The sequence below is a fragment of the Halobacteriovorax sp. DA5 genome, from assembly GCF_002903145.1.
GTDB lineage: Bacteria > Bdellovibrionota > Bacteriovoracia > Bacteriovoracales > Bacteriovoracaceae > Halobacteriovorax_A.
Genome location: NZ_PPDJ01000011.1, coordinates 1 through 88655 on the forward strand (window position 1 = coordinate 1; position 88655 = coordinate 88655).

At 36.8% G+C, this 88655-nt stretch carries 86 protein-coding genes; 47 read left to right on the forward strand and 39 right to left on the reverse strand.

Annotated features, from left to right (window positions below):
- Nucleotides 1–387: 387 nt before the first annotated feature.
- The 7 genes from pheT to C0Z22_RS14120 form a co-directional block, all read right to left on the reverse strand.
- Entirely contained in the window at nucleotides 388–2814 is a 2427-nt protein-coding gene (gene pheT / locus C0Z22_RS14090; protein WP_103219011.1) for a phenylalanine--tRNA ligase subunit beta, read from the reverse strand.
- Nucleotides 2815–2834: 20 nt separating this feature from the next.
- Nucleotides 2835–3896, reverse strand: a complete 1062-nt coding sequence (pheS, locus tag C0Z22_RS14095; RefSeq protein WP_103219012.1) for a phenylalanine--tRNA ligase subunit alpha — start codon at nucleotides 3894–3896, stop codon at nucleotides 2835–2837.
- A gap of 90 nt (nucleotides 3897–3986) precedes the next feature.
- A complete protein-coding gene (locus C0Z22_RS14100; RefSeq protein ID WP_103219013.1) occupies nucleotides 3987–4502 on the reverse strand; it encodes a DUF4416 family protein in 516 nt (171 codons plus the stop codon).
- Between the two features lies 1 nt (nucleotide 4503).
- Nucleotides 4504–5526 (reverse strand): bifunctional heptose 7-phosphate kinase/heptose 1-phosphate adenyltransferase, encoded by a 1023-nt coding sequence (locus C0Z22_RS14105; RefSeq protein ID WP_103219014.1) that lies wholly within the window; start codon nucleotides 5524–5526, stop codon nucleotides 4504–4506.
- Between the two features lie 10 nt (nucleotides 5527–5536).
- On the reverse strand, nucleotides 5537–6604 hold the full coding sequence (locus C0Z22_RS14110) for a glycosyltransferase family 9 protein (RefSeq protein ID WP_103219015.1): 1068 nt from the start codon (nucleotides 6602–6604) through the stop codon (nucleotides 5537–5539).
- Nucleotides 6601–7290 (reverse strand): (d)CMP kinase, encoded by a 690-nt coding sequence (cmk, locus tag C0Z22_RS14115; protein WP_103219016.1) that lies wholly within the window; start codon nucleotides 7288–7290, stop codon nucleotides 6601–6603. The genes C0Z22_RS14110 and cmk overlap by 4 nt, the downstream gene beginning before the upstream one ends.
- A gap of 85 nt (nucleotides 7291–7375) precedes the next feature.
- Nucleotides 7376–8305, reverse strand: coding sequence for a lytic transglycosylase domain-containing protein (locus C0Z22_RS14120; RefSeq protein ID WP_158246939.1), 930 nt, complete (start codon nucleotides 8303–8305; stop codon nucleotides 7376–7378).
- Between the two features lie 171 nt (nucleotides 8306–8476).
- On the opposite strand from C0Z22_RS14120, the gene C0Z22_RS14125 reads away from it, so the two are divergent.
- Nucleotides 8477–10543: a thioredoxin domain-containing protein gene (locus C0Z22_RS14125; RefSeq protein WP_103219018.1), complete on the forward strand. Its 2067-nt coding sequence runs from the start codon at nucleotides 8477–8479 to the stop codon at nucleotides 10541–10543.
- Entirely contained in the window at nucleotides 10536–11474 is a 939-nt protein-coding gene (locus C0Z22_RS14130) for a CoA transferase (RefSeq protein WP_103219019.1), read from the forward strand. Before C0Z22_RS14125 ends, C0Z22_RS14130 begins: the two co-directional genes overlap by 8 nt.
- On the opposite strand, the gene C0Z22_RS14135 is transcribed toward C0Z22_RS14130, so the two are convergent.
- The 3 genes from C0Z22_RS14135 to C0Z22_RS14145 are packed head-to-tail and all read right to left on the reverse strand — an operon-like array spanning nucleotide 11458 to nucleotide 14561.
- A complete protein-coding gene (locus tag C0Z22_RS14135) occupies nucleotides 11458–11838 on the reverse strand; it encodes an MAPEG family protein (RefSeq protein ID WP_103219020.1) in 381 nt (126 codons plus the stop codon). The two genes, C0Z22_RS14130 and C0Z22_RS14135, sit on opposite strands and share 17 nt — an antisense overlap.
- Before the next feature lie 34 nt (nucleotides 11839–11872).
- The gene (locus C0Z22_RS14140) at nucleotides 11873–12703 is read right to left on the reverse strand and encodes a mechanosensitive ion channel family protein (protein ID WP_103219021.1); all 831 of its coding nucleotides are present in this window, start codon (nucleotides 12701–12703) and stop codon (nucleotides 11873–11875) included.
- Nucleotides 12696–14561, reverse strand: a complete 1866-nt coding sequence (locus C0Z22_RS14145) for a hypothetical protein (RefSeq protein ID WP_103219022.1) — start codon at nucleotides 14559–14561, stop codon at nucleotides 12696–12698. Before C0Z22_RS14145 ends, C0Z22_RS14140 begins: the two co-directional genes overlap by 8 nt.
- A 150-nt stretch (nucleotides 14562–14711) precedes the next feature.
- Here C0Z22_RS14145 and C0Z22_RS14150 point away from each other — a divergent pair, with 150 nt between their 5' ends.
- On the forward strand, nucleotides 14712–15149 hold the full coding sequence (locus C0Z22_RS14150; RefSeq protein WP_103219023.1) for a GNAT family N-acetyltransferase: 438 nt from the start codon (nucleotides 14712–14714) through the stop codon (nucleotides 15147–15149).
- Here C0Z22_RS14150 and C0Z22_RS14155 read toward each other — a convergent pair.
- Nucleotides 15146–15541 carry a hypothetical protein gene (locus C0Z22_RS14155; protein WP_103219024.1) on the reverse strand — a complete coding sequence of 132 codons (396 nt, stop codon included), beginning with the start codon at nucleotides 15539–15541 and terminating at the stop codon, nucleotides 15146–15148. The two genes, C0Z22_RS14150 and C0Z22_RS14155, sit on opposite strands and share 4 nt — an antisense overlap.
- Nucleotides 15542–15642: 101 nt before the next feature.
- Here C0Z22_RS14155 and argS point away from each other — a divergent pair, with 101 nt between their 5' ends.
- A complete protein-coding gene (gene argS, locus C0Z22_RS14160) occupies nucleotides 15643–17409 on the forward strand; it encodes an arginine--tRNA ligase (RefSeq protein ID WP_103219025.1) in 1767 nt (588 codons plus the stop codon).
- Between the two features lie 5 nt (nucleotides 17410–17414).
- Here the strand turns inward: argS and C0Z22_RS14165 are convergent, their stop codons facing one another.
- A complete protein-coding gene (locus C0Z22_RS14165) occupies nucleotides 17415–18017 on the reverse strand; it encodes a DUF938 domain-containing protein (RefSeq protein ID WP_158246940.1) in 603 nt (200 codons plus the stop codon).
- Between the two features lie 24 nt (nucleotides 18018–18041).
- Between C0Z22_RS14165 and C0Z22_RS14170 the strand changes: the two genes are divergently transcribed.
- On the forward strand, nucleotides 18042–19307 hold the full coding sequence (locus C0Z22_RS14170; protein ID WP_103219027.1) for a pseudouridine synthase: 1266 nt from the start codon (nucleotides 18042–18044) through the stop codon (nucleotides 19305–19307).
- On the opposite strand, the gene C0Z22_RS14175 is transcribed toward C0Z22_RS14170, so the two are convergent.
- Nucleotides 19261–20109, reverse strand: coding sequence for a rhomboid family intramembrane serine protease (locus C0Z22_RS14175; protein ID WP_103219028.1), 849 nt, complete (start codon nucleotides 20107–20109; stop codon nucleotides 19261–19263). The genes C0Z22_RS14170 and C0Z22_RS14175 overlap by 47 nt on opposite strands.
- 208 nt (nucleotides 20110–20317) lie before the next feature.
- Between C0Z22_RS14175 and C0Z22_RS14180 the strand changes: the two genes are divergently transcribed.
- The 6 genes from C0Z22_RS14180 to C0Z22_RS14205 are packed head-to-tail and all read left to right on the forward strand — an operon-like array spanning nucleotide 20318 to nucleotide 26032.
- The gene (locus tag C0Z22_RS14180; protein WP_103219029.1) at nucleotides 20318–20752 is read left to right on the forward strand and encodes an Rrf2 family transcriptional regulator; all 435 of its coding nucleotides are present in this window, start codon (nucleotides 20318–20320) and stop codon (nucleotides 20750–20752) included.
- A complete protein-coding gene (gene sufB / locus C0Z22_RS14185) occupies nucleotides 20745–22178 on the forward strand; it encodes a Fe-S cluster assembly protein SufB (protein WP_103219030.1) in 1434 nt (477 codons plus the stop codon). The genes C0Z22_RS14180 and sufB overlap by 8 nt, the downstream gene beginning before the upstream one ends.
- Before the next feature lie 27 nt (nucleotides 22179–22205).
- A complete protein-coding gene (gene sufC, locus C0Z22_RS14190; protein WP_103219031.1) occupies nucleotides 22206–22964 on the forward strand; it encodes a Fe-S cluster assembly ATPase SufC in 759 nt (252 codons plus the stop codon).
- A 15-nt stretch (nucleotides 22965–22979) separates the two neighbouring features.
- On the forward strand, nucleotides 22980–24221 hold the full coding sequence (sufD, locus tag C0Z22_RS14195) for a Fe-S cluster assembly protein SufD (RefSeq protein WP_103219032.1): 1242 nt from the start codon (nucleotides 22980–22982) through the stop codon (nucleotides 24219–24221).
- Nucleotides 24221–25441: an aminotransferase class V-fold PLP-dependent enzyme gene (locus C0Z22_RS14200; RefSeq protein ID WP_103219033.1), complete on the forward strand. Its 1221-nt coding sequence runs from the start codon at nucleotides 24221–24223 to the stop codon at nucleotides 25439–25441. Before sufD ends, C0Z22_RS14200 begins: the two co-directional genes overlap by 1 nt.
- Nucleotides 25442–25468: 27 nt before the next feature.
- Nucleotides 25469–26032: a NifU family protein gene (locus C0Z22_RS14205; RefSeq protein ID WP_103219034.1), complete on the forward strand. Its 564-nt coding sequence runs from the start codon at nucleotides 25469–25471 to the stop codon at nucleotides 26030–26032.
- A 199-nt stretch (nucleotides 26033–26231) separates the two neighbouring features.
- Here C0Z22_RS14205 and C0Z22_RS14210 read toward each other — a convergent pair whose 3' ends face one another.
- Together C0Z22_RS14210 and C0Z22_RS14215 are read right to left on the reverse strand one after the other, a co-directional pair.
- Nucleotides 26232–26870: a hemolysin III family protein gene (locus C0Z22_RS14210; RefSeq protein ID WP_103219035.1), complete on the reverse strand. Its 639-nt coding sequence runs from the start codon at nucleotides 26868–26870 to the stop codon at nucleotides 26232–26234.
- Between the two features lie 96 nt (nucleotides 26871–26966).
- Nucleotides 26967–27200, reverse strand: a complete 234-nt coding sequence (locus C0Z22_RS14215) for a hypothetical protein (RefSeq protein ID WP_103219036.1) — start codon at nucleotides 27198–27200, stop codon at nucleotides 26967–26969.
- A 197-nt stretch (nucleotides 27201–27397) separates the two neighbouring features.
- On the opposite strand from C0Z22_RS14215, the gene C0Z22_RS16065 reads away from it, so the two are divergent.
- Nucleotides 27398–27547 (forward strand): hypothetical protein, encoded by a 150-nt coding sequence (locus C0Z22_RS16065; RefSeq protein ID WP_158246941.1) that lies wholly within the window; start codon nucleotides 27398–27400, stop codon nucleotides 27545–27547.
- 3 nt (nucleotides 27548–27550) lie between these two features.
- On the opposite strand, the gene hemF is transcribed toward C0Z22_RS16065, so the two are convergent.
- On the reverse strand, nucleotides 27551–28450 hold the full coding sequence (gene hemF, locus C0Z22_RS14220; RefSeq protein ID WP_103219037.1) for an oxygen-dependent coproporphyrinogen oxidase: 900 nt from the start codon (nucleotides 28448–28450) through the stop codon (nucleotides 27551–27553).
- Nucleotides 28451–28532: 82 nt separating this feature from the next.
- Here hemF and C0Z22_RS14225 point away from each other — a divergent pair, with 82 nt between their 5' ends.
- The 5 genes from C0Z22_RS14225 to C0Z22_RS14245 all read left to right on the forward strand — a co-directional run bounded on the left by C0Z22_RS14225 (nucleotide 28533) and on the right by C0Z22_RS14245 (nucleotide 35214).
- On the forward strand, nucleotides 28533–28892 hold the full coding sequence (locus C0Z22_RS14225; RefSeq protein ID WP_103219038.1) for an ArsC/Spx/MgsR family protein: 360 nt from the start codon (nucleotides 28533–28535) through the stop codon (nucleotides 28890–28892).
- A gap of 172 nt (nucleotides 28893–29064) precedes the next feature.
- The gene (locus C0Z22_RS14230; protein WP_158246942.1) at nucleotides 29065–30408 is read left to right on the forward strand and encodes a FecR domain-containing protein; all 1344 of its coding nucleotides are present in this window, start codon (nucleotides 29065–29067) and stop codon (nucleotides 30406–30408) included.
- Between the two features lie 135 nt (nucleotides 30409–30543).
- The gene (locus C0Z22_RS14235) at nucleotides 30544–32124 is read left to right on the forward strand and encodes a hypothetical protein (RefSeq protein WP_103219040.1); all 1581 of its coding nucleotides are present in this window, start codon (nucleotides 30544–30546) and stop codon (nucleotides 32122–32124) included.
- A gap of 22 nt (nucleotides 32125–32146) precedes the next feature.
- Nucleotides 32147–34420 (forward strand): adenylate/guanylate cyclase domain-containing protein, encoded by a 2274-nt coding sequence (locus C0Z22_RS14240; RefSeq protein WP_103219041.1) that lies wholly within the window; start codon nucleotides 32147–32149, stop codon nucleotides 34418–34420.
- A gap of 110 nt (nucleotides 34421–34530) precedes the next feature.
- Nucleotides 34531–35214: a transposase gene (locus C0Z22_RS14245; RefSeq protein WP_103219042.1), complete on the forward strand. Its 684-nt coding sequence runs from the start codon at nucleotides 34531–34533 to the stop codon at nucleotides 35212–35214.
- Here the strand turns inward: C0Z22_RS14245 and C0Z22_RS14250 are convergent.
- The 3 genes from C0Z22_RS14250 to adeD all read right to left on the reverse strand — a co-directional run bounded on the left by C0Z22_RS14250 (nucleotide 35211) and on the right by adeD (nucleotide 39616).
- Nucleotides 35211–37262, reverse strand: coding sequence for a thiamine pyrophosphate-dependent enzyme (locus C0Z22_RS14250; RefSeq protein ID WP_103219043.1), 2052 nt, complete (start codon nucleotides 37260–37262; stop codon nucleotides 35211–35213). The genes C0Z22_RS14245 and C0Z22_RS14250 overlap by 4 nt on opposite strands.
- Nucleotides 37263–37359: 97 nt before the next feature.
- Nucleotides 37360–37866, reverse strand: coding sequence for a hypothetical protein (locus C0Z22_RS14255; RefSeq protein WP_103219044.1), 507 nt, complete (start codon nucleotides 37864–37866; stop codon nucleotides 37360–37362).
- A complete protein-coding gene (gene adeD / locus C0Z22_RS14260; protein ID WP_103219045.1) occupies nucleotides 37853–39616 on the reverse strand; it encodes an adenine deaminase in 1764 nt (587 codons plus the stop codon). Before adeD ends, C0Z22_RS14255 begins: the two co-directional genes overlap by 14 nt.
- A 58-nt stretch (nucleotides 39617–39674) precedes the next feature.
- On the opposite strand from adeD, the gene fbaA reads away from it, so the two are divergent.
- The 3 genes from fbaA to C0Z22_RS14275 all read left to right on the forward strand — a co-directional run bounded on the left by fbaA (nucleotide 39675) and on the right by C0Z22_RS14275 (nucleotide 42547).
- Complete coding sequence (gene fbaA / locus C0Z22_RS14265) at nucleotides 39675–40700, forward strand: class II fructose-bisphosphate aldolase (RefSeq protein WP_103219046.1); 1026 nt, start codon at nucleotides 39675–39677, stop codon at nucleotides 40698–40700.
- A 94-nt stretch (nucleotides 40701–40794) separates the two neighbouring features.
- Nucleotides 40795–41727, forward strand: coding sequence for a TIGR01777 family oxidoreductase (locus C0Z22_RS14270; RefSeq protein ID WP_103219047.1), 933 nt, complete (start codon nucleotides 40795–40797; stop codon nucleotides 41725–41727).
- Nucleotides 41728–41776: 49 nt separating this feature from the next.
- Nucleotides 41777–42547, forward strand: a complete 771-nt coding sequence (locus C0Z22_RS14275; RefSeq protein ID WP_103219048.1) for a TSUP family transporter — start codon at nucleotides 41777–41779, stop codon at nucleotides 42545–42547.
- Here C0Z22_RS14275 and C0Z22_RS14280 read toward each other — a convergent pair.
- Complete coding sequence (locus C0Z22_RS14280) at nucleotides 42534–43046, reverse strand: hypothetical protein (RefSeq protein ID WP_103219049.1); 513 nt, start codon at nucleotides 43044–43046, stop codon at nucleotides 42534–42536. The genes C0Z22_RS14275 and C0Z22_RS14280 overlap by 14 nt on opposite strands.
- Nucleotides 43047–43231: 185 nt before the next feature.
- Between C0Z22_RS14280 and C0Z22_RS14285 the strand changes: the two genes are divergently transcribed.
- The gene (locus C0Z22_RS14285) at nucleotides 43232–43417 is read left to right on the forward strand and encodes a hypothetical protein (RefSeq protein WP_103219050.1); all 186 of its coding nucleotides are present in this window, start codon (nucleotides 43232–43234) and stop codon (nucleotides 43415–43417) included.
- 3 nt (nucleotides 43418–43420) lie between these two features.
- On the opposite strand, the gene C0Z22_RS14290 is transcribed toward C0Z22_RS14285, so the two are convergent.
- Together C0Z22_RS14290 and pepN are read right to left on the reverse strand one after the other, a co-directional pair.
- Nucleotides 43421–44206 (reverse strand): nitroreductase family protein, encoded by a 786-nt coding sequence (locus tag C0Z22_RS14290; RefSeq protein ID WP_103219051.1) that lies wholly within the window; start codon nucleotides 44204–44206, stop codon nucleotides 43421–43423.
- Between the two features lie 19 nt (nucleotides 44207–44225).
- Nucleotides 44226–46841, reverse strand: a complete 2616-nt coding sequence (gene pepN / locus C0Z22_RS14295; RefSeq protein ID WP_103219052.1) for an aminopeptidase N — start codon at nucleotides 46839–46841, stop codon at nucleotides 44226–44228.
- 139 nt (nucleotides 46842–46980) lie between these two features.
- Here pepN and C0Z22_RS14300 point away from each other — a divergent pair, with 139 nt between their 5' ends.
- Complete coding sequence (locus tag C0Z22_RS14300) at nucleotides 46981–47712, forward strand: PilZ domain-containing protein (protein WP_103219053.1); 732 nt, start codon at nucleotides 46981–46983, stop codon at nucleotides 47710–47712.
- On the opposite strand, the gene C0Z22_RS14305 is transcribed toward C0Z22_RS14300, so the two are convergent.
- Nucleotides 47678–48616 (reverse strand): hypothetical protein, encoded by a 939-nt coding sequence (locus C0Z22_RS14305; RefSeq protein ID WP_103219054.1) that lies wholly within the window; start codon nucleotides 48614–48616, stop codon nucleotides 47678–47680. The genes C0Z22_RS14300 and C0Z22_RS14305 overlap by 35 nt on opposite strands.
- A 137-nt stretch (nucleotides 48617–48753) precedes the next feature.
- Here C0Z22_RS14305 and C0Z22_RS14310 point away from each other — a divergent pair, with 137 nt between their 5' ends.
- From C0Z22_RS14310 to C0Z22_RS14320, 3 genes are read left to right on the forward strand one after another with little or no spacing between them, the layout of a single operon-like run.
- Nucleotides 48754–49962 (forward strand): pyridoxal phosphate-dependent aminotransferase family protein, encoded by a 1209-nt coding sequence (locus C0Z22_RS14310; RefSeq protein ID WP_103219055.1) that lies wholly within the window; start codon nucleotides 48754–48756, stop codon nucleotides 49960–49962.
- 24 nt (nucleotides 49963–49986) lie between these two features.
- On the forward strand, nucleotides 49987–51114 hold the full coding sequence (locus C0Z22_RS14315) for an N-acetyltransferase (protein WP_103219056.1): 1128 nt from the start codon (nucleotides 49987–49989) through the stop codon (nucleotides 51112–51114).
- Nucleotides 51114–52088 (forward strand): NAD(P)-dependent oxidoreductase, encoded by a 975-nt coding sequence (locus C0Z22_RS14320; RefSeq protein ID WP_103219057.1) that lies wholly within the window; start codon nucleotides 51114–51116, stop codon nucleotides 52086–52088. Before C0Z22_RS14315 ends, C0Z22_RS14320 begins: the two co-directional genes overlap by 1 nt.
- Nucleotide 52089: 1 nt before the next feature.
- Here C0Z22_RS14320 and C0Z22_RS14325 read toward each other — a convergent pair whose 3' ends face one another.
- From C0Z22_RS14325 to C0Z22_RS14340, 4 genes are all read right to left on the reverse strand, one after another.
- Nucleotides 52090–52698 (reverse strand): sterol desaturase family protein, encoded by a 609-nt coding sequence (locus tag C0Z22_RS14325; protein ID WP_103219058.1) that lies wholly within the window; start codon nucleotides 52696–52698, stop codon nucleotides 52090–52092.
- 375 nt (nucleotides 52699–53073) lie between these two features.
- Nucleotides 53074–54153 carry a metallophosphoesterase gene (locus tag C0Z22_RS14330; protein ID WP_103219059.1) on the reverse strand — a complete coding sequence of 360 codons (1080 nt, stop codon included), beginning with the start codon at nucleotides 54151–54153 and terminating at the stop codon, nucleotides 53074–53076.
- A gap of 2 nt (nucleotides 54154–54155) precedes the next feature.
- The gene (locus tag C0Z22_RS14335) at nucleotides 54156–55118 is read right to left on the reverse strand and encodes a GGDEF domain-containing protein (RefSeq protein WP_103219060.1); all 963 of its coding nucleotides are present in this window, start codon (nucleotides 55116–55118) and stop codon (nucleotides 54156–54158) included.
- Nucleotides 55119–55126: 8 nt separating this feature from the next.
- The gene (locus tag C0Z22_RS14340) at nucleotides 55127–56785 is read right to left on the reverse strand and encodes a hypothetical protein (RefSeq protein ID WP_103219061.1); all 1659 of its coding nucleotides are present in this window, start codon (nucleotides 56783–56785) and stop codon (nucleotides 55127–55129) included.
- A 226-nt stretch (nucleotides 56786–57011) separates the two neighbouring features.
- Here C0Z22_RS14340 and C0Z22_RS14345 point away from each other — a divergent pair, with 226 nt between their 5' ends.
- From C0Z22_RS14345 to C0Z22_RS14355, 3 genes are read left to right on the forward strand one after another with little or no spacing between them, the layout of a single operon-like run.
- Nucleotides 57012–58073 carry a L,D-transpeptidase family protein gene (locus C0Z22_RS14345; protein ID WP_103219062.1) on the forward strand — a complete coding sequence of 354 codons (1062 nt, stop codon included), beginning with the start codon at nucleotides 57012–57014 and terminating at the stop codon, nucleotides 58071–58073.
- Nucleotides 58074–58084: 11 nt separating this feature from the next.
- Nucleotides 58085–58822 carry a hypothetical protein gene (locus C0Z22_RS14350; protein ID WP_103219063.1) on the forward strand — a complete coding sequence of 246 codons (738 nt, stop codon included), beginning with the start codon at nucleotides 58085–58087 and terminating at the stop codon, nucleotides 58820–58822.
- 9 nt (nucleotides 58823–58831) lie between these two features.
- Nucleotides 58832–59170: a polymer-forming cytoskeletal protein gene (locus C0Z22_RS14355; RefSeq protein ID WP_103219064.1), complete on the forward strand. Its 339-nt coding sequence runs from the start codon at nucleotides 58832–58834 to the stop codon at nucleotides 59168–59170.
- 15 nt (nucleotides 59171–59185) lie between these two features.
- Here C0Z22_RS14355 and C0Z22_RS14360 read toward each other — a convergent pair whose 3' ends face one another.
- Complete coding sequence (locus tag C0Z22_RS14360; protein WP_103219065.1) at nucleotides 59186–59788, reverse strand: hypothetical protein; 603 nt, start codon at nucleotides 59786–59788, stop codon at nucleotides 59186–59188.
- A gap of 134 nt (nucleotides 59789–59922) precedes the next feature.
- Here C0Z22_RS14360 and C0Z22_RS14365 point away from each other — a divergent pair, with 134 nt between their 5' ends.
- On the forward strand, nucleotides 59923–60864 hold the full coding sequence (locus C0Z22_RS14365) for a hypothetical protein (RefSeq protein WP_103219066.1): 942 nt from the start codon (nucleotides 59923–59925) through the stop codon (nucleotides 60862–60864).
- On the opposite strand, the gene C0Z22_RS14370 is transcribed toward C0Z22_RS14365, so the two are convergent.
- Complete coding sequence (locus C0Z22_RS14370) at nucleotides 60865–62244, reverse strand: pitrilysin family protein (RefSeq protein WP_158246943.1); 1380 nt, start codon at nucleotides 62242–62244, stop codon at nucleotides 60865–60867.
- A gap of 19 nt (nucleotides 62245–62263) precedes the next feature.
- Nucleotides 62264–63655: a pitrilysin family protein gene (locus C0Z22_RS14375; protein WP_103219068.1), complete on the reverse strand. Its 1392-nt coding sequence runs from the start codon at nucleotides 63653–63655 to the stop codon at nucleotides 62264–62266.
- A 66-nt stretch (nucleotides 63656–63721) separates the two neighbouring features.
- Here C0Z22_RS14375 and C0Z22_RS14380 point away from each other — a divergent pair, with 66 nt between their 5' ends.
- The 9 genes from C0Z22_RS14380 to C0Z22_RS14420 all read left to right on the forward strand — a co-directional run bounded on the left by C0Z22_RS14380 (nucleotide 63722) and on the right by C0Z22_RS14420 (nucleotide 73454).
- Nucleotides 63722–64510 (forward strand): MBL fold metallo-hydrolase, encoded by a 789-nt coding sequence (locus C0Z22_RS14380; protein WP_103219069.1) that lies wholly within the window; start codon nucleotides 63722–63724, stop codon nucleotides 64508–64510.
- Between the two features lie 85 nt (nucleotides 64511–64595).
- The gene (gene ald / locus C0Z22_RS14385) at nucleotides 64596–65705 is read left to right on the forward strand and encodes an alanine dehydrogenase (RefSeq protein ID WP_103219070.1); all 1110 of its coding nucleotides are present in this window, start codon (nucleotides 64596–64598) and stop codon (nucleotides 65703–65705) included.
- Between the two features lie 199 nt (nucleotides 65706–65904).
- Nucleotides 65905–67146: a hypothetical protein gene (locus C0Z22_RS14390; protein ID WP_103219071.1), complete on the forward strand. Its 1242-nt coding sequence runs from the start codon at nucleotides 65905–65907 to the stop codon at nucleotides 67144–67146.
- A 245-nt stretch (nucleotides 67147–67391) separates the two neighbouring features.
- The gene (locus C0Z22_RS14395) at nucleotides 67392–68993 is read left to right on the forward strand and encodes an ABC transporter substrate-binding protein (RefSeq protein WP_103219072.1); all 1602 of its coding nucleotides are present in this window, start codon (nucleotides 67392–67394) and stop codon (nucleotides 68991–68993) included.
- A 3-nt stretch (nucleotides 68994–68996) separates the two neighbouring features.
- Nucleotides 68997–70022 (forward strand): ABC transporter permease, encoded by a 1026-nt coding sequence (locus C0Z22_RS14400; protein ID WP_103219073.1) that lies wholly within the window; start codon nucleotides 68997–68999, stop codon nucleotides 70020–70022.
- Nucleotides 70022–70909: an ABC transporter permease gene (locus tag C0Z22_RS14405; RefSeq protein WP_103219074.1), complete on the forward strand. Its 888-nt coding sequence runs from the start codon at nucleotides 70022–70024 to the stop codon at nucleotides 70907–70909. Before C0Z22_RS14400 ends, C0Z22_RS14405 begins: the two co-directional genes overlap by 1 nt.
- Nucleotides 70910–70920: 11 nt before the next feature.
- Nucleotides 70921–71883 (forward strand): ABC transporter ATP-binding protein, encoded by a 963-nt coding sequence (locus C0Z22_RS14410; RefSeq protein ID WP_103219075.1) that lies wholly within the window; start codon nucleotides 70921–70923, stop codon nucleotides 71881–71883.
- Between the two features lie 15 nt (nucleotides 71884–71898).
- On the forward strand, nucleotides 71899–72840 hold the full coding sequence (locus tag C0Z22_RS14415; protein ID WP_103219076.1) for an ABC transporter ATP-binding protein: 942 nt from the start codon (nucleotides 71899–71901) through the stop codon (nucleotides 72838–72840).
- Between the two features lie 110 nt (nucleotides 72841–72950).
- On the forward strand, nucleotides 72951–73454 hold the full coding sequence (locus C0Z22_RS14420) for a hypothetical protein (RefSeq protein ID WP_103219077.1): 504 nt from the start codon (nucleotides 72951–72953) through the stop codon (nucleotides 73452–73454).
- A gap of 59 nt (nucleotides 73455–73513) precedes the next feature.
- On the opposite strand, the gene rpmG is transcribed toward C0Z22_RS14420, so the two are convergent.
- Nucleotides 73514–73690, reverse strand: a complete 177-nt coding sequence (rpmG, locus tag C0Z22_RS14425; protein ID WP_021268365.1) for a 50S ribosomal protein L33 — start codon at nucleotides 73688–73690, stop codon at nucleotides 73514–73516.
- A 126-nt stretch (nucleotides 73691–73816) separates the two neighbouring features.
- Here rpmG and C0Z22_RS14430 point away from each other — a divergent pair, with 126 nt between their 5' ends.
- The 4 genes from C0Z22_RS14430 (at nucleotide 73817) to C0Z22_RS14445 (ending at nucleotide 75701) form a co-directional block, all read left to right on the forward strand.
- Nucleotides 73817–74113, forward strand: a complete 297-nt coding sequence (locus tag C0Z22_RS14430) for a hypothetical protein (RefSeq protein ID WP_103219078.1) — start codon at nucleotides 73817–73819, stop codon at nucleotides 74111–74113.
- A gap of 134 nt (nucleotides 74114–74247) precedes the next feature.
- Nucleotides 74248–74514: a type B 50S ribosomal protein L31 gene (locus C0Z22_RS14435; RefSeq protein WP_021268340.1), complete on the forward strand. Its 267-nt coding sequence runs from the start codon at nucleotides 74248–74250 to the stop codon at nucleotides 74512–74514.
- A gap of 71 nt (nucleotides 74515–74585) precedes the next feature.
- Nucleotides 74586–75002, forward strand: coding sequence for a hypothetical protein (locus C0Z22_RS14440; protein ID WP_103219079.1), 417 nt, complete (start codon nucleotides 74586–74588; stop codon nucleotides 75000–75002).
- Nucleotides 75003–75191: 189 nt separating this feature from the next.
- A complete protein-coding gene (locus C0Z22_RS14445; RefSeq protein WP_103219080.1) occupies nucleotides 75192–75701 on the forward strand; it encodes a hypothetical protein in 510 nt (169 codons plus the stop codon).
- Between the two features lie 25 nt (nucleotides 75702–75726).
- On the opposite strand, the gene C0Z22_RS14450 is transcribed toward C0Z22_RS14445, so the two are convergent.
- The 3 genes from C0Z22_RS14450 to pyrE form a co-directional block, all read right to left on the reverse strand.
- Nucleotides 75727–76758: a small ribosomal subunit Rsm22 family protein gene (locus C0Z22_RS14450; protein ID WP_103219081.1), complete on the reverse strand. Its 1032-nt coding sequence runs from the start codon at nucleotides 76756–76758 to the stop codon at nucleotides 75727–75729.
- A 70-nt stretch (nucleotides 76759–76828) separates the two neighbouring features.
- Nucleotides 76829–78100 (reverse strand): citrate synthase, encoded by a 1272-nt coding sequence (locus C0Z22_RS14455; protein WP_103219082.1) that lies wholly within the window; start codon nucleotides 78098–78100, stop codon nucleotides 76829–76831.
- A gap of 130 nt (nucleotides 78101–78230) precedes the next feature.
- On the reverse strand, nucleotides 78231–78863 hold the full coding sequence (pyrE, locus tag C0Z22_RS14460; RefSeq protein ID WP_103219083.1) for an orotate phosphoribosyltransferase: 633 nt from the start codon (nucleotides 78861–78863) through the stop codon (nucleotides 78231–78233).
- 178 nt (nucleotides 78864–79041) lie between these two features.
- On the opposite strand from pyrE, the gene C0Z22_RS14465 reads away from it, so the two are divergent.
- The 4 genes from C0Z22_RS14465 (at nucleotide 79042) to C0Z22_RS14480 (ending at nucleotide 83234) form a co-directional block, all read left to right on the forward strand.
- Nucleotides 79042–80406, forward strand: coding sequence for a hypothetical protein (locus tag C0Z22_RS14465; RefSeq protein ID WP_103219084.1), 1365 nt, complete (start codon nucleotides 79042–79044; stop codon nucleotides 80404–80406).
- 130 nt (nucleotides 80407–80536) lie between these two features.
- Nucleotides 80537–80968 carry a DUF3015 family protein gene (locus C0Z22_RS14470; protein ID WP_103219085.1) on the forward strand — a complete coding sequence of 144 codons (432 nt, stop codon included), beginning with the start codon at nucleotides 80537–80539 and terminating at the stop codon, nucleotides 80966–80968.
- 62 nt (nucleotides 80969–81030) lie between these two features.
- Nucleotides 81031–82893, forward strand: a complete 1863-nt coding sequence (locus C0Z22_RS14475) for a DUF4105 domain-containing protein (protein WP_103219086.1) — start codon at nucleotides 81031–81033, stop codon at nucleotides 82891–82893.
- A 62-nt stretch (nucleotides 82894–82955) separates the two neighbouring features.
- Nucleotides 82956–83234 carry a hypothetical protein gene (locus C0Z22_RS14480; protein ID WP_103219087.1) on the forward strand — a complete coding sequence of 93 codons (279 nt, stop codon included), beginning with the start codon at nucleotides 82956–82958 and terminating at the stop codon, nucleotides 83232–83234.
- Here the strand turns inward: C0Z22_RS14480 and C0Z22_RS14485 are convergent.
- Nucleotides 83231–84583 (reverse strand): hypothetical protein, encoded by a 1353-nt coding sequence (locus C0Z22_RS14485; RefSeq protein WP_103219088.1) that lies wholly within the window; start codon nucleotides 84581–84583, stop codon nucleotides 83231–83233. The two genes, C0Z22_RS14480 and C0Z22_RS14485, sit on opposite strands and share 4 nt — an antisense overlap.
- 81 nt (nucleotides 84584–84664) lie before the next feature.
- Here C0Z22_RS14485 and sfsA point away from each other — a divergent pair, with 81 nt between their 5' ends.
- Entirely contained in the window at nucleotides 84665–85417 is a 753-nt protein-coding gene (gene sfsA, locus C0Z22_RS14490) for a DNA/RNA nuclease SfsA (protein WP_158246944.1), read from the forward strand.
- Here sfsA and C0Z22_RS14495 read toward each other — a convergent pair.
- The 4 genes from C0Z22_RS14495 to C0Z22_RS16070 all read right to left on the reverse strand — a co-directional run.
- The gene (locus C0Z22_RS14495) at nucleotides 85412–86233 is read right to left on the reverse strand and encodes a hypothetical protein (protein ID WP_103219090.1); all 822 of its coding nucleotides are present in this window, start codon (nucleotides 86231–86233) and stop codon (nucleotides 85412–85414) included. The genes sfsA and C0Z22_RS14495 overlap by 6 nt on opposite strands.
- Nucleotides 86234–86330: 97 nt before the next feature.
- Entirely contained in the window at nucleotides 86331–87371 is a 1041-nt protein-coding gene (locus C0Z22_RS14500) for a quinone-dependent dihydroorotate dehydrogenase (RefSeq protein WP_233189737.1), read from the reverse strand.
- Entirely contained in the window at nucleotides 87371–88294 is a 924-nt protein-coding gene (locus C0Z22_RS14505) for a hypothetical protein (protein ID WP_103219091.1), read from the reverse strand. Before C0Z22_RS14505 ends, C0Z22_RS14500 begins: the two co-directional genes overlap by 1 nt.
- On the reverse strand, nucleotides 88291–88655 hold a 365-nt coding region (locus tag C0Z22_RS16070), incomplete at its 5' end, for a hypothetical protein (protein ID WP_158246945.1). The genes C0Z22_RS14505 and C0Z22_RS16070, both read right to left, overlap by 4 nt.

Below are 88655 nucleotides of genomic sequence, written 5' to 3' on the forward strand. Positions count from 1 at the left end.
CTTTATTACTTTATTTGAATGTTTAAAGAGCTGTCCGAGACTATATGTTCATGTTCAACATGTAAAGTCTTTTTTAACAATTAAAGAAAAAAATTCAATGTCGTTATTTGCAACGTTGTTTTTGTTTCGTTTGTTGTTTGGAACGAGGGGCATATTATGAAACCCGAATAACTTCGTCAATACTTTTTTTACTTTTTATTAACTTTTTTTTCATAAATTTTAATAACAATATTAAATACTTATAGATTATTAATCATACTTAATTTTAGCAGTAGGTTAAACTTCTACTAAAAACGTAACCCCTTGAAATCTCGAAAGTTAATGAAAATAAAAAAGGCCACTCTCTGAGTGGCCTTCTATCATCGGTTACTATGTAAAAAATTTAACCTATTTTTTTAGAGGAAATCCGTTTTTTTCTAACGTCTCTATTACTTTATTAGAAGCTTCAGTAATGAACTCTCCTGATAAAGTACTATTAGGATCTAAGAATTCACTTCTTACTGTTACAGACTTCTTATTATCTTGAACAAAGATATCTGCAATAGAAGTAGAAACAAGTTCTTTAATCTTAAGTTTTGAAAGACTATTTAAAATAGTACCTACTGCAACGCTAGTATCTACTTCTACAGTACAATCGAATGTTGAACCAGGAAACTTCGCTAATGGTTGATACTTAGTTTTGTCTTTCTGCTCACGTGATTCAAACGCGCTCATATTAATAAGTGCAATTGAAACATTGCCTTTAATCTTAAATTGCTTAAGTACTAGAGGATGAACAGAGAAGATTACACCATCCATCTTTCCTTGAATTCTAAAGTTATAAAATTCAAATGGATGAATACCTGCCCACTCTTCATCAATAGCATTACTCTTAAACTTAGGATTACGTTCATTTAACTGATAGTTAACATTACAACAATCAAGTAAGCGAGTTGTATCGTTTAAAAGATCCATGAATGGAGTTGCTTCTTTATCGAAGTAAAGCGCACCAAATACACTCTCCTCTTTTACAAAGTCTTTATCATTTGCGTGATATGTACGACCTAGTTCAAAGAATTTAAATGCAGATGAATTCTTTGCGTTTTGAGAAGCGGCCTCAAGAAAAGAAGGTGCTAATGATTCGCGCATAAGAGACGCATCTTTTGAAAGAGCGTTAATTAACTCTAATCCACCCTTGTGTTCATATAGAGACTTCTTAAGAAGAGATGGCCCAATCATAGGGTATGTCATTACTTCAAATGCATTAGCATGATTCACCATAAAGTTTTTCATACGGCGGTGTAGCTTCTGAGCAGGACTTAACTTAACTGGAGCAATATCAAGCTTTGGTGAAACAGGAGCAATATTATCGAAACCAATAACACGTCCAATTTCTTCAACAAGACAAGATCCTGTTTCAATATCTTTAGTTGCACGATAACTTGGAATATGAGCAACAAAACTTTCAGCTGTTCCCTCAATATTAAAATCAAGACTATTGAAGATTCTCTTCATTTCATCAAAAGAAACTTCTTTACCAAGGGCCTTATTAATTTTAGCAGCACTTGATGGAATCGAAACGGGCTTAATCTCTAAAAGATTTGGCCCATCGTATTGCATATCACCTACGACTTTAGCTTCAGGGTTTTCTTTTAATACATACTCAAGAGTTCTTAATAGAGTTCTCTCAAGCATTAGAGAATCAAGAGTTTTTTCATATCGAGAAGAAGAGTCAGTTCTTAAACCTAGGCGAGTTGAAGTTTTTCTAACTTCTGCGGCCTTCCAGTTTGCAACTTCAATGAAAATTTTCGTTGTGTTTTCATCAACACCACTATTTAAACCACCCATAATCCCCGCAAGAACAAGAGGCTTTTCAGAGTCACCAATTACAGTATCGCCTGCAACTAATTTTCTGTTTTCTTCATCAAGAGTTGTGAACTCTGAATCTGACTTAAGAGCACTAATCACAACAGTGTCACCTTTGATCTTTTCGCGATCAAAGATATGCAGAGGAATACCAAGTTCAAGCATTACGTAATTTGAAATATCAACGATATTATTAATTGGACGAAGACCTACTGCTTGCAGACGTCTTTTCATCCACGCAGGAGACTCTCCTACTTTAATATTGTCTACGCTAAGGCCAAAGTAACCAAGACAACTTGTGCCTTCTTCTACTTTAATTTTGATAGGGGCTGCATCAGTTGAAAACTTTGCTTTTAAATTAGCTGCCCAATCGACAGAGAATGGTTTTTGTAATTCATTATCAAAAATTGTCGCAAACTCGCGAGCAATTCCATAGTGACCCCAAAGATCTGGTCTATGAGTAAGAGACTTATTATCAACGTCTAATAAGATATCTTTTGTTTGATTGAAAAGAGTTAGCATATTTGTGCCAAGCTCTGGGTTATCAAACATTTTATCGAGCTCAATAATTCCGGCAGAATCTTCAGCGAAACCAAGCTCTTCTTCAGAACAAAGCATTCCTTCAGAGAGAACACCACGAATTTTTTTAGGCTCAAGAGTTAGGCCATTTGGTAGAGTGATTCCAAGTGGAGCATAAGCTGTGCGCATTCCAATTCTAACGTTTGCAGCACCACAAACAACTTGAAACTTATCCTTTCCGTTTGTGAAAGTAACAAGATTTAACTTATCAGCTTCAGGGTGCTTTTCTTTTTCTAGAACTTCAACAACAGTGATTGCTTCGAGGTGATCACCAACAGAAAGAACGTCTTCTACTTCAGCGGTTGCTAGAGTAAATTTTGATCCAATTTCATTTGCATCTAAGTCTGGAACTTTTACGAAGTCTTTAATCCAATCGATACTAATTAACATATATTATCCTTAAAACTTTTCTAATATTCTTTAAATTGTGAGTTAAAACGTAGATCACCTGACTGAAGGTGGCGGATATCATCGATTCCGTACTTCATCATAACAAGACGATCTAAACCAAGCCCAAATGCAAAACCATTATATTCTTCAGGATCAATTCCACCTGCTCTAAGAACATTTGGATGAACCATCCCACATGGAAGAAGCTCTACCCAACCAACTTGTTTACAAACAGAACACCCTTTTCCGCTACAAACTTGGCATTTGATATCTAGTTCAAAACCTGGCTCAACGAATGGGAAGTAACCAGGACGAAGCCTTACTTCGACATCTTTCTTAAAGATCTCAGTTAGAATTTCTTTCATGAAGTAAATTAGGTTTGATACAGAAATATCTTTTCCTACCATCATCCCTTCTAATTGTTGAAATACCATCTCGTGAGAAGCATCAGTTCTTTCACAACGAAATACTGTTCCAGGAGCAATGAAGCGGAATGGTGGCTTACGAGACATCATACCTCGTACTTGAATAGTTGAAGTGTGTGTACGTAAAAGATGTTTATTGCCTTCCGGAGATTTCTCATCTCTAAACCAGAAAGTATCTTGCATATCACGAGCTGGGTGATCACCAGGAATATTTAGGGCCTCAAAGTTATAAAACTCTGTTTCAACATGTGGGCCATCTAAAACCTCAAACCCCATTGATAAGAAAATATCTTCAACTTCTTGTTGCACAAGAGTTCTTGGGTGAAGTCCGCCGTGATTATTATTCTTAGACTTAACTGCATCAGTAAAAGTAATATCGATTTTATTCTTACTTAGCTTTTCATTAATTTCAGCAAGCTCAATCTCAGATAGCTTCTTTGCAACAAGCCCTTCAATATTTTGCTTAATCTCATTGGCAACTGGCCCAATTTCTTTTCTCTGCTCAGGAGTAGCATCCTTAAGCGACTTTAAAATTTCAGATACAGCGCCCTTCTTCCCTAAGTAACTAGACTTAAGTGAAAGTACATCTGGCTGTGCACTTAGTGTTTCAAGTTCTGTTTGAAACTTCCCATAAGCTTCATTTAGCTTATCAATCATAATCCCACCTATTTTCGACGATTTGTATACGTTCAATAATAACCTTGGGAGTTTTTCATGCGGTGTGCGAAAAAGCAAGACGTGGGGTGTTTAAAGTACCAATAAAAATGAGCGAAACCAATTGAACTTTGAAATGATCTCTTGGTGCTGATAGTCGGGGTATGTCCAAGAAAGACTTTGGTAAGTTTTACCTTGAAATTGATAGGTCAATTCAGCAAAAACTCCTTCTCCTAAATAGATACGATGAGAGTAAGGCTTGCCACTCGAAAGTAGGACCTGATCCAAGCAGATGAGCCCTGGATCAATATTAAAAGTCCTAGCGCTATCCAAGAGATATTGCTTTTCAAGTGCATCACAATATTTTTTGAGTTCAACTAATTTAGTTCTCTCAATAAGCTCAGGATAGAAGAAAAAGCATCTTTTGAGATTCTGCCCCATTTCTTTGCTGTAATAGTCTTTCATTGGAAAAAAATCGTGTGTGAATAGTATTGGATCAGAGTACTGTGGCCCAAGTAAATTAATGATTTCACTTGGACCAATCTTGTCTTCTTGATAAAGAACACTGAAGAAAGCGAGGGCACGAGTGGCCGGTTTTAAATCGCTCACTCTACTTCATTTTCTCTTTTAAAACATTGTAGTAATTGCTTAACTCTTCAAGATTAACTGTAGCTGTACCAACTTTTCCGACAACCACACCCGCTCCACAGTTAGCAATCCAAGCGGCTTCCTCAAGACTTGCTCCTGCTTCAAGACAGGCAACAAGAAGAGAAATTGTTGTATCCCCTGCTCCAGAAACATCATAGACTTCGTTGGCAACAGTTGGGATCATGTGCAATTTACCATCACCAAGAGTGTCCAGCATGGCCATTCCACGAGCACCAAGAGTAATAATAATTTTTTCTAACTCCAGTTTATCAACTAGAATTTCAGCAATATCTTCAACCTGAAGCTCCCCTGCATATCCTAGAAGATTGGCCATAAGCTTTGCTTCAAGATGGTTTGGTTTAAGAAGTGAGACACCCTTATAATATAGCGGCGGAGTTGTGCGACTAGGGTCAACAGCAATTAAGCTCTTTGACTCTTTAAACTCACTAACTAAACGTGAAATTAAAGATTCAGTAAGCACTCCTTTAGAATAATCTTCAAGTATTAAAGCACCATGATTTTCTTTGAGTTCGTTAATACGACTTACTAACCTTTTTTCAACATCAGCATTAATAGGCTTCTTTGACTCATAATCAATACGACAAATTTGTTGATGATCTGTTACAATTCTTTCCTTGAAAACAGTTGGTCTTTCATCACAACGAACAACTCCCCAAGTTGAAAGCCCCGCTTCTTCAAGAAGATCTTCTAAAACATTTGCATTAGCATCATCACCCATAACCCCACATAAAGTTGAGTTAACACCAAGAGTTTTTAAATTCTCCGAAACGTTTGCTGAAAGCCCTAGTTTTTGCCATTCTTTTTGAACTTCAAGAAGTGGAACAGGTGCTTCAGGTGAGATACGATTGACGACACCAGATGTGTATTTATCGATTCCCACGTCTCCCACAACGAGAATTGGTTTAATCGTGTTAAGATTTGTAATGATTGCATTAAAGCGTTCAGGTGAAATTAATTTTGTCATAATATTTCCGTTATTTATTTAAAATTGATTTTGCAATTTCAATTACTCTGTCTTCTTCGATCTTTGCCATACAGTCATAGTATGGACAATCCATTCCGGCACACTTGTCAGACTCCCCACAAACTACGTTTGGAGTGACCGTCTTGATCTGCGCATCCCCTTTAGGTTTCCACCTAAGTGACGATTGGCTTTTAATAGGTGAAAAAATTCCAACTAAATCAACACCAAGAACAGCGGCCATATGTGTGGCCCCAGAGTTAGGTCCTATAAAAAGTGTAGCGTGTTTTAGAATATTTAGAAAGTTAACAATGCCACGTCTTTTGCCATTAAAGTAATAGATATTCTGATCATCATAATCTCTAAGCTCTTCCCTAACAGGATTTACGTAGCGTAGATCTGAAGGAATATGAGAAATGATAAAATTAAAACGATTAGGATAAATACCATTTATACGCTTTATGAAAGTAGCAATATTCTTGGCCGGCCATGACAAATTATCATTAGAAACTCCAGGATGAACAAAGACCATTTCTTTTTCTGGATCAAGACCTTCTCCCTTAATTAACTCTTTAAATGAATTAAAATCATTCTCATTAACAGTAAAGTTGAACTCAGGGATGAATTCTCGATGTTCTATATTAGTAAAATTATCAAGATCACGAAGTAGCTCTATATTATAGAAAGTTTCATGCCCTTCCACTTCAGAGCGAATTTGTCGAACTCCACGATTTAAAGTGAAATTGGCCTGCCACTTGGCAAGGTGTCCGCCACGGAAAGGAACTTTCTTTAGCCAGGCCACAAAGTTTGGTGTTTGTGATCCACCTGCATAGAGATAGACATCTGGCTTAAACTCATTAAAAACCTGAAGTGCTTTTTTTACTTTAAATGGGTATGACCTCTTCTTATCAAGAACGTAAACTTTGTCGATATAAGGGTGGTCTTTATAGAGAATGACAGAAGTTGGAGATGTGATTATAGCAACAGTCGCATTCGGATCCATTTCTTTTATGGCCTGGGCCATTGGCATCGTTAAGATATTTTGACCAATGGCATCTGTGCGACTGATTAAATATTTCACAACGCTATACCAACCTCTTTAGCGCGAATTTGTACGTTTTCTTTTAGAGTCGAAATAACCTTATCAATGGCCATCTCACTAGTATCAACAAGAGTAGCATCATCCGCTTTTACAAGTGGAGCAACTTCTCTACCCATGTCTTTATCATCACGCTTTTTCACATCACGCTTTAGTTGTTCAAGATCAATATCGTGCTGACCTTTCTCAATTAATTGGTCAAATCTTCTTTGAGCACGAATATCGATTGAAGCAGTAACAAAGAACTTAATGAATGCATTTGGAAAAACAACTGATCCAATATCACGCCCTTCCATAACACATACTTTTTCATCTGCAATATAGCGTTGAAAATCTAAAAGCATTGTCCTTACAACAGGAATTTGAGAAATGATTGAAGCAAGTTTTGAAACATGGTGCTCTCTAATTTTTTGAGATAAATCAACACCATCCACTTTTACAAGTGCATCAGCTTGTCCGTATTCAAGTTTAATATCTTTTAAGAATGATTCTACCGCACCATGATTATGAAGATCGACTCCCTTCTCATTTGCAGCAAAGGCTAAAGCGCGAAACATAGCTCCAGTGTCGATATATAGAATACCTAACTCCTTGGCCAACAACTTAGCTACTGTTGATTTTCCGCTCCCACTTGGGCCATCAATTGCAATAACTGATGAATATGTCATACAACTTCCTTATTCATGTAATTTATAAGGAACGAATATAGCAATTTTTAATAGCTATTTGAAGTTGAAAAGATGACTCAATGAATTACGAGTTTTTCGCTAAGCGTGATTTAGAAATTTCTTTCTTAGCAATTTTTTCATCAGAACTAGGAACAAGATCCATCCCTAGGTAGTAATCAAGATCGAATTGGTGGTTATTCTTATGAAGAATTGACTCAACGCCAAGTGAACGTGAACGTTTATTTAAAGTCTCAACAGCGGCCAGAAGTTTTTTATAATTCTTCTTCACCTTGTCATAATAAACATTCTTTGTTCCAACTGGACGATTAAAACGCAGACGCTGCCTCACAAAGCCTGGCCCCATATTATAGGCAACCGTCGCATAGCGATAAAGACCAAATCTCTTATAAAGACGACTAAGATAATAGACACCTAATTCCATATTTACGTGAGGAACACGAAGAATCTCAATAATATCTTCTTGATTGAGGGATCTCTTTAAAAGCTTATGCAGAAAAACCCCTGTTTTAGGCATGATCTGCATTAGGCCTTGGGCCTTCACATAACTTTGTGCAGTTGGATTGAAATGACTTTCAGTCCAAGCAATAGAGATAACCCATAATGGATCAAGTTGTCTTTGTTCAGCAAAATGTAGAAGTGAAGAAATATACTTCTCTGCTCTTACGTTTATTGGATGCTCCATATGAGCAATCAAAGTATCCTCAAGCGTCTTTTTATCAATTGATGAAAGAAAGCCTAGATGCAAGCTTTTAAAGAATGGATTCGTTTCTTTAAAGTTATAACTATTATAAGGAGTGAAATTTTGATTTTTTGAATTAATTGATGAAAGGATACCAAGATCGCGGAAGTTTGTGCTTGTCGGTGTCCATAAAAAGTCGAAAGAAAGCACGACTGCAAAGGCACAAAGTCCTAGCGTGAACCATGATTTTGTATTCGTACAAAAAGTACTAAAATGTTCAAGATGCGAGCTATATCGCTCACTCGGTGCTTTCATATGAAGGTCTTTTACCGCTATTGAACCTACTCGTCTAGTTAAAATAAAATTATAATGCGAAGCGCAAGAAATAATTTCAAAAACATTCATTTAATTACAGGATTTTGGGAGGTTATCCTTTAATTTTTAAATATTTCACGCATAATAGATATATAAATTTGAGGAGTAAGAATGACAGATATTGGATTTAACCGATTAAAAGATGAATCATCAACATACCTAAAACAACACAAAGACAATCCAGTTCACTGGTTCCCATGGGGTCCGGAGGCTCTTGCACGTGCAACTGAAGAAAATAAACCGATCTTTCTATCAATTGGATACAGCTCTTGTCACTGGTGTCACGTAATGGCCGAAGAATCATTTTGTGATGAAGAAACAGCAAAGTATCTAAATGAAAACTTTATCAATATCAAAGTTGATAGAGAGGAGCACCCAGATATTGATAATTACTATCAGCAAGCCTGCCAATTATTCACTAATGGTGGTGGCTGGCCTCTTAGTGCCTTCCTACTTCCAAACCTAAGGCCATTTTTTGTTGGAACGTATTTTCCAAAAGAGGCCAAAGCTAAAGCAACTCCATTTATGGAAGTTTTAACTGAACTAGTGAGAGCATATAAAGAAGATAATGCTACCGTTACTGAAAATGCGAACAAAGCATTTGATGCAATTGAGAAAGGCTTTATCTCACCAGAAAATGTTGACTTCCAGGGACACTTTCCACATCCAAACTCAGTTCTTGATGTTCTAGACAAATTCAAAGATCAGGAAAACGGTGGCTTTGGTGAAGCACCTAAGTTTCCACAATTAGCTTTCTATGAGTGGGCCATCGAACAAATGCTTGAAGGTGTTGTAAAAAAAGAACATGGTGAACACATTATTAAGTCAATTGAAAGAATGTTAATGGGTGGTGTTTACGATCAAGTACGTGGTGGACTACACCGTTACAGTACAGATAATAAGTGGACTGTGCCACACTTTGAGAAAATGCTTTATGATCAAGCTGGTCTCCTAAAGCTTCTTGCAAAGACAAGTATGCTCTACCCATCACCTTTAGTATTTGATGGAATTTTTAATACACTTGAATACCTAAAAACAGAAATGCTTAATGAAGAAGAAAACTTTTTCTTCTCTGCTCAAGATGCAGATAGTGAAGGTGTTGAAGGTCTATACTTCACATATACTGAGCAAGAGTTTGAAGATGCTCTAGGGCGCTTTGATACTGAAGATGAGTCATTAACAAAGAATCTAGACAAGCTAAAAGAATGGTTTGGAGTTACACAAAAAGGTAATTTTGATTCTGGGCTTAATGTTCTTACGATTAATCATGATAAGGCGAAAGATATTTTCACAACTGAGTCTTGGGAGCTCATTAGAAATGCTAAAAAAGCACTTCTTAATGAAAGAAAGCTTCGTATTCCACCAATGACTGATAATAAAGGGATAGCAAGTTGGAATTTCCACATGATCACTGCCCTATCAGATGTTATGCAATACACTCAGGTTCCAGCAATTAGAAATGCAGCTAGTATGTTATTTAACCGTGTTGTCGAAGGAACATATAAGAAGTTTCTAGAGACGACTCCAAATGGAATGCGTCTTCGTCACACAACAACTCGTCCAGTTGGTGCATCTCTTCTTGAAGACTATGTTCTTTTTGCAGAAGCACAACTTAGAATATACGAGCTAAGTGGAAACCCTGTCTTTAAAGCAAACCTAAAAGACACGTTAGGCTTTATCTTAAAAGAATTCTTAGTAGACGGCCGTCTTAAAACACGTGCTCTAAGAGATAACGATGCGGAACTTTATCCAAATCAAAACTACACAAGCTTTGACCAGTCATTCAAGTCACCTGTTTCAACTCTTATTAAATTAGTAAGACGTGCAAGTGTTTTATTTGGTGACATTGATATGCTTGAAGAAATCAAGCCTCTAATGGAAAACACGACTCAAGATGTTCTAAAAAATCCTGCGGGATCTGGTGAAGGTCTAAGAGCACTCAGCTATCCAGCAAATGCTTACAAAGTGATCAAGTGCCCAAAAGAATGGCTTCAAAACCAAGAGTTCGCTGGCTTTATTTGCTACTTCCTTCCAAGGTTTGTTTTTGACTTCCAAGAAGACAAGGGACAAAGATGGGAAATCTGTGGTGCAAACGAATGCGAAATGACTGGAGAAGGTTTAGATAATTTCATTGAGACTTTAAAACCAAATCACGTACAAGGCGAAGTTAATGAGTAACACTCAAGGAAAGCCACTTGCCGGAAAAACAATTATAGATTTTTCACATCGACTACCAGGGCCTTTAGCAGGAAAACTTCTTGCGGGCCTTGGTGCAAATGTCATTAAAATTGAAGATTCAAAGTTCAAAGACCCATTCATATATGGACTATTCGCTGAAATGGATAACTCATTTCCAAAATGGTACGAAGAATTAAATGAGTGTAAAACAGTTAAACGCTTCGATTTTAAAAGTGAAGAAGATATTAAAGAGATTCAAAAGTTAGTATTTGAAGCAGATGGAATTATTATGGGAATTCCTGGCAAGATTCAAGATAAGCTTGGAATTTCGATTAAAACAATCGAAAATACTGTTAAGAACTCTTATGGAATTGTTATCCCAAAGGCATCAAAAGAGCATATGAATCATATGCACGATTTAAATGCTCTAGCAATGACGGGACTTCTAAGTCTCCACCTAAGAAATATCAATTCAATTGAAGATGTGGCCCCTCCATTCTTGCCACTAGCAGGTATTAACTTTGGCCAGAAAATGGCCTTTGATCTACTTGGAGCAATGTTTAAGGCACAAGAGACTAAAGATGTTCAAATCATTGAGTCTTATCTATATGAATCAACTCAAGAAGTTTTTGATGCTTTCTGGCCAAAATCAATTCGAGAAACTGATCATAAGTTCTTACACAACGGACTTTACCCTTGTTACAATATCTATCAAACAAGTGACCGTGAATTTGTCGTCATTGCATGTGTTGAAGAAAAATTTTGGCAATCTTTTAAAGAAGCATTTAAGTTTGATTCAACAGATGATGAAAGATTTGAAACAAGTGGAGAAATCCATAAGAGACTAAAAGATCTCTTCTATTCAATGACTGCCCAGGATGTTCGCAACACCCTAGGCGATCTTGATATTTGTATTAACGTAATAAAATAATACTGATACCGATTAAAGCAATAAGAATAACGCTGGTACCGAAAAAACGATAAAATGAAGTACCAGCACTTTTTGTAAGTCCAATAAAGTGAGATACTCTTGAGATAATAAGTGCTGAAAGAAGTACATGAATTCCTGTCATAGAGATCATCTGTTTTTCGATAGCAAAATAAGTTAATAAAAGAATAAAAGGAATATACTCCGAGAAGTTTCCATGAATTCTGATGGCCTTGTTCATATCAGACACCTTTCCATGTCCTAGACCTACACGATGTTTCCAGCGATTACGTATTACATTTAGTGTAACACCGACATAAAGCAATCCTAGAACACCACAATAGCGAAAAAAGATTTCCATTTCCATATCAACTCCTTATCTTTGGCAGAATTAGTCTAAATTATGACTCAGAAAGCAGTTGATCGGCAAGCTCCTCTTCTCTTAATGCCTCATAAAATCTCTTTGTAATATCTGTAACAAAAGCCTTCTCATAAACTGTTTCAAGCACATAGGCCTTAACCGTGGCCTTCACTCCAATACCGTGCTCAAATTTTTCCGTCGACACTATAACTTTTAAAGGCTTCTTTAAATAAGCGTAACGAGAAGTTGATGTAACTTCTTCCAGTAGTGATATCATACGTGAAATATCGCAATTATTTTTAAAATAAAAATAGCTACAAACCAGCATATCTCGTTGTCCCGAATTAGCTGAAGCGACATTTTCACTAAGAAATAAATTATTGGGAATTGTTACTGTCGAATCATCAAGAGTTTGAATACGTACAGAACGTAGTCCGATTTGGATGATATCACCATAGTTATCGCGAAATTGGATTCGATCCCCTACCTGAAATGGCTTATCAAAAATTAAAATAATACCGGCAATAATAGAAGAAATAAGGTCTTTGAGTGAAAAGCCAATAGCCACTGCACCTGACCCAATAAATGCATAAATCATTTCTTGGCTTGGGTTTAGGGTTACGTAAAGTAACCAAAAAGTACCAAAGATATAAATCATGTGAGTGATGATTGTATTTAATTGAAGTATTGATAAGCGATAAAACGGAATCTTAATTGCTAAATACTGTAGGGACCAAGAGACGATTCTTACAATAATGAAAAGAGTTAGAAAACCCATGACAAGACTTAGAATCATTTCAGGATTAACAGAATCAAAAATACTGGCCATTTTTTGCGTTTTAGCAATTGTATCAGTTACTGTTTCATTCATAGATAAAATTCCTCTTTCGTAAGATTGTTTTGATGTCCACTAACCAATCTTTTCTAATGTGAAAGTAATCCCCATCCTTACTTAGGATTCCCTTCCCAAAGCCTGTTTTGAGAGCATAGGTAACAACTTTTTCACTAAGGTCTGTTGTCGCCACAATCTCAGAAAAGCTAAGGTGCTCATGAGATAGGATGCTTGAAAAAACAAATAGTGATTCATCAGTCAAGATTTCAACTTCATGAATTGGACGACGTTGTGGGAGGTGCAGCTCAATTGTTTTGTCATTTACGTGAGAAATAGACTTAAGCCACGTGTTAACTGCTGCCTGAGGATTTCCACCAGTTTGTTTTGCTAAGATTCTAAAGTAAATATCCTGAGCATTTTCAATTGATCTTTCTGCTCCAAAGTGCGACATAATTTCAAAAAGCTCTTCGTTGAATCGGATCTCAAGACCTGTTGGTTCATGTCTTTTTAAAATCAATTGCATAAGCTCTTCTTTACTCCATGGCCTTATATGGATGGTATCTGAAGACAATTCATACTTATTATAAATATGCTTAATTAAATTTAGTGAATTACTATTCCACACAGTAAACCAAAAGACATTTTTAGAAGAACTATTAATGACTTTAAAAAAGGCGTCAAATGCCTTAAAACCATTAAATTTCGATAAAAAGAGATTATGTGCATTTTTAATGATAACGAACTTTTTTTCTTCTTCATCACCATTACCAACAAAGTTTTCAAGTCTTTTTAAAAGAACAGATTCTTCAACAATTTTTTCATTAATATCCAATTTGAAAGATGTTACTGAAGAATATCGTTTTAAGATTTTATCCAAGACATGATTCTTTCCACTTCCCGACTCTCCAGAAAATGCCAAATGATATGAACTACTTGTTCCATTAAGCCAACTATCAATACGCTCATAGGCTATCACAGCAGGATCTGGCTTTCTGACAATTTCAGTATCACTTTCTCTTTTAAATATATCAAGATAGGTGCTAGGTACTTCATACTCTGTGAAGACCTCATCTCTTAGACTTTCTAGATGCTGTTCTAAAATGCCTGAAAGTAAGTTCTTTGACCACTCCTTGTCGTTATTTGCCAAGAAGAACATTAAGTAAAATGAATATAGAAGTGTGTAGATGTATAAGAAAACTGGCAAGATATATCTAATGACAAGATTAGAAATATGCTTTTGAGTGAGTAACATTGAAGGCGGTACAATTTTAGGTAGAATCAATTGCGCATAGTTCTCATAGCGAAGTAGGATCGCTGTATAAATAACAAAGAATAGAATCGTGATAATATTGTGACCAAGAAAGCCGGAAAATAAATTATATAAGAGAATATAGAAGAAAGTTGTTATTGTAATAATATAGCGAAGTTTCTTGCTGTCCTTAACAAAATCCTTATTTACTCTCTTAAAATAAACTTGAAAATTAAAACGCAAGAAACTGTGAAAGTAACCGATATTAATATAGAGTACGTAGAGAACAAGTATATTTCTGAAGACGTGTAAAAAAAGTTGAAAGTCCTCTCGTTGAAACTTCAAAAGATAAAGATTAAAAACATCAAGAGCGCTAAAGGCGAATAGATAGTAAAGATTGAAGTCAAAGAAACGAAAGACAAACTTTCTGGCCTGTATCTGATTCTCACTTCTCTTTAACAGATATGTTCTTGCTAAAAAGAACATAACTCGAGCGATTATTATTATCGCTAGAAAGATAAAAAAAGAGCGCATTGGCCACGCTAATATGAACTCATCAATATGAGCAATAAGCTTAGAAAACTCTTGATTTAGAAAATGGAAGAAATCGGCCACGGCCTTTTGGATTTTTATTATACTAAACTTCATATATCTATTATAAAGATAACGTAACTATTTCCCATAATTATTGTTGTCACAATAGTAAAAAAAACTAAATTCTAAAGTTTAATACTCAATTAATAAGCTTATATTTCTTTATTGTGACAAAATTTCATTTATTTGGTATAAATTCCCTCTATGATTGTAAAAAGAATCCATTTGAAAGATACATATAAAATTCGACGCTCAGTTCTAGGTATAAATGGCAATGAATCTAGTTATAAATTTGTTGCTGATGACGAGTCCGATACTTTTCACTTAGGTGCTTTCGTCGAAAATAATCTCGTATCTGTGGCATCTTTTTATTTTAATCCAAACCCAAAGTTTAATATTGATAATCAATATCAATTACAAGGTATGGCAACACTTGAAAGTTATCGAAAACAAGGATTTTCAAGAGAGCTACTTAATGTCGCCTTCCCAATTATTAAGCAAAACTTTTGTAACCTTATTTGGTGCAATGCTCGTATCGAAGCAAGAGCTTTCTACGAAAAGCTAGGTTTTGAAAGCTTTGAAGACGAATTTGAAATTGAGGGAATCGGACGACATATCCTAATGTATCGTGAGATTAATTAATTTTTACAATAAGAATCAATACGCGACTTAAGCATAAGTTCAGACTGAATCTTGAAGCATTCCCTTTGGCCTTTAGTCTTTTGTATAAACATACATTTCATATCTTTACGACGCTCACAATTTTGCATGGAAAGATCATTCACACAGGCGTAGTGCCTACGATCCTTACCACAAAGATAGATAAGATTTGAACCTTTAAAAAGTCCATCACCAATACTGGACTCCGTATTGTATTTACGAAAGTCTTCTGCTTCTTTTCGCTCTTTTAGCTGCTTTTTTTGAAATTCTTCAATTGGAGTCATACCATCGTCGGCAATAGTGTCTCCAATTGGCGCTACTACGATTAACACTGAGCTAAATATAATCATTAGAAGTCTAGTAGAAATGAACATATGAAATTACTTTTCCTAAACAATTAGTAAATTATTTATTATAATATGATGATAACATACTTATACTAAACTGCAGCGCAGCAAATTACGGTGATTAATTAATGGAAACGAATACAATTTTAACAAAGCTTACTGATATCCTTGAAAATGCATTCTCGACTGCTTACCCAGATGCACAGTTTGAAAGAGCAGATATTTATGCCTCAATTGGACAGGCGCCAAATATTGAGATGGCCCACTACGCTTTTCCAGTATTTCGTTTCGCCAAAGCTCTTAAGCAAGGGCCACCACAAATCGCTGCTGCAATCTTAGAACAAATTGATCTTGAAGCAAACGCTTCGATTATAAAAGACCTTAAAGCACAAGGCCCATACCTAAACTTTACACTTACAGCTGATGCATACTTTGCAAATCTAGTCAGTGAAATTCGCTCAGGTGAGTTCTTCAAAAAAGAGCTAACTAAAGGCGAAGGTAAAACAATGATTGAGTACTCGCAGCCAAATACTCACAAAGAGCTTCACGTTGGTCATATGAGAAATCTATGTCTTGGAAATGCTCTTGTTAGAATTAAACAGTATTGTAGCGTTGATGTTCATCCAGTGACTTATCCTGGAGACTCTGGAACTCACGTTGCAAAATGTCTATGGTACTTAAAATATCATAATCAAGACACAATTCCTGAAACGAATAAGGGAGAATGGCTTGGCCGTATTTACACTCTAGCAAATACAAAGCTAGAAGACGAGCTTGGCTCAGATAAAGAAGACGATAACCGCGCAAAGCTTACAGAAATCCTAAAACAACTTCATGCTGAAGAAGGTGAATTCTTCGATCTTTGGAAAGAGACTCGTCAGTGGTCGATTGATCTAATGAAGAAGACATATGCTTGGGCAGATGTTGAGTTTGATCGCTGGTTCTTTGAATCTGAAATGGACGCTCCATCACTAAAGATCTGTAACGAATACTATGAGAAAGGTCTATTCGTAAAAGATGATGGTGCTATTGGAATGGATCTGAGTGAAGATAAGCTAGGTTTTTGTATTCTAATCAAGTCTGATGGAACAGGACTTTATTCAACAAAAGACGTGGCCCTTGCAATTAAGAAATTTGAAGAATACGGTGTAAAAAATAATATCTACATCGTTGACTCTCGCCAAGCCTTTCACTTCAAACAAGTATTTAAAGTTCTTGAGCATATAGGATTTGAACAGGCAAAAGACTGCTATCACCTTCCATATGAAATGGTGGAGCTAACAGATGGTGCCATGAGTTCTCGTAAAGGAAATATTGTTGCCCTTACTGATCTAATAAACAATATGGAAGCTAAGATCAAAGAAGATTACTTAAATAAGTATGCTGGAGAATGGAGCCAATCAGAGATTGATGAAACAGCGACTAAGATTGCAAACGGTGCGATCAAGTACGGAATGATCAAAATTGATAACAATCGTAAAATCGTTTTTGATATGAATGAGTGGTTAAAGCTTGATGGTGATACTGGCCCATATCTTCAATACGTTTATGCTCGAATTAACTCACTTCTATCAAAGCAAGGATTCGAAAAGGCACAAGCGCTTGAACTTTCAAATGCATCTTCAATTGTTGAAACGAAGGAATTTGAACTTTTACAAAAACTTTCACTATTTAATGATGTTGCTACAAAAGCACATGAGCAGAATAAGACAAGTTTACTTACGACTTACCTATTTGAGCTTGGAAAGTTATTTAATAGCTTCTACGCAGCTTGCCCAATTGCTTCGAGCGAAGAGTCTCTTAAAAAAGCAAGACTTGAGCTGGCGTATGCAACAAGTGAAATTATTAAAACGGGCCTTGGTATCCTAGGAATCCAAGTACCAGAGAGAATGTAATCTTATTACTTCGTAAAAACTAGTAACTGATTATTAGCTGGCATTGCAATATCTTCTTTTAGGAAGACACCTTTCTTTAAGAAGTTATTGCAAACATCTTCAAAATTTCTAATTCCACTCTGAGAATCTCTCTCTTTTAAGTAAGTATCAAATTGTTCATTTGAAGGACTAGTGAAATTTCCATGGTACTTAAATGGGCCGTAAATAAACAAAGTACTATTCTCATCCATTGCTTGGGCCAAATCCTTAATAAAGGTCTTTGCGGCCTTCCAAGGCATAATATGTAAAGTATTTGCTGTGTAATAGAATTTCTTACCTGCTTCAAGTTTATTAAAACCGGCTTCATAAGTCAGAGGACCTTTGAGATTCTTTAAGTTCTTACTGTAATGCTCTAGGCACTTTTTAAGGACATTCTGGTTTTCTCTAATTTCTGATGTAATAAAATCAATTTGAGAAAAGCTCTTTGCAAAGTGAGCGCTATGCTGACAAGTCAGAGAGCCAATTTCTAGGAATTCTCCACTTTCACAACTCTCTAGATAAGGTTTAATCACCTCTAGAATAGGGCCTTTATTTCTTTCACATGCTTCAGAATTTGGTAAATCGTTCATGTTAAACATGATACAATACTTTCAGTGAAAAAAAGAATTAAAATTCGTCTATCGGCCAATGATATCATCTTCGAGGATGGTAATTATATTGCCTTATTTAAAAAGGCCGGCTGGCCTGTGCATAAAACTCTCGATCGTTTTAGAGACAATTGTACAGATGCATTAGCAAGTTTTTTGAAGAATCGAGCAGATGGAAAAGACCAGTATCTCGTTTTGGCCCACAGACTTGATGTGGAAACGTCGGGAATTCTTTTATTTGCAAAGAATAAAGAAGCGAATAAGTATCTACAAGAACTCTTTAGTTCACACGATCCAAATAAGATAACGAAGAGCTACCTAGCAATATGTAGCGGAGAACTTTCTGAGCAAGAAGGAAGAATTGAGAACTTCTTAAAAGCTAATCGTGTCGGACATATTGAAAAGATGGCCGTGGTAAATTCAGGTGGAAAGAAGGCCATTACTGACTACAAGGTAATCGATACAAATAAGCAGTATTCACTTTTAGAATTTACTATTCTAACAGGTCGAAAGCACCAAATTCGCGCTCATGCAAAACATATGGGCCATCCGATTTATGGTGATCCAATTTATTCAAATTCAAAAGACCAAAGTGGACAAAGACTATGTGCCTATAAGCTTCGATTTTTTGATAAATTTTCAAATGAAGAAATTAACTTAAAAGTAGAAGCTCCATTTTCACTTGAGAATTTTAAAGAGCTTTCTAGTAATGGAGACAACCAGTATATCATCTTCAATAAGCCCTACGATGTTCTTTGCCAATTTGGAAAAGATCATCGAGATCAGTTAAGCCTTATCGATTATAAACTACCTAAGGAAGTCTATCCTATCGGACGACTTGATAAAGATAGTGAAGGTCTACTTATTCTAACAAATGATGGAAAGTATAAGAACCAAATGGCAAATGCTGATAGCAAGGTTGAAAAAACCTATATTGTTCAAGTCGATGGCGATATTACGACAGAGGCAATTGAAAAGCTTAAACGTGGTGTTGTTATTAAAGGAAATTACAAGACAAAGCCTGCCAAAGTAAAAAAACTTGCGGATTTTAAAATTGAAGAGCGAGTACCTCCAGTGCGAGTAAGAAAGTCGATTCCAACATCTTGGATTGAAGTACGCATCTCAGAGGGACGTAACCGACAAATTCGCAGAATGTGTGCGGCCGTAGACTTTCCTACGCTTAGACTTATTCGAGTTGCTATTGGTGACGTAAAGCTTGGAAAACTTAAGGTTGGGGAATTCTCTTATTTCGATCCATCAAAGCAAAAATAACACCTAAAATTGCACCACTTATCAGTCCACCACCATGGGCCCAGTTGGCCATCTTAAAATTAAAGACATCAAAGAAGCCTAAGAAAAGCCACCCTACCATAAGTACAATATCTGAAGTTGGAAGCTTAAACTTGAAATTTGGATTCAGTCTTGAGTAAGGCCATAAAAATCCCAATAGGCCGTAAACTACACCAGAGAGCCCGCCGAACATCCCCGGCGACATTATTGCTTGTAAAATATTTGAAGTAATTGCAGTAAATAGTAATAGTAAGACAAGAAAGACACTTCCCTTAGTTACTTCGATAAGCTTACCAAGCTCTTTCCACCAAAGCATATTAAAGAAGATGTGGATATAGCCAAAATGAATAAAGGCCGGAGAAAGTAGACGCCAATATTCTCCACGATTGATATCTGCAAAAGCATCAACCTTTGAAGTTGAAAAGAGAAAGAGATAGTAAAGGTTTTCATTTTTAAAGATCCAACCAAAAATAAAAACAATTACACATAAGGCCAATATAATAATTGTCGCAGGCCCCATACTTAAAGACTGAACGTACTGCCAATTCTCGTCGACTTTAGACGGCTTTGCCCCACCAATGTAGACACGATAAACGTCACGGGCCTGTTGCAATTGATTAATATCCACAACAAATAAGTGATAGAAATCGTTCTCGTATTCTTTTGTGATATGAATCCCCTCACGCAGAAGTTGTGCTTCAATCAGAGATGTGATCGACTCATCACGTAAAGAGCCAATATATTTAAGTCGTTTTAAGTTAATTTCAGTATCATGTTCACTCATGAAATCATTTTCCTACAAAGCTTGATAAAAGTCGATCTTACATAAATATTATGGATTAGAGGTGTGATTCCACCTATATATTTGATAAGATGGACTTAAATAAGTTGTTTTTTGACTTATTTTACGTTATTTAAATGGCATAACGTAAATTATTAATAAAAGGCGATACCTAAGGTATTTAACTCGTCACAATATAGGTGTGAAACGCATGTTTAAGGTTAGTAAAAAAACAGAATATGCCCTAAAAGCTCTAAAGCATATGCAAGAGCACGGACACACTTGTGCTGAAAACTTAACTTCGGCCAGAGAAATATGTGACATCTACAAAATGCCTTTTGACCCCGTATCAAAAGTTATGCAAAAGCTAAATGGATACGGCGTCCTCTCATCAATTAAGGGAATTAAAGGTGGCTACTTCCTAAGCCGTCCCCTGTCTGAAATTAATCTTTTTGAAGTCAGTAATTCAATCGAAGGAAAGATTTCAAATTCAGACTGTGATGCCCTTAAAGGTAAATGTACTAAATACTTAAATTGCGAATTAATTTCACCAATAGAAAAGCTTAACTCTCACGTTAATCACCAGCTGATTAACTTGTCGCTTGAAGAGTTATTAATGAATAAGGCAGGATTCACACATGAGTGATACACAATTAACAAAGTCAGAATATAAGTACGGCTTCTTTACAGACATTGAAACTCAAGAGTTTCCTAAAGGTTTAAATGAAGACATCGTAAGAATGATTTCAGCAAAAAAGAATGAGCCTGAATGGTTACTTGAATATCGTCTAAAGGCGTTCCGTCTTTGGAAGCAAATGCCAATGCCAAATTGGGCAAAACTTGAGATTCCAGAAATTGATTTTGAAGATCTGTATTACTATGCAGCACCAAAATCAACAGAAAGTGCGCCAAAGAGTCTTGATGATTTAGACCCAGAACTTTTAGCGACTTTTGAGAAGTTAGGAATTCCATTATCTGAACAGAAAAGAATTTCAGGTGTTGCAGTTGATGCAGTATTTGACTCAGTTTCAGTTGGGACAACATATAAAGAAGAGCTTGAAGCAGTTGGTGTTATTTTCTGCTCTATTTCGGAAGCAGTACAAGAGCATCCTGAGCTAGTAAAAAAATATCTTGGTACAGTTGTGCCACCAGCAGATAACTTCTATGCAGCACTAAACGCAGCAGTATTCTCGGATGGATCATTTGTTTACATCCCAGAGGGTGTAACTTGCCCGATGGATCTTTCAACTTACTTTAGAATCAATGCAAAAGAGACAGGACAGTTTGAGAGAACACTTGTTGTTGCAGATAAGGGAAGCTACGTAAATTACCTTGAAGGTTGTACAGCTCCACAAAGAGATGAAAACCAACTTCACGCGGCCATCGTTGAACTTATTGCTCTTGATGATGCAGAAATTAAGTACTCAACTGTTCAAAACTGGTATGCCGGTGATGAAAAAGGAAAAGGTGGTATTTATAACTTCGTAACAAAGCGTGGGAACTGCCTTGGAAAGAATTCAAAAATTTCTTGGACTCAAGTTGAAGCAGGTTCTGCAATCACTTGGAAGTACCCGTCATGTAACTTAATTGGTGAAAACTCTCAAGGAGCTTTCTACTCTGTTGCACTAACAAATAATAAAATGCAGGCCGATACTGGAACAAAAATGGTTCACATCGGTAAGAACACAAAGTCGACAATTATTTCAAAAGGTATCTCAGCAGAGGAATCTGAAAATAACTATCGAGGCCTTGTAAAAGTTATGCCTTCGGCAATTGGCGCAAAGAACTATTCTCAATGTGACTCAATGCTTGTTGGTTCAAAGTGTTCAGCAAACACATTCCCATATATTGACGTGAAAAATAATACGGCAACTGTAGAGCACGAGGCCTCAACTTCAAAGATTTCTGAAGATCAGCTTTTCTACCTACAGCAACGTGGGATGGATATGGAAAAATGTATCTCAATGATCGTAAATGGTTTCTGTAGTGAAGTATTTAAAGAACTTCCACTAGAGTTCTCTGTTGAAGCCGTTAAGTTAATTGAGATGAAATTAGAAAATTCAATTGGATAAAATTTAGATTTATATAAAGGGAAAAAAATGAGCTTACTTACAGTTAAAGATGTTCACGCAAGAGTAGAAGAAAAAGAAATTCTTAAAGGGATTTCTATTGAAGTTAAACCAGGTGAAGTTCACGCAATTATGGGACCAAACGGTTCAGGAAAGAGTACTCTTTCTAAAGTTATCGCTGGTCACCCTTCATTTGAAGTAACAAGTGGATCTATTGATTACAATATCAATGGAAAGCAAACAGACCTACTAGAACTTGAGCCAGATGAAAGAGCAAAGAATGGAATCTTTCTAGGCTTCCAATACCCTATTGAAGTTCCAGGTGTATCAAATATTGACTTCCTTCTTGAGTCATTTAATGAAGTATCTAAATCTCAAGGTGCTGCAGAAATGAAAAAAGAAGAATTCAGAGAATTCCTAAGACCAAAATTAGAACTACTAGAGATGAGAGAAGAATTCTTAGACCGTCCAGTTAACACAGGTTTTTCTGGTGGTGAAAAGAAGAAAAATGAAATCCTTCAAATGGCCGTTCTAAACCCAAAGATTGCACTACTTGATGAAACAGACTCAGGTCTTGATATCGACGCTCTTAAGATCGTTGCAAAAGGTGTTAATGCGATCAAGTCTAAGTACAATGGTATCGTTCTAGTAACACACTACCAAAGACTTCTAGACTATATCGTTCCTGATTATGTTCACGTACTAAGTGGCGGTAAAATTATTAAGTCAGGTGGAAAAGAGCTAGCTCTTGAGCTTGAAGAGAAAGGTTACGACTGGTTAACAAAATAAGGACTAGGATTAATAATGAATATCCAAGAATTAACAGACCAATACTTAAATGATCTAGCAACTTATGCTAAATCAGATTCAAATAAGGAAGCCTTGAATAATTTTAAGGCCCGTGGACTTCCACACACAAAGATGGAAGACTGGATTTATACGAAACTTACAGATGTATTACCTGAAAAGTTTACGGTTACAACTGAGAAAGCGATGCTTAAAAATGTTAAGGTTGCAGGAAAGTATCAAGTTGTTCTTTTAAATGGTCAGTACTCTAAAGCAGACTCATTCTTTCCAGAAGAAATCACCGTTGAGCACAAGGCACTCGTAGCAAATGAGGCCAATTGTGACCAAACAGATATCTTTGCCATGCTTAATGCTTCTGCTGTCGAAAATATTATTGAAATCAATGTACCAAAAAATGTAAGTGTTGATGATATTATCTCAATTGTTCATATTTCAGACTTTGATGGAGAATTTGCTCTTCCTCGTATTCACGTTAACGTTGAGCAATTTTCAAAGGTTAGTTTTGTAGAGATTTTCACGGGAAGTGACAAGGCATATAATATAAACGCTGTCTCAAATTTCAAAATTGCAGATGGAGCAAATGTAAGCCACGTAAAAGTACAAACAGATGGTGCAAATGCATTTCACGTAAGTAGTGTTAATGCTGACATTGCAAAAGATGCTCACTTCAAATCATTTACTTTTACAACTGGTGCAAAGAAATCACGTAACGAAATGAGAGTGCGTCTTAATGGGACAGGTGCAACTGCAAGTGTTGATGGACTATACGCTCTTAGAGGTGATCAACATACAGACAACTTCTCACTAATTTCGCATATCAAAGAAAGAACAGATAGTTCTCAGCTTTTCAAAGGAGTTCTTGATAACAAGGCCCGTGGAGTTTTCACTGGGAAAGTTCTTGTTTGTCGAGACGCTCAACTTGTAAATTCTGAGCAATTAAATAAGAACCTACTTTTATCTAAGGGTGCTCACGTTGATACTCGTCCACAACTAGAAGTTTATGCTGACGATGTTAAGTGTGCCCACGGTGCAACAGTAGGACAAATGAGTGATGAAGAAGCTTTCTATCTACAGTCTCGTGGTTTATCAAAAGAGCGCGTGCAAAAACTACTTATCCACGCATTCTGTTCAGATGCAATTACAAAAATTGAAGATGAGAAAATTGAAAACTTCTTAAGTGAAATTCTATTTGAATCATTTGAAAAAAACACATTTGATGAAATGGAAAAGGAATCTTAATGGCCTTCGAAATTAATGCTATTAGAGCACAATTTCCACAACTAGAAAGAAAAGTACATGATAAGCCACTTATCTACTTAGATAATGCTGCATCTACTCTTAAACATATTAATGTAATCAATACTGTTAATGAGCATTACTCACATAATGTTGCCAATATTCACAGAGGAGTTCACTACCTAAGTGAGTTTGGAACTATTAAGTATGAAGAAACACGTGATGCGATTCAATCACTGATCAATGCTAATTCAAGAGTTGAAATTATTTTTACTAAAGGAACAACTGATAGCTTAAACTTAGTTGCGAACTCTTTTATTCCTTACTACTTGAAAAAAGATGATGTCATTCTAATCTCAACTATGGAGCACCATTCAAATATTGTACCTTGGCAGATCCAAGCAGAAAAGATTGGGGCTAAAGTTAGAGAGATTCCAATTACTGATGAAGGAGACATCAACGAAGAAGCTTATGTGAAGCTTCTTTCTGAAGGTAATGTAAAACTAGTTTCAATGGCCCATATTTCAAATAGCCTTGGAACAGTTAACAATATCAAAAAATACATTAAGCTTGCACATGATAATGGTGCCTACTTTTGCGTTGATGCTGCACAGTCGATTGCGCATGAAAAGATTGACGTTCAAGACTTAAATTGCGACTTCCTCGCCTTCTCATCTCACAAGATGTTTGGACCAACTGGAATTGGCGCACTATATGGTAAAGAGAAACTTCTTGAATCTATGCCACCTTACCAAGGTGGTGGTGATATGATCGATGTTGTGACAATTGAGAAAACAACTTATAACGATCTTCCACATAAATTTGAAGCTGGTACACCTCATATTGCTGGTGGTATCGGGCTTAAACCAGCAGTTGATTTCATCGTTAATTGTGACCTCGATGTTATTAAGAGTTATGAAAAAGAGCTTCTTGATTATGCAACAAAACAAATTCTTGAGGTTGAAAAGGTTCGCTTAATTGGGACAGCAAAAGAGAAGGCCTCTGTTCTATCATTTGTCGTTGAAGGCGCTCACCCACACGATCTAGGAACACTTTTAGATCGCCAAGGTGTTGCAATTAGAACTGGTCACCACTGTACGCAACCATTAATGAAAAGGTTCGGAATCGGTGCTACTGCAAGGGCCTCGTTCTCGTTGTATAATACAAAAGAAGAAATTGATAATTTTATAAAAGCACTACATAAGGCCATCAACTTCCTATAAGAAGTTAAGGTAACAAAGGTAAAGTATATGAGTGAAGTAACAATCGACATTCAACCAACACCAAACCCAAATGCACTTAAGTTCATTTTAAATCAAAATGTAAAAGCATCTGGTTCTTCAACTTTTAGAACACCAATGGAGTGTGGAGAGGTTAACCTAGGAGTTAATCTTTTTACAATTCGTGGAATTGACCAATTACACTTTTTTGAAAATGTTATCACAGTGACAAAATTCAATTATGAAGATTGGGATGATATTGAGCCAAAGATCCTTGAAACAATCAAGCACGATCTACCAAATCACAATCCAGAATACGAAGAATTTGATCCAGAAAAAGAGCGTCGTGAAAACCTACCTCAAGAGCTAAAAGATATTGAGGCCGTACTTGATCGTACAGTTAGACAATACCTACAAGCTGACGGTGGAGATATTCAGACTGTTTCTTATGAAGACAATATTCTACTTGTTCGTTATCAAGGTGCATGTGGGACTTGCCCATCATCGACAACTGGAACTCTTGAGGCAATTAAGTCAACTCTAAGAGCAGAGTATAATCCAGCGATTGATGTTTACATTGCCCCTGATTGGTAACGCCCGCGTCATTGACTGGCATAGGCCAGTCAATGGGACGCTGCGCGCGCGCCCCTAATCTTTAGCTTGCCAATAAATACGAGAGCGAGGGTTCAGTCTGCTTCGGCTCCTGCCTCCCGCAGACATACAGGTCATCGTGACCATAACGCCCGAGCGGTTCGTCACAGGCGCCAATGGCACAAACTATTTCAAAAATCACCTACCCAACAATCGAATAGATAATCATAAAGTGCAACGTCGCGGCCACACAAACGAATAGATGAAATAATTCATGATAACCAAACCACTTGGCATACCTACCAGGCTTCTTTAATCCGTAAAAAATAGCACCTATTGTATAGAGAACTCCACCAGAAATTAAGAGCGAGATATTTGTCATCCCTAATTTTGGGATAAGCTCAGATAAATATGGAAGAACCATGTAGCCAGGTATCAGATAAATAATTGCACTTACCTTCTCAGGTAAATTTGGAAAGAAGATTGATTTTAAGATACCAATTGCAGCAACAGTCCAAATACTAATAAGCAAAGTCGAACCGGACTCTCCATTTAAAACAAGAAGAGTTATAGGCGTACAAGTTCCTGCAATCATCACGTAAATAGCACTATGATCTAGCCTGCCAAGAAGGTCTCGTGCTTTAGGCTCCCAATGAATTCGGTGATAGAAGGCACTCACTCCAAGCATCATTAGAAGGCCTAGAGAATAGATGATAGTCGAAATATACTGAGTGGTATTTACACTTTTAGCTATGAGAAGTGAACAGGCTCCAAGGGAGATAAAGAACATGGCCTGATGAGACCAACCTCTGAGAATGGGCTTTTGCTTGGCTTTTTGCATATAAGGAGCATACCCTCGATAAGCGTTCAACTAAAGCCAAGGCCCAAGATTTTACATTTATATTACATTGTTACAACAGCTGTTGTAGAGCATGTTCTATAAATCAGAAAATTTCATTTTGATTAATTCTTTTTTTACAACACCAAGAAGCTCGCGACACTCGCCTTCTTCAAGGCCATATAATTTATGAGAAGTTTGTAGCTCTTTTGGTTCTTTGAAATCATTTTTAAAACTTTGCAATCTGTTATTAAGATTATTTCTAAGCGTTCTCATTTGCTTTGGCGTGTATTCTTTAATTTCTTCTAATAATTCTTGTAGTCTTTTAGACATTTTCTACCTCTTACTAATCTTGCAATGCATCCGAATTAGGATTCAGGCACCTTACATAAATTCCTAAACTGTGTAAAATTAAAATAAATTGTATTGATCAAATCAATTAAAACTATGACCATTAAGTATTTTCTTATAGACACCAATAGTTTGATGTGCCAAACTTATATTTAACAACTCTAACAAAGGGGTAATTTATGATGATTAACAACTGCTACCGTCTACTTTGTGAAATCACGAAACTAGAGAAAAAACTTGAAGAGATTCAAGCTGTGGCCCAGTCCCATGGAGTTGAAATTGATGCCAATGAGATCTTAGAAGACCTCATTAAGGCACAGGCCAGCTAAAAGCTAGGCCCAGTCCTTTGGATAGTAATACTCCATCATCTTCTTATGCTCTGGCTTTGTTGGCTCGTAACGATAAGTAAACTTCACTCTCTTTGGTAGTGAAATTAAAATTGAATCTGTACGGCCATTAGATTTAAGACCAAAGTGAGTTCCTCTATCATGAAGAAGATTAAACTCAACGTAGCGGCCACGACGATGTAATTGGAAATCCACATCTTCATCATCGAAGGCTTCATTCATTCTCTTCTCAACAAGTGGGAAGTAAGACTTGATAAAGTTTGAAGAAATCTCTTTAAACATGGCCAGGTCTTTAACAGGGTCACCTGAAAAGAAATGGTCGTAGAAGAATCCACCGACTCCACGCATTTCGTCTTCTCTGTGCTTATTTACAAAATACTTATCACAACGATTCTTCCAATCATCCCAGTATCCATATGGTTCACAGGCGTCCTTCCAAACCTTGTGAAAGTACTCAAAGTCTTCTTCGTGTGGAAAGTAAGGAGTTAGGTCTGCTCCACCACCAAACCAAATTTTTGAACCGGCCTGAATCATACGAAAATTTGCATGAGTTGTTGGAACTTTTGGATTTGTCGGGTGAATGATGAGAGAAATTCCCGTTGCCCACATTTGATTATTATCACCACCAATATTAGCAGCAAATTTAGGATCAACTTCACCAGAAACAAGAGATGTATTTACACCAGCGTTCTCAAAGATCTCTCCTTCAAAAGCGCGAGTGATTCCACCACCGCCAGGATTTCCAGCGTAGTCTTTTCTCTCCCAAATATCTTCATTTAAGTTAATTTTTCTATCGATTCTCTTAAGTTCGTCACTAATCTGATTCTGTAAAGTTTTAACATGTTCGGCAAATTCTGATTTGATATTTTCAATATCGTAAGACATGGCTAAAATCCTAGTTAGTTATTTTTTAAAAACCCAATATATCAGAAAAGAACTGATATGATAATTATCAGGAGTAGAATTAATGCTTTATTATCACAATCCAAGATGCTCTAAGAGTCGCCAAGGTCTAGAATATTTAGAACATAAAGGCATCCAAGAAGGTGTTGGCTTTAGGGTTAAAGAATATCTGAAAGATGGGGTTGAGGAAAAAGAGTTTATCGACTTAGTGAAATACACAGGTCTAGCTCCACTAGAAGGTCTAATTCGTACAAAAGAAGCGCTATTTAAGGACCTAGGTCTTGCAGGTAAAGAGTTATCGAATATTGAATGGGCCAAAATCGTTCACGAAAACCCAAAGCTTCTTGAGCGTCCAATCCTTGTTAATGATAACAAGAAAGCGGTAATCGGTAGACCGACAGAGAATTTCGATACAATTATCTAAGTACTCTAAATTACGTATTGTGGCAGTTCACTCTGCCACAAGTTCTTGTCATATCAGAAAGTTAGCCCAATCCAAACTCCCTTTATTTTTAGCCATTTACACAAGTTTCAGCTTAAGAAATTAGTTTGATCTACGATAAGTATAAATGAGATTGATTTTGTGGGGACTCATTATGAAGGTACTAAGACTTGTAATTTTATCTGTAGCAATTTTAGCGAATATTTCTGTCTTGAATGCAAATTCGGAAAAGGGTGTCGCCAAAGTTATGAAAGTAAGAGGAAATGTCTTTTACTCCCAAACTAAAAAGCCACTAGCGAAGGGAGATTGGGTACCAGAGGGTGCTAAGATTACGACCAAGGCCCGAAGCTTTGTAAAGCTACTCTTTATCGACAAATCAAATCTTACTCTCGGTGCGAATTCAGAAGTTGAAGTGGAGCAATTCCCAAAAAAGAAAGCAGGAATTATCAATCTTATTAATGGTCAACTTCGTTCAAAAGTATCTAAGAATTACCTAGAGATCGACAAGAAGAAATCAAAGCTTTTCATTAAAACTAAAACTGCGGCCATGGGTGTACGTGGTACTGATTTCCAAGTTAACTTTAACCCTACCAATAATAATACGACACTTATTACATTTGAAGGTGCCGTTGCGATGGGTTCACTTACTAACTTTAAGAAGAGCCGCTTCCTACAAGACAGACTTGAGAAGGTTGTTTCATCACCTACTTCAGTTATGGTTCGCCAAGGACAGCTTTCGGGGGTTATGCCAAAGGTTGATTCAAAACCAATGGCACCGGTAAAAATTAATAAACAACAGCTAAAGGCCCTTGAGGCAAATGATGGATCTAAAACATCATCAAATGACGATCAAAAGAAATCAGAGAAAAAACAGATGAGTCGAAATATCATTCCTCCAGGAATGGATAGCTCAAAGTTTAGTGGAGCAGGTGGATCTGAGATCATGGGACAAATGGCCAAGGCCGACGCTAGTATCAAAATTCCTAGTGCACAAGCTGCTACAACGATAGCTTCATCAAGAGTGCAGACAAAAGGAACAATGACCGAAGGTGGTTATGTCGATACGAATAATGTTCTCTATATTCCACCACCAAAAAATGCTCCAGTAGACCCAATGACTAATGAAGTTATTGTTCCTATTCAGATGGGAAGCTTCGATAAGGACACTGGTGAGTATAAGAATGACTTCTATGTGGTAAATGAAAATGGAGATATGATTCCAAAAGACCCAGTAATCACTGTTAACCGCATACCTGCTTCTGATGGGACTGCGCCAGAGCTCGTACCGACTGGACCAATCAATATCTTCGATCAAGACGAAGTTGATGAATTTGACGATCCAATAGGCGCTCCTATTCCTTCAGACGATACAAAGCCACTTGATGGTGGCCCAGATATTATGGAAACGACAATGGATGATCGCGACCAAATGCTTGATCAAACAAATACGACTTCAACAAATCGAGCACGTGTTAAAGTCATCCTTGATCGCCAATAAATAACCGAGTTCTAAATTCAGATATGGCCACAGCTAATTAGCTCTGTGGCCAAATTCCCTCTATTCAATTGTCCTATTTATCAGTAAAATTATTTATAAATACCTAGATTTTAATAAAAAGTTAAAGGACTGACTTTGAAAAAAATTTTTATCGCACTGGCCTTAGCTAGTATCACATCAGTGGGACTTGCCCAGAGCATGACTCCTGTTTACCGTGCATTTGAAAACTCAGATTACGAGAAAGTTATCGAGTTACTTAACTCTCCAAATTATAAGAATTTTAAAAGTGCGAAGTCACCTGGTGTACGAGACTACCTGCTGGGGATTTCTTACTCTCGTATTCAAGAATATAACAAGGCGATTGAAGCATTTAATTCTGCGCTAAAAAAAGGAAACAAGGCCAGTGAGCTCTACTATGAATTAGGACAGGCCAACTTTGCGATTAACAATTTAGATAGTGCCATTGAAAACTTTAAAAAGTCAGAGAAGGCCAAGTATAAAGTCGAACAATCAAATTACTATATCGCCTATATCTATCAGCTTAAAGAAGAACCAAAGAATGCCAAAATCTACTTTAGACGACTTTTAAAAGACAAAAAAACTTCTAAAGAGATGAAGCAGATTTCATACTTTCAGATAGCAAATATGAATTTAGAAATCGCCAGAGAGACAAGTCGAACCAGAGAAATAGTCGAAAAGTATATCCTGCCAGATTATTACAAGGCCATCGATCTTGACCCAAATAGTTCCACTGCTGATGATATTGATAATCGTATAAAAGAAATAAAAAAAGAATTCTTCTTAGAAGAGGATAAGCTTGTAAACGGAGATCCTCTACCAAGTGAAAGACTAAGCCTAAGTGTAGAAGAGAAAATTACATATGATAATAATGTGACCCTATCAGATGACCTTCCAAGTTCAACAGGCACGAATAAAGACTCTTTCATTTCTCAAACTCGTTTTAATATTGATAAGGCTTTTAACTTTAAAAGAAGATATACAATTACACCTTCTTTAGAGATTAAGAATACAATCTATACAGATCGCGTTGATTCAGAAATTTATTCAAATGATAGTTATAATATCACTCCTGAAGTTGATATTGATTTCGCTTATCGCTACAATAAAAAGCCTGCTCGTTTTTTTACAAATCTCATTTATGACTATCAAGCGAAAGATATTAATGCTCAAAAAAGTAAAGAGTTCAACTATCGCTCTCAGCAAATAGAGCTTGGTAGTGAGATGCCTTTTTTCGAAACGGGTAATACAACTCTAACTTTTAAGTATCAAACATATTCATACTATGTAGATAGTCTAGAGCGTAGCTCAATGATTCTTTCCGCTGATCAAATTATCAAAAAGACCTACGGAATCTTTGTCTTATTATATCAATTTGATAGTAGTGATTACACAAACTCTCCAAACTTGAATACGACTTCTCACCTATTTCGTGTTGATTATATTGTGCCAGGCCTTTTTCCAAATACTAGTTTCAATGCCGGACTTTCGACAAACTTCATTAGTTATGAAGATGCTGCAACTGATGCAAGTCGAGGGCTTGAGATGACGACTTCATTAAATGCAAAACTTACACGTGTTATTAACAGAAATTTTGCATTTGGTTTCGAGTATATCTACACAAATAATAGCTCGGATGAAGACACAAGTAATTATACTGCCCATCAAACGGGTATTGACTTCTCTTATTATTACTAAGCATTAAGAAATACGGATTGCTATGAAAAATATAATTAAATACACGGGACTGTTTTTTATCATTTTATTTTCGTGCGTCAGTGTCTTCTTCTCTCTTTACTCTAGAACATATGATATAGGTTTTAGAAATCTCACTTCATATGCATCATTTTTTGAAAATCGATTCTACGATTTTAGAATGATGCAAACGATGGATCAGAATACACCAAATCCAAAACTAATTCTTGCCGATATTGATGATGATTCAATTAAAAGACTCGGTTCTTGGCCAATTACTCGCTCTCATTGGGGTACAATGGTAAGAAAACTACGCGGCTACGGGGCAAAAGTTATTGCCTTTGATGTCTTCTTTTCAGAAGCATCTCAAACATGCAACGATGTTAATCCAGATGATGAGTTAATTTCGGCCATTGAATACTTTCATGAAATTCCAAATAATCGAGTCATTATGCCTTATAACCTCGAAGTATATGGGACTGACCACTATCCTACTTTACCAGAAGACCTATATCTTTTTGCCCTAAACACAAAGGCCGGTGGAGTAAATTATGATATGGAGCCAACGATTATTTCAAACTCCGTATACCCTCTACAAGGAATCATCGATGCAGAAGCATCTCTAGGCTTCATTGAGGCCAGCGCAGATAATGATGGCGTTATCAGACACTATAAAGCACTTGCATTTCCTTACAGAGAAATTCATGTACCTTCATATGGGCTTTCATCATATATGCATTGGATTGGTGAATTTGATGAGAACGAAGAAGGTGAAAATAAGAATGTTTTTAAAACAGAACTTGATCTCAGTACTCAAGGTGGAGTGCCGATTCTAAAAACCAAAATGGGAGATGTAGAGCTAAACCTTAGAGGTGAAACTAAAGTACGCTGGATCGGAGGGGCCGATGCATATACTAGAATTCCAATTTATCAAATCATCGAAAAAGACCCTAATGATCCTGAACTAAAAAAATTATTTGAAGGCTCTCTTGTCTTTGTAGGTGCAACTGCATACGGTGCACACGACTTAAGAAATACGCCAATCGACTCAATGCTACCAGGAGTTCTGTTCCACATGAACTTCGTCCAGATGCTAATTGATGGCCACTTCTTTAAAAAATTTATCGACTCGGCCAAACTATCTTGGGCCCTACTTGTCATATCTGTACTAATACTCCTCCTAGTACAATTTAAAGAAAACCCTATCTTTGATCTATTTACACTCGTGGTCTTGATCTCAGGTCTTTACTACTCTGATACTTTCTACTTTATTCCACAAGGGTATGAAACAAAGCTATTTTGGTGCTTCTTTGCCCTAGTCTTATGCTATTCGTGGAATACAATTGTTAACTTCTATATGGCAAACCAAGACAAGGCGTTCTTAAAGAATGCTTTTGGAAGTTATATCTCTCCTGAACTTATTGATGAAATGTATGAAGCAGGCTCAGCGCCAACTCTTGGTGGTACATCAGGAATTCGTACGGCCTACTTCACTGATATTCAAGGCTTCTCAAGCTTCTCAGAAAAGCTATCGGCAACACAGCTTGTTGAGCTTTTAAACGAATACTTAACGGCCATGACCGATATACTTCTTGAAGAAAAAGGCACACTTGATAAGTATGAGGGAGATGCTATTATCGCTTTCTTCGGTGCACCAATGGAGCTTCCTGATCATGCTAAACGTGCCTGTATGGTTGCTCATCGTATGCAAGAAGCACTACTAAAGCTAAGAAAAAAATGGGTTTCAGAGGGAGACAAGTGGCCAAAGATTGTTCACGATATGAGAATGAGAATAGGAATTAACTCAGGGGATATCGTAACAGGAAATATGGGTTCTGCTTCTCGTATGAACTATACAATGATGGGCGATTCTGTAAACCTTGCTGCCCGTCTTGAAGAGTCAGCAAAGCAATATGGTATTTTCACACAAGTTGCAAAAGAGACGGTTGAGCTTGCAGGAGATGAATTTCTATGGCGAGAGCTTGATACGATTCGCGTTGTTGGTAAATCAATTCCGGTAACAAGTTATGACCTACTTGGACTTAAAGCAACTGCTCCAGACTATTTAAAAGAGCTTGCTGATAAATTTTCAAAAGCTATCTTACTTTATAAGGCGCAAAAATGGGATGAGGCCATTGATTTATTTAAACACACTCTAGAGCTAGAATATATGCGCTTTCCTGATCTGAAAGGTGTAAAAACAAATCCATCTGAGATTTATATTAAACGCTGTGAAGATTATAAGGTTATCCCACCTCCACCGGAATGGGATGGTGTTTTCACACTGACTAGCAAATAGGTTCCTGGATACTTTTCGGGATGCAACGTTTCATATTTCAATATTGAAAAAATAATAAGAAAGGAAGCTAGTATGCTTCCTTTTTTAATTATAGGTGCTAGATAACAAGCATGCCTAGAAAACCAACCATTCGTACAAAATTATATCCTTATCATGTCGTTGCTCGCTCACATAATAAGAAGTGGTTTAATTTACCAATTTATGTCATGTGGGAAATCTATAATGAAATTCTAAAAGATCTTTGTAGAGAAGAAGGTGCCAAAGTTATTGCCTTTGTTTTAATGAACAATCACTTTCACTTAATGCTTTGGACGCCACGTGAGAATATTGACAAGGTAATGTACTGGCTCATGAAAAGGTCAACACATGAAGTACAAAAAAGAACAGGTGATATAAACTCAATTTACGGTGGTAGGTACAAATCAAGTCTATTAACTAAAGTTCAATATCAATACAATTGCTATAAGTACATTTTAAGAAATCCTGTTGTAGCAGGTCTTTCTTCACTCGTTCAAGACTATCCATTCAGCACATTCCATTACATATACTTCAATAAAACATTATCATTTGAAATTTTTGATGAATCATTACCAAATTTATTTGGTACAACATATGCATTGGAATCATGGCTTAATAAAGGTTATACAGACAAAGAGGCCCGCAGTATTAAAGCGGGCCTATCTAAAAATGAATTTGAATATGCTAAATGTGATAGCTCTAGAAAGTTTATCATTCCTAGTATGAATACTTACTCAAGAGATGCAATGCATCCCGAAAAGTATCCAGGAACCTAGTAGTTAAGAACCTTAAGAGCAGCTTCTACAACACGGTCTGTGTTTGGAAGAACTGCTTTTTCAAGGATTCTGTTGAAACCAACTGGAGTGAAAGTCGAACCAACACGTTGAACTGGAGCATCTAGAAGCTCAAACCCTTTGTCGTTGATCATGGCAGCAACTTCACCACCAAATCCACCAAATACCTTATCTTCGTGAACAACTAGCGCTCTATTTGTTTTCTTAACAGATGCAAGAACACCTTCTTCATCTAGAGGAGCAATTGATCTAAGGTCAACAACTTCTACGCTATAACCTTGAGCTGCAAGTTTCTCTGCTGCTTCAAGTGAGTGGTGTACTGTGTTTCCGTAAGTAATAATTGAAAGATCAGTTCCTTCACGTCTTACACGACACTTACCAAATGGAACTTCAAAGTCTTCTGGTACAACAGTCATTGCTTGTTTTGCGTTATATAGAGACTTTGGCTCTAGGTATAGAGTTGGCCCTTCACTTCTCATTGCAGTTCTTAGAAGACCAGCAGCATCGTCAGCGAAAGCTGGGCATACGATACGTACACCAGGAATACCTGCTAAGTTACCTTCAAGGTTTTGAGAGTGGTAAAGTCCACCACCGATATATCCACCAGAAGCAAGTCTGATTAGGATATTAGGTGCAAATGCTCCGTTTGATCTCCAGTAATCGTGAGAACACTCTACGTATTGCTCCATTGCTGGCCAGAAGTAGTCAGCGAATTCAGCACCTTCAACAACAACTCTGATGTCTTTGTTGAAACGTGAGAAACCATTTGCAGTTCCTAAGATATAGTCTTCAGCGATTGGACCGTTAAATACTCTGTCCTTACCAAATTCTTGTTGCATACCTTTTGAAACGTTAAAGATACCACCTTTATCTTTGTTGGCCATATCTTGTCCCCAAATGAAAGTATCTGGGTTATGTCTAAATTCTTTCTTAAGTTGACCATTGATTGCATCGATGAACTTCACCTCTTCACCAGACTCATTGTGAGTACCGTCAACATACTTCGTTGGAACGTGTGGCTCTGGAAGTACGAAGTCATAGATTGACTCAGGAGTTGGGTTTGGAGCTTTCATTGCTTTCTTGTGAGCTTCAAGTAGTTCAACCTTTGCAGCTGCATCGATTTCATCTAGCTCTGCTTCAGTGAAGATCTTGTTAGCAACAAGTTCTTTTCTAAATGCTACTAATGGATCTTGAGCTGCCGCTTCTGCTCTTTCTTCTTCTGAACGATAAAGCTCGTGCTTATCAGAGTTAGAGTGAGAGTGAATACGTACACAACGAGCGTGAACAATTACAGGCTCTTGTTGAGTTGCTGCAATTTCTCTTGCAGTTGCCATCGCGTTCATTGAATCAAAGATATCTTTTCCATCACAGTGAATGATGTGAAGGTTTAGGAAACCTGTAAAGTTATCAGCAACGTACTCGTTTGCTGTTTGATCACATTTTGGAACAGAAATACCGTATCCATTATCTTGGAATACAAATACAACTGGAAGCTTCTCGCGAGATGCACCGTTGATCGCTTCATAACAGTAACCTTCAGAAACTGAAGACTCACCTTGTGAAGAGTAAACAACACCATCATGCTTATAACGGTTGAATGCTCTTGCAGTACCTACAGCGTGTAGCGTGTGGTTACCTGTACAAGAAGATACGTTATGAATATTCCACTCTGGCTTTGCAAAGTGGTTAGACATGTGACGTCCACCAGAAGCAAGGTCAGTGGCTTTTGAAATACCATTTAAAAGAATTTCTTCTGCAGTTAAACCTGCCGAGAATGCAGTTAGCATGTCACGGTAGTATGGGAATAAGTGGTCTTTTCCTAATTCGAAAGTTTGACCAATTGCTAGTTGGATTCCATCGTGTCCTGCATATGGAGCGTGGTAAGACCAACCAATCGCTTGCTTAAGATAGTTTGGCGCACGATCATCTAACATACGTCCAAGACTTAGTAGCTCATACCACTGCTTAAGTGTTGCTTTATCTGTGTTTTTCCAAGTGTACTTTTTCTTAGGCTTAAGAACAGTTGCCATTATCAACCTCGTATTTTCATCTAGTTATAAATCTTAAGTGAAACGGAATTTAACCATAATTTAACGGAATTGGAAAGAAATAGTGGCGCTGTCGTAACTAAAGACAATACTTTTTATGACCACTTGCACAAGCGTATTCTTGGTATTTTTTTGAAAGTGCTGGAGAATCAGATTCTATCAATTCTCCAAGCTTTCCACAGGCCAGCATACTACCACCGCGACCTTGCCGGCAGGCCTTATTTAAAAGGCTTTTGTAATCATCTTTAGGCAATAATTTTTTCTTGATCTGGCTTAACTCATAGCAAGATGACGCATCATTAATCTCACAAAGTCGTTCAATATATTTCAACTCTAGCTGCTTTTTATTGTCTAACTTTGCCAGTTTTCTACCATCGAGACAGGCCTGAAGTTGACGACTTTGAGAAAAATCGTCACGGAAACATACCGTATGAGCATCACCTCTTAGTTTATCTTGTTCAACTTGAGTAACCCTCTTTTGTAAAAGCCCCATGATTGGATCAAGAAATAAGGCAATCACCCCCACAGTGATTGTAAGAAATAGCCACCCAGGAATTGCTTCAATTAACTGACTAAGCTTCTTCACATTTTAAATCAATGAATTCAAATTTTGTCACATCAACTAATCCCATGTCTGTTATTTTAAGAGTTGGAATAACAGGCAGAGCTAAGAAGGCCATTTGAATAAAAGGCTCACTTACCGCAACTTCAATTTCTTTACATGCGACCTTAAGTCTTATGATCCCCTCATTGATTGTTTCAGCAGACTCTAAACTAAGAAGACCTGCAATTGGAAGCGCAAGAGATGCAGTGACTCTCCCCTTATCCACAACACAGAAGCCACCAGCATTTTCAATAACTTCATTAGCAGCTGTTGCAATATCTTGAGGCGTCTTTCCAATAACGACAATATTGTGAGAGTCGTGAGCAACACTTGAAGCAATCGCTCCACGAGTTAGCCCCATACCTTTAACAAGGCCCAAACTAGGCTTGCGATTTTGTCCGTATCTTTCAATAACTGTTATAAATGAAATATCATCTTGCTCAAATTCTTCACCATCAAATTTTACTTTTAAGTGATTTGTGATGATTTCATCTTTTACAATTTCCATCACGTTATATGTTCCTGGTGTCAGGTCATAATTAAAATCAGTAGGTGCTAAGAAATTTCTCTTAATCGTATTTTCTTTTGGCGGCTGAGACTTTTCTAATTTCTCATTAACCTTTGCAGGTAAATCAAGCTCACTTACAAGCTTACCTTTTTTAAATACTTCCTTCACATCAACGTCTTCAAGTTTTCCAACAAGAACGATATCAGCTTGTTTACCAGGAGCAATCAGACCTAGTTTCTTTAAACCAAAGTGTTTGGCGGCCGAGAAGCTTGATAGCCTATAAGCAATGTGTGCAGGTGTTCCAAGCTCATTAATCATTTTCTTGATCATATAGTTAATATGACCTTCATTAAAAATTTCATATGGGTTTCTATCATCAGTACATAGTAGACACTGACAAGAGTTAAACTCGTTAACAACTGGGGCCAGAGTTTTTAAGTTCTTGGCAACAGATCCCTCACGAATAATAAGTCCCATACCTTTTTGAAGTTTTTCTTTTGCTTCATCTGCAAAGATTGTCTCGTGACAATTTTGAATTCCTGCTGCGATATAAGCATTAAGCTGTTTCCCACGAAGCATTGGCGAGTGCCCGTCAAGATTAAGCTCTGCAAACTCTTCAACTTTTTCAAGTACACCTTCCACACCATTGATGACACCTGGAAAATTCATCATTTCAGCAAGGCCAAGAACACGAGGATGCTCCTTATATTTTTTCATATCAATGATATCAAATTGACCACCGTTTGTTTCAAAGCCAGGAAGAGCAGGAATACACGAACTCACCTGAACAAAGAGGTTTTGATCCATCAGTTCACTACATCTTAGAAACCAAGAAAAACCACGATCACCCATAACATTAGTAATCTCATGTGGATCACAAATGGCAGTAGTTGTTCCAAGAGGAAGAGTTAGCCTTTCAAATTCAAATGGGTGCATCATTGAAGATTCAACATGAAGGTGGCCGTCAATAAAGCCAGGAACCGCTGTCGCTCCACCAGCGTCATAAATACGCTTAGCAGGCTGCTCATCGTATTCCTTACCAATTCCTGCAATAGTTTTTCCAGAGATGGCAATTGAGCTCTCAACCACTTCCCCATTAACAAGATCTAAAATCTTTACATTTTTAATAAGTAAATCAATCTCACCATCGCCGCGAGCAGTCTTCAAAACCTCTCTTAATTCTTGTGGTGATAATTTTTGTGTTTCCTTATTTGCAAGTGACATCTTTGACCTCTATAATGTTGTGGAATCTTAATCCTACTATAACTAAAAGGAGCACTGGATGCCAATAGCTACTTATGAACAATACTGCGATATGTTAGATAGCGCTAAAAAAGGCGGATACGCATATCCGGCCATTAACGTAACATCTACTTCAACAGCAAATGCTGCCATCAAGGCCTTCGCTGATATGAAATCAGATGGAATTATCCAAGTTTCAACTGGAGGTGGTTCATTTGCTTCAGGCCAGGCCCTGAAAGATGAAGTCTTAGGTGCAATCTCTCTAGCTCAACACGTTCACCTTGTTGCTGCAAAGTACGATGTACTTATTGCTCTACATACTGACCACTGTCACCCAGAAAAAGTTGATAGCTTTTTAATTCCTCTTATTGAAGAAACAGAAAAAAGAAGAGCTCAAGGTCAACCAAACCTTTTCCACTCACATATGTTTGATGGTTCAGTTCTACCAACTGCTGAAAATATTGAAATGAGTAAGAAGCTTTTAGAGAGATGTGCTAAGAGTGAAATTATTCTTGAAATTGAAACAGGTGTTGTTGGTGGTGAAGAAGATGGTGTTAATAATGAAGATGCACCAGCAGATAAATTATACACAACACCAGAGGAGATGGTTGAAGTAACAAAAGCACTTCGCCCTCTTGGTAAGTTTATGTATGCGGCCACTTTTGGTAACGTTCACGGCGTCTATAAGCCAGGTAACGTAAAGCTTCGTCCACAAGTTTTAAAAGACGGACAAGCTGCTGTTACGGCTGAGCTTGGAGCAGATGCAGAAAACTGGCTAGTTTTCCACGGTGGTTCAGGAAGTGAGCTATCTGAAATTCACGAAACACTAAACTATGGTGTTGTAAAAATGAATATCGACACTGACACTCAATATGCTTACTCTCGTCCAGTAGTTGATCACATGTTCAAGCACTACGATGAGATGCTAAAGATCGAAGGTGAAGTTGGAAACAAGAAACAATACGATCCTAGAACTTGGATGAAAAAAGCTGAAAACGCAATGACTGAACGTATTGCACAAGCTTGTCGTGACTTAAAGTCAGATGGAAAGTCGATCAACCTTTAATTAAAAAATTCTAAAGAGTGGGTATTACGAAACTCGTGGTACCCACTCATACTTCATTAATAAATTCTTCACAATTCATCCATATACTAAAAATATGAAAGTATTAATTAGTGGTGGTTCAGGTTTTATTGGCACAAATTTAACACAATCTTTGCTTGAACACGGCCACGAGGAAGTGCGCATACTCACACGCGATATTTCAAATAAACAAAGCAATGAGCAAGTAAAGTATTACAAGTGGGATGTGGAAAAAGGCGAAATGGATATGGCGGCCCTTATGGGAGTAGATGCCGTCATTAACCTTGCTGGTGAAAATATCGCAGACTCCCGTTGGAGCGAAGAAAAGAAAGACAAGATCTATAACTCACGTATCAACGCGACAAACTTACTTCACGACAAATTAAAACAGCTTGGAACAAGAGGACTCCCTCTGCCGAAAAAATTTGTTAGTACTTCGGCAATTGGTATTTACGGCGACCGCTCCGATGAAGAGCTCACAAGTGACAGCAGTATCAGCGGTGATTTTTTGGCCGAAGTCTGTCAGCACTGGGAGTCCAGCGCACTAAGAATTCAAAACCTAGATATTGATGTCAAAATTATCAGAGTTGGAATTGTTCTTTCAAGTGAAGGAGGTGCACTTGCAAAAATGCTCCCCGCATTTAACCTAGGTCTTGCAGGACGTATTGGCGACGGTCATCAGTACATGAGCTGGATTCACATTAGAGACCTTTGTGACCTTTACTGCTTCTTAATCGAACATGACACCGAAAAACAAGTCATAAACGGAGTAGCACCTAACCCAATTGAAAATATTGATTTCACACAAACACTGGGAAGAGTTCTTCACCGTCCTACTTTTATTCCGCTTCCAGAATTTGCAGCTAAAACAATTTTTGGTGAAATGTCTCAGATTATGCTCGCAAGTCAAAAAGTTTCATGTGAGGAGAATAAGGCCTGTGGCTTTGAGTACTCATTTAATTTTCTTGAGGCTGCTCTAAGAGATACCCTAAAGAACCATAGCGAATAATTTTCATCCTCTACTATCTTTCTAATTCAAAAAGAGAGATAATCTCCGAATGGAAGATTTCACATTAGTTCAAGCTCTCATTATTTTTACTCTCATTACTTTCGCAGGATTTATCGACTCCATGGCCGGAGGTGGTGGCCTAATAACAATCCCTACTTATATTGCAACAGGTGTCCCTGCTCACCTTCTGCTTGGTACGAATAAATGTGTTTCATGTATTTCAAAATCACTTTCAATCATTCGCTATGTGAAGCGTGGCAAGATTGACTTTAAATTTATTCTACCTCCAACAATTGCAACTTTTAGTGCTTCTTTAATTGGTGCCCAACTTAGCACTATCCTTGAGTCAAAGCACATGGTCTATATTTTAATCTTAATCATTCCAATCATCTTCTTTATGAACCATCTAAAGAAGAAAAGAGAATTAATGGATCACTCTCCACTTGAAAAGATGCAGGTTCTTTTTCGCTCAGTTCTTATTGGACTAGTCATTGGTGGTTATGATGGCTTCTTCGGCCCAGGAACCGGAACATTTCTTATCATCTCAATGATGTTCTTTCTTCATTTCGACATACTTGATGCCTCACCTCATGCGGCATTTATGAACTACGTAAGTAATATTGCGGCCTTTATTACGTTCTTAATCAAGGGTGCTATTATGTGGAAGATTGTTGCAATCGCCCTGCCGGCAGGACTTCTTGGGAATTACCTCGGCTCAAGCCAAGTTATTAATGGCAATAAGGCCACAGTCACAACAGCATTTAATGTTGTTCTTGTGGGCCTTTTATTTAAGTCTATTTACGATATTAGTACGATGTAGGACAAGAAACTTTTCTAAGTTTAAAAGTGAAAGCGCGATCGATATTGCGAGCTTGAGATCTTAGTTCAACACTTCCCTCAAAGAAAGCTCCAACTTTATTAATTGAAAGCTTTAGGCGGTGATCAACTTTCTCATACATCTCTTTTTGCGAACGATACATATAAATATCCTCATCAACCTCATAGCTTAGCGAATTCTCACTCCAAGAATATTCACCTAGGTCTTGGAAGAGAATAATTGGTGAATACGAGTAATACACATCATCTCTTACACCAGTAAAGAAATTGAAAACATTGATTGGCTCAATACGATTAGTCTCAACATTTTTATAAGTTCGAGAAAAGCTATAATCTTCATAAGTGGTAAGATTTCTCTCATAATCAGGTCCATGTGGAACAGACTGCTGATTATGTTCAATTGTTTCAAAACATCCGTATAGCTCTTGAGGAGTGATTGCAAATAGGTTTACTGTAACAAGTAAGCTTAATAAGTATTTCATGTGAAAATCCTTTTCATTTTTATAACTTAGCTACCATTTTAGGTGACAATTAAATTATGAGCAAATAAGCAAAACTTACATCAATAAGAAAATTTAAAGATGTAACAAATCACAAGAACTTTACAAGGCGCTGACTTCGTTCAACTTAGGGACAGATAGAATGAGAATGTACTAAGGATGTGTATATGAAATATTTTTCAATTCTTACTCTTTGCCTATTATTGACGAATCCTAATAATGAATTGAGAGGAGAAGGGGGAAATTCAATTAAGAACAAAAGCAAACAGGCCAACTTTATTTCTCGAATTCGACTGAATACAAGAAGAGGCCTTCTTTATTATCCATTCATTCCACGCTACATGATCGCATAGTGCTTAATGCTTAATGATGAAATCTTCTTTTGGAAATCTAAACTGTGGGCCGTAAACGCCTTTACTAGAACGCTTTCCTACTCCAAGTACCATTGTGACATAATCCTTGCATCCAAGACCTAATAGCTTCTTTACGCGTTTAGCATCAAAGCCTTCCATTGGAAGCGTGTCATAACCTTGAGCGCGAATTGATAGCATGATATTTTCACAGGCAAGTGCCGTTGTCTTATGTGCCCAAGTTCTAAGCTCAGATGGAAACATTGGCTCACGAAAGATCACTTGGAATAGGCCAATTGTATTATAGAACGCCCATTTAAGAGGTGAAAAAATACCAAAAGGTCCCATATAACCATAGGCCATTGGGGCGATCTTTGAATAGTACGCTTTTACGGCCTTAGGAACTTCAATGCCATCTTTCTTTGAGGCAGCTTCAAGAGAAGCAAGCATGCGCTCACAATTCCTCTTCCAAGTGCCAGTCTTTGCCACACAGACAATTAGATGCTTGGCTGTTTTGGCACCATTTTGACCAAAACAAAGTTTTGCAAGTTCTGATCTCTTATCTTCAGATTTAACCCAGTGAAACTCCCAAGGTTGAAGATTAGATGAATTTGGTGCAAGCAGACCGTGCTCAATTGCCTTTTGAACAACCTCATCCGGAACTTCTTCATCACCAAAGACACGAACAGAGCGGCGTGAAGAGACAACTTTTTCGAATTCTTTAAAATCAATTTCCGGAGCAACTTCCGTATAATTTAATTCAAGTTCTTCAGTAAAAATATTATCACTCACGCCAGTCTCCCTTCGTTAACTATGAATTTAAAGTTTTAGATAGTTTTTCAAAAACATTCTTCGAAGTCTTTTCGTCATTAACGATTGCTTCAAGCTCAAGACGTGCAATCTCTTTAAGATCAGCTGGCATCTTACGGTAATCATTAAATGCACCAGCAAGTCGAGAACCTGATTGAGGGTTAATTGCATCAACCTCTCTAATCATTTCAGCAATGAACTTAAGTCCACGTCCACTTTCGTGATTGAATTGAACTTTATTACGAGCAAATGTTCCAATTAGTGACGATACTAAGTTTGGTACATTCATATCAAAGACTTCATCTTTCATTAACTCTTGTACGCGATCAAAAGTTGAGTCATCACTTGAACTTGCCTGAACACTTAGCCACTTTTGCATAACAAGAGTTTGATCTTTAAAACGTGTATAGAACTCTTGTAAAGACTCAGCAGCACCAGGAAGCTTTTCGTGAACGATAACAGCTAGAGAGTTCATCATATCAGTCATATTTGTCGCAGTTTCAAAACACTTACGAGCAAGAGCTTGGTGTCCATCAATTTTAGCAAGACAACTAAGAGTAAAGCCTCTTAACCTTCTCTCACCCATTGCCTTAGCATCTACCTTGAATTCTCTTTCCGTACTAAGATCATTGTAAATAGCAACTAGATCTTGTTCATAAGTACTCGCAAGTAGCGTATATAACTTTTCTCTTGCTTCATCGATAGCGCGATAATCTGGGATAGTAATTGTTGAAGCAATATCAGTCATCGATGGCAGCCCAAGACATACGGCCTTAAACTCTTCATCAATATTTTGATCCTTAAGGATTGCCCCCCATGCTTGAATAAATTTCTCATCAACTTGGTAATTTGAATCACTAAGAAGTGCATGAATATTTTTAAGAGCAAGTGCTTGTCCCGCTTCATAACGATTGAAATCGTCATTATCATTTGCCATTAAGAAAATGAAGTCTCCATCTGTTAGATCCGATCGTAGAACAACAGGTGCACTGAAGTTTCTATTTAGAGATGCTACTGGTCTTTCTGTGATATTTTCAAATACGAATACTTCTGAATCTTTTTTAATATGAAGAAGTCCTCTTCCAAGATCAGCTTGATCGTCTCTATTTTTCAGAGCAAGCTTCATATCAACACCTTTGCTATCAAGAAGTCCGATAACAAATGGCATATGGAATGGCTCTTTTGTTGGCTGCCCTGGAGTTGCAGGCGTTGATTGATTTACAGTTAGAGTAAATTCATTTGCCGCTTCATCGTAACTAGTCGTTACATCAAGAACAGGTGTTCCCGCTTGATCATACCATCTTCTAAATTGAGAGAAATCGTAATTATCATTGGCGACACTCATTGCATTTGTGAAATCTGCTGTCGTTACCGCTTGCCCATCATATAGCTCAAAATACTTATCCATACCACGTTGGAAACCTTCTTCTCCAAGTAGTGTGTGATACATACGAATGACTTCTGAACCTTTTTCATAAATAGTCATGGTATAGAAGTTATTCATTTCAATGTATGACTTTGGCTGAATTGGGTGTGACTGCGGGCCAGCATCTTCAGGGAACTGAGCTGCTCTAAGATTAATAACGTCGTTAATACGACAAACTGATCTTGAGTTTAGATCTGCAGAGAACTCTTGGTCTCTAAATACAGTAAGACCTTCTTTAAGAGTTAGCTGGAACCAATCACGACAAGTTACACGATTTCCTGTCCAGTTGTGGAAGTACTCATGTCCAACTACTGATTCAATACCAAAGAAGTTATGATCTTCTGCTGTCTCTTTTGAAGCAAGAACGTAAGCAGAGTTAAAGATATTTAAACCTTTGTTCTCCATTGCACCCATATTGAATGAGTCAACGGCAACAATCATATAGATATCAAGATCGTACTCAAGTCTAAATCTATCTTCATCCCACTTCATTGACTTCTTAAGTGATTCCATTGCATGGTGAGACTTATCTTCATTTCCTTTATCAACAAAAACCTGAAGCTTAACTTCACGGCCTGACTTTGTTGTAAATGTATCTTCAATTAGAGCAAGATCTCCAGCGACAAGAGCATAAAGGTATGCAGGCTTTGCAAAAGGATCATTCCACACAGCAAAGTGCTTCCCACCTTCTAGATCGCCTTGTTCAATTAGGTTTCCGTTAGATAGTAGAAATGGGTATGCTGCTTTGTCTGCAACGATCTTAGTTGTAAAAATGCTTAAATTATCTGGACGGTCGATAAAGTAAGTAATTCTTCTAAATCCTTCAGGCTCATTTTGCGTACAAAACATTCCACCTGATTTATATAAACCATCAAGAGCAGTGTTGGCCTTTGGGTTAATTTCATTGTGAATCTCAAGAGTGAACTTTTCTGTTGGAAGTGCACTAAGAGTTAAGATCTCTTTTTCTTCGTTGTAGTTTTTAAATTCTTCGCCGTTAACTTTTACAGATTTTAGAATTAATTCTTCACCATTAAGTTCAAGAGTCTGACCGCTTAATGGGACAATTTCCATCGTTGAATATACTTGAGTTTTTGTATCATCTAAATGGAATTCAAGATTAACTGTCTCGATTTTGTGAGTTGGCGCATGATAATCCGCCAAATACTTGACCACAGGAGTTTCGCTTTTCATATATACCTCGTTATTTCCTATAATTTTGAGTATTTATTTGTAGAATTTGCCACAATTTGAACTGAATGAAAACTTTGATTAGAATATATTTAATATTAAACACTTAAATTAATTTAGAGATTATTAAAGTGAGAACTTGATGGATGCGAATAAGAAATTTTATTTCTCAGAAATTCCCTTTGAAGAGAAGATAAGTTTTTTAAAAAGGGCCCTAAGCGATGGATTAATCATTGAAATCTGGCGCAAAGGACAAGAAAAAGACAAAGTCGAAAGCTTCAAAATTAAATCTTTTGATGAAAGTGAACTCGAATTCACTCTAGACTTTGACGCAAGCCTAATTGCGAAATTGGCAGGTTCAAAAAACAAGGACAATGAAGTTCTTCTAAAAATTAAGTTTAAATCAGTTATTTTATTTTCGAGTTCATACCTAAGCTTCATTGCGGCAGAAGAAGTTTATAAGCTTAAAGTTGATCGTCCCGTCTATAAGAGTCAGCAACGATCTAACTACCGCTTGCATGCAAATGCTTACATCCCTATTCAGATTAAAATCGAAGAAGATGTCTTTGATTGCAACGATATCTCGGCCGGTGGAATTAGCTTTAACTGCCCAAAAGACTTCGCTGACAAATTCAAGAAAGAATCAATTTTTGATAATGCAACGGTAAGACTTGCGTCGAAACGATTTGAAATTCCACAAGTAAAAATTGCAGCGACTTGGCCAATTGAAAATAATGAAGAAACACCAATGGGGATTGGTATCGCCTTTATGAATATGGACAAAGAAGTCGAAGAAGATCTTGTGCTTTCAATTAATTCAGAGGCCCGCGGAGAAGAGCTTAGGAAGCAGGCGGCAATGAAGAAAGGCACTTAGAGCTTTTATTTTCTTTTAAATTCAACTCTTTGAAGTAAGTATCTAACTCAACTTGTTTGAGAATATCTTTTAATACCCTCTCATTACCTTTAGAAAAGTAATCCTTGAAAGCAAGAATTGTTTCAAGCTTAGGGCACCCGATTGGCATACTAAGAATGAAGGCATTAATATCTTCTTGCTTAATGCCCTCAGTGAGAAAGCGCTTATAATTTCTATCGTGCCAGGCCTCGAGGTAGCGGGCCAGATAAACAGATATTCCAGTTTTATGTGAATCAATTTTAAAGAAGTTTTTTGCAACAAAATCCTTGAGATCTTCATGATTCGGAATGGCACTTATCAAGGCACCAAGATCTTTGTAAGCAATGCTGCCTTGATCTTTTTCAAGTAAGTAGATAAACATTCTCAAGTCTCCCGATTTCTCAAACCAAGGCCTAGGAAGCTTGATGGCCATGAGATAGAAAGACTTTTTGGCCTTGTCAGAATTTGTAGCATTAACTAATTTTAAAAATTTTCCTCTAAGACTTTGGAAATAATCATAGCACTTATAGTGATGGCAATTGGCCATTGCCGCTAAGTACATTTCGACTTGAACAGTGCTCATCTCCCCTTCTTCAAGTGAAAGATGAGAGCAGCCGCCAACAGAAATAAGCTTGCCACAAATATAGTAGATATCATCTCCATAATGAACGTGATACCTTTTGAACTCTTTCTTTGAACGATTTAAAATACTTACAAGTGAACTTCGGTATTCAATAGGCCCATTTAGAGAGCTTAGGATTTCTTTTCGATCACAAAAAGTATTTAAATCACAAGGAGGTTTCCAATCAGAAACTTCAATTTGTGTTTTTTCATCTTGAATATTCTGCTGCTGACACGAAGCAAAAACAGTTAAGATAATAAACATGATGCATGTTTTAAAAGTGAATAATTTAAGTACCATAGGCGCTGTCACTGTGCGTATAATTTGTTGACTTGTCAACTCAATCTAGCTAAATTCAAGCTTACCTCTATTATTAATACAATTCGAATGAGATGTGAAATATGGCACTAAAATTTTCTAGCGCAGCTGACCGCTTGATGGACATGGCAGCAATGCTAAAATCTAAAGATCTTTATCCTTTTTTCCGCCAAATTGGTGACTCAGAAGGAACGATAGTAAAGATTGATGGAAAAGATCAAATCATGATCGGTTCAAATAACTACCTAGGCCTAACACATCACCCTCACGTAAAAGAAGCGGCCATTAAGGCCATTGAAAAATATGGAACTGGTTGTACAGGATCTCGTTTCTTAAACGGTAACCTAACAATTCACGAAGAACTTGAAGAAAAGCTAGCGCGCTACCTAGGACACGAAAAAGCTCTTATCTTCTCAACTGGTATGCAAACAAATCTTGGTGCTCTTTCTGCTATCTGTGGCCCAAGAGACTGTATGCTCTTTGATTCAGAAAATCATGCTTCAATTATCGATGCCTCTCGCCTAGCAATGGGAACGACATTTAAGTATCGCCACAACGATATGGAGTCTTTAGAAGAGCAACTTGAAGCAAATATTGATCGCTTCCAAAAAGTAATCATCGTTGCAGATGGTGTTTTCTCAATGACTGGTGATATTGCAAACCTACCAGAGATGGTTAGACTTGCTGAAAAGTATGGTGCTTATATTTACGTCGACGATGCTCACGGTATCGGTGTTATGGGAGAAAAAGGCGCTGGGACAATGAACCACTTTGGTGTAACTGATAAGGTTCACTTAAACATGGGAACATTCTCAAAGTCATTTGCTTCAATTGGTGGAGTTCTTTCAGGTGATGCTGAAACAATCAACTATGTAAAACACCTAGCAAGATCTTTCATGTTCTCTGCTTCAATGGCACCATCTGCTGTAGCAACTGTTTCTGCATGTATTGACGTTATTAACTCTGACGATACAATTCACGATCGCCTATGGGACAATGTTAAATTCATGAGAAATGGTTTCCAGGAAATCGGTTTCTATACATACAACTCTCAAACTCCTATTATTCCAATCTTTATTGGTGATGATGTTAAATCAATGCTTGTAACTAAATTTCTAGGTGAAAATGGAGTCTTTGCAACTCCAGTTGTACCACCGGCAGTTCCTAAGGGTGAAGCATTAATCAGAACAAGTTACATGGCCACTCACAACAAGAGTGAGCTAACAAAAGTTCTAGAAGTTTTTGCAAGAGCAAAGAAAGAGTTTGATATCCCTTCGACAATGGGACACTAATTATATTTTTAAGGAGATAAGTCTATGGCCATTTATATCGAAAAAGTTGATATCTTAAACGATAAAAAGGCCCGTAAAAGATTTATTGACGTCCAATTTAATATTTATAAAGAAGACAAGTATTGGGTTCCACAACTACGCATGGAACTCAATAAACTTTTTAATCAAAAACATCCTTTTTATCAAACAGCGCAAAGTGCCTTTTACATTGCAATTAAAGATGGAAAAGATGTGGGCCGAATCATGGCCATCAACAATCACAACTATAATCAGTTCCATAGCACACAAGAAGCTCACTGGGGATTCTTTGAGGCCATCGATGATATCGAAGTCTTTAAGTCTCTTTTCAATTGTGCAATGGAATGGGGAAAATCACTTGGCCTTGAGCGATTTATTGGGCCATTTAATCCATCAACAAATTATGAATGTGGAACACTGATTAAAGGCCATAATGAAATTCCAGTTCTCATGATGATGTACAATTATGAATACTATCATCAATACTTAAATGAGCTTGGTTTTACGAAAGCAAAAGATCTCCTGGCCTACCATATGAAGGCGGATTTCGAGATGCCGGAAGTAATCAGAAAGATTGCCTTAAGAGCGGAAGATAAGGCCAATATTACTTATCGTACAGTTTCTAAGAAAAATTGGGCGAAAGAAATTGATCTTATGTATAGCATCTACAATGATGCTTGGGAGCAGAACTGGGGCTTTGTTCCAATGACAAAGGATGAGTTCTACGCCATGGCAGCAGACCTTAAAACTGTTGCTGACGAAAAACTAATTCTCTTTGCCATGGTTAATGGTGAAGAAGCCGGTTTCATCGTGGCCCTTCCAGACTTCAATCAAGTCCTACATAAAATTCCAGATGGAAAGCTATTTCCAAAAGGTATTTTTCAAGTTCTTCGTGCACCAAAGCTTATAGATGGTGTTCGAGTTATTACGATGGGTGTGAAAAAGAAGTATCGTCTGTATGGACTTGAATCAATTCTTTATTACAGATGCCATGAGAATATTAAACAGTATAAAAAATATAAGAATGTAGAGATGAGCTGGATTCTAGAAGATAATATCAATATGAATAAACCACTCATTCGCATGAATGCTGTTCCTTACCGAACATATCGAATTTTTCAAAAAGAGTTATAATGAAAGTCTTAGTTACTGGTGCAACTGGTTTTGTCGGCTCACATCTTTGTGACAAATTAAATCAACAAGGACATGAGGTTTTCGCTCTTGTGAGAAATCCTCAAAAGGCGCAGTCTTTAAACTTACCTGGCGAATATATCCAAGGTAGCCTTGAAGAGGCCTCAATCAAATCATGGGTAAGCGACCTACCAAAAGACTTAGATTGCGTTATCCATACTGCGGGAATTGTTTCAGCAAAACACTCTCTTACTTTTGCAAAGACAAATCACATTGCCACAGAGAATTTAATAAATCGCTTAAAAGTAAAATTTGAAAATATTCATTTTATGCTAATTTCTTCACAAGCTGCGGCCGGTCCTTCATCGCAATTAGTTGATGAAAGCATCGAATGCTTACCTGTTTCGGCCTATGGTCACTCAAAGCTTGCTGCAGAGATTGCAGTCAGAGAACTTTCTCCAGAGAGTTGGAATACCACAATAATCCGACCTCCAATGGTGATAGGTCCACGTGACAGTGCCGTTTTAGATGTTTTCAAAATGGTTAAGGGGCGTATTGTTACAGGCCCAGGACTTAACTTTAGAACGAAGAAATATAGTGTCGTTAATGTTTTTGACCTAGTCGATGCAATCATTCTTTGTGCATCTCAAGAGCAAACAAAACAAGAAACTTATTTTGTAACTTCCGTAGATGAAGTAACTTTTGAAGAATTAATCAATGAAATTTCGAACGCTCTAGGAGTTCAAAAGGTTATGTTTATGGCATTACCAATTTGGCTACTAAGAATAGTTGCGGGAATTATCTACACTCTTCCAATTCACCTACCTCTTACTGGAGATAAGATCAATGAATTGGAGCAAGATGCTTGGCTTTGCAGTAACTCAAAGATTAAGGCACTTGGTTTTGTCCCTAATTATAATTTAAAGGACACAATTGAGATGACAGCGAAGGACTACAAAGAGCGTAAATGGCTCTAACTTAGTCTTCCTTAGGTCCTGTCACAGTTCTAAAAACATAATCCCATAATGGTGAGCTTACACCGTACTTAGCTTTCTCATGTCTAAAGTGATGCTGAAGATGAAATTTCTTTAAGTAGCGCCCCACCTTTCCACTCATTTTAAAGTGATGAGTTGCATAGTGAATATAGTCATAGCAAAGATAGCCTATTGTGAAGAAGGCCATAAAACCTGGCATATAAAAAGCTGGAATAAAAAGTGAAAAGAATAGCCAAATCAGCCCCATGATCAAGATCGCTGGCACAGGCGGCATAACAAGCCTTGTCGGATCATTAGGGTCATCATGATGTAGCCCATGAAACAAGAACACAAATCGCTCTGAAAGTGGCCCAATAGGCTTTAAATGGAAAACAAAACGATGAAGTAGATATTCTGTAAGAGTCCAAATAATTAAACCACTAACTGCACATAGAATCATTTGTAGATGAGTGTAACCAAGTTCAAAATATGAACGATAAATTAGAAAACCAATAAATGGCGCCCAAAGCACTAGTGGCACAATTGGATGAACATGGGTAAATGACTCAAGAATTGGATTTTTAAATATTCTAATTGATTCGTACTTTTTCACAACTTCTACCTGATTAAATATCCTCTATTTCTACCAAAAAAACTCGCTCAAGTCAGCTTTTAGCGACCTAAAATGTCCAGCTTTAACCCATATGAACGTGAATTCAAAAGTAATAAATTTTTGTGATGTCAGAAAGTAGAAAAACATATTTTATAGAGTGTGTAAATACCCTACTACAAGGGAGATAGAATAATGGACTAAGTTAATTTTTGCTGCGAGCTACTGTAAGAAAAAATCTCTTGTGGTTTCTGTAAAATCGAATAAACTTATTAATAAGCAGAGACAAAAAATTAAAGACACTTCGGCGTTTCGGGAAAGGACTTTTTAGGAACGTCGTTTTTTTTCAAAATCATCTCAATCAATCTTAATAATCATTTAACTCGTTCTAATTTCTTCAATATATGGTTTCCATTGGCCCATCCACTGATTCATGGACGCATTAACTAGTGAATTACTCTCTGGATGTACATTTACACTACAATAAGTAAGACTTAGCGTATCTTGGTGCTTTCCAGCATCAATCGATGGGATATTATTCCAAGTTCCAGTGTTGAAATAATAACGACCTTCTGGGAATCGCCTCCACTCTTGTAAATGGGTATGCCCCATAACAACAGTATGAATCGAGCTATCGCGATCAAGAATCCTTCTGGCCATGCGCTCATAGCGTGGATAAATTGTGATCTGTTGAAGAATTTTTAAGTTTGTTTTGAAATTCGAGTTCTGTCGTGTGTAATAATTCGAGTGAGTCTTAATGACATAGTTAATACACGTGATAAATAGGCGCCAAAAGAATCTTGTATCATTAAAAAGACACCATTTAACATATGAAGACATAGGCCTTACTTTATCAATATAAGGACGCTCTTTTTTAAGCTTTGGTAGAACGTTAATGCAAAAAAGAGAACCCCACGGAAAGTTCAATATATCCTTGCCACCAGGTCCGCGAATAAATTGTTTTGCCTTTGGTACAGTGTTTACAGCTTCAAATCGATGCCCATGTTCAACGTGTAGGCCATTTTCTAAAAAAGTTTCAGTAAAGATAATATTATCACCACAGATTTTTGAAAACTTCTCTTGTGCACCTTTAAAAAGCATACCAACATCGTGATTTCCTACAACATAGACAACACGCTTATGTGGCGCTCTTAAAAACTTTTTAAGACCTGCAAAAAAACGAGGGTGCCCTTTAGCGATATCCTCAATCTGTTTAATAGTCATTGCCTCATCGACGACATGAGTGAAAACACCATCTGAATCGATTTGAATGAGATTTAAGATATCTCCATTCATGATGATTGTTACAGGTTTCGAATAATATTCATTCGTTGAAAAGTAGTCGCAAAATTCATAGAAGCGATTGTCTTCAAAGAAATCTTCTAAGATATTAAATTCACCGTTTTGCAGGTAACTACCTTTGCCTAAATGGAGATCAGATAAGATTAGATACTTCATATTTATGAGTCTGCAACACAGACCTTGCCACGTCCAGACTTTTTTGCTTCATACATCATTCTATCGGCCATTCCGATAATTTCATTACGTCCTGAAGCGTTAGTTGGGTAATTGGCAACACCAATTGAGACACTCAATTGGACATCTTCATCCTCATGAGTATTGATTTCAAGCTCTGCCTCTATTTTATAAACAGTAGACTTAACTCGACTAAGAATTCTTTGTCCGATCATCTTAGCATCTTCTAACGAAGAGTATGGAGCAAGAACGACAAACTCATCTCCCCCATAACGATAACAAAGATCATCCTCTCTTACAGTAGAACGAATTGTTTCTGCGACCTGCTGAAGTAAGCTTGTTCCAATCAAATGGCCATGGCCATCGTTGATACTTTTAAAGTAATCAATATCGATGAAGATAAGAGAGAATGAACGTTCTAGTGCATCATATTCTCTAATAGCAGCATCAATATCACTTTTAAATTTTCTTTGATTATAAAGACCTGTTACATCATCAACGTGAGCAAGGGCCTGTAGTCTTTGAAGTTCTTTTACTTGTAAAAGACTTCTAAACTTCGATTGAATATAGTTTTCTAATTGTCTAAAGATATCTGAAGGAAACTCTCCATTCAATACAAGATATAGACTTTGACTTCCATTGAAGCCGACCTCGACAAAGCGATACTTATCACCTTCTATTTCAAGATGAAGCTTTTGTGTCTTTAATGCACCCATTAGTTCTTGATAGACCTTACTTGGATACTCTTCAATAACTTTATTATTATAGAAATCTCTAATGATTGGATTTGAGGATTCATTATCTAACGTCGCAAAAACGAGTGGCGTTTTTGAATCAAACTCTGTCTTAATGAAATCGCGAAAAGACTTCAATACGATATTGAAATTATGCTCTTCAACATTTTGACAAATAAATTCTAAAAGTGCTTTATACTGTTTTTCCAACATACTAATTTTTAATCATCCAGTTCTAGTTCATCATCTAATTCTAATGTATCAGCAACTACATTCAAAGAGCCTCTTAGATTACTAATAAGGCGTTCAAGTTTTTGCTCAGCTAAAACTCTTTCCTTCTTTGCTTGCCTCTCATTAATTGCAACGTTTTCCATATTAAATTCAAGAGTATCAATTTTTCGCTTAAGCTCTAAAATCTTCTCATCTCTTGCTTTTATTTTATTATCACTATCGATGGCCATAAGTTCTAATTGACTTTCTAGCTCTTGTTCACGTGCTCTAACACTTGTATGATCGATTTTTAAGCGTGTCCCAATTTCGGCCATCTCTTCTCTCATGGCCTTATTCTTAGCTTCACTAAGCTCTAGCCCATGCTTGTATTTATCAAGAAGTGATTTCGTTTCCTCAACTTCAATTGCGTGACGCTTTTTAGCAATCGAAAGCTCAATATTTTTTTCATCAACTTCTGTTCTTAAGCTTAACGAATCTCTCTTAAGAAGCTCAATCATTGTTTTTAATTCATTTAGTTCAGTTAAAAGTTTAATACGATCTTCTTTTAACTCTGTAACAGTTACTCTTAAATCAAGTAGCTGCTCTTCACTTAGGGAGCTTAAAATGTGCCCAGGGTGAAAGTTAATATTTGCACTAACGTGATTCGATGCTGGAGCGGCCGGTGCCGATGCAACGAAATCATGGTGCTCAGAAGCAGCAGGAGTTTCAACCGAATCAAATCCCCCAAGATCAATATTGCCAGTTTCTTCAGTTGGTGAAACTGCCGTTACAGTTAAGGTCTCATCTGGAGAATTATACTGCTGGTGATTTGCATCAACCATTCCATCAAGTTGGGCCATTGTATCTTCTTGGCCAACAGAAGGAAGTTCCACTTCATTAGTTGTTTCATCATCAAATTGATCAAGATCATCGTCTAGCGACATATCAATATCGGCGTCGAGATCATCAAGCTCGGAATCGAGATCTGCATCAAGACTATCAAAGTCATCTAGATCTCCCATATCATCGAGTTCACCTAAATTATCAAGGTTACCAAGTGAATCTAATTCATCATCTAAATCTTCACCTAGTGACATCTCAAGATCATCAAGGTCCTCATCTAAAATATCACCTGAATCTTCTTCAAGGTTTACTGAAAAGTCATCAGCTGTTTCTATTTCAGATTCAGCACTGGCCTCCACGGCATCATCTTCTTCATCAATTTCTTCATCGACTTGTTCTAGCTTATCTTCAACAATAATCGGGTTATTATCCAGATCCAAGTCATCTTCACGAGCTGCATCTAGAGAAGCATTTGGAATAGTATCCCCTTCTTGAGTAAGGTTGATGGTAATACTAGATGAAAAATCCATATCAAGATCAGTTGGAGAATCTGCATTTACTGGAGCATTTTCTACGATATCATCATCACCACAAAGATCGATGGCACTGACATCATCAAAATCTAGCTCAATACCTTCATCCAGTGGGGAGCTGTCTTCATTATTTAGCTGAGAGAAGTCAATATTAGTATCAACAAGAGTTAGAGAAGTCTTCTCTTGTGCGTCACTGCTACTATCAGTATCGCTTCCAAGAACTTCATCAACCGCATTTTGAATTTTCTCACTTTCAGCGAGTAATTCTTCCTGTTGCTTCTTTTCTGCTGACATAATTTTCCCCATCGCGGCCATGCAAAACGTATGAAATTTATTTAAATATGGCCTTTTCTTAAATCCTTACCCTCTACTTTTCGCCTTTTTTCGAAAAAAGTTGAGTACTTACAACGCATAAAGTTATTTTATCGAAAGTTATTTTACTTTTTGAGGCATAAAGACTTGAGAAGTGATTAAAAAATGTTCTACAATATTAGGTAGTTATCAAATATAAAGGCTTTTCATGATTAAAAAACTATTATTTTTATCGACTATTTTTACATCTACTTTTTTTTCAGTAAGTAGCTTTGCTCAAGAATTTTTTCCATCGAGTCTACTTTTATTAAATGATTACTTCGCTCATCATGTGATCGTTGCAGAAAAGTCGACTCATACAATCTACCTATATGAAAATAATAATGGCCTGCCACGTTTAATTAAGACATATCAAATGGCCACAGGTCAGAAAGTTGGAAATAAATCATTTCAAGGTGATCGTAGAACACCAGAAGGTGTTTATCATTTTGAGCAATTCATTGAACATAAAGATTTAATTAGAAAGCATGGTGAGCTTGGAGCTCAATATGGGGTTGGAGCATTTGTTCTTAACTACCCTAACCCAATTGATAAAGCGCTAGGAAAAACAGGTGGCGGAATTTGGCTACACTCAACAGACAACGAGCCAAGAATTGACAAAGGCCTAGACTCAAAAGGTTGCCTTGTTGCTCACAATGTAAACCTAATTGATATTTCAAAATTTATTGAAATTAATAAGACAAATATTGTCGTTGTTCATAACTTAAAATTCTTTAACAAGGAAACTTGGGAAAAAGAAAAGAATGAAGTCCTTGATACTGTAAATGGTTGGCTAACAGCTTGGTCAACAGAGAATATCAATGACTACTTAAGCTTCTACTCACGCACAGATTTTATCGATCCAACTCGTGGACGTTACAATTCATTTGCACAGTATAAGAAGGCCGTATTTGCAAACCCAGGGACTCCTTCAATTCAGTTAAAAGATTTAACTGTATTAAAAGCTGATGACTATGTTGTCGTAACGTTCAAGCAAGACTACACTAGTAATACAATTAACGATATTGGAAAGAAAACGCTCTATTTAAAGCGTGACCCTTATTATAAGTGGAAGATTGTCGCGGAGAGATGGCAGCGTATTCCAATGGATATTACAAACGAGAGGGAGCACTTAAGTTTTGAACCTTCACAGAGGTTCTTTACTTCGCAAGACCCAAAACAAATTTTCACACTGAATCTCACTTTAACGAGACCGTATAGCGAAAATTAAAAGGGAACGGGATGTCCACACCATCAAGTAGTTCAAAGGCAAAGAATAATTTGTCTTTCATTCTTTATGAAAATAATAAAGTACCAAGATACTTACAGCTTTCTCCTCGCGAGTATAAAGCAATCATTTATGTACCAGTTGTTCTTACTGTATTTTCTATATTTGCCTTAGCTGGCTCATACTTCTACACGAAGAATATTGAAAAGCTTATCAAGGCCAAAGAGCCATTAATTATAAAAAATCTAAGAGATGAGAACTCGACTCTGGCACAAAAGAATACTGAGTTAACAACTCTGAACCTTGACCTAACAAATCGACTTGCCAATGAAACGATTAGTGCAGTTAGTGCAAGTTCACTTAATATTATTGCTCCAGTAAAAGGTCAAAAAGACCTAACGAGTCCGGCCAGCATTAATATCGAAGACTTAAAAGTAACTAAGAAAGATGATAAAGCGGAACTTAACTTTAATATTATCAATATCACAAAAGATAATAATAGGGTTTCTGGTTATATCCATATTTTCTTATTCGATGGGAATAACTACTTCCACTACCCTGAGGGCGGTGACTCAATTAGAAATTTCTCACTTAACTACACAAAGGGTGAATCATTTGCAACATCACGCTTTCGTCCTGTAACAGCTAAGTTTGATATGCCTAAGAATAAAACAGTTATGTTTAAGATTTTTATTTTCAACCGTCTTGGCGATATTGTTCATCAGCAATTATTTAGAGAAGAAATTAAGTAGGGCCTTACTATGGATTTAAGAGATCAAAATTTTACATTCGTTGGAATTGGCTCAGTTATTAAGGGTGATATTGTATTAAATGGCCCTTCTCATATTTGCTCGACTATCGAAGGCGATATTCAAATTGATGAAAAGCATCAACTAACAATTGAGCCACAAGGAAATGTCCAAGGGCGTATTCGCTGTGGGGACTTGAATATCTATGGTGTAGTAAATGGAGACATAACTGCACAAGGCAAAGTTAAGGTCTTCCCTACAGGAACTGTTAAGGGACAGATTGTCGCTAAGAATATTAATATTGCTCCAGGAGCAAAGGTTAATATGCAAGGGCATACTTTAGAATCATAGAAGTGATTTTACTAGTTAGCGTATAAGCCGATCGATAATTCCACGTTCAAATTTAAAAACAAGACCTAATGAAATTAGATTTTCATGTCCATTACCATTTTCTTGGTAAACATAGCTTGTATGAAAATTAATTTTTCTGGTTATACGAAAAAAATCATAACCAATACCAATTCTTAATCCACCTAGTGTTGTATCTCTTCTAAGGCCATAAGTATTGGCCGCTCCAGCAAAGATATTTCCATCAGAATTTCCTTCAATAAAATCATTAAATGAAACAAGGGCATACCCTAATTTTACAGCAAGTCTCTGAATTGGATAAAAATGAAACTCAAGTCCATAGATGGCAAGCGATTGAACTGCCACCCTATCAACACCACCATGTTTAATGTCGCCGCTTAGATCAATTCTTGTATAGAATGCCTCGATTCCAGTAACACGATTTCTTACCCCATAGGACAAATTATAGCCAATACCTGTAGTTGCCGTATCATATTGGTCCATTTTATCATTTGTCCCAATTCCAAAAACACCATCAAACCTTAAATAAGATATATCGGCCTTTACCTGAAGACAGAGAAATAATAAAGTGAATAGTTTTAAATATTTAGCTAAGCTCAATTAACCACCTCTAAGCTATTGTAACAAAAAGAAAATAAATTTTCCTGAATCAAGATAAGTGGAAGTTTTTTCTCAATTTTATCTATTTAATCACCCAATTAACTTTATTTTAACTATGGCCCGATTCTTTAGGCATGAAAAAGACAAAGCTAAATACATGTATCTTATCCTTAACACTTTTTATGAGCTTACTCTTTGGTATGGCCTCATGTAAGGAAGTAGAATCTGTTATCAAGGCGGAACCCTTACCTGCACCAAGTGGCAATTATCTTGAACCTGGAGATATCATTGTCATGAATTATACTTCTGACTCTATCGTTCAACTTGATAGTAATGGGGTTTTTAAAAGAACGATCTATCAAGCAACTGGCAACAGTGTTCTTTTGATGGCCCTTGGTTGGTCGAGTGAGACAAATCAACTTCTTTTTACTACTGATGGCAATGACCGCGTACTTGGTATAAATGCCTACACAGGCAAGGTTTCTGATGTCATTGTGCACACGGGACTAAATGGTGCATTAAGAGGTGTAACAGAGCTAGCAAATGGAAATATCGCAGTTCTTGAATCCAACGCCCTCGAGTTATTTACACCACTTGGAGATGGACATCAAAGAGAGACTTCAGGCTTTCCTATTGCAAATATCATCAATACAGGACAAGGCATGGCATCACTAAGTGATGGTGGCTTCATTATTAGCTCACGTGGCTCTGATCAAATAAGAACTTATGATGAAGATGGTGTTCAACAAAGTAGTGTCGCAGGGCCAGCAGGTGCAACTGATGGCTACTTTGCTATAGAGCTTGATAATGGTGATATTGTGGGTATTTGGAGTGGTGCAAATGATCAAGTGATCGAATATGATAGCTCTTTAACAGCAACTGGAGCAAGTTATAGCAATACGACTTACCTTACAAATCCTAGAGGTGTTGCCCAGCTACAAAGTGGTAATATTATTGTTTCAGATTATTCATTTAATCACTTAGTGGAAATTGATATTAGTGATTATTCTCTTGTAAGGATAATTGGGCAAGGCCTCTCAGGCCCTACCCATATTCTGGTTGTTCCAGATTATTAATTATAAAAAGTTTTTGTAAGAATAAACTTTGATCTTTGCAATCTTCTTTAGGGCATTCATCATCTTCTTATCACCAAGAACAACTATTTGAACCTTGTCATAAGGAAATGCTGAGTAAATAGTCTTTGCAACATCCTCTTGCGTGATTTTATCAACTGAGTTCGTGTACTCTAGAAAACGCTTAATATCCACTTGAGAATTATCAAGGCTTACTAACTGTCTCATAAAGCTTGATGGCTTTTGAAATTGAAAAGCAAATCCACCTTTTACGGCCTTTCTTACCTTTTCAATTTCTTCCATCGAAATATTCTCTGCCTGAGAATTGTCCTTTAGAATTTTGATTACTTCTTGAACCATCTGATTAACAGTTTCTTCTTTTGTAAAAGTTGAAAGAATTGAGCGGCCATAGTCTTTTTGCATACCAGCTGTTGCCCATGCAGAATAAGTTAATCCTCTTTTTGTTCTAAGTTCCTTTACAAGAATTGAAGTGAAACCACCACCTAAGTATTGAGACATAAACTCTAAATTCTCAAAGCCTGGATCTTCTTTCTTGGCCATGTAAATTCCCGCTCTAACTTGCGCTTGGTTCGCTTTTGGAACTTCAACAAAGTGAATAAGTGGCTTTTCTGGATTGAACTTCTTGATCTCTTTTACTTCAGTATCTAAATTTCTAACAAAGCTTGCTTTAGAATCAAAACCACATTCATTAGTAACAATATTTTTAATCTTTAGGATTGAGCGTGGACCAGTGATATAAACTTTCTTTTTAACATCATCTCTAAAATATTTCAGACGACTTTGAAGATAGCTTCTTTTAATTCTCTTAATATCTGCAAGTCTTCCCCTTACATCTGATACGTATGGAGTCCCCTTTAAGCTTATAGTACGAAATGCTGTAGAAGCTAATTCACCATGATCTGAAACAAGATTCTGTCTTTGGGCAGTAAGAGATTTCTTAGCTTTAGATAGTTCTTGATCAGGGTAAACTGCATCTCTAAAGATATGACAAATTTTCTTTGTAGTAGGAATAATGTCTTTAGCAAGTCCATTATATGAATAGCTTGAGAATTCGTGAGTTACATTTGAAGAAGTTGAAACCCCATAGAATTCTAGGTTATCTGCAATTTCATTAAGGCTAAAACGATTTGTTCCACTCTCAAGTAGATCAAACATCATCTTAGTTACACCTTTAGTACGGCCATCTTTAATTGCACCATCAGCAAAGAATATCGTTACATTATAAGTAGGGAATTTATCATCTTGAATATAAGTGACATCGATATTTTCCCATTTAAATTTTTCAATTTTATCGACTAGTTCATTGGCATTAACACTCATGAAAGTCGATGCAATGATTATTGATTTTAAAATTTTATTCATAGCTACTAATCCCTTCATCCTAGTTACGATCCCAAATTGATAAGAAAACATAATCGTTACCAGAAATATAGCGACGACAAACATCACGAACTTGATCAACATTCATCTCACTATAACTCTTAAGCTGTTTCTTATATTCTCTATAGTCTCCATTAAAGAATTCAGAAGAACCTAGGAAACTAGCTAGGCCATCATTAGTCGAAATTGCTTCATAGTATTGTTTAAGAAGCATATTCTTAGTCTTTTGAACTGCTCTTGGAGTAATGGCCTTTTCACATGAATCCTTTAAAGACTTTAGAAGTTTACGACGAGTGTCCTTGATACCTTTCTTCGGAAGTAACTCTCCTCCAATAACAAAAATACCACCATTTTTTAGGTTGTAGTTGTATGAGTAAACCTTAGAGAGTCTTGGGTTTTTCGAAACAACATAGTTCTTTACTAAGTAAGAGCTTGTACCTGTTCCCAGAATATCTGAAAGAAAATCGAGAGCGTAAGTGTCTTCGTGAGTAACTGAAACAGAAGGGAATGCAAGTCTAAACATTGGGTTTTTCGACTGTCCTTTTAGACTTCTTACATATGGAAGCTTACCTTCTCTTTTATATCTACCAGCATCATCAAGCTTTGCCTTCTTTGTATCAAGAGTCTTATTCATTGGAATTTTACCAATAGTATCTTGAACCTTTGAAAGAATTGCCGAAGGATTAATATCACCAACGATCACCATAATGGCGTTATTTGGAGCATAAAAGTCATGATAGAACTCAAGCATTTGTTTGCGATCTAACTCTTTAACATCCTTTGCGTCCCCTATGACAGACCCTCCATAAGGAGTTCCATTAAACATAGCCTTCATCATAGCGAGGTGAATCTTACCACTTGGTCTATTCTCATAACGCATCTTTCTTTCTTCAAGAACAACTTGTCTTTCCTTTTCAAAAGGAACTTCTTCAAGCATGAGATTTGCCATTCTCTCCGCTTCAAGTTCAATCATTTTCTCAACTGTCTGAGCTGCGATATTCTCGTAGTAAACAGTATTATCAAATGTTGTATAAGCGTTAGAATTACCCCCATAAGTTTCGATATAGTCAGAGAAGTATTCTGCTGGATAGTTCTTCGTTTTCTTAAACATCATGTGCTCTAGAAAGTGTGTCGCTCCAGTTGTCCCCTTTCTCTCATAGCGTCCACCTACATCATAAAAAGTATAGATCGAGGCAATCGGTAATTTCGAATCACGAACAAGTAGTAAGCGTAGGCCATTTTCTAAAGTGTGTTTCTGAACATCAATATTTAGTTCTAATGAACCTAGGCTTAGGTCCTTATTAGAATGTTGATTTTCATTTGTAGATGAACACGATGAATTTAGAATAAGAGCTGCGGCTGTAAAGACAAATAAATTAATTGCTTTAAACATCAAATCTCCAATAAAAGTTAATATAAATAGCTTAAAAACTTATGATTTTCTTGGCAATATAAAGTTATGAATTTATTAGTTACGTTCCTAGGAACCGGAACAAGTACAGGTATTCCAATGTTAGGCTGCAGCTGTCCAGTTTGCACAAGCTCTAATAAACACAATAAACGATTGCGTACTTCATTTTTAATCCAACAAAATGATACCACAATTCTCTTTGATACGGGGCCAGATCTTCGCACGCAATTATTGCGTGAAGGCGTAAAGGATATCAGTGCAGTTATTATTTCACATGCCCATGCTGATCACTTGAACGGCATTGATGATATAAGGCCATTCACCTTTAAACACCCTATTAACCTCTATACAGACCAAAATAGCGCAAATATTATGAATATAAGATTTAGCTATATTTTTGGAAATAACCCTGGCCACATCGGATCAAGTCCGAGGCTTTTACTCAACGAAATACGGCCAAATACCATAAGTAAGATTTGCGACTTAGATTGCGAGTTCATAAGTCTGCCACATGGCAATGGGACAAGCTTAGGTCTTATTATTGGAAAGCTTGCCATCATTTCAGATTGCCATGAGATCCCGCAAGATGAAATAGAAAAGCTACGCTCTTACAAATTAGATTCTCTCATTATTGACTGTGTGCGACACAAGCCTCACCCAGCTCACCTTTATGTCGAAAGAAGCTTTGATTATATTAGACAAATAGGGGCCAATCATAATTACCTAACCCACATGGGCCACGAACTTGATCACGACTTATTGCAACAAGAGTGCGATGCTCACTTTCCAGATGGAAGTGTCAAAGTTGCTTATGACGGGCTAAAATTCGAGGTTTAATTTATTGTAATAGCATTTGAAAACAATTATATTTGCCTCATATATTTTATGAGTATTTTAACGCCTTCAATTCAATGGAGTTTTTATGATTATTGGTGTTCCTAAGGAAATTAAAAATAACGAAAATCGCGTAGGTCTAGTTCCAGGTGGTGTAAGACAACTTATCCACGATGGTCACGAAGTATACGTAGAAACAAATGCAGGAGTTGGAATTGGTATTTCTGACGAAGCATATATTCAAGCTGGAGCAAAGATTCTTCCATCACTTGAAGAAGTATTTGAAAAGTCGACAATGATCATTAAGGTTAAAGAGCCTCAACCAAGAGAAATTGCTCTTTTAAAACCACACCATATTCTTTACACATACCTTCACCTTGCGGCAGATGAGCCACAAACAAAAGGTCTTATGGAGTCTGGATCGACATGTATTGCATACGAGACAATCCAACCTGCAGACGGATCTCTTCCACTTCTAACTCCAATGTCTGAAGTAGCAGGAAGAATGGCAACTCAAATTGGTGCCGCTTACCTTCAACTTGATCATGGTGGTAAAGGTATTCTACTTGGTGGTGTACCAGGTACAAGAAGAGCAAAGGTAACTGTTATTGGTTGTGGTGTTGCAGGAACAAACGCAATTAAAATGGCAATGGGTATGGGTGCAGACGTAACTGCAATCGATCTATCAACTAAGCGTCTTGCTGAGCTTGATGACCTATTTGATAACAGAATTACAACTTTATTCTCAAATATCGACAATATTGAAAAATCAGTTCAAGAGTCGGACCTTGTAATTGGTGCAGTACTTGTTCCAGGTGCAAAAGCTCCAAAGCTTGTAACGAGAGAAATGATCTCTAAAATGGAAAAAGGTTCAGTAGTTGTTGATATCGCTGTTGACCAAGGTGGTTGTATTGAAACATGTAAGCCAACAACTCACCAAAACCCTACTTTCCTAGTAGATGGTGTTGTTCACTACTGTGTTGCAAATATGCCAGGTGCAGTTGCTCAAACTTCAACTTATGCACTTACAAACGTAACTCTTAAGTACGCTCGTATGATCGCAAAATACGGTGTTGAAGAGTCAGCGATGATGGATGAAGCATTTAAGAAAGGGATCAATATCTACAAAGGTAAACTTGTGTACAAGCAAGTTGCTGAAGATCTAAATCTTGAATACACTCCACTAAATCTAAATTAAGATTTGAAATATTGGCCCCTACCTGGGGCCATTTTCTTACCAAAAATCATTTACCATCTAAATTGCCTTACTAAATCAGTGTTATTTTTCTCAAAATATCTTACATTTAGAGGTTAATTTAAAATTTACCGACGTATTTTTTTCAATTTCACCTAAAACTCGATAGAAATTATCAACTGTTATATTTTAAGGGGGAGAAATGTCAAAAATTCTAATCGGGCTAATGCTCGCATGTTACACTCTCGCTGCGAATGCAAGCGATCATCAATTAAACTTCTCATTCAATGGTGGAGATAATGATGTACAAGTACTAGCTAAGGAAGTTGAAGTTACTAAGTACAAAGAAGAGCCATACGAAGGGACATGTTACCGCCAAATACCATATCAAGAAAATGAGTGTGGTTATGAAACAGATTATAGAAGAGAATGTCGTTGGGAACCAGGCCGTCAGGTTTGTGAAACTGAATATGATTACCAATGCCGTTATGAAACGAGATATCGTCGTGAGTGTACGAGAGGTCCTTCGAGACAAGAATGTCGTACAGTTCCGGGACAAAGAATTTGTCGTACAGTGAATGGAAGACAAGAATGTCGTCAACGTGATAGCCGTCGTGTTTGCGAGACAGTCCCAGGGCGCGAAACTTGTCGTTCAATCCCATATCAAGATCGTGTATGTGGAAATGTACCAGTAAGAAGATGTCACACTCGTCCAGGACGTAATGTATGTGATAATGTTCCTTACCAAAAATATGTTTGTCGTGATGTAACAAAGTACCGCTCAGAACCATACTCATGTACAAAGACTCGTACAGTTGCATACAAAGAAATGGAAAATGTAACTCACAAAGTAAAGGTACAATACCTTGGTGCAGTTGATAAAGCTGATGCAAATTTCACGCTTGAGTTTAGCAACGAACTTAAGAGCTTTGATACACTTGTACAAAACTTAAATAAAGAAGCAACTCAAATTAACTTCCAAGTTTCAGACTTTACAAAAGTTTCTGATTACAATTATGAGTCAACTCTTAAAGTAGAATTCTTTGACCTAGATGAGGCGAAAGCTCCTATTCTAGTAAACCCTGAAAACGTAAAAGTTGGAGTTAAAGGTCAATTCGAACTGGAGCTTTCAAACTTCACAGAAGGTATGCAAGAGCTAAGTGCAGAAATTGTTATCTATGACAAAGAAAAGAAGAAGATTCATTTTAAGAAAACAATCAATCTTCTAACTTTTAATAAAACTCTTCTTGATAATGGAAATATTCTATTTACAGAAGAATTGAAAAAGCACGGATTTGAAAAGATTAAGAAATTTGCTCTTGGGCCATTTGAAAAGGCACGTGAGTTAAAGGTTACACTTACATTCTTTCCTCTAGTATCAAAAGTACCGGGACAAGAACTTAAGTCAGTGACACACACACTAAATACAAAAGCTAAGTTTTAATAAATTGGCCCTTATTTAATATAAGGGCCTTCTTCAATATTAGGGAATTGATGAAGGCCACTTATAATAAAGAAACCCTCTACTGAGCGTAGGGGGTTTTTCTATTATTTTCTCCTCACAATAATCTAGTTAAAAGAAGTTATATTTAGTCAAAATGTCGCTAGGCATTGTTTACGGAGCGCTAAATGCTACGTATCATTTTAACTAAATAAAAATTAATACATTTTAAGTAAAGGGAGAGAATAATGCTTAAAAGTTTAATGGCCACATTAATCATGGCCGCACTTGTCGTATCGTGCTCGGGAAAGAGCAGCGCAAATAAATCAACCTTTGTTTATTGTTCAGAAGGCTCACCTTCTGGGTTTAACCCACAATTCTTAACAGATGGCCCATCACATAATGCGGCCGTTTATCCTCTATATAACAGACTTGTAAAATTTGAGACAGGCTCGACAAATATCATTCCATCAATTGCTGAAAGCTGGACAATTTCTGAAGACCAACTAACTTATACTTTCAATATCAGAAAAGATATTAAGTTCCATACAACAAAAGATTTCAAACCGACTCGTAATCTCGATGCAAGTGATGTTGTGTGGTCTTTTAATCGTATGTTCGATAAGAATCATCCTTACCACAAAGTTAGTGGCGGTATTTATGAGTACTGGGATGGTATGGGAATGAGTAATATCATCAAAAGTATCAACCAGACAGATAAGCACCAATTACAAATTACTCTTCATCACCCTGAAGCACCCCTACTTGCAAACTTTGCAATGGCATTCACAAGTATTCTCTCTCGTGAGTATGGTGAAAAAATGCTAGCGGCCAAAACTCCTGAAGTTCTTGATCGTAATCCAGTTGGAACGGGACCATTTATCTTTAAGTCTTATCAGAAAGATACAATGATTCGCTATGAGGCCAATAAAGAATACTTTAATGGCGTACCTAAAATTAAACGAATGGTTTTCTCAATCACTCCAGACCCATCAGTTAGAACTCAAAAGCTAGTGGCCGGAGAATGTCACTTAGCGACTCAACCTGCACCTACAGATATCGCAGCACTTGATGCGAACAAAGATATCACTGTTCTTTCAGGGCCAGGCTTAAATGTTGGTTATCTTGCTCTTAACACTCAAAAGAGGCCATTTGATAATATTCACGTAAGACGCGCGATTAATTATGCATTAAATAGAAAGACATATGTTGAGCCAATTTATCTTGGGTATGCAACAGTTGCTAAAAACCCAATGCCACCAACAATCTGGGGATATAACAACGATATCAAAGACTATGACTACAATGTAGAGATGGCAAAAGAAGAACTAAAGAAAGCAGGGTTACCAGATGGCTTTAGCACGACTCTTTGGACTCTTCCAGTTTCACGTCCTTACAACCCAAATGGAAAGAAGATGGGTGAACTAATGCAAGAAGATCTTGCAAAAGTTGGAATTAAAGTTGAGCTCGTTACTTATGACTGGCCGACTTACTTGAAAAAGGCCCACGCTGGTGAACACGCAATGCTACAGATGGGATGGACGGGAGATAATGGAGATCCTGACAACTTTCTCTATATGCTACTAAGCTGTGAAGGAGCAAAGGCAGGATCAAATTATGCTAATTGGTGTAATAAAGAATACGATAGCGAAGTTATTGCGGCCAAGCGCTTAAGTGACAAGAAAGAAAGAGCTGTTCACTACATGAAAGCTCAAGAAGTATTCAAAAAAGAAGTTCCTTGGATCACACTATTTCACTCAACAGTACACCGTGCAATGAGAAGTAATGTGAAAGGATTTAAGATTCACCCATTAGGAAATGATATCTTCGATAAAGTTTCATTAGAATAATATATGAAAAAATTTTTACAAAAACGCTTTCTACAGCTAATCCCAACACTTATTGGGATTAGCTTATTTTCTTTTATCGTTGTCCGTTTAGTTCCTGGTGATCCTGTCCTACTTCTCTTAGGAGAGCGTGGTGCAGATCCCAAAGTCTATGCGGCCATGCAAAAAACACTTGGCCTTGATCGCCCCATCTTAGAGCAATACTTCATTTATATGAAGAATATTTTCTCAGGTGATTTTGGCGTTTCCATTGTGACCAAGCAAACTGTCATTAATGAGTTCTTTTCGCGTTTTCCAGCGACTTTAGAGTTGGGAATTTGTGCTATGATCTTTGCAATCTTGATTGGAATACCAGCAGGAGTTTATGCGGCATTAAAGCGCAATTCTTTTATGGACTATTTCTTAATGGGTACTTCACTTGTTGGCTACTCAATGCCAATATTTTGGTGGGGTTTAATTCTTATCATTATCTTCTCAGTTAACATGGGAATTACTCCAGTATCAGGCAGAATGGATGTTCTCTTTGATGTTCCAAGAGTTACAGGTCTAATGCTAATTGATACATTAAACCCAGAGGTCATTTCACTTGATGGTTTTGCACCTTTTACTTCTGCACTAAAGCACCTCATTCTTCCAACAATTGCCATGGGAACAATTCCCCTCGCCGTTATATCAAGAATGACAAGATCAAGTGTACTTGAAGTACTCAAAGCTCCATATATCCAAACAGCAAAGGCCAAAGGTCAAAGCTATCAAAAGATTGTTTGGAAACACGCTGTACGAAATGCACTGATTCCTATTGTCACAGTAATCGGTCTTCTTTTTGGAAGTATTATTACTGGGGCAATTCTTACTGAAACAATTTTTTCTTGGCCAGGTATTGGACGCTGGCTAGTTGCAAGTATTCACGCAAGAGATTATCCAGTTATCCAAGGAGGAATTCTCTTTATTGCTCTGATGGTAATTTTCATCAATATGTGTGTAGATATTATCTACTCAATTGTTAATCCAAAAATTTCAGGTTCAAAATAATGGAAGTACAAAATTCAAATGTAACAACAATGGAAGTCTTTAAGGAATTTATTGATCACTTTAGTGACAACAAAGGGGCGCTCTTCGGTCTAGCTCTTGTCTTAGGCTTTATCATCATTGCTCTACTGGCACCTTTAATTGCACCACATGGAGCAAGCGAGATTTTCCCAGGACAACTTCGTATACCTCCATTTTGGGCAGCGGATGGCTCTATGCAATTTATCTTAGGTACAGATGATCTGGGTCGAGATGTTCTAAGCCGACTTATCTATGGAGCTCAAATTTCTCTCTTTGTTGGTATCTCAATTGTTTTGATCTCAACTGTAGTAGGAACAATGCTTGGCCTTCTTGCTGGATACTTTGGAGGCAAAACAGATGCAGTGATCATGAGATTCATCGATATTCTTATGGCCTACCCTAGTATCTTACTTGCTATTATCGTTGTTTCTGTAATTGGCCCAGGCCTAATGAATGCGGTTTTTGCTGTTGCCTTAGTAAGTGTACCTTCGTTTACACGACTTATTCGTGCAAATGTATTAGAAATAAAAAATCTTCAATACATTCAGGCAGCAAAAACATTTGGTGCCTCACCTATGCGAATTATGCTTAAAGAAATTCTACCAAATTGTATGGCAACACTCATTGTTCAAGTAACACTAGGCCTTTCAGAAGGGATTCTTTCAACGGCCGCACTTGGCTTTCTAGGCCTAGGTGTCCAGGCACCTACTCCAGAATGGGGAATTATGCTAAGTGATGCCAGACCTTACATTCAAAGTGCCCCATGGCTTGTGACACTTCCAGGTCTTTGTATCTTGGCCGTTGTTTTGGGACTGAATCTTTTTGGAGATGGCCTAAGAGATGCACTTGATCCGAAGCTTAAACGATAGAAGAGAAATATATGAGTTTATTAAAAGTTAAGAATTTAAATATACACTTTAAAACAAAGAAAGGACTTATTCACGCCGTTCGAAATGTTTCGTTTGAAGTTAAAGCGAGTGAAACACTTGGAATCGTTGGTGAGTCAGGTTGTGGAAAAAGTATCACGAATATGGCAATAATGGGCCTGCTTGATGATAATGCTGTCGTTGAAGCAGAAGAATTAAGTTTCAACGGAGTGGATCTGCAAAAACTTAATGAGAAATCGTGGCAACAGATTCGCGGAGGTGATATCAGTATGATCTTCCAAGATGCCATGAGTAGCCTAAACCCATGTTATACAGTTGAAAATCAGATTGAGGAAGTTCTTCTCATTCACGAACCAAACTTATCAAAACAAGAACGTAAGGATCGTGTTGAAAGGCTATTAATTCAAGTTGGAATTCCTGCGCCTAAAGAGCGCATGAAAGCTTACCCACACGAGCTATCTGGTGGAATGGCCCAACGAGTGATGATTGCGATGGCCATTGCTTCAAGCCCAAAGCTTTTAATTGCAGATGAGCCAACAACGGCCCTTGATGTTACTGTTCAACAGCAAATTCTAGAGCTCCTAGATGAGATTCAAAAAGAAACAGGCATGGCCGTTATCTTTATCTCCCACGATCTTGCTGTCGTTAAAGACTTCACGCAAACTCTTCAAGTTATGTATGCTGGCGAAGTCATTGAAAAAGGACCAACAATGGCCGTCATCAATTCTCCTCGCCACCCCTATACATCAGGACTATTGAAGTCAATTCCTTCATTTACAAATGATATTAACGCTCCCCTTTACTCAATAAAAGGGATGGTTCCAGACTTAGGTGATCGCCCTACAGGATGTCAGTTTAGAAAGCGATGTGAATATGCGACTGAACAATGTGAATTACTCCCTAAACTTGTCATTCATGATGATCGCTCTCTTCGTTGTATTCACCCATTAAATTAAGAATTAGGTATAGATATGATTGATACAATTAAAGTAAATGATTTAAAAAAGTACTATCCTGTCGCAGACAAGTTTGTAAAGGCCATCGATGGCCTAAGCTTCACTCTTCAAGAAAAAACAACTCTTGGAATAGTTGGGGAATCTGGTTGTGGAAAGTCGACTCTTGCAAAATGTCTTATGGCACTTGAGCAAATAACAGATGGAAGTATCACAATCGGTGGTAAAGACTTCTCAACTCTTTCTTCAAAAGAACTATACAAGTCCATTCAAATGGTTTTCCAAAATCCACTCGAGTCACTTAACCCAAGAAAAAAAGCATGGGAAATAATCGCTGATCCTCTTCTTATCAATGAGAAAGTAACAAAGAAAGAAGCTTTTGAGCGTGCATGTGAACTTATGGAAACAGTAGGCCTTCGTCGTGCTCATGCTCACAAGTACCCACATATGTTTAGTGGTGGCCAACGTCAAAGAATAGGAATTGCCAGAGCTCTTATTTTAAAACCAAAAGTTTTAATTCTTGATGAGCCAGTATCTGCTCTTGATGTTTCAGTTCAAGCGCAAGTTTTAAATCTTTTAAAAGACCTTCAAGAAGAATTTAATCTCACTTATATCTTCATCTCTCATGATCTCTCTGTCGTTCGCTATATAGCGGACAAGGTACTTGTCATGTATCTTGGAAAGGTTTGTGAATACGGAAAAAGTGATATCATCTTTACGACTCCACTGCATCCTTATACGAAAACACTTCTAAAGTCGGCCCACGCGGTAGAAAACGAAGTGATCAAGGCCTTCCCACCACTTAAGAATGTGGAGCTTCCATCACCTCTTAATCCACCTGCTGGATGTAACTTTCATACTCGCTGCCCACTTGCAGTTGAGCATTGTAAAAGCAAAGCACCAGAGTGTCGTCATATCGACAGCAGAGATGTTTTTTGTCACGAAGTTATTGAGAATTAATCATGATAAAGGCTTCCGTCAGGAAGCCTATTGTAATTATTTCAACTAAACACTATTTATATCCTAAATTTGCTATAAATCCTCAAACAATAAATTTGAAGGATAAACATATGAAACTAATCGTTACTCTAGCACTAACATCATCCGTATTTGCTGGCTTTTGCGCTGACGAGGCGCTATTTGATCCAAGCTGGCCAGGGAATAAAATTTCTAATGTCATAAAATGTAATCGCGTGAAAGCAAAGTCTTATGTCCTCGAAAAGAACTTACTTCTTGGCGATAGCGCTTGTTTTGGAATTATTAAAGAGCAATTCTCGGAATACAAGAACACAACGTATAAAGTGTCTTTTTGGGATACTGAAAAGGGTTATGAAGGACTGAGTATTATCCCAACAATTCTTGAAAATGGTAAAATGTTTGAAAAAGCTAAAATCGAAGTTAGTGACAATGGCGACACACACCTCTCATACAGAGACCCTAGTCGTGGTTATACAACTGAAGTTGATTTTAATCTTGACGACCCATCTATGATGAAGACCCATGTTTTTAATAAAAGGCTCTTTTCGAAGAAGTCTGTGGAAACAGCTGAATACGAATGTGAATTTGAACTCTAGTTCATAAAAAAAGCCTCGCAATGCGAGGCTTTTTTTATATGTAAATTTGAAAAATCAAATTACTTAATTTCTTTGTGAAGTGTGTGCTTTCTTAAGAAAGGATTGTACTTCTTAACTTCAAGTCTCTCTGGATGAGTCTTTTTGTTTTTAGTAGTTGTGTAACGAGATGGAGTTTGTCCATTCTTTCTCGCTTCTGTACACTCAAGTGTAATAATAACTCTTGGCCCCTTTGCCATAACTGCCTCCTAAAATATATAAAACTTTAAAATTGTTTTCTCTAATTTATACAAATTACAATTCGTAGGTTAGAAACTTACTAGAAATACATTGTCATGGCAAGGGCCAACTGCTAAAAATACAGCATGGAAACACAAAATCTTGTAAATCTCAAAAATTGGAACTTCGCCCACTACAATAGTGAGCACTTTAAATCATTCATTGGAATGACTGGAGATATCCAAGAAGTTGATGGCCAAATAAAAGAGCTAATCCTCTATTCTGTTACAGTTGTGGACGGTGAAGATCTTGAGGTTTTTCAACGAGATTTCAGCTCTTTAAAGAGCGCCATTGATTTTATCAATGAAAAATATGGACATTGGCAATTTAACGACCCGACAGATAAGTCTGGAGGTGGCTGCAGCTCTTGTAGCGCACATTAAAAATGCCCATCTCAGCTATGGAAGCACTACATTAGATCTTGACAAATGGTCCTATATGGGCGAAATTGCTCAAATCTCTAATTAATACTAAATCAGCATTGTACCAAGCAATGCAAAAGATAACGAGGTTTAAAATGAAAAAAGGTATTCACCCAGAGTACAGAGACGTTCTTTTCCATGACATCTCTGCAGACACAAAATTTGTAGTTAAATCAACAATCAAAGCTGATTCAGAAGAAGAGTTTGATGGGAAAACTTACCCATACGTAAAACTTGATATCTCAAGTCTTTCTCACCCATTCTATACAGGAAAAACTAAAGTTCTTGATACTGAAGGTCGTATCGATAAATTCAGAAAGAAATTTGGTACTTCTTACGCTTCACTTGGGAAGAAAAAGTAATTATCGAATCAAAATTTTCGAATATAAAAGAAGCCTCGCATTGCGAGGCTTTTTTATTTATAATTTAAGATATGAAATTTCTAATCACTATCTTTATTGCACAGCTAAGTTTTGCCAACCTCGATAACAAGATCAATTATATCGCCGACATTCTGTTAAAAGAGCAATACCTAATTAATGACTCAAAAGAACGTGCAGACTTTGTTAAAAGACAGCTGATAGAAAAGTCTGCAAAAAGCTTAGACAATAAAAAGCTTGAAAAAATCATTGATGACAATACAAGCTTCGTTGATATCAAAGAAGAAATAAAAAAACGTATTAAGGCCAATTATACAGAAAATGAAGTGAATCGACTGATGGCCATTCTTGAAACAAAGGAAATGAGAAAACTTGCCAAGGATGTCCTTTCAAAAATCTTAACAATGCCCCACTTCAAGATGGATAAAGAAAAAATTATCTACGAAGTCAAAGAGCTGAAGTCTAAATAATCTTAAAAATAAATTATTTATTTTATCAGTAAATTACATTTCATTATTTTCATAAGTTAGCTCTCTTAACCAAAGACAGCCTAAAGAAACCCCTTTATTTACAAACACTTACACACTCTCCCGACTAAAGAAATAAAGTATATTTACCGAATAAAGTGAAACTGAACATGTATCACTTAAGGGGGAATAGTGAGTAAATTATTAAAAAGAGTATTTCTACTTCTATCTGTTTTATCACTTCTAGCAAGTTGTTCTTCTATCAACTCATATCAAGCAAGAGAGTATGCTGAGTGGAAAGCAAAAGGACTTGAAGTGAAAGAAAAAGATGAAACATTGGCCGCAGTTTTAAATATCCTGCCAGGTGTAGGAGATTTCTATAATGGCGATGTACCTAATGGTGTTGTAAACCTACTCTTTTGGCCACTGTCAGTTGCTTGGGCACCTGCAGGTGGAGCACAAGGAGCAAAGGTAAGAAATTATCATGCAACGAAAGCACACGTCGACTCACTTGAAAAAAATAAAAAAGCGCTTCTAAGTGAACTTGATACCGCCTTTATGACTAATATGATTTCAAAGAAGGCCTATATTATTGGAAAGCAAAAAATCACAAGTATGGATTTAATCGAGTTTAGATCAGGCGTAAGACTTCAGGACGTCCTGACAGCACCACTTAATCGTCTACCAGCTAGTAAAAAGTAAATATCTAAGGGAGCCTTATGCTCCCTTATTCAACACCTTCAACTTCAATAGTCTTTACACGAACAGTAGAATTTTCAAGTTCCTTATCAATTGTATAGCGAACACAAATACCAGAGGAAATCTCTTCTAATTGCTTAACAACTTTCTTCTTAAAGAGTTTCTTAGGAACTTCTAAAGTCACAGACTTATTATTTTCATCACAGACATCCCAAAGGAATGCGTGCTTAACATTTTTCTTTAAACGAATAATTCTTGCTTTACCGCTCTTATCTTCAATTTGGTTTAATGCATAGAAGTGAATTGTTGCAGGCATGACCTTACGATCTAATTTTGCAACTTGCGAAAGAGACTCGAGCTCGAAGTCCAATGAAGTTTTAATTGATTGGTGACACCAGTCATCGATCCCTTCAAGAGGACAAGTCCCCTGTCCCATACATGGATATTGAATTTTGTAATCGATTAAGAGAAGCTTCTTTCTTAAAGCAAGAAGGTCTTTAAATACATCTTTTGTTCCAGGTTCAATACAAATGATAAATTTAGGATTGTAGCGCTTAATAATCTTAAAGGCCGCAGGCATTCCCATTTCATTGATCGAATTACCAAAAATAAGAGTTCTTGGAGCATCGTCAACATTTGGTAGAGTTTGAGAAAAACCAATTTTAGGATTTTGAAAATACTCATTATTAAGCTTATTGGCCTGTTCAATCATAAGCTTAGATTCATCAACTCCTGTGAAAGAAAGAGCATCCGAAAAAAGCTCACTTGCGGCAAAAACATAAGTTCCAGGTCCTGTTCCAATATCTAAGATGTGAGTTTTAGAAATTTCGGCTTTCATCTGCTCGCTTAAATGCTCAGTTAAAAACTCAAGCTTAAGAGCATTTGTTGGAAAGTAGAATGATGTATAGGCACTGATTAAATCCTCATCAGAGTAGTTATTCTTAAGCTTAGTACGCTCACTAGTAAATTGTGTCGACTGAGTCCCAATAAGTTTTGCAAGTTGCTGCTTATTAAGATTTGGATTTAAGAGACTCTTTAAAATTTTATCGTATTCAAACATTTCTACTTCCTAAAAAAAAGGCCCAAGAAATCCTTGGGCCCGAATTCAATATTCTTTTTAAAAGATTATACTATCTTTTTTCTGGTGCTACGTAATCTCTCTCATTTTCACCAATATAAACTTGGCGAGGACGAGAAATACGTGCTCCATCTTCTCTCAGTTCTTTCCACTGAGATAGCCAACCTGGTAAACGACCTAATACGAACATTGCTGTAAACATATTAGTTGGGATTCCAAGTGCTTTGTAGATGATTCCTGAGTAGAAATCTACGTTTGGATATAGGTTACGCTTAACGAAGTACTCATCTTTAAGAGCAACTTCTTCAAGACCTTTTGCGATATCAAGAAGTGGATCTTCGATTTTAAGCTTAGTAAGAATTGTGTCACATGCTTTCTTGATGATTTTTGCACGTGGATCAAAGTTCTTATAAACACGGTGACCAAATCCCATAAGACGGAATGGATCGTCCTTATCTTTCGCTTTTTCGATGAACTTTTGGTAATCACCACCATCTTTCTTAATCTCTTCAAGCATTTCAAGTACAGCTTGGTTTGCACCACCGTGTAATTGTCCCCAAAGAGCTGTAACACCAGCTGCAATTGAAGCAAATACGTTAGCATGTGAAGAACCTACAACTCTTACAGTTGAAGCTGAACAGTTTTGCTCGTGATCAGCATGAAGGATTAGAAGTGTATCAAGAGCGTCTGCTACGTCTTGGTCTACTTCACCATCAAACATTAGATTTAGGAAATCTGCTGAGTAATCTAGCTTAGCATTTGAAGTTAGTGGGCTTTTTCCCATCGTCTTGCGATAGAATTGCGCCATCATAACTTTTACTTGTCCCATTAATTGAACAATAGCCTTGTTCTTAATTTCTTCAGTTGCTTCTGGATCTAAGAACTCTGGGTAGAAACCACTTAGAGATGAGATCGCAGCAGCTAGTACACCCATTGGGTGAGCTGAACCAGGAAATTGGTCGATGATTTTTTCAACGCCACCTGGAAGCTTGCTGTTAGCTGAAATTTCTCTGTTGAAAGTATCTAGCTCCTTAACAGTTGGAAGCTTTCCATTGTAAAGAAGGTAAGAAACTTCAGCAAAGTTTGAAGATTCAGCAAGTTGTTCGATTGGGTAACCACGGTATCTTAAAATACCTTTCTCTCCGTCTAAGAAAGTAATCTTCGACGTACATGATCCTGTGTTAACAAAACCAATATCTAAAGTAATAGCACCTGTTTCTGCTCTTAGCTTTGAGATGTCTAAAGCGACTTCGTTTTCAGTTCCTACGATCACAGGAACTTCAATAGTTTGACCATTGATTTCAATTTTTGCACTATCGGCCATTTTATTCCTCCAAAATTTAAGTTGGATATAACTTAAATACGTTAAAAAACACGAATTAAATTAAGTAGATACATATCTTTTTTTGCTAAATCTGTCGACACGTCTTGCGTCTAAAATGCACAGCGTTGCATTAATTTTCCCAATTATCTGGGTCTTGCTGCCATTTCATAAGAAGCTCATGGCCTCTTTCATCGATCAATTTTTGCGACAAACAAATATCGGCTAATTGATTAAGATTTATTAAAGAAAAAATCTCAATACCTAAATCTTTAGCAACCCTTTTAGCATTGGGAGTTTGATAGTCGACCAAACACAGCACTGAGTCTACCATATGGCCCTGATCGCGAATGAGTCCAATGACTTTTTCGATACTTGAGCCTTGGTTAACCAGGTCTTCAACTAAAAGTAATTTACTATTTTCGCCAACTTTTCCTTCCACTATCTTACCCGTGCCATGGGCCTTAGGCTTTGAGCGTACATAATTCATTGGCTCGCTACGATAAAATGCTAATGCCGCAGCGTGAGAGATTCCAGCAGTTGCAACACCTGTAATGAAGTCATATGAAAAGTTATTCTCTTCAATGAGTTCACTCATGAGCTCAATTGCAAGCTTCCACATTTTTGGATCAGAAGACATAAGGCGATTGTCACAGTAAATAGGCCCAGTCTTACCAGAAGCGTATTTAAATGGATTTTGTGGAGAAATTTTAATTAAGCCAAATTTTATCATCTCTTTTACAAGAGAGATTGTCTTTTCTGTCATGCTAACCCCTTTAAAATAGTTTAAACAAATTTATCCATCTTAAAAAGTCGAATTCTTGTATAATTATTAATTGATTATTAATTTTTTCTCCTAACTAAATTTTATTATTTCAATAACTTACCGATGCGGGAGATATATGAAAAGAAATTAATGATTAGTTGATTAAAGGAGTACGTTTTTGAAAGCATTATATATTTGTGATGAAAAAGATGAATGGGGATACATTAGAGATTCTTTCTCAAATTGTTATCCAGATATCCAACTTCATTGCGCAATGAGTGGTGATGATGCAATTGACCTTTTAAGCTTTGAAGGTCCTTTTGCCGTGATCATTATTGAAGTAGCTCTTAAAAATGAAGATCCGTCTCAGCTAGCGGGAAAGATTCTTTCGATTACAGGTCAAAGGCCATTTATCTTTATCGGTATGGAGGCCATGATCAAACAAAAAATTCCAGATGCACTCTATGCACGAAGTGAATCGAGCTCGGCACTTTTTCGCCCAATTGAAGAAGAAGATTTTATGGGCGCAGTTAACAAGGCCCTTGCCTGGGTTAAAAGTGAAGACTTCGGCTCTAGCATTGAGGAATTTGAAGAAGACGATTTATTGCCAATGAAGATTCGTGGCTTTTATTTATTTGATACACTCGCCTACGATGTCTATTTAGAACTAACTCAAACAAAGTATACAAAGATCATATCGGCAAATAAGAAATACTCTCACGCAACAATTCATTCTTATGCGAGAAAGAATATAAAAGTCCTTTATCTAAAAAAGAATGACTACTTAAAATTCTTAGAAGAAGGAATAGAAAACCTCCTTAAAACTTTTGAAAGCAAGAAAAGACTTAAAGACTCAGAAGTTATTGAAAATCAAATTAAGGCCGTTCTTTTGATTCATCAATATGTTAAAACCGTTGGCGTATCAGAGAATGTAATTAAACTTTGTGATGAAGTCATTCTTTGTAGTCGTGAAATCATTCTTGAAAATAAGAAGTATCGTAATGTCCTTTCGCTATTTCCAAAAGGGCCATTTGATATTGCCACTCAATCAATTATGACACTTTATTTATCACACTTTATTTTACAAGCTCTTGGCTGGGCCTCTGAGACATCAAAGAAGAAACTTGGACTGGCCTCACTTTTATATGATTCAATGCTTGAAAATGAAGACCTTGCTTCAATTCAATCATTAGAGGACCCACAGCTTAAAATGTTCAAAGAAAGTGAGCAAGAAAGCTACCGTCTCCATCCTCTTAAAGCAGCTGAGATTGCACAGTACTTTACAGGTTACCCTGAAGCAGACTTTGTCGTGGCCCAGCACCATGAAAAACCAAAGGGAGATGGCTTCCCTAATAAGTTAAGTACAAATAAATTAACGGCCCACTCGTGTGCATTTATCCTAGCAAATAACTACATTTTAAAACTTTGTACAAGTACAGGCGGCAAAAAAAACTTACTTAATATCTTTAGAGAAATTAAAGAAGTTTACAACCAAGGTAACTTCAAAGACCCACTTAATGCTCTACAAAGGACGATACTGTAAATTAAATTTTTCTTAAAAAGCGGAGTCCTTTGCTCAAACAAAAACGAGGGATTTTTAATTTACATTTTTCTTAGTTAAGTTAAACTCTTTGTATTGTTTTACAAACATCACAATATTAAGGAGTTTATTGATGAAAAAACTATTATGTGCAGCACTTTTTACAGTTGTTACTTCTTCAGCATTTGCAGCTCACGGACCAGCAGGTTGTGGTCTTGGTTCGGTAATTTTCGAAGGTAAGTCAGGACTAGCTCTTAACGTTCTTGCAGCTACAACAAACGGTATCCTAGGTAACCAGACATTTGCAATGTCAACTGGTACTCTTGGTTGTGAAGATGCAAAAACAGCACGTGTATCAGCTGTATCATTTGTTGAAAACAACATGATCGCACTTTCAAGCGATATTGCTCGTGGCGAAGGTGAAAGTCTAGATGCATACCTTGCTCTAGTTAATGCTCCAGCAGCAAACAAAACAAACCTAAAGCAAAACTTTGATAAGATTTTTGCTGAAAATGCTGACGCACAAACAATCCACAATAACATCCAAACTGTACTAGCGATGTAATACTTTGGCCTACAACTTCGGTTGTAGGCCATTTTTCCAATACGCCAAAAATTGATTTTAGAATGAAAAAATATTTAACTGCAACATTTCTCTTCTTTGCTCTAGGGCATTCTTCTTGGGCATCAACAGAGCTCGAAACTTTTTCTAAGTCACAAAGGTGGCTAAAGCTCATACGATATGAAAAGAATCTTTTCGGTTACGAGTCCCTAGTAAAAGCGAAGGAATATTTTCTTTCTGAAAATGGTATGACATCACCACTAGAGGAATTGAAACAAACAATTTCAGGTGTTGAATCCCCTCTTGTTAAAGACATGAATAATCATCCGAAGTGTCTTTTCCCTGCAAGATTCATGCTCTTAAAAGAACATAGGCTAATTGAGCAATCATTAAATTTGTATGATTGTCCTGCTTATCAAGACTATATAAAGAAAATCGATATCTATTCAGTCTCTATTATTTTTTCTTCTTACTTTATAGAAAAGCCCGCTTCAACTTTTGGTCACACATTCTTTCGTGTTCGTTCAAAGTCATCTAAAAGCCAAGATAATGATCTCTTAGATTACGGCGTGGACTTCAGTGCGAAAGTCGATACTAGTAATCCCCTCGTTTATGGCTACAAAGGTATTTTTGGTGGCTTTAAAGGCATGTTTGCTATGATGCCATATTATGTAAAAGTTAAAGAATATAATAATATGGAATCGAGAGATCTTTGGGATTATGAATTAAACTTAGATAGAAAAGATCTTATTTATTTTCAGGCGCACCTCTTTGAAATGAATCGAGCTTATTTCGACTATCTCTACTTCACTAAGAATTGCTCTTACCACATTCTAGCGTTTGTCGATGCCATTAGAACAGACTGGAAGCTAATTGATAATATCGATACTACAGTTCCTCCAGTTGATACAATCTACGCTTTATTCGAACAAGACAATATCGTAAAGAATATTAAAGTTAGACCCGCTTCGTATACAAAATTAAAAGCGAGGTATGATGAGATGAATCCAAAGCAAGGAGCACTTTTCAAAAAGCTTATCAAGGATTCTAAGAATATCAGCGACATCAAAGATAATGTTGATGAACTATTTGTCTTAGATACTTATAATCTTTATATCGACTTTAAGAATGCCGATGTTGATGCAACTAAGTCTTTAAAAGATAAAGAGAAGAAAGAATACCGTACACAAAAATTTCGTATTAATAGCAAACGAGCAAAATTAGCTTCAAAATCACAAGATATTAACTATGATTTTTTAATGCCTAAATCTCCGGATAAAGGCCACTCTACAAATCGTTTTAGCCTAGGTCCAAGCTTTGATAGTAATGGAGAATATCTAAATATTGAGTTTCGTGGAGCACTCCACGACCTACTCGATAGACAAAGTGGTTATCTTCCCATGTCCACAACAGAGCTAGTTAATATAAAGTTAGATTATAATCGCTATCAAGAAGATCGACTGAGGTTAGTCGATATACAGCTTGCTCGTATCGATGCCTTAAGACCTGTAACAGTTTTTGCAAAGAAGCTTAGTTGGCAATTTAACTTTGGTTTTGCTGAGAGCTTTACATATCAAAGCCGAACATTAAATCCCTACTTAGATTTTGATCTTGGTTACACTTTTGGTAACGAAGTATTCGCACTGGCAGCATTTATAGCAACACAAAACTCTTATATCTATGAGTCAGACTATGACTATGCTCTTACTTATGGGCCAAAAATAAGGCTTATCTACTCGAGTAAATACTTTTCGTGGCAAGGTAGTTATCAATATTCTTTTAGAAATAACACTCGCTTAAATAAACAACATGAATGGAATAGCGAAGCAAAGTTTCACTTTACCAAGGATGTTAGCTTAAGACTTGCCTACCAATACTATGATGAAGTTTACCAAAGAGCGATGGCAGGACTAAATTTCTTTTACTAATCGAAAGTAAACAAAAAAAAGTGACATTTGCCACACACAAGTAAGATCGCTATAGTTTTAAAATGAAAAAAGTAAGTATTGAATTTGAACAACAGGCCTTAGCACAACTAGCGAATACTCCCATTGAAGTTCAAGATGAAATTAGTTGTTGGATAAATCTTCTTTCAGATCTAGGTATCGATAAGGCACGTGAATTCAAGATTAAATACGATGGGCCTCTCAATATTGAAATTGATGAAATCAATAATATCAGAAAGATTCAATTAAAGGATAGCTGGCACGCAATCTATACCCTCGAACAAGATAGTGTCACAATAAAAAATTTAGTAGATATTGCTTAAATCTTAATCGTCGCAAGTGTTTCGATGATCTTCTTATACGTGTGCTTAGTAAAGCGCTCACGTAGCTTAGTTATTACATCTTCAACATTTATTTTTTGGCGATCTTCAATTCTTTGGTAGATTTCTTCTGTAAATGCTTCAGCAATAATAAGAACCTTAGCAAGTGGAGAGATATCATCTTTAAAACTTGTCGCAAAACCTAGTCCATTTGATGTTCCATGGTGTTGCATGATAATAACATCGGCCCCAAGTGGACATGCAGGATAGCGCCTAATTGCATCTGCTGCTTCAGCAGCATGATTGATAATGATTTCCTTATCTTCTTCAGAGACTTGAGGATCAAAAATGATCTTATCCTCATACATTAGATCAGGATATTTTTTATAGACTTGCACTAAGTACATATCGTGGAAATAAAGAACAAATTTTAATTTCTCTTTATGAGCAGGGCCACCCCATTCAACGTTGTCGAGAATATGGGACGAAACGTAACCTGCAATAATTGAGTGACTATAGAGAAAGCCAGATTTTAGCGCTGCTAAATCCTTTAGGATAGATTTTAGATCTGGAACATTATCAATAACTTCTTCCATCGTATCCATACACATTTGAGAAAGCTGGACAACTTCTTTCGTTACCCCTTCATCTTCAAATAGCTGTTCAGCAATGGCATCAATACTTTGCTCCACAAAATCAAGAGATTCTTGTTGAGGAGTTTCAGGAGTCACCTTTTCCATACTTTCAATTAAAAGCTCAGTTACCCTCTTAGTGAAAGCGAAACGCTCTCTTGCAGGTATCAAAAGATGTGAAACATTTTGATCTAAGAATTCTCTTACCTTTGGCCATACATCACTTTCAGTGTCATATATTTTAGTTGGGACTTTCTCGCCATTATTTTCTAGCATATAGTAGGTATCGCAAAATGCTTTATTAAACGGAAAGAAGAGACGAATAGGCATTTCATATAACTCTTCTGTCACAACGGCCAAAACTTCTTTTGGTGTAATTTTTAAGCATTCAAAAATATTTTGTAGAATGCCAGGGATATCAAATTGATTTTTAACAACATAGTTCTCATCTGGAACGAGATCCCCTTCTCCAATAACAATCGAAGGAATATCGCGATCATTTTCAATAAGATTATGAAAGGCCAAAAGGGCCGTATCTTCATCCCCGATTGAGGCCATTGTTACGAGTAGATCAATAGGAACTTCTGTGTCCTCAATATGAATGAGCGCCTCATCAAGTGATGACGTAAAAATCAGATTCAACTCAGTGTATGTCTTAAGATTTACACTGTAGATTGAATTTAAAACTTCATTGTCACAAATTACTAAAGCAGTTTTCACAAATTCCTCTTAAAATGATATCGTATTTGTCATTGTAACATATAATTACAGATGCTTAGCAACATGCACACAAGGAAAAATATGCAATTTAAAGAAAATGAATTGGTTTTAGGGACAATTATTGAACGCTACAAACGATTTTTATTAGATTTTAAATTAGATAATGCCTTTAAAGAGTATAGTTGTGAACAAACTCTAACGGCCCACCTTGCAAATACAGGAAGCATGAAAACATGTTGGGAGCCAGATTGGAAAGTTCTAATGACCCACTCTGATGACCCAAAGAGAAAGCTTAAATTCTCTGCTCAGATGATTTCGAATGGGGATTCTTGGATTATGGTAAACACAGGCCTTACAAATAAGATTGTTCAGGAAGGTCTAGAACTTGGAAAATTCGAAGAACTTAGAGGGTATGATTTTTTCAAGAGTGAAGTAAAAATTGGTAAAAGTAGAATTGATTTTCTCTTAAGCAATAAAGAGATCGATAAGAAAGATTTAAAACTTGAGGATCCTAGTTTTAAGTACAACTTTGTTGAAGTAAAGAATGTTACTTTAAAAGTTGGAGACCAGGCCCAATTCCCGGATGCCGTCTCAACCAGAGGCCAAAAGCATCTTGAAGAACTTATGGCAATTAAGGAGCAAGGTCATGAGGCCACAATGCTCTATATTGTTTCTCGTGAAGATGTTAAGAGCTTTAATGTGAGTGATATTGATACAGAATATAAAAGACTTCTTATCAAGGCCAAAGAAGCTGGAGTACAGATTCTTGCCTACCAACTAAATATGAATGAAAAAGAAATCACTGTCGCAAAAAAACTTAAGATTGTTTTATAGGCTTGTCGATTCGAACTTCTCGATATGATTTGCAAGCTGTGAATACACTCGACTCTCGTTAGGAATCTTTGTTAAAAGATGATTAAACTTTTGAAGATTATCTTTATTGATGAAACGATATAGCTCTCTTGTAATAAGTGAGTTTTCATTGCTAGCGTTTGAAGCTAGTGTTGTCACTATTTGATCGCTTACCTTATCTTTAAAATCATCTGACTTTGCATATTTTTCAAGCTCTAAAATAATAAGAGAATGAAGATCCTTACCGTAAACACCTTGTGAAAGTTTAACTAAGGCATTTAATGATCTTAGATCACTCTTTTGCGTACTTAAAAGTAAAACTAAGTTCTTCTTTAATTCTTCATTTGAAAGATCGATAAAATCTAGTGCTGTCGTAATAATTGAGTGAGAACGAAAGCCTCTTTTTGACGTAAAGTTATATAGCTGATTAATATTTTGATTAATCTTCGCTGTAATATAATCCCCATACCTATCATAATTTTCAGAAACTTCATCACTTGTGAAGTATTCCTGACAGATACTTCTCATACAACCCTTAAGTTTTGATAACGACTCTTCGTAAGACTTGTAGATATGCATATCCTCAACTCTTCTCTTTTTTAGTTCACGGGCCGTAACATCATCAGATAAAGATGCAATTGAACGTTTAACAAAGTCAGGTGAACGATTAACATGCTTGTATGGATTTGCACCACTACCAAGCTCTTGTTTAAGAGTACTCTCAATATCACTACTAGTGAAAAAGACAAATGCGCCTAATGATGCAATTACGACAGTATGAACTAAGCCTTTAATCATTTCTTTCCTTAAATGTTTAACCAACCTTTTTACTCGTTTCGGTTAATATTAGGAAAAGATTAAGTTTTAGTTTTTATTTATACATAATTTTAATAGGTTATATTTGAGATTTTTTTTGATAATGATCAATTAGTTGTTCAACACAATTAAATCCCTTTAGGGACATATCATTTATTATTGATCGATTAATATCTTGGAGAAGCTTAGGCCCCTGGAAAATAAAGGCCGAATAGATCTGCAAACACCTTCCACCATCACGCCAATAATCAACAATATCTTCATACGAAGAAAAACCTCCAACCCCGATGAACTCTAAATGAGGAAAATCCTTCATCTTATCAAGACATGCCTTACGGACCCTTCGTGCTTTGGCCAGAAGCAGTTTTCCAGAAACACCTCCTACCCCACGCTCTTGCATTATAGTCGTATTTGTTGCAATGATACCAGTTAGTCTATAGTCACTTGCGACTTTGATAATACTTTCAATTTCATCTTCTTCAATATCTGGTGAAATTTTTAAATAGAGATCGGCCTCACCGTCTTTACGCTCTAAAGCAGCAAAGATCTTCTCTAAGGATTCACGAGTTTGATGCGAACGAAGTCCCGGAGTATTTGGCGAGGAAACATTTATAACGATATAATCAGCAAGATCTTTAAAATCTTGATAAAGGCTCGCATAGTCTTCATATGCTAGATTATCAGGTGTATCCTTATTCTTTCCAATATTAACACCCAATGGAATTGAACGCTTTGCTAAGCGTACTTGATTCTTAAGAAACTCTCCACCTTCATTATTAAAGCCCATGCAGTTACGAATAGACTCTTCTTCAATATAACGAAATAGTCTTGGCCTAGGATTTCCATCCTGGGGCCTTGGTGTTACAGTTCCAACCTCAATAGCGCCAAAACCAAGATTAGAAAGAAATTCGTATCCACGACAATTTTTATCAAGCCCAGCAGCAAGCCCAACAGGTGTTGCCCACGTTAACTTACCAATTCTTAATTTTAAACTATCAGAGCGGTAACTCGGATAAACCTCAGAAAGGACAGGAAACCTCTCCATGAAATCGATTGTAAGATCATGAGCATCTTCGGCGTCTAACTTGAATAAGAAGTTACGGGCAAGAGAATAAATCATTAGTACAACTTAACAAAGTCACCTTCGTGAACAGAGCCTCCGGAGTGTAAGATACCGATTGAAGCATCTGCTCCAATAAAGTCGATAATCTCAATAGTCCCTTTGACTTCTCCCTTGGAAACACCAATAAGGGCCCCAGTTTCAGGATCATAGATATCAACACCTTCAGTTACAACTTTTAAAACATCACCGATATTAAGTCCTGAGTCACGGCCAGCATTGATATAGATATTATTTCCAATAATTTTTGCAACACGTCCGATCCACTCTAGCTTTTGAGCAGTATCAAGAATTCTTGGAATTGATTTTCTAACAGAAACTTTTGTTACATAGCGAAGAAGATCTTGTCGGTACTTTGTTTGTGAATCGCGATCAGACTTAAAGAAGCGGTAGCTGCTATCGTCTGCATAACCATCAAGAGTATCAGTATAGATTTCTTTATTAGAGTTAACGTCATAGATTCTAATCTCGACTTTTGCTTCACTATAGCTTTTTGTGCTTCTAACAAAACCTACTTCATCAGACTTTTCTCTAACTCTTGCTTCGATAATTCGACCAAAAATAACAAAGTTTACACCTTCTCCTTTTGCCTTTCTTGTCATCTGAACAAGCTTTGATCCACCTTGTGAGTAAACCTGCTTCGAAGAACCAAATAATCTAGCTGACATTGGGTCAACAATGAATTGTCCCGTCTTTTGAAGCTCACGGCGAAGCTCTTCTGTTGCGATAACACCTAAATCTTGGCCACCAAATGGAGATTCATTAAAGAAAGTTAGAAGTGCAACCTTCTTTTTAACGCCTGTAAAATGTTGACGCTGAGACGTTCTCTCTTTTCTTCCGTGATAATCTCTTTTTTGTGGTGGTACTAAAAGAGAACACGATGTTGTAACTAAAACTAAAATTGGTAATAAAAACTTAATCATAGACTTTTTGCCTTAGCTGCTTCCTTATCTTCCTTAATAACTTTTCCACTCTCACCAGCATGAATAATATTAAAAACAAATGGAAGGTTTTCATCTCTTTTAATCGAAGCTTGCTCTGATAATTTTGTATTAGAAAACTTCTTCAAGACATCCATTGCCTTATCTTTATCACCAGAGAAAGTGATACTAATATTGACTACATTTTGAAGAGTCGAAGTAATTTGTGGATCAAAGAAGTAAACAACACCTTCTTCTTTTAACATTCCAGCAAAATCAAATGCCTCATTAATATTATGAGTATTTCTTAATACGATATCAAAAGAGTTCTTTACAGATACTTTCTCCTTAATCGTTCTCTTTA

What these genes read in the sequence shown, in the direction of transcription:
- pheT (WP_103219011.1), bottom strand. Translation starts at nt 2,814, where the DNA reads ATGTTAATTAGTATCGATTGGATTAAAGACTTCGTAAAAGTTCCAGAC.
- pheS (WP_103219012.1), bottom strand. Translation starts at nt 3,896, where the DNA reads ATGATTGATAAGCTAAATGAAGCTTATGGGAAGTTTCAAACAGAACTT.
- C0Z22_RS14105 (WP_103219014.1), bottom strand. Translation starts at nt 5,526, where the DNA reads ATGACAAAATTAATTTCACCTGAACGCTTTAATGCAATCATTACAAAT.
- cmk (WP_103219016.1), bottom strand. Translation starts at nt 7,290, where the DNA reads ATGACATATTCATCAGTTATTGCAATTGATGGCCCAAGTGGGAGCGGA.
- C0Z22_RS14120 (WP_158246939.1), bottom strand. Translation starts at nt 8,305, where the DNA reads ATGAAAGCACCGAGTGAGCGATATAGCTCGCATCTTGAACATTTTAGT.
- C0Z22_RS14125 (WP_103219018.1), top strand. Translation starts at nt 8,477, where the DNA reads ATGACAGATATTGGATTTAACCGATTAAAAGATGAATCATCAACATAC.
- C0Z22_RS14130 (WP_103219019.1), top strand. Translation starts at nt 10,536, where the DNA reads ATGAGTAACACTCAAGGAAAGCCACTTGCCGGAAAAACAATTATAGAT.
- C0Z22_RS14135 (WP_103219020.1), bottom strand. Translation starts at nt 11,838, where the DNA reads ATGGAAATGGAAATCTTTTTTCGCTATTGTGGTGTTCTAGGATTGCTT.
- C0Z22_RS14140 (WP_103219021.1), bottom strand. Translation starts at nt 12,703, where the DNA reads ATGAATGAAACAGTAACTGATACAATTGCTAAAACGCAAAAAATGGCC.
- C0Z22_RS14145 (WP_103219022.1), bottom strand. Translation starts at nt 14,561, where the DNA reads ATGAAGTTTAGTATAATAAAAATCCAAAAGGCCGTGGCCGATTTCTTC.
- C0Z22_RS14150 (WP_103219023.1), top strand. Translation starts at nt 14,712, where the DNA reads ATGATTGTAAAAAGAATCCATTTGAAAGATACATATAAAATTCGACGC.
- C0Z22_RS14155 (WP_103219024.1), bottom strand. Translation starts at nt 15,541, where the DNA reads ATGTTCATTTCTACTAGACTTCTAATGATTATATTTAGCTCAGTGTTA.
- argS (WP_103219025.1), top strand. Translation starts at nt 15,643, where the DNA reads ATGGAAACGAATACAATTTTAACAAAGCTTACTGATATCCTTGAAAAT.
- C0Z22_RS14165 (WP_158246940.1), bottom strand. Translation starts at nt 18,017, where the DNA reads ATGAACGATTTACCAAATTCTGAAGCATGTGAAAGAAATAAAGGCCCT.
- C0Z22_RS14175 (WP_103219028.1), bottom strand. Translation starts at nt 20,109, where the DNA reads ATGAGTGAACATGATACTGAAATTAACTTAAAACGACTTAAATATATT.
- C0Z22_RS14180 (WP_103219029.1), top strand. Translation starts at nt 20,318, where the DNA reads ATGTTTAAGGTTAGTAAAAAAACAGAATATGCCCTAAAAGCTCTAAAG.
- sufB (WP_103219030.1), top strand. Translation starts at nt 20,745, where the DNA reads ATGAGTGATACACAATTAACAAAGTCAGAATATAAGTACGGCTTCTTT.
- sufC (WP_103219031.1), top strand. Translation starts at nt 22,206, where the DNA reads ATGAGCTTACTTACAGTTAAAGATGTTCACGCAAGAGTAGAAGAAAAA.
- sufD (WP_103219032.1), top strand. Translation starts at nt 22,980, where the DNA reads ATGAATATCCAAGAATTAACAGACCAATACTTAAATGATCTAGCAACT.
- C0Z22_RS14200 (WP_103219033.1), top strand. Translation starts at nt 24,221, where the DNA reads ATGGCCTTCGAAATTAATGCTATTAGAGCACAATTTCCACAACTAGAA.
- C0Z22_RS14205 (WP_103219034.1), top strand. Translation starts at nt 25,469, where the DNA reads ATGAGTGAAGTAACAATCGACATTCAACCAACACCAAACCCAAATGCA.
- C0Z22_RS14210 (WP_103219035.1), bottom strand. Translation starts at nt 26,870, where the DNA reads ATGCAAAAAGCCAAGCAAAAGCCCATTCTCAGAGGTTGGTCTCATCAG.
- C0Z22_RS14215 (WP_103219036.1), bottom strand. Translation starts at nt 27,200, where the DNA reads ATGTCTAAAAGACTACAAGAATTATTAGAAGAAATTAAAGAATACACG.
- C0Z22_RS16065 (WP_158246941.1), top strand. Translation starts at nt 27,398, where the DNA reads ATGATGATTAACAACTGCTACCGTCTACTTTGTGAAATCACGAAACTA.
- hemF (WP_103219037.1), bottom strand. Translation starts at nt 28,450, where the DNA reads ATGTCTTACGATATTGAAAATATCAAATCAGAATTTGCCGAACATGTT.
- C0Z22_RS14225 (WP_103219038.1), top strand. Translation starts at nt 28,533, where the DNA reads ATGCTTTATTATCACAATCCAAGATGCTCTAAGAGTCGCCAAGGTCTA.
- C0Z22_RS14230 (WP_158246942.1), top strand. Translation starts at nt 29,065, where the DNA reads ATGAAGGTACTAAGACTTGTAATTTTATCTGTAGCAATTTTAGCGAAT.
- C0Z22_RS14240 (WP_103219041.1), top strand. Translation starts at nt 32,147, where the DNA reads ATGAAAAATATAATTAAATACACGGGACTGTTTTTTATCATTTTATTT.
- C0Z22_RS14245 (WP_103219042.1), top strand. Translation starts at nt 34,531, where the DNA reads ATGCCTAGAAAACCAACCATTCGTACAAAATTATATCCTTATCATGTC.
- C0Z22_RS14250 (WP_103219043.1), bottom strand. Translation starts at nt 37,262, where the DNA reads ATGGCAACTGTTCTTAAGCCTAAGAAAAAGTACACTTGGAAAAACACA.
- adeD (WP_103219045.1), bottom strand. Translation starts at nt 39,616, where the DNA reads ATGTCACTTGCAAATAAGGAAACACAAAAATTATCACCACAAGAATTA.
- fbaA (WP_103219046.1), top strand. Translation starts at nt 39,675, where the DNA reads ATGCCAATAGCTACTTATGAACAATACTGCGATATGTTAGATAGCGCT.
- C0Z22_RS14270 (WP_103219047.1), top strand. Translation starts at nt 40,795, where the DNA reads ATGAAAGTATTAATTAGTGGTGGTTCAGGTTTTATTGGCACAAATTTA.
- C0Z22_RS14275 (WP_103219048.1), top strand. Translation starts at nt 41,777, where the DNA reads ATGGAAGATTTCACATTAGTTCAAGCTCTCATTATTTTTACTCTCATT.
- C0Z22_RS14280 (WP_103219049.1), bottom strand. Translation starts at nt 43,046, where the DNA reads ATGAAATACTTATTAAGCTTACTTGTTACAGTAAACCTATTTGCAATC.
- C0Z22_RS14285 (WP_103219050.1), top strand. Translation starts at nt 43,232, where the DNA reads ATGAAATATTTTTCAATTCTTACTCTTTGCCTATTATTGACGAATCCT.
- pepN (WP_103219052.1), bottom strand. Translation starts at nt 46,841, where the DNA reads ATGAAAAGCGAAACTCCTGTGGTCAAGTATTTGGCGGATTATCATGCG.
- C0Z22_RS14300 (WP_103219053.1), top strand. Translation starts at nt 46,981, where the DNA reads ATGGATGCGAATAAGAAATTTTATTTCTCAGAAATTCCCTTTGAAGAG.
- C0Z22_RS14305 (WP_103219054.1), bottom strand. Translation starts at nt 48,616, where the DNA reads ATGTTTATTATCTTAACTGTTTTTGCTTCGTGTCAGCAGCAGAATATT.
- C0Z22_RS14310 (WP_103219055.1), top strand. Translation starts at nt 48,754, where the DNA reads ATGGCACTAAAATTTTCTAGCGCAGCTGACCGCTTGATGGACATGGCA.
- C0Z22_RS14315 (WP_103219056.1), top strand. Translation starts at nt 49,987, where the DNA reads ATGGCCATTTATATCGAAAAAGTTGATATCTTAAACGATAAAAAGGCC.
- C0Z22_RS14320 (WP_103219057.1), top strand. Translation starts at nt 51,114, where the DNA reads ATGAAAGTCTTAGTTACTGGTGCAACTGGTTTTGTCGGCTCACATCTT.
- C0Z22_RS14330 (WP_103219059.1), bottom strand. Translation starts at nt 54,153, where the DNA reads ATGAAGTATCTAATCTTATCTGATCTCCATTTAGGCAAAGGTAGTTAC.
- C0Z22_RS14335 (WP_103219060.1), bottom strand. Translation starts at nt 55,118, where the DNA reads ATGTTGGAAAAACAGTATAAAGCACTTTTAGAATTTATTTGTCAAAAT.
- C0Z22_RS14340 (WP_103219061.1), bottom strand. Translation starts at nt 56,785, where the DNA reads ATGTCAGCAGAAAAGAAGCAACAGGAAGAATTACTCGCTGAAAGTGAG.
- C0Z22_RS14345 (WP_103219062.1), top strand. Translation starts at nt 57,012, where the DNA reads ATGATTAAAAAACTATTATTTTTATCGACTATTTTTACATCTACTTTT.
- C0Z22_RS14350 (WP_103219063.1), top strand. Translation starts at nt 58,085, where the DNA reads ATGTCCACACCATCAAGTAGTTCAAAGGCAAAGAATAATTTGTCTTTC.
- C0Z22_RS14355 (WP_103219064.1), top strand. Translation starts at nt 58,832, where the DNA reads ATGGATTTAAGAGATCAAAATTTTACATTCGTTGGAATTGGCTCAGTT.
- C0Z22_RS14365 (WP_103219066.1), top strand. Translation starts at nt 59,923, where the DNA reads ATGAAAAAGACAAAGCTAAATACATGTATCTTATCCTTAACACTTTTT.
- C0Z22_RS14370 (WP_158246943.1), bottom strand. Translation starts at nt 62,244, where the DNA reads ATGAATAAAATTTTAAAATCAATAATCATTGCATCGACTTTCATGAGT.
- C0Z22_RS14375 (WP_103219068.1), bottom strand. Translation starts at nt 63,655, where the DNA reads ATGTTTAAAGCAATTAATTTATTTGTCTTTACAGCCGCAGCTCTTATT.
- C0Z22_RS14380 (WP_103219069.1), top strand. Translation starts at nt 63,722, where the DNA reads ATGAATTTATTAGTTACGTTCCTAGGAACCGGAACAAGTACAGGTATT.
- ald (WP_103219070.1), top strand. Translation starts at nt 64,596, where the DNA reads ATGATTATTGGTGTTCCTAAGGAAATTAAAAATAACGAAAATCGCGTA.
- C0Z22_RS14390 (WP_103219071.1), top strand. Translation starts at nt 65,905, where the DNA reads ATGTCAAAAATTCTAATCGGGCTAATGCTCGCATGTTACACTCTCGCT.
- C0Z22_RS14395 (WP_103219072.1), top strand. Translation starts at nt 67,392, where the DNA reads ATGCTTAAAAGTTTAATGGCCACATTAATCATGGCCGCACTTGTCGTA.
- C0Z22_RS14400 (WP_103219073.1), top strand. Translation starts at nt 68,997, where the DNA reads ATGAAAAAATTTTTACAAAAACGCTTTCTACAGCTAATCCCAACACTT.
- C0Z22_RS14405 (WP_103219074.1), top strand. Translation starts at nt 70,022, where the DNA reads ATGGAAGTACAAAATTCAAATGTAACAACAATGGAAGTCTTTAAGGAA.
- C0Z22_RS14410 (WP_103219075.1), top strand. Translation starts at nt 70,921, where the DNA reads ATGAGTTTATTAAAAGTTAAGAATTTAAATATACACTTTAAAACAAAG.
- C0Z22_RS14415 (WP_103219076.1), top strand. Translation starts at nt 71,899, where the DNA reads ATGATTGATACAATTAAAGTAAATGATTTAAAAAAGTACTATCCTGTC.
- C0Z22_RS14420 (WP_103219077.1), top strand. Translation starts at nt 72,951, where the DNA reads ATGAAACTAATCGTTACTCTAGCACTAACATCATCCGTATTTGCTGGC.
- rpmG (WP_021268365.1), bottom strand. Translation starts at nt 73,690, where the DNA reads ATGGCAAAGGGGCCAAGAGTTATTATTACACTTGAGTGTACAGAAGCG.
- C0Z22_RS14430 (WP_103219078.1), top strand. Translation starts at nt 73,817, where the DNA reads ATGGAAACACAAAATCTTGTAAATCTCAAAAATTGGAACTTCGCCCAC.
- C0Z22_RS14435 (WP_021268340.1), top strand. Translation starts at nt 74,248, where the DNA reads ATGAAAAAAGGTATTCACCCAGAGTACAGAGACGTTCTTTTCCATGAC.
- C0Z22_RS14440 (WP_103219079.1), top strand. Translation starts at nt 74,586, where the DNA reads ATGAAATTTCTAATCACTATCTTTATTGCACAGCTAAGTTTTGCCAAC.
- C0Z22_RS14450 (WP_103219081.1), bottom strand. Translation starts at nt 76,758, where the DNA reads ATGTTTGAATACGATAAAATTTTAAAGAGTCTCTTAAATCCAAATCTT.
- C0Z22_RS14455 (WP_103219082.1), bottom strand. Translation starts at nt 78,100, where the DNA reads ATGGCCGATAGTGCAAAAATTGAAATCAATGGTCAAACTATTGAAGTT.
- pyrE (WP_103219083.1), bottom strand. Translation starts at nt 78,863, where the DNA reads ATGACAGAAAAGACAATCTCTCTTGTAAAAGAGATGATAAAATTTGGC.
- C0Z22_RS14470 (WP_103219085.1), top strand. Translation starts at nt 80,537, where the DNA reads ATGAAAAAACTATTATGTGCAGCACTTTTTACAGTTGTTACTTCTTCA.
- C0Z22_RS14475 (WP_103219086.1), top strand. Translation starts at nt 81,031, where the DNA reads ATGAAAAAATATTTAACTGCAACATTTCTCTTCTTTGCTCTAGGGCAT.
- C0Z22_RS14480 (WP_103219087.1), top strand. Translation starts at nt 82,956, where the DNA reads ATGAAAAAAGTAAGTATTGAATTTGAACAACAGGCCTTAGCACAACTA.
- sfsA (WP_158246944.1), top strand. Translation starts at nt 84,665, where the DNA reads ATGCAATTTAAAGAAAATGAATTGGTTTTAGGGACAATTATTGAACGC.
- C0Z22_RS14495 (WP_103219090.1), bottom strand. Translation starts at nt 86,233, where the DNA reads ATGATTAAAGGCTTAGTTCATACTGTCGTAATTGCATCATTAGGCGCA.
- C0Z22_RS14500 (WP_233189737.1), bottom strand. Translation starts at nt 87,371, where the DNA reads ATGATTTATTCTCTTGCCCGTAACTTCTTATTCAAGTTAGACGCCGAA.
- C0Z22_RS14505 (WP_103219091.1), bottom strand. Translation starts at nt 88,294, where the DNA reads ATGATTAAGTTTTTATTACCAATTTTAGTTTTAGTTACAACATCGTGT.